Origin of the sequence: Streptomyces sp. NPDC006655, from assembly GCF_040703965.1 — a bacterium.
Classification (GTDB): domain Bacteria; phylum Actinomycetota; class Actinomycetes; order Streptomycetales; family Streptomycetaceae; genus Streptomyces.
In genome coordinates, this window is the sequence record NZ_JBEYJU010000005.1 from 114,191 (window position 1) to 196,655 (window position 82,465).

Consider the following 82,465-nt stretch of genomic DNA (forward strand, 5'->3'; position numbering starts at 1 on the left):
GAGGCCCTCCTGCTGGCCGTGGCCGGCCTGGCCGGAGGCGCGCTGATCGGCTGGGCTCTCTCCGAGATGCTGGTCAAGGTCCTCACCGGCGTCTTCGACCCACCGCCCGCCACCCTGGCCGTGCCCGGCCCCTACCTGACGCTGACCGTCCTGGCCGCCCTGGGCGCCGTACTGGCGGCGGCCCTGAACGGAATCCGCCGTGCCCGGCGCCCCGCCGTCGAGGAACTGCGGGACCTGTGAACCAGCGCGCGACAACCAACGTGTCTACGCTGTCGGCCATGGGCACGCCCGCAGCACCGGACAACGGCCGCTTCCGGGTCCTCGTGGTCGAAGACGACGATGTCATCGGCCACCACCTGGAAACCGGCCTGCGCGGCAACGGCTACACCGCCGCCTGGAGCCGCACCGGCGCCGCCGCCCTCACCGAGGCGAGCCGGACACCGTACGACGCCCTGCTCCTGGACCTCGGCCTGCCCGACATGGACGGCCTCGACGTCGCCCGCACCCTGCGCAACCGCTTCCGGGACCTGCTCATCGTCATCCTCACCGCCCGCACCGACGACATCGACGTCATCGCCGGCCTGGACGCGGGCGCCGACGACTACCTGGTCAAACCCTTCACCCTCACCGTCCTGCTGGCCCGCCTCCGCGCGCACCTGCGCCGCCGCACCCTCACCACACCCGTACAGAATCAGCCGATCCACCTCGGCGACCTCGTCATCAACCCCACAGCACGCCGCTGCACCCTCCACAACACGGAAGTCCCCTTGCGTCCCAAAGAGTTCGAGCTGCTCGCCCTCCTCGCACGGCACGCGGGCGAAGCCGTCTCCCGCGAGACCCTGATGGCCGAGGTCTGGGACGAGAACTGGTTCGGTTCCACCAAAACCCTCGACGTCACCATGGCTGCCCTGCGCCGCCGCCTCACCGATGCAGCCGAGCCACTCCCCGTCCCCACCCGCCTGCCCCGCATCACCACACTGAGAGGACATGGCTACCGCCTGGAGCTGTGACTGGCCGGGCAGGGGACGTCCTTGGCGTCCGCCACGTACAAGTCATACAAGTGCTCGGACCTACCCACGGAGGCGACTGACGCGCCTTCGGCGACGCGCCCTCTCGCTCCGAGCCTCTGCGTGAAGGGCGAGGGCTTCACTTCTCTCATCTGCAATGACCGCTTTCACGCGGCCTGGGCCGCTCCGGCCGTCCGGGACCTCGAAGCCCGAGACCCTCAAGGGCGGCCGGGTGGGGTGTGGAGCGTAGATTGCACCCGTTCCGGGTTCGCCTGTTCTGGCAGAGGCGGTGCCTGCGGGAACAGGTGGTCTTCCAGAGCGGGCAGCCCGAACAGCATGAGAAGCGGCACCGCCGGGCCGAGCAGGGCTATCACGATCACGACGCCTCCCTGGGAAGCTGGCGATCACGGCTGATACTTGACGGCAAGTTGGCCATGTTCACCGTGCGGCCGAACGGGGGAGGCCGCACACGGGGAAGGGTCCGTATAGGCCGAACGGGTGATGTCAGAACGTGCGGAGGCACGGCCTGGCGGTGCAGACGCCCCCGTGCGCCAGCTGAGTGGGGCGAGAGCCGGGATGCCGGTGACGAGGCGCCGCCCCCTCCCGGCCAGGAAGGGGGCGGCGCATAAGGTGCGCGGAGTGGTTCTACTGCACGGTCACGGTGACGGAGTCGGAGTGGGTCTTGCCCACCATCACGCGGTAGTGCTGGGTGCCCTTGCTGGTGGGCCGGGTGGTGAGAAGGTAGGAACTCCCCTTCTTGACCGTGGTGCTCGTCTTGAGCGTGGACCACGTGCCGTTCTTCTCCTGCTGGAGCCGCACGGACGTACCGATCGGGATGCCTGTGGTGCGCCCGGTGAAGCGGACGGAGTGGCCCACTTTCACGGTGGTCGGGTTGGCCTTTACGGTGACCGACGCGGCAGCCCGCGTCATGCTCGGCTTCGGGCTCGGCGTGGGGGAAGCGGCGAATGCCTCGGCCGAACCGGCAGAGACCAGCGCCGCGGACAGGGCACACGCTGCCAGGGCACACGCGCGGCGGCGACCGTGGAACAAGGTGAGCATGGAGTCTCCCGTAGCTGGTTGGACGGATCGACGGGCCCGCGGTGCGGGGACGCGCCATGGGCTGATCGCCCACTCGCACCAGGCTGCGCCGGACCAGCAGGGAAGGCATCCGGGAATGTCACCGACCGTCGCGCCCATGTGACGATGTCCGGTCTTCGCGCAGGTCATCAGGTGACGGACCGGCCCCTCCCTTTGCTCATCTATTGCTCTTCGTCGCCGCGGAGGTTCCGCGACCGCCGCCCACCTTTGCAGGCATGCGCCAGGTGCTGCGGGGCGAGAGGGCAGGGCGCCCTGCACATTCTGGGTGACGGATCATGGTCGCTCTACACGCCTGCCTGGAGCCGGTTCCCGGTGGACGCTTGAGGCGCCAAGAGCCTTGAAGAGCTGCGGTCCGGTCGCCGACCGCGCCGACCTGCTGCTATATGCCGAGGGAGGGTGGCGGTACGGCACGGGCGGCGAGGCTTCCCGCGACGCCTGCCGTCAGGATCGTCACCAGCGCTGCGAGCATCGAGGCGGCTGTTTCGCCGGGCCTGGGCACGTGCGGCTGGGAGCCGAGTGTCGCGGTGACCGCGGGCACGCCCCAACTGAGCCGCTGAAAGCACCACGAGTGCAGTCGGCTGGCCCGTCAGCCGCATCATGACGTGAACCGCGATCACGGCAGCCCCAGGAACAGCCCGAGCAGGATGAACGAGGAACACTGACCGTACTGGCTCAGGTCGAGCGGGGCGCCCAGCCACGGGAAGAACCGCGGCCCGAAGACCCTCAACCACCGCGAAGAGCGGGCGCGCCAGCCGCCGTGGTCCGCCGATGGCCACCACCAGCCCGAAACAGAACCGCCAGCATGATCGAGACATGCGTATGCACGACCACGACCGTCAGGGCGAAGACGATCGCCAGGCTGATAAGCAGCGTAAGCAGGTACGGGTACGGCCTGACCTGTGCACGGACTGTGTTCTTCTTGGTACGGAGACCCTGAGATTGGAAATCGACTCGGTCCCCGGAGGCACTTGCCTCGGTCGATGAGCTGCGGACGCCAGCCGGGGCGGCGGCGCCGAAAGCCGTCGTGAAGGTCCCCGCCGACGTGGCCGCGCTCGCAGATCACTGCGCGACAGTCCACTGTGGATGTTGTGTGCTCCTGGCAGCTACGTTCTTCTGGCCTCGGACGGATAGGGCAGCCACGTCATATGGGGCTGCTGATGCCCGTCGTGCTGATTGTCCTCATCACCGTCACGGACACCGTCACCCCCGCGGACATCGTCCTCGGCCCTCTGCTGGTGATCGCGCCCGCGCTCACCGCGTGGTTCGAGGGCCCCTGGACGACGGCCGGCACCGGAGTCCTGGCCGTGGCGGCCCACGCATTCATCGGCTGGCGGTCCGGCCTGCTCTTCTCGCGGGACGTGATCGTGCAGATCATCGCCCTCGCGGTGCTCAGCGCGATGATCGTGGTCATGTGCGCGGTGCGAGAGCGGCGCAGTCGCCAGCTGGCGCAGGTGCGCTCGGTCGCCGAGGCCGCCCAGCGTGTTCTGCTGTGGCCCTTGCCGAAGCGGCTGGGTTCTCTGCGGCTCGCCTGTCTTTATCTGGCCGCCGAGGACGAGGCCCAGATCGGCGGCGATCTGTACGCGGCCGCGCGCACCGAAGGCGCGGTCCGCCTGATGATCGGCGACGTGCGGGGCAAGGCCTGCCCGCGATCGGCGAGGCTGCCCTTGTGCTCGGTGCCTTCCGGGAAGCCGCTCACCAGCACACCGGCCTGCCCGAACTGGCCGCTGCACTGGAGCGGAGCGTCTCCCGCTACCTCGCCGACTTCGAACCGGAGGAGGAGGCCGGGGAGCGCTTCGTCACGGCCCTGCTGCTGGAGGTTCCCGACGACGAACACGTCATCCGACTCACCAGTTGCGGCCACCTGGCGCCCCTCCTGCTCATCGCGGACGGCACCGTGACCGCCCCGCACCTGCATCCCGCGCCTCCCCTCGGGATCGGTCTCACGGACACCAAGGACCACCCAGTTGACGTGGTGCCTTTCGCCTCCGGCGACACGCTGCTCCTCTACACGGACGGTGCCACCGAAGCCCGTGATCGCAACGGCACCTTCTACCCGCTCGCGGACCGCGCCCCACGGTGGGCCCGCAGCGACCCGGAGGCGCTGCTCCATCACGTCAGGCGGGACCTGATCGCCCATACCGGCGGACGCTTCGGCGACGACGCCGCCCTCGTAGCCGTCCGCCGCGCCCCCACCCCACGCTCGCCGCACCGTCTAGGAGCCATCCGGCCGATCATGTGACTGTCGCCTGATCTGCTCGTTGTTCCTGGTGTGTAGGGCGGAGAACGCGGTGATCTGTCGGACGCCGAGTGGGAGCGGCTGCGGCCGTCTTCTGTCAGTGAACAACGTGGTGGCGTGATCACCGGCAGGTGATCGGCGGGACTCTTCACCGTCTTCGGACCGCCCTCCGAACAACACATGGCGTTCGTATAGCGTCTTCCAGGGCCTGAGTTCGTGACCGCGCAGCAACGAGCACGCATGATGCGGGCGGCAGCGGATGTCGGTGCGCAGATCGTCAGCCAGGGCCTGGACAAAATCTTCGGCCGCATGGCGCACGGAGGCTCACGTAGCGGCAGCATTTCGCTCTCTGTCTCTTACAAGGAGAAGCTGTTCTACCCCCGGCCCTTGCCGGGCATCGACGAGGAACGGCTGGCCCGCGTCCGTACCTGCGCCGACTGCAACACGCACTACGCCGTCTTCGGAGAGCACCGATACTGCCCAAGGTGCGGCCGCATTCCCGCCGCAGCGGTCGCCTTCGACGCCCTGCAGGCCGACACGGCACGCCTTGACGCGTTGAACGCCGTACCGGCTGAAGTGAAAGCCGTGCTCCGCGAGCAAGGGGTGTTCACGCGCAGCTGGGTCGACACCATCGAGAACGTGGTGGGGGTCGTCGAGGCCCTGGCCTCCTCTGTGTTCAAGGCTGCGGTGACGGACGCGGCGGGTCGTCTCAGAGGGAAGGGGAATGTGTTTCAACGCCTGGACGACACGGCCGACCTGTTTGTGGATGCCGGATACGAAGACCTCCGCACCCTGCTTGGACCGTCCGTCTGGCAGCGCCTGACCCAGACATGGGCCGCCCGTCACGTGTGCACCCACAACGACGGCGTGATCGACGAGAAGTACCTCCAGAAGGTCCCTTCCTCAGCCACGCACCCCGGTCAACGCCTGGTCATTACCGAGGACGAGTGCCGACGCGCGATCGAGGATTCCACTGCCTTGTCGAGGGCACTGGCCGCGCTGACGACGGGGTGACACGGACCGCACCAACTATCACCCAACCATGTCCGGCAAATTCACCTACGCAACTCAGCCCGCCGGGAGGCGGCACAGGGCCCCCTTGGCGCTGCTGGGAGAAATCTGGGAGAAGATCTTCTCCCAGAGCCCCCGCGATACCACCTGAGACCCACTGCAACCAACGCTCTGACCTGCATATATGGCCACTTTGGCAGGTGCGTCACATGATCGGACCTCATTCGGGACGAAGAGGTCGTGGGTTCAAATCCCGCCACCCCGACAGTGAAGTACCAGCTTAGGCCCGGCGCTGAACATTCAGCGCCGGGCCTAAGCTGTAGTGAGTGAGTATGGCGAGGGCCCTGTGGGGTAGATCGAGTCCGCGGGTCGCAGCCCCACGCGGCGGGGCGGCAGCCGACGTCGATCGCCCTGAGGGGGTCGGCTGTTGGCGTCGCGGTTGCCGGTGTGGCGGTAGATCTGGTCGGCGGCATTGGCGCCCCGGACCGTGCCGTCGGCTGCCGCGCCGATGTCGGACCAGGCCGGCTGTACGGCAGGTCGCCTGGTGTACGACACCGCCGTCGGCGAGAGGCCGGTCACAGGCGGCACCGGTCCATGGTGCCGGCGACAGACCCGGCACCCTCGCGGAGAAGACCGTGCCGACGCGCCAGTGAGCGCCATGCCTAACGGTGTTCGGGGTTCTCGTAGTCGCGGCGGCAGCCCGCGTCCCAGGCCGTGCGCTGATTGCCGTAGGCGGGGATGCCGCCGAGGTCCTTCAGCGCGCGGGCCAGGTGCAGCAGGTTCCAGGTCATGAAGGTGGTGTTGCGGTTGGTGAAGTCGTTCTCCGGGCCACCGGAGCCCGGGTCGAGGTACGAGGGGCCGGGACCCGCCTCGCCGATCCAGCCGGCGTCCGCCTGGGGCGGGATGGTGTACCCGAGGTGCTGCAGGCTGTAGAGGACGTTCATGGCACAGTGCTTGACGCCGTCCTCGTTGCCGGTGATCAGGCAGCCGCCGACCCGGCCGTAATAGGCGTACTGGCCGGCCTCGTTGAGGAGGCTGGAGCGGCGTAGAGACGCTCGATCACCCGCTTCATCACCGAGCTGTTGTCGCCGAGCCAGATCGGGCCGGCCAGCACGAGGATGTCAGCCGCCATGACCTGCCGGTACAGGTCGGGCCAGGCGTCCGTGTGCCAGCCGTGCTCCCGCATGTCGGGCCAGACCCCGGTGGCGATGTCGCGGTCCACCGCCCGCACCACGTCGACCTGGACTCCCTGCGCGTCCAGGATGGCGGTACTGCGGTCGATCAGCCCCTGAGTGTTGCTGGTCTCCGGGGAGCGCTTGAGGGTGCAGTTGATCACGAGCGCACGCAGGTCGTCGTACCGGGCCGGCGGTGCGTCGGTGACGGGCGACGAAGCGGTCACTGATACCTCCTGAAAGCCCTGGCGCCGGGTGCGCGGCGGGCCGTCCACGTCCGCGCCCCAGCCTGTGCGCCACCCGCGCCATGCGCGACCGCGGCACCTCCGAATGGCCCTGCCGTCCCCGGGACGCCCGCGTCCACAGGGCCCCGGCGGGGTGCTCTGGTCGTCGGTCGTCCGAAGCATCCCCTGAATAAGTCGGTCCGTGTGCGTGCTGAGTTCCCGGGTTCCGCCGAACGCTGGATCACACTTCGGATTGAGCATGACGCCGGGCCATTTTGCGTACTGATCCGTGAGGGCCCGACGTCGAATGCGAGGATGAAGCCTGTCATGGCTGCCGGGTGGTGCACACGTTCGGTACGGGCCGCGCTGTTCGCGGCCGTCTGTGTGCTGCTCTCCGCCCTGGCCCACACGATGATGTCCGGTACGCCGGTGCCCTGGTGGGCGCTGGGGGCGGGTTCCCTCGGGGCCGGTGGGGTCGGCTGGGCCCTGGCCGGCCGTGAGCGCGGGCTCCGGGTCATCGTGCCGGTGGTGGTCGCCGCCCAGGGAGCGCTCCACTGGAGCTTCTCCGTCGCGCAGGGCGCGGGCGCGGGGCAGCCGGCGGCGCCGCCCGGAGGGAACGACACGGGGGCCCTGGGCATGGGCACGGCGGGCATGGGCTCCATGGGCACGGGCTCGACGGGCATGGGCTCGATGGGTCTGGGCTCCGTGGGTGGTCACTCCGTGGGCATGGGCATGCATTCCATGGGGATGGGTCACTCGGTCCACCCGGGCGGCACGTCGATGACCGGCATGTACGCGGCCCACCTGGTGGCGGCCCTGGTCTGCGGCCTCTGGCTGGGCTACGGCGAGCGGGCAGTCTTCCGGCTGATGCGTGCCGTGGCCGGCTGGCTGGCCGCGCCGCTGCGGCTGGTGCTCGCCCTGCCGGCGCTGCCGCGACGTCCGCGTGCCCTCCTACGGCGGCGCCGTACGCGCCGGGGGCCGCGGCGTCTGCATCTCGTTCACGCGATCACCTCACGGGGTCCGCCCCTCTCCTTCGCTGTCGTCTAGAACAGCCGGTTCCCCGGGGCCGTTGCCGACCGTCGTCGACGCCTGGCCGCCCCGGGCAGCGGTCGTGCCCGCGTGCGGCCGCGCTCCCCTCACTGCTGGAACGGCGGGGTCCCGTGCCGCCGTTCCTCGCACGATCGCGAAGGACACGAGGTGCCTGTTCCTGCCCTGCCCGCATTACGCGGGCCCCGTGGAAAACGTAGGAAGCACAACCACACGCAAGAAGCCGACGATCTGATCACCTCCTGGGCGCTGGCCGCCCGCGGCGGGGACGAGGACGCCGTCGAGCGGTTCGTCCGGGCCCTGCACTGCGACGTACTGCGCTATGTCGCGCATCTCAGTGCGGATCCCCAGTCGGCGGACGACCTGGCCCAGGAGACGTTCCTCCGGGCGCTGGGCAGCCTGCACCGGTTCGAGGGACGTTCCTCGGCCCGCGCCTGGCTGTTGTCCATCGCACGCCGGGCGGTGATCGACGACTTCCGGCGTGCCGCCTCGCGGCCCCGGCTGTCGGACCGTCATGACTGGCGCCACGCGGCGGAAACGGCCCAGCCGCTCGATGTGCCGGGGTTCGAGGAGGGCATCGCGCTCCTCGAACTGCTGGGCATGCTGCCGGACGACCGCAGGGAGGCGTTCATCCTCACCCAGGTGACCGGGCTGCCGTACGCGGAGGCGGCCGATGTCGTCGGCTGTCCGATCGGGACGGTGCGTTCCCGGGTGGCTCGGGCCCGCGCCGCTCTGGTGGATCTGCTGGCCGAGCCGGAGGAGACGGCAGGGACACCGGCGGAGGGCCGGGTTCCGTCGGCGGCCGTTCTGCCGCGCTCGGCGGTGGGTGTTCCGGTCGCGGTCGCGGCCTGAACGGCAGACGCCGGTGTCCGCCGCGACCGCGGGCACCGGCCTCCCCGGTACGACGCACAGCCGGACGGCGGTTCCGGGACGGCGGTCTCCGGCGGGCGGTACGACCGTGCCGTCAGCCGGCCCTGGCCTCCACCTCCACCTCCACCTCCACCACGGGTCGGGCCAGTGGCTGGGCGCCGTAGGTGATGCGGACGACACCGTCGGCGTGCCGTTCCGCGGTGGCGGCCACCCCGAAGACCTCGCCCAGCAGGCCGGGGGTGAGCACGTCCAGGACCGGGCCGGCGGCGACCACCTGTCCCGCGTGGAGGGCGACGAGGTGGTCGCACAGGCGGGCCGCGAGGTCCAGGTCGTGGAGTACGGCGAGGGTGGTGATGCCGGTGGAGCGGATGAGGTCGAGCAGTTCGAAACGGGCGCGGATGTCGAGGTGGTTGGTGAGTTCGTCCAGGACGAGGAGGCGGGGGCGCTGGGCGAGGGCCCGGGCCAGCAGCACCCGCTGGCGTTCGCCCCCGGACAGGGAGGTGACGTCCCGTTCGGCCATGTGCCGGATCGCGCACAGGTCGAGGGCCTCCGCCACGGCGTGGTGGTCGTCGGCTCCGTCGCGGCCGAGGAGGCCGTGGTGCGGGGTGCGGCCGAGCGCGATGAGCTCGGCGACGCTCATGCCGGCCGGATGGCCGCTCGCGTCCTGGAGGACGGCCGCGGTGCGGCGGGCGGCGGTGCGCGCGGGCAGCGCCCAGACGTCGTCCCCGTCCACGCGCACCACCCCGCGGTGCGGGCGCAGGGAGCGGTAGACGGTGCGCAGCAGGGTGGACTTGCCGCTGCCGTTGGGTCCGATGAGGCCGACGATCTCGCCCGGCCGGGCTTCCAGGTGCACGTCGTGGAGGATCGGCCGGTGGCCGAGTTCGACGTGGATGCGTTCCACGGTGAGCTTCATACGCTGTCCAGGCTCTTGTTGCGGCGCAGCAGCCACAGGAAGAAGGGCGCCCCGAACAGGGCGGTGAGGATGCCGAGGGGCAGTTCGTCGGGGCGGTTGACCGTGCGGGAGAGCAGGTCGACGACGACCAGGTAGACGGCGCCGACCAGGGCCGCCCGGGGCAGCAGGCGACGGTGGTCGGCGCCGGTGGTCAGGCGCACGAGGTGCGGGATCATCAGGCCGACGAAGCCGATGCCGCCCGCGACCGCGATCACCGTGCCGGTCACCAGCGAGGAGAGCACCAGCAGCACCGCGCGCAGCCGGTGCACGTCGACGCCGAGAGCGGTGGCCGACTCGTCGCCGACCAGCAGGGCGTTGAGGCGTCGCCCGAACAGGGTCAGGGCCGCGGTCGTGGTGAGGACGGCGGTGGCGACGATGGGCAGCTGGTCCCACCGGGCGCCCGCGACGCTGCCCAGCATCCAGAACATGACCGTGCGCAACTCGGTGGGTGTGGCGCGCAGTTGGAGATAGCTGGTGGCCGCCAGGAAGAGGTAGCCGACGGCCACGCCGGAGAGGACCAGACGGGTGGGGGCGAGCCGCCCGCCCTTGCGGCCGAGCAGGAAGACCAGGGCGACGGCCGCACCGGCACCGAGGAAGGCGGCCGACGACACGCCGAGGCCGCCGAGGGCGCCGCCGGTGGCCGTGATGACCACGACGGCCCCGAGGGAGGCACCGGAGGAGACGCCCAGGACGTAGGGGTCGGCGAGCGGGTTGGCGACGACCGCCTGGAGCACGACGCCGGAGACGGCCAGTCCGGCGCCGACCAGGGCGGCCAGGACGACGCGCGGGGTGCGGAAGTTCCAGACGATCTGGTCGGTGGCCGGGTCCGCGGCGGTACCGCTGCCGGTCAGGTGGTGCCAGACGATCCGCCAGACCTCGTCCACCGGGACGGTGACGGCGCCGATGCTGATCGCCACGATCATGACCGTGATCAGCGTGGCCGTCAGCAGTGCCAGGACCAGCTCGGGGTGCAGCCGCTTCCGGTGGCCCGGCGGGGTCAGAACGCGTCCGGGTGCAGCATCCTGGCGATCTTCTCGACGGCCAGGTCGTTGCTGGGGCCGAGATAGATCGAGTCGGAGAGCACGAGGGAGCGGTTGTTCTTCGCTGCCGGCCACTGGGGGAACTCCTTGAGCAGTTTGCGGGCGTACGCCTCGGCGTTCGGGTCGTTGTAGCTGATGACCACGAGGGCATCGACCGGCTCGGCGGCGACCTTCTCCTTGCTGAGGTCCGCGAAGGTGGTCCGGGAAGCGGAGGCGAAGGCGTTGCGGGCGCCTGCCCGGCCGAGGATGTCGTTCCAGATGCCGTTGGCCGCGACGGAGCTGAAGTCGTTCCCGCCCATGCTCATGTTGGAGAAGACCACCATCACGTTCGGGGTGGTCTCCCCCTTCACCCTGGCCCGCACGGCGGCGATGTTCCTGCGGGACGCGGCGACGAGCCTCTCGGCGCGCTCGCCGACGTGGAAGATCTTCCCCAGGTCGCGCGTCAGCCGGTAGCTGTCGTCGATCGTCATGCGGGAGGTGTCCTGGTCGCATCCCTGCGGTGAGACGTAGGTGTTGGCGCCGACCGCCCTGAGGTCCTCGCGGGTGGCGAAGCCGTTCTTCGCGTCGAAGCCGTAGGACGTGGTGGACAGCACGAGGTCCGGGCGCAGGCCGAGCATCGTCTCGCGGGGGATGTCAAAAGCGTCGTTGAGGGTGACGTTCCCGGTCGGGAGTCTCTTGATGGCCGCGGCCCGGCCCGCGACCTCCGAGCGGCCGTAGGACTGTTCGTTCGCCACGACGCGGTCGCCGAGCCCCAGGGCCAGGAGCGTGGACACCTCGGCGACGGAGGCGCCGTTCATGACCACGACCCGCTGGGGTGCCCGGGTGTAGGTGGTGGTCTGGCCGCAGTTCTTGAGGGTGACCGGGTAACCGGGGGCGCTCGCGCCCGCCGCGGCGTTCGTCGCGGGGGTCGACGAGGCCCCGCATGCCGTGGTGGCCAGGCACATCGCCCCGGCCAGGGCCACGACAGCGGGCCTTTTCGTCTGCACACTTGCTCCTCGGGGTGGAATGGACTCCGCTCAAGTAGTCGGAGCGGAGCCCACCCGGGTTCCCGGCAGCTCAGACGTCCCCTTCTGCCGGGGGCGGGAGTATTCCGTTCTCGACGCAGTGGTCCAGGTACCGGAAGACGAGGGCACGGTCGGCCCGCGGGCAGACGATGCCGGTGCCCTCGAGACCGCGCAGCACGTGGTCCGCCCGGACGTGGCCCAGCCCCAGCTCCGGCCCCTCCTCGCCGTCGGCGGGGAACGAGTCGAAGAACGCCCCGGTCGTCACGGCCACGTCGGCGGCGCGCGGCAGTTCCCGGCGCCATTGCGCCGCCGGGATCCGCTTGACGGGGTAGCCGTACTCCTGCACCCAGTCGTACACGTCGGCCAGCCGCACCGGCGCGACCGGGGCGTGGTTGAAGACGGTGCCCGGAGCGGCGGTCAGGGACAGCCGTACGACGGCACGGGCGACGTAGTCCGCCGGTGTCCACACCTCCGCCTCGAACAGCTCCGGCACGATCCCGGCGGGGACTCCGGAGGCCAGCACGCTCCACAGGAAGTCACGCCGGTTCACCTGCCCGGTGTCCGGTGCTCCCGTCACCCTGCCCAGGCGGTGCACGGTGACGGGGAACCCGCGCTCGGCCGCCTGTTCCAGCAGCCGCTCGGCCGCCCACTTCGACTGCTGGTAGCCGCTGACCAGCCCGGGATGCGGCGGCAGGAACGCCTCCGGAACCTCCGGTGCCCGGTCTCTGGCCGGTGCGACGGACAGCGTCGACACCAGGTGCAGCGGGATCGTGCGTGCGGAGGCCAGCGTCAGCAGTTGGCGGGTGGATTCGGTGTTGGCGGCCCGCAGGCTGGCGTACTCACGCAGGATGCTGACGGTCGCCGCGTTGTGGACGATGGCGTCGCAGGTCCGGGCCAGTTCGGCGAACCGGCCGGCGCCGAGTCCCAGGTGCGGGCGGGCGAGGTCGGCGGGGAGGGCGGTGATGCGGTCGGCGCCCGCGGGCAGGGGGATCCGCTGAGCGGCCAGGGCCGCCCGGACGCGGTCGGCGGCCTGGGCCGGTGTCGCGGCCCGGACCGGGCAGACGATCTCGGCGTCGGTGACCCGGAGCAGCTCCGCCAGCAGGTGGGGACCGACGAATCCGGTGGCCCCGGTCAGCAGGACCGTGCGCGGGCCACCGGTGGTACGGGTCCGCCCGGCGGGCCGGACGCCGTCGGCCAGCACGGCGTCGGCCAGCACCGCGGCCGGCAGGGCGGGGCCGGACGCGGGGGCGGAGGCGGGGCCGGTCGCGGGGGCGGAGGCGGGGCCGGTCGCGGCGGTGGCCGCGGGGCCGGTCGCGGGGGTGGTCACAAGGCCGGTCGCGGAACCGGTCGCGGGGGTGGCCGCGGGACCGGTCGCGGAACCGGTCGCGGGGGTGGCCGCGGGACCGGTCGCCGAGGTGGTCGCAAGGCCGGTCGCGAGGCCGGTCGCAGGGGTCTGCGCATGCTGCTCAAGGCGGCGCGCGAGTCCGGCGGCCGTCGGGTGCTGGAACAGCCAGGCCACCCGGACGTCCCGGCCGAGTTCGACGCCGAGCCGGTTGGCGACCTGGATCGCCTGGAGCGACTGGGCCCCGAGGGCGAAGAAGTCGTCCTCGGGTGCTACGCGCTCGACGCCGAGGACCTGCGCCCAGGTGCGGGTGATGGTCGCTTCGAGAGAGCCGTCCCCCGCCGCCGGGGCCGCTTGGTCCTCGGCGACGGCGCTGAGGGCCCTCCGGTCGATCTTCCCCGTACCGGTGCGGGGCAGCCGGTCCGCGAACATCACGGTCGAGGGAATCATGGCCGGCGGCAGGGCCGCCCGGAGCCGCTCGCGCAGCTCGCCCGCGGTGGGCGGCGGGTCGTCGGCGACGACGTGGGCGGCCAGCCGTCGTGTTCCGTCCGGCAGCACCTGCCCGACCACGGCGGCCTCGCGGACGCCCGGCTGGGCGAGGAGGACGGTCTCGACCTCGGCCGGGTGGACCCGATGCCCGCTGATCTTGAACTCGTCGTCCGCCCTTCCCAGGAACCGCAGTTGGCCGTCGCTCCCGAGCCGCACCAGGTCGCCGGTGCGGAACGCGCGTGGCGCCCCGGGCAGCTGGGGCAGCGGCCCGAAGCGGGCGTCGTCGGGAGCGTCCGCGTCCCGGTACCCACGGGCCAGAGCACCGCCGAGGAGGTGGAGCTCACCGCCGAGGACCGCCGCCCGGGTGCCGGGCAGGGGGCGGCCGATCGGTACGTCGTCGGGCGCGTCGGGGCCTTCGTGGAGCGCGGCGACCGTGGCCACCACCGTCGCCTCGGTCGGACCGTAGGTGTTGAACAGCCGTACCGAGGGGCCGACCGCACCCCGCCAGCGGGCCACGCGTTCGGGCAGGGCGGCCTCCCCGCCGATGATGACGGTGCCCACCCCGGCGGGGAGAGCGGCGGTGCCGGTGGAGACGGTGTGGGCGAGTTCGTGCCAGTAGGCCGTGGGGAGGTCCAGCACGCTGATCCGCAGCCGGTCGACCTCGCGCAGGAACAACGGCACGGACTCGGTCATCTCGTCGGTGCGCACCACGAGGGTGGCTCCGGTGCACAGCGTCAGGAAGATCTCCTCGACGCTGGCGTCGAAGTGCAGGGGGGCGAACTGGAGGACGCGGTCCTCCCGCCGCAGGCCGTAGCGGTGCGCGGCGCCGGTGACGAAGGTGGCGAGCGCTCCGTGACCGACCTCCACGCCCTTGGGCCGGCCGGTGGAACCCGAGGTGTGGATGAGGTAGGCGAGGTCGTCGGCGGTCGCGGCCGGGGCGAGCGGGGCCTCTTCCCCCTCGTCCGGCGCGTCGAGCAGGAGGACCGGCCGTCCCGCGAAGGAGGTGGCGTGCGGGCCGCTGGTGACGATCAGGACGGGCTGTGCGCTGTCGAGGAGCGCCCGGGTGCGCGACCGCGGCGCGGCCGGGTCGAGCGGGCAGTAGGCGGCGCCCGAGATCAGGGTGGCGAGGATGGCGGTGACGGCGTCGATGCCGCGCGGCAGGGCGAGTGCCACCACGGTGCCGGGGCCGGCGTTCCGGGCGGCGAGGCGGCGGGCCAGCCGCCGTGCCGCGCCGAACAGTTCGGCGTACGTGACGGTCCGTCCGTCGTGTTCCACCGCGGTGGTGCCACCGCGCCGCGCGGCGTGGTCGGCGACGAGGCTCAGCACGGGCCGGGCGGGTCCGGGCAGCGGTCCGCCGTCGAGGACGGTGACGGGCCGGCGCCCGATCGGCCGGTCCGGTGCCGCGACGGCTTCCCGGAGCAGGTCCAGCAGCCCTTCCTGGTGCTCCCGCACGTCGGCTTCGTCGTAGAGGTCGGGGTTGGCGTCCATGGCGATCCGCAGGCCCGTGCCCTCGGCCCGGTCGTACACGTTCACCGCGAGGTCGTCGACGGGGCCGGCGGAGACGTTGTGGACCGTGCTGCGGTGTCCGGCGAACCGGAGGTCGTACTCGAACGGCATGATGTTGACGCCCGGCCCGGACAACCGCCGGCTGCCGCCGACCAGTTTCAGGTCGCGCCGCAGCTGCTCGTAGCGGTAGCGCTGGTGCGGGCGTGCGGCGCGGAGTTCCGCGGCGACCCTGGTGGCCAGGTCGCGCAGGCTGTCGTCCTCCCCCACCGCGATGCGCAGGGGCAGGATGTTGCGCACCGTGCAGGGCACCCGCAGGGACGCCGATCCGAGGCGGCCCATGGCGGGGAGGCTGAGGACGGCCTCCGGTGCCCCGCTGACCCGGTGGAGGTAGGCCGCCACGACGGCCAGCAGGGCGTCCGGCCAGGTCACCGACAGCTCACGGGCGACGGCCCGCAACCGGTCCGTCTCGTCGGTGCCCAGGTCCGCGGTCCGGCGCAGGAAGGTGCGGGCCGGCAGCGCCTGTCCGGAGGTGAGAGAGGCCACCCGCGGGCGGTCGCCGAAGCGTCCGGTCCAGTACGAGCGGTCCTCGGCGAAGCGTTCCGAGGCGCGGTAGGCGTCCTCTTCCTCCCGCACCGGTGCCAGGGCTGCGAAGCCGCTCTCGCCGAGCGGGGCGTCCTCGACCAGAGCCGTGTAGACCTGCGCGACCCGACGGGCGACCAGGGACAGACCGAAGCCGTCGAGGGCGATGTGGTGGACGCGGTGGTACCAGAGGTATGCGTCGGGGGCGATCCGCAGGAGGGCGTGGCCGAAGACCGGGCCGCGCTCCAGGTCGACGGGGCGGTGCAGGTCCTGGGCCATCCAGTCCAGGGCGGCGCGGTGCGGGTCGGCCGCGTCGGTGAGGTCGGCGAGATGCGGGGCCCAGTCGGTGCCGGGGACGCTCACCTGCCAGGGCCGGCCGGTCTCGTCGGTGGTGAAACGGACGTTGAGGGCTTCGACCTCGCCGACCGTGTGGCGCAGCGCCTTCTCGAAGACCGTCGGCTCCACCGCACCGTGGATGTGCACGTACTCGGCCGTGTTGTAGGCGGGGCTGTCCGGGTCGAGTCGCTGGCCGGTCCAGATCCCTTCCTGGGCGGCGAGCAGGGCGTGCCGCTCAGGCGTCGGCATGGGGTGCTCCCGCCTGGCGTTCGGACAGCAGCTGCCACCACTGGGCGAAGGAGGTGCACTCCGCGAGGTCCAGGAAACTCACGTCCACTCCGGTGCTCCGCCACTGTTCGGCCAGGGTGGTGATGCGCAGCGAGTCCAGACCCGCGTCCAGGGGGTTCTCGTCCAGGTCCACGTCGTCCGGTTCCTGGTGCAGGTACTCCGCCAGGTCCGAGCGGAAGGCTTGCAGCGTCAGGGGCTCAGGCATGGTGTTCTCTCTTGGTAGCCGCACGGGATGCGAATCAGTTGACCTTGCGGTCGGTGCCGGTCCAGAAGCGCTCGCGCAGCTCGCGGCGGAGGATCTTCCCGCTGGGGTTGCGCGGCACGTGGTCGATGAACTCGTAGCGGGCGGGGAGCTTGAAGGAGGCCAGGCGGTCGACGAGGAACCGGTGCAGGTCCCGTGGTGTGGGCTCCTGGCCGGCGGCGGGGACGACGAAGGCGTGGACGCGCTCGCCCCAGCGCTCGTCGGGGGCGCCCACGATCACGGCCTCGGCCACCCCGGGATGGCGTTCCAGGGCGTTCTCGATCTCGGCGGGGTAGACGTTCTCGCCCGCGACGAGGATGGCGTCCTTGATGCGGTCCTGGATGTAGACGTAGCCGTCGTCGTCGACGTACCCGGCGTCGCCGGTGTGGATCCAGCCGTCGACGAGGGTTTCGGCGGTCCGGTCGGGGAGTCCCCAGTACTCGACCATGCGGGCGGGGGTGGCCAGGCAGATCTCGCCCACGGTGCCCGGCGGCAGTTCCTTGCCGTCGCCGTCGACGACCTTGCAGCCCACTCCGGGGTAGGGGTGCCCGGCGGCCTTCATCCGGGGATGGCCGGGCACGTGGTCCGCCGGTGGCAGGCACACGGCGGTGTTGCCGGTCTCGGTGAGGCCGTAGATCTGGGCGAACTCGCTGCCGAACAGGGCGAGGCTGGCTTCGAGCAGGACCTCGGAGATGGGCGAGCCGCCGTAGACGATCTTGCGGAGGGTGGTGAAGTCGGCCGGGGTGACGCCGGGTTCGGCCAGCATCATGCGCAGCATCGCCGGGACCACACAGGCCGTGGTGACGCCCTTGCCGCGGATGAGGTCGATGGCGTCCCGGGGCGCGAAGGCGCGCAGCACCGCCACGGTCGCGCCGGCGTTGAAGTTCTGGGTGGCCCACCACAGGCCGCCGACGTGGAAGCCCGGGATGCCGACCAGCGCGATGTCGCCTTCGCGCCAGTCGATCCAGTCCAGGTTCTCGCTCGCCAGGGCGTCGCGGATGGCGAAGAAGCTCCGGTGGGCCAGGACGACGCCCTTGGGCAGGCCGGTGGTGCCGCTGGTGTACAGCTGGGCGACCGGTGTGTCGGGGGTGGCCGGGACCGCCGGGTCGGTGTCGGGGTGGGTGGCCTTCCAGGCGCCGAACCCGTCGGCGGTGCCGAGCCTGACCACCGTCTTCGGCGGGCCGTCCGGCAGCCGGTCCAGCACCGGGGCGAACTCCTCCTCCAGGAAGAGCACGGCGCTGCCGGAGTCCCGCAGGATGTGGCTGACCTCGGGTGCGGTCAGCCGCCAGTTGATGGGCACCAGGACGGTCCCGCTCTTGGCGCAGGCGAAGAGGATCGCGTAGTAGTCCTCGGACTCCTTGCCCAGATAGGCGACGCGGGCGCCGGGGGCCGCCCCGGCGGCGCGCAGCGCGTGGGCGATGCGGTTGCTCTCCCGGTGCAGTCGGGCGTAGGTGAGCGCGCGGTCCTCGCAGACCACGGCGGTGACGTCGGGTCGGTGCCCGGCGTGGAAGCGCGCGGTCTCCACGAGGGTGGTCAGCTGTGGGCGGTGGAGCCGTTCGCCGGGTGTCCCGGGCGCGGACGGTTCGGCCATGTGCGGGGCCTGCCTCTCGGTCTGCTCGCGGACTGCCGGGGCATGCCGCCGCGGGGTGCGGCGGCATGCCGTGGATCGGGAGCTGCTCAGGGGGCGTTGACGAAGGCGAGTTTCACGGTGCCGTCGCACCGGCCGCCTTCGTCGTCCCAGTAGCGGTAGACGGTGTCGGCGACGAGCAGCGGCTGCCCGCCCGGGGTCCGCCGCTCCACGGAGAGGAACTCGATCTCCCCTGAGAAGGCGCGGGCGTTGATGGGACGCCGGAAGGTGCCGCTGAACCGGGCGATGAGGATGTCGGGCAGCTGGTGGCGCCAGTAGTCGTCCAGGGTCCAGCCCGCGAACTCGTCCAGCAGCCGTTCCTTCACCGTCTTGGCGACGGCGTAGTACATCATCTGGTTGTAGCTGATGTTGACTTCGACGGCGTTGAGATGGCCGGTGTCGTCGATGTAGCAGGACTCCGGTATGGCCAGCTCGCAGCGGGCGGCCACGCGGCCCGTCCGGGTGCTCACCGTCGCGGACTTCAGGTACTTGCAGTGGGTCTTGTACGGCCGCAGCACCTGGGGCAGGAGGTCGCCGTCGGTGTCGTAGTCCCGCGGCGGATGCTGCTTCAGGGGTGTTTCCACGGTGGTCACGCGGCCCCGTCGTAGAGCTTGCGCTCGTCGTGGACGGTCACCCGGAAGGAGACGGTCGGCTCCGGGGTGGTGGTGTGCCGGGCGCGGTGGATCAGACTGCGGTTGTCCCAGACCAGCAGGTCGCCCTTCTCGAAGGTCTGCAGGTGGATGTTGGGGTGGGCGAAGGTGTCGTCGAGCTGGCCGGTGGCCTCGAAGAGCCGGTGCAGCAGGTCGGTCTCCAGCGGCTTGCCGTGCTCGTCCTGGAGGCCGAGGGTGAAGCCCTCGCTGATGTACAGGACCGTCTCGCCGGTCATGGGGTGGGTGAACGTGGTCGGCTTCACCGCCGGCGGGGTCTTGGTGTCGACCTCCTCGATGATCTCGGAGAGGGGCCGGTAGACGTCCGTGGGCCGGATCTTGAAGTACTTCCGCACGGAGTGTTCGGCGAAGGTCCCCGCCAGTTCCTTCTTGAGGTCCTCGGGAAGCGCCTCGTAGGCCTTGCCCATGTCGATGAAGTACGTGCCGCGGTTCTTCTCGGGGATGACCTGGGGGTAGATGAAGGTCAGGCCGAAGGGGTCGGGCATGAACTGGTAGTCGGCGTGCCAGAACTTCCCGGTCTTCGGGACGCCGATCTGCTTGCCGTCCTCGGGCACGTTGGAGGAGACGAATATCTCCTCGACCTCGGGGTGCTTGTACATGGGCTCGTAGTACGTCTCGGGTCGGCCGAACCGCTTGCCGAGTTCGAGAAACTGCCGGGGCGTCAGGTCCTGGTCCTTCAGCACGACGATCTTCTTGGTGTAGACCGCCGCCTTGACGGCGTCGACGTCCTGCTGGGAAGCGGCCGCGTGGTCGAATCCCGCGACGGTCGCGCCGATGGCCTGCCCGTTGCGTTCGGTGATCTCCATGTCCCTGCTCTCCGTGGGGTGTCGAGGGCTTGGTTACCGGTCGAGCTTCGATTCGATGAGCTTGGTGGTGGCGGCGAGGCTGAGGTCTTCCTGGAGTTCGTTGTCGTCGATGTGCACGCCGAGGTCGCGCTCGATGCGCAGGCTGATCTCGACCAGGGTCAGTGAGTCGACGTCGAGTTGGGCGAAGGTGACCTCGGGGCTGATCCGGTCCGTGGGCGCGTCGTGGAGTTTCGTGACGATCTCGACCAGTCGGTCGTAGGTGGCGCTCATACGGCCTGCGTTCCTCCTGAGTCGTGCGGGTGGCTGGTCCGGGGCGGGGCGGGCCAGGTCAGGAGGCAGGACCCCCAGGTGAGGCCGCCGCCGAACGCGGTGAGGAGCAGGCGTTCGCCCGGCTGAAGGATGTGCTGGGTGTCCGCGTCCGCCAGCGCGAGCGGGATGGACGCGGCACCGGTGTTGCCCACGGAGTCGACGTTGACGACCAGTCGTTCCGCGGGCAGTCCGAGGTCGTCCGCCACCGTGCGCAGGATCCGCAGGTTGGCCTGGTGGGGGACGAGGTGGTCGACTTCGTCGACCTTGCAGTGGGCCAGGGTGAGGGTGGCACGGGCGGAGGCCGTCATGCGGGTGACCGCGTGCCGGTAGACCTCCTTGCCGCGCATGGAGAAGTGCCGGTCCCGTGGATCGACCGGTCCGGGCGTGGAGCGCTGCCGGGAGCCGCCGGCCGCCACGGTGATCAGCTCTTCGCCGGTGCCGTCGCTGCCGAGGTCGAAGTGGCCGACGGCGCCGGGTTCGCCGGCGTCACCGGCGCGCAGGACGACGGCTCCGGCCCCGTCCCCGAAGATGATCGCGTTGGTGCGGTCCTGCGGGTCGACGATGGTGGAGTAGGTGTCCGCGCCGATCAGCAGGACGCTGTCGGCGACTCCGGCAGTGATCAGCCCGGCCGCCGAGGCCAGGCCGTAGATGAACCCGGTGCACACGGCGCCGACGTCGAAGGCCGCCACTCCCGTCAGGCCGAGTCTGCTCGCCACGAGCGGGGCGGTGGCGGGGCACGGGCGGTCCGGGGTCGTCGTGGTGACGATCACGGCGTCCACGTGTTCCCTGTGTGCGGCGGCCAGCGCCCGGCGGCCGGCTTCCACCGCCAGGTCCGAGGTGGCCTGCCCGGGGTCCGCGATGTGGCGGCGGCCTATTCCGGTACGGGTCCGGATCCAGGCGTCGGTGGTGTCCAGCCGCTGGGAGAGTTCGTCGTTGGTCACGACCCGCGGGGGCAGCCAGCCCGCGAGGCCGCACAGGACCGCGGCACGGTCGGCGCGCGGGCGGGTGGAGAAACTGACCGGTCGGTCAGTGGTAGAAGGCACAGGGGGCTCCTAGGGGGAGTGGCCGGGAGGCGAGGGCCGGAGGCCCTGAGGAGGGGACGCGGCCGTCAGTGCGCCGCTCGCCCCCGAAAGGGCAGCAGGGCTACGGCGCCGAGGCCGATTCCGGCCGTGATGACGTACACGGCCTGCCTGACCCCGTCGAGCAGTCCGCCCGTGGTCGACGCGTGGGTTCCGGTGCCGGCGACGGCGACCAGGACGGCCAGTCCCACCGCGCCGCCCACCTGGAGCGTGGTGGAGGCGAGCCCCGACGCGACGCCCTGGTCCTCGGCCGGGACACCGGTGGCGGCCGCGATCCACATGCCGGTCCAGGTCGCGCCCTGGCCGAGGCTCAGCAGGACGATGCCGGGCAGCAGGCGCGCGTAGGAGCCGTGGTCGCCGAGGGCGAGCGCCAGCAGCAGGGCGCCGACGGCTCCCAGCGCCATGCCGCACAGCAGCGCGGTGCGCAGGCCCAGCGCGGACACGGCACGCTCACCCGCCTCCGTCCCCACGGCCACCACCAGGGCGGGCACCAGGAAGGCGGCTCCGGTGGCCATCGCGCTGTAGCCGTGCACGGTCTGGAAGTAGAGGGTCAGGAAGTAGGGGAGCGAACTGAAGGTGGCGCTGAACAGCGCGGTCAGCGCCATGGCGCCGAGCAGGCCGCGGTGGCCGAACAGGTGGCCGGGCGTGAGCGGGGCGCCGACCCGGGTCTCGATGACGGCGAACAGGGCGAGCGAGACCGCCGAGAGGGCCGCGCAGCCCAGGACGGTACGGCTCCCCCAGCCGGCTTCCGGCGCGTGGACGAGGACGAACACGAGCAGGGTGATGCCCACGGTGGCGGTCAGCGCGCCCGGGAGGTCGAAGTTCCGCTGTCCGGGCGGCGGACCGTCCGCGGGGAAGAGAAGGGATCCCGCCAGGGCGACGGCACCGGCCAGCGGGACGTTGACCAGGAAGACCGCGGGCCAGCCGAAGGCGTCCACGAGCACACCGCCCAGCAGGGAGCCGAAGCACAGCCCACCGGCTCCGGCGGCCCCCCAGGCGGCGAGCGCCCGGTTACGGCTCGGCCCCTCCTCGTACAGGGTGTTGATCAGCGACAGGGCGGCCGGGAACAGCAGTGACCCGCCGACGCCCTGGACGGCGCGTACGGCGACCAGCACGCCTGCCGACTCCGCAAGGCCGCCGACCAGCGAGGAGACCGCGTACAGCAGGGCGGCCACGACGAAGACCCGCCGCCGGCCCAGCAGATCGGTCGCCCGTCCGCCTAGCAGCAGGAACCCCCCGGTGGTCACGACGTAGGCGCTGACGACCCACTGCAGGTCCTGTCCGGAGAAGCCGAGCCCGCTGCCGATGCTGGGGAGGGCGACGTAGACGATGTTGTAGTCGAGCGAGATGACCAGTTGCGCGGTGGCCAGGACCAGCAGCGGCAGTCCGAGGCGCCGGCGTGACGGTATGGACGGTGATTTCACAGCAGGCATTGCGCGACCGCTCCCCCTAAGAATCCGCCCCATGGATCAGGACGGCGGCTCACTCCGGGATCGTGGCTCACTTCCGCCCGCCCCGACAAGCACTCTCCCCCGATTTCGGACTGGCTTGCGAACGGGTTGCCGGAATCGTTCGCCTGTTCTTTGAAAGATGAACTTGCGAATGCCGGGTCCGCCGCGCGGTGAAAGAGAAAGCACAGGTGAATACCGGGCCGCCCAGCTCACGGAGGACTGCGGAGCCTTACCGGAACGGATGGGACATCCCCGTACCCCATCGAAGGGTCGGCCGGACGCGCCCTCCGGTTCCAGCCTTTCAAGCCGATCCGCCAGGCGCCGCGGATGGCCGATTTCGGTATCGTGCCGGCCGACGCCTGGTGCGATATTTCGAAAATCGAGAAACGACCCCTTGAAAAGGAGTCGTTCGGCAGGTCCTTTCAGTTCCCGGCGACATCGAGGTTTTTTGTCACACACGCGGGGGCGGCCATCCGGATCGATACCCCCCTACCGTATGACCCCATGGAAAGTTCGAAACGCGGTCTTCCCCTCCCCCCGGCACTGCTCGGATTCCTCTTCCTGCTCGTCGCGCTGACGTCGCTGTCGTACGGCGCCGGCCGTATGGCGGGCCCGGTGGCGCCGGGCATGCACCGGACGGTGCCGGCGGAGCAGGACCGGGAGCCGGGGATGTCCGACATGCACGGCCTGGGTGCGGTCGGGGACGGGGCGGTGGTCAGCCGATGACGGACACCGACCGCCGTGCGACGTCGGACGGGACGGTGACGACCACCGATCTGCTGGTCGGCGGGATGACCTGTGCCGCCTGCGTGGGACGGGTGGAGAAGAAGCTGTGCCGCCTGGCAGGGGTGTCGGCGTCGGTCAACCTGGCCACCGGCCGGGCCCGGGTCTCGCATCCCGGCACGGTGTCCCCGCAGGAACTGATCTCCGTGGTGGAGGGCGCCGGTTACACCGCCCAGCTGCCACCGGCCAAGAAGGCGGACGGGGCGGCCCCGGGATCCGGTTCCCCGGGCGCCACGGGCCCGGACGAGTTCCGGCGCCTGCTGATCACCGCGGCGCTCTCGCTGCCCGTCCTGGTGCTGTCCATGGCTCCGGCCCTCCAGTTCACCAACTGGCAGTGGCTGTGCTTCAACCTCGCCGCACCGGTGGTCGGATGGAGCGCCTGGCCCTTCCACCAGCGGGCCCTGAAGGGGCTGCGGCACGCGACGGCGACCATGGACACCCTGGTCTCCCTCGGCGTCCTGGCCTCCTTCGCCTGGTCGACGTACGCCCTGTTCCTCGGGGGCGCGGGACAGCCCGGTATGCGGATGCCGTTCAGCGTGCTGCCCGGGGCCGGTTCCGGCAGCGCGCACCTGTACCTGGAAGCCACGGTGAGCGTGCCGCTCTTCGTGCTGGCGGGCCGCTACCTGGAGGATCGCGCCAAGCGCGGCACCGGATCGGCCCTGCGCGCCCTCGCCGAACTCGGCGCCAAGGACGTCGAGCTGACCGCGGCGCAACGCAGTCGCCGGATCCCCGTCGCCGAGCTGCGGGTCGGGCAGGAGTTCGTGGTGCGGCCGGGCGAGAAGGTCGCCACGGACGGGGTCGTGACCGAGGGCAACTCCGCCCTGGACCTGGCCCTGGTGACCGGCGAGAGCACCCCGGCCGAGGTGGGTCCCGGCTCCGCGGTGGTGGGCGCCGCGATCAACGTCGGCGGGCTGCTGGTGGTACGCGCCACCGCGGTCGGCGCGGACACCCAACTCGCCCGGATCACCCGGCTGGTGACCGACGCCCAGGCGGGCAAGGCCCGTATGCAGCGGCTCGCCGACGCCGTCGCGGGCGTCTTCGTACCGGCCATCGTCACCGTGGCGTGCACCGTCCTCGGCTTCTGGCTCGGCGCCGGCGCGGACGGAGCGGCGGCCGTGACGGCGGCGGTCGCCGTCCTCGTCGTCGCCTGCCCGTGCGCGCTCGGCCTGGCCATCCCGACGGCCTTCCTGGCGGCGACCGGGCGCGGTGCCCAGCTCGGTGTGCTCATCCGGGGCCCCGAGGCCCTGGAACGGCTACAGGGCATCGACACCATCGTGTTCGACAAGACCGGCACCCTGACCACCGGACACATGACCCTGGCCGAGACGACCGTGGCCGAGGGGGTGGCGGCCGACGAGGTCCTGCGGCTGGCCGGGGCGGTCGAATACGGCTCGGAGCACCCCATCGGCCGAGCGGTCACCACCGCCGCACGCCAGGCGGCCGAGGACGGAGAGCTGCCACCGGTGTCCGGCTTCCGTGCCGTGCCCGGGACGGGCGTGAGCGGCGACGTCGACGGACACCGGGTGACCGTCGGGCGTCCCAGGAGCCGCGCCGCGCTGCCGGAGGAGCTGGAGGAGGCCCTCGACCGGGCGGAGGCCGCCGCGCGCACCGCGGTGGTCGTCGAGGTCGACGGCTGTCCGGCCGCCGTCCTCGCCGTCGGCGACACGCTGCGTCCCGCCGCCTACGCGGCCGTACGGCACCTGCGGGAGCTGGGCGTCGAGCCGATCCTCGTGACCGGCGACAGCCCCGTCGCCGCGCGAGCCGTGGCCCGGCAGGTGGGCATCGACGAGGTGCACGCCGACGTCACCCCGGAGGGCAAGGCCGGCATCGTGGCCGGCCTCCAGGCGGACGGATGCCGGGTGGCCGTCATCGGCGACGGGGTGAACGACGCGGCCGCCCTGGCCCGCGCCGACCTCGGGATCGCCATGGGCGGCGGCACCGACGCGGCGATCGGCGCCGCCGACATCACCCTCGTACGCGAGGACATGCAGGCGGTGGTGGCGGCCGTGCGCCTGACGCGCCGGACGCTGACCACCATCCGTGCCAACCTCGTCTGGGCCTTCGGCTACAACGCGGTCACCGTGCCGCTGGCGGCCACCGGCTGGCTCAACCCGATGTTCGCCGCCCTGGCGATGTCGTGCAGCTCCGTCCTCGTGGTCGTCAACAGCCTTCAGCTACGGGCCTACACCCCCACGACCCGGGGTTCCGGCTCCCGCCCGGCTCCCGCCCTGGAGGCCGCCCGATGAGCCCGGTACCGGACAGTCCGGCGTCCCCCTGGCGTCACGGCGTCACGGGCGCCCTGCGCGCGGCGCTGGTCCCGCTCGTCGCGTGCGCGGCGGCGCTGCTGCTCCTGACCGCCTACACCACCACGGGGGCGGCCGGCGATCCCCCCGCGAGGATCAGCGTCGGCAACGGCCGCATCTTCGCACCGCTCAACGCCGCGACCACCGCGGCCTTCTTCGACATCACGAACACCGGGGCCGCGGCGGACACCCTGGAGTCCGTCTCCTCCCCCTCGCTGCGGGTGGCCATGCTCGGCCGGAACGTCTCGAAGGACGGCACCGGCCGCATGGAGCCGGTTCAGTCCCTCGTCGTCCCCGCACGCAGCGAGGTGCGCATGTCGCCGTTCACCATCGATGTGATGGTCCTCGACCCGCCCCTGCTGAACGTGGGCGACACGATCAGCGTCGACCTGTGGTTCCGGACCTCCGGGCGGATAACCGTCGAGGCGCAGACGGTCCCGGCCCGGTGGTAGCCGGACGGACGGCGCGCCCGCTCACCCTTCTCCTCACCCTTCTCCTCATCCCTCTCCTCACGCTTCTCCCATCAGCGTGCGGATGGCGGTGATCAGCGCGACGAGCGCCCGCCGTTCCGGAACCGTGGTCTCCGGGTGCCAGAGGTCGACCAGCAGGCAGGTGCGGGGGCGGGTGCCGCGGTTCCATGCCTCGTGCTCGAAGGAGTAGTCGAACAGCAGGCACTTGCCCTCCTGCCACGTCCGCGTCTCGCCCGCGACGGTGATACCGCACCCTTCGGGGATGTCGACGGCGAGATGCAGGTTGATGCTGAAGTTCCACAGGTCGCAGTGCGGGGCGACGGACGCGCCCGGCAGCAGGGTCGAGAAGTGGCACTCCAGCAGCGGGCACAGCTTCCCGGTGTCCACCGCCTCCCGCTTCAGCACGTCGAAGGCGGTCGGAACCGATTCCGCCGACTCGCCCACCAGCGCACCCTTGCGGAAGAGATAGAGGGCCTGCCAGTCCGACTGGCGGGTGAGGTAGTGCTCGTAGTCGGAGAACGCCGTCCTGCGATCGGCCCAGGCGTCCTCCAACTCCTTTTTCACAGCCGCGTGATGGTCCTCGAAGGCGCGCACCACCGGTGCCAGCTCCGGGTGTCCGTACGGGTCGTGCCAGGGCTGCTGGGAAATGCCGGGCAGGATCCATTTGGCGCCGGCCTGTAAAGGGTGCCGCCGCTGTTTACCGGCCGCCATCATCTCCTCGACCCTGGCGATCGAATCCGGACCGTACTCACTCCTGATCGCCGCGAAGGCGTTCTCCATCTCAGGCGTCATGACGTCCCTCCAGATTTCCGAAGCCCGCGGCTCCCACGCGCCGTGCGCAGGGCACCCAGGACGTACCCCGCGCGTCCGGGCGGAAATCGCCGGAACCGCCGGCGCGGGGGCGCATTTCCGGCTGCCGTGCCGCAGGGCACTCCCCGTGCTTCGAATGCCTCCGGAAATCACCGGAACTCCGGAACCGGACGACACGGAAAGCCGACTTACTCAGGGGCACGTGCAAAGAGACGCGCGCCGCCTCAGGCGACCTGTTCCGGGTCGGGCCGGCGGCCCGGGGTGACGTGCTCGTGCGGGACGGCGCACGGGTGCGCGCAGGACGCCCGGGCGAGGTCGCGTTCGAGGTCGTCCAGCGTCTGGTGGACCGCAAGACCGGAACTCGACGGCGTTCCTCTGGTGGTACTGCTCCGGCACCGCGCTGCCCCGGCTCCTTGTCGCGCCCGCCCGCCGTCCGGTCGACTCGGCCGGACGGCGAGCCTGTTCGGTGATCACTCTCCAGGAGAACTTGAGCGAGCCGGAGGAGCGGGACGCTCAGGACCCGGGGCCGGGGCGGCCGTAGCGGGCGGTGATCCACGCGGCGCCGCGCTCGGCCAGGACCCGCCTGCGGCCCCACCGCGAGCGCCGCACCCCGGACGCCACGGACGGCGGCCCCGGCGGAGCGGCGGCCACCTTCGCGAGCCTGTCGGCCGCCCGGGCCAGTTCCGCCCGCAGGCGTCGGCGGCGGCCCGCGGAGCCCGCCCTCAGCAACGCCGAGTACAGGCCTTCGACTTCGGCCAGGGCGGCCCCCAGCCGCAGGTTCGCCTCACGCTCGCGCCGAATGTCTCCGTGCGGCATGCACGTCCTTCCTCCCCCGACATCAGGACCGGATCACGCCGAGTTACATCATTGCGCAACCTTGCAACCATAGCGGGTGGCCGGTCAGGGGTGGCCGGTCAGTCGGAGTTGACGGCCCGCCCGGCCTTGGCCCAGTTCGCATGCAGTTCGTCGAGGTAGGACTGGGCCTGGTCGCCCGGGGTGGCGCCGCGGGCGAACGCGAGCATGTTGGCCGGGCCGGTGTTGTAGCCGAGGGCCAGCAGGTCGTTCCTGGTGTACGGGGCGGCCCAGGTGGCGGGCAGCCGGGCGGCCAGGTCGTGCAGGTACCAGGCCTCGGCCTCGATCGCGAGGTCCCGGTCGTCGGGCAGGTGCTCCCAGCTCTGGTCCGCGAAGTCGCGGCCCTGCTTGACCTCGTCGAAGGTGGCGCGGTGCATGTCGGCGATGCCGAAAGCCGCGTCCGGCTTGAGCTTCTGCCAGGCTCGTTCGAACGCCGGGTCGTGCGGTTTGTACGCCTCGTTGTAGAGGATCGCCATGACCAGTTGGCCGCTCACGGCGGCCTGCCGGGCCCGGCTGCGCACCTGGGGGGCGTAGTCGGCGGGGTCGTACGGGGAGGGGGGAGAGGCGGGAGAAGAGGTGGCGGAAGAGGAGGCGGTCGCCGCAGCGGACGGGGACGCGCCGGGCGTCGCGTGGCCGGCCGGGGGCGTCGAGTCGCCCTGCGGGGTGTGGGCGGCCCGGACGATGATGTACGCGGCGAGGGCGAGGACCGCCACGACGAGCCATCGCCTGCGTGTCGACGCCCGGGAATCGGACATTCCTGACCCTTCCTCCCGCCTGGTCCCGCACCCTTCTACCGGAGACGGACTAAGAACCGTGTGAGGCACCCCTGTTCACCGCTTTGTACGATGTGACGCTCCCCGGCACGAGAAGCCGGGCGGGAGAGGGAGACTTCAGGTGGCGGAGCCGGATGGTCCGCGCGGTCGGCGCAGGCCGCAGGGCGCGCTGGAGGCCCAGGTGCTCGCGGCGCTGCACCGGGCCGAGGGGCCGGTGCCGGCGAGCTGGGTGCAGGAGCGTCTGACGTCCGACCTCGCCTACACCACCGTGATGACGGTGCTGGCCCGGCTGCTGACGAAGAAGGCCGTCACCCGCAGGCGCGAGGGCCGGTCGTTCGTGTGGATGGCCGCCGCCGACGAGGCGGGGCTCGCCGCGCTGAAGATGCGCAGGGTCCTGGACGGCGAGCAGGACCGGCGGGCGGTGCTGGCGAGCTTCATCACCACGCTGCCGGAGGACGACGAGCAGCTGCTGCGGGACCTGCTGCGGCACGCGGACGGCGAGGACTGAGCGCGTCCGTGGGCATCTTCGTCTTCCTTCCGCTCGTCCTGCCCCTGACCGCGTGGCCGATCGCGCGGCTGGCCGAACAGCGTCTGCACCCGCGCTCCGCCACCACCCTCCTCACCTGGGTGGCCGTCGTGATGGCCCTGTGCAGCACGGTGTGCCTGGCGCTGCTGATGGTGGTCGGCACCGCGCAGCTCCCCGGCAATCCGCTGCCCGACGGCTGGTCGGACCCCGAGGTGCGCGACAGCGTGCCGCGCCACGAGATCGTGGGGAAGGCGGCCATCCCGGCCCTGCTCGCGGTCCTCGCCGCCGGCGCCCGCACACTGCTGCGGCACCACCGGGTACGGGGAGAGGCCCACGCGGCGCTGAACGGCTTACCGGCCACCGAGGTCGCGGTACTGCCGGACGCCCAGCCCTACGCCTACGCGCTGCCGGGCGGCCCCCGTGACCGCATCGTGGTGTCCACGGCGATGCTCGCCCACCTCGCCTCCCGGGAGCGCCGGGCCCTGTTCGCCCACGAGCGCGCCCACCTGGCGGCCCGTCACCACCGGCACCTGCTGCTCGTCCGGCTGGCCGCCTGCGCCAACCCGTTCCTGCTTCCGCTGCGGACCGCGGTGGCCTACACGGCCGAGCGCTGGGCCGACGAGGAGGCCGCGGGGGCCGTGGGCAGCCGCAGGACCGTCGCCCGCGCGATCGGTACGGCGGCCCTCGTCTCGCGGGGCACGCCCGCCCCCACGCTGGCCGGCCTGGCCGCGCCGGGCCCGCTCCCGCGCCGGGTCGCCGCCCTGCTCGCCCCGGCACCCGCCGTGCGCAGCTGGCCGTCCCTCTTCACCACCGCGGGCCTGGCCGTGTGGACGGCCGCGGCCGGCGCCCTGCTGTCGGCCATGTTCTCCGCGAACTCGGCGCTGACCCTGCTGCTCCTCCTGTACGCGGCCACGCCGCTGTAGCGGAGCACGGCACCGGCGCCGGGGCGGCCGCCGGTTCAGTCCTCGACGCCTCGGCGGATCCGGCGTGACGGGCTGAACCCGTACAGGTCGAGGATCTCCGGCGGGTCGCTCAGACCCGGGCCCCCGGCCCGGACCCAGGAGACGATGTCGGCGGTCGCCCCGGGGTCGTTGACCAGGCCGAGCCACACCGGCCGGCCGCCCGCCGCGCGCCCCGCCGGTGACGGCTGGACGACGATGACGTCGGCCTGTTCGCAGGCGTCCAGGCAGTCGACCACCCGGACCTGGGCGGTGCCCGCCAAGTCGGTGCGCAGCGTGGCCAGTTGGGCGGCGTGGTCCACGCCGGGAACCTTGGCCGTGCCGCAGCAGCAGCCTCGGCACACCGTGACCGTGCACCGGGGCGCCACTGCCGGTGCCGTCCGGGCGGCGGGCGTCCTGCGGCGGCTCACCGGGTCGCCCGCCGCCAGGCGGCCTCGCGCAGCAGGCGCAGGCCGTTGAGGCCGACGATGACGGTGGAGCCCTCGTGGCCCGCGACGCCGAGCGGCAGGGGCAGCGTTCCCGCCAGGTCCCAGACGACCAGGGCGGCGATGAACATCCCCGCGATCACCAGGTTCTGCACGACGAGCCGGCGAGCCCGCCGGGACAGTCCGACCACGGCGGGGACGGTGGCGAGTTCGTCCCGGACGATCACCGCGTCGGCCGTCTCCAGTGCCAGGTCCGAACCCGCCCGGCCCATCGCGACGCCGGTGTGGGCGGCGGCGAGCGCGGGCGCGTCGTTGACGCCGTCGCCCACGACCATGACCCTGCGTCCGGCCGCCTCCAGCTCCCGGACCGCGTGCACCTTGTGCTCGGGCAGCAGTCCGGCACGCACGTCCTCGATGCCGACCTCGGCGGCCAGCCGGGCGGCGGCCCGCTGGTTGTCGCCGGTCACCAGGAGCGGGGCCGCCCCGGTGAGCGAGGCGAGGGAGGCGACGGTGGCGGCCGCGTCCGGGCGCAGCCGGTCGGCGACGCCGAGCACACCGACCGGCGTCCCGTCCACGGTGACGAGCACGGCGGTACGGCCGCCGTCCTCAAGACTGCCGGTGACCTCGGTGACCTCGGTGACCTCGGCGGCCTCCGTGACCTCGGCGGCCTCCGTGGCCCCGGTGACTCCGGCAGCCCTTGCGACGCCGGTGGCCGGGGTGACCCCGACCCCTGCGACCCCTGCGACCCCTGCGACCCCTGCGACCCCGGTGGCCCCTGCGGCCCCGGTGGCCCCGGTGGCCCCGGTGGCCCCGGTGGCCCCGGTGGCCCCGGCGGTGGAACGGTCACCGTCCTCGGCGCCCGCCCCTTCGAGCAGTCGCGTCGGTGACCCGACCCCGATCCGGCGCCCGTCCACGGTGGCCCACACACCGACCCCCGGCGTGGAGCCGAAGTGCTCGGCCGGCGGCAGGGCGAGGCCCCGCTCCCGTGCCGCGTCCACGACGGCACGGGCCAGCGGGTGTTCGCTGGGGTGCTCGGCCGCGGCCGCCGACGTGAGCAGCCCGGCCTCGTCCAGGCCGGAGCCCGGCAGCGGCCGGACGTCGGTGACGCGCGGGGTGCCCTCGGTCAGCGTGCCGGTCTTGTCCAGCGCGACCGCGTCGACCTCGCCGAGCCGCTCCATGACCACCGCGGACTTGACCAGCACCCCGTGCCGGCCGGCGTTGGCGATCGCGGACAGCAGCGGCGGCATGGTGGCCAGGACGACCGCGCACGGCGAGGCGACGATCATGAAGGTCATGGCGCGCAGCAGCGAACCGGTCAGCGCGGCCCCGAAGGCGAGCGGGACCAGGAAGACGGCGAGGGTCGCGGCGACCATGCCGAGCGAGTAGCGCTGTTCGACCTTCTCGATGAACAGCTGGGTGGGCGCCTTGGTCTCCGAGGCCTCCTCCACCATGCGCACGATCCGGGCGATCACCGAGTCGGAGGCGTCGCGCTCGACCCGGACGCGCAGCGCGCCGGTGCCGTTGAGGGTGCCCGCGAAGACCTCGTCGCCCTTCTCCTTGGCGACCGGGAGCGGTTCGCCGGTGATGGTCGCCTGGTCGACCTCGCTCGCCCCGTCCAGGACCCGGCCGTCGGCGCCGACCCGCTCGCCGGGACGTACCAGGACCGTGTCGCCGACACGCAGTTCCGCGACGGCCACCGCGGCCTCGGTGCCGTCGGCCGCGACCCGGGTGGCCAGGACCGGGGCCAGGTCGAGCAGGCCGCGCACCGAGTCGGCGGTGCGGGCGGTGGCCAGTGCCTCCAGGGCGCCGGAGGTGGCGAAGATGACGATCAGCAGCGCGCCGTCCGTGACCTGCCCGATCGCCGCCGCTCCGAGCGCCGCGACGACCATCAGCAGGTCGACGTCGAGGGTCTTCTCCCGCAAGGCCTGGAGCCCGGCCCAGCCCGGTTCCCAGCCGCCGGCCGCGTAGGTCAGCGCGTACAGCGGGCCCCAGGCCCAGGCCGGGGCGCCGGTCAGCTGGAGGGGCAGCGCGACCAGGAACAGCACCAGGGCCAGCGCCGCCCAGCGCGCCTCGGGCAGCGCGAGGACCCGCGTACGGCGCCGGGGTGCGGCGGCTGCGCGCGCGTCGGCGGTCCGGTCGGGCGTGACCGGCGGGGCGAGGGTGGAGGTCATCAGGGGGGTCCTTCATGGGGGGCATGACGGAGGTGCGGGCCGCCGGGGGCCGGGGACCGCTCCCTCCACCGTACAGGACCACATGAAGACTCATTCATGCGTTCATGTCTGCTGGTCCGTAGGATGAAACCCATGGGCCATGGAGCTGACGGACGGACCACCACCCCCGCCACCGCACGCGAGCGCCTGGAAACCGTCGGCGCCGGCGATGTGGCCGCCACGCTCCAGGCGCTGGCCACCCCGTCCCGCCTGCGCATCCTGGCCCGCCTCCAGGAGGGTCCGTGCGCGGCGACGGAACTGGCCGACGCCGTCGGCATGGAACAGTCCGCCTGCTCCCACCAGTTGCGCCTGCTGCGCAACCTCGGCCTGGTCACCGGTGAGCGCCGGGGCCGCTCGGTCATCTACGCGCTGTACGACAACCACGTCGCCGAACTCCTGGAGCAGGCCCTCTACCACGTCGAGCACCTGCGCCTGGGCCTGCGCGACGCCCCCGCCCCGGCGGACCCGGCGGCCACGGTGGGCTGAGCGCCGGCACCGACGCCGAACACGAGTACCGACATGGCCTGATGTCATCGGCCATGGCCAGAACCAGTACCGTGCTCCCAGCGTCGTACGGCATGTATGCCGTTGGCCTGATCTGTGGGGGGACCACATGAGCGGCGAGATCTACTTCAGCAACAACTACCGGGATCTGTGCGAGCGGAACGGGACCGGGGCGGGCTTCCAGTTCGAGTTCTCGTGCGCGCGTTGCTACGACACCTGGCGCTCGCCGTTCGAGCCGTACGGCGGCGAGCGAGCGGCCACCTGGCTGCGCAAGGGCGTCGACGTCGCGTGGGGGCTGCTGGGGCGCACCGGCACCGGTCTGACCTCGGCCGCCGACGGGCTCGCGGGGGCGGGTTACGGGCGCGCCCGCGACCAGGCGTTCGAGCGGGCGATCGGCAACGCGCAGGGCCACTTCAACCGCTGCGCGCGCTGCACCGACTACGTGTGCGGCCGTTGCTGGAACGCGGCCCAGGGCCTGTGCCTGCGCTGCGCGCCGGACACCGCGGCCGAGGCCATGGCGGCCCAGCAGCGCGGCCTCAACGACATGGCCGCACAGCGGGCGTACGCCGCGGGGCAGCAGGCCGGGCAGGGGTACGACCCCAGCACGCCACGGCAGTTGGTCTGCCCGCACTGCCGTACCGAGACCCACGGCGCCGCCTTCTGCTCCGGCTGCGGCCACCAACTGGCCCAGTCCGCACAGTGCGCCTCCTGCTCCGCGGCCGTACCGGACGGCGCGGCGTTCTGCCCGGGGTGCGGCTCCCGCAGGTAGGGGGCCACCGGTCGGCACCCGGAGGTGACGCGGCTGGGACAGTCGGTTCGACCGGTTGTCCCGGGCGGCGCCGAGACCGCGGGCGGGGCGTGCCGTCGGCCGGGGAGCGTCGCCCGCCGAGCCGGTCGCGCGGTGCGCCCGCTCGGGTGGCGTCGTCGAGCGTGGGGCGTGGCTGGGGCGTCGCGGCCGAACCGGTCCGACGACCATCCTTGCGTGACGACCCACGACGGTACGCGCACCGCGCCCACCGCGCGCTCCCTCCGCCGCACGGCCCTGGCCGCCCTCTCCCTCCTGCTCTCCCTGAGCCTCGTCCCGACGGCACAGGCACTGGCCCGCCCCTCGCCACTCCCCACCATCCGCCCGTCGCCCCTCCCCGCCACCCGTGCCACCCCCCGGCCCCCCACCCCCGCCGAAGCCCCCGTCGCCGCGTACCTGCGGTCCGTGCGGTCGGATCCGGGGCTGTCGCGGCGCTTCTTCCTTCGGCTGCCCAAAGGGGGCGACCTGCACAACCATCTCTTCGGTGCGGTGCGTACCGAGTACCTGGTCGAGCTGGCCGGCGACGACGGGCTGTGCGTCGACGCGGCGACGCTGACCGCTGTCGTACCGCCGTGCGGTCCCGGTGCCCGCCCGGCCGTGGACGCCCGTACCGACCGGGGCTTCCACGACGCGATCCTGCGCGCCTGGTCGATGCGGGACTTCCCGCCGGAACGAAGCGGTCACGACCACTTCTTCGCCACCTTCGACAAGTTCGGCCTGGTCGCCTCGCGGAACCAGGGCAGGGTGCTCGCCCAGGTCGCCGCCTCGGTCGCGGCGCAGCACCAGTCGTACCTGGAGACGATGGTCAACCCGGCCTCCGACGCCGCCGCCCGGCTGGGCGACGACGTCGGCTGGGACCCGGACCTCGCCGCCCTGCACGCGAAGCTCGCCGCGGGCGGCGGGCTCGACCGGCTGGTGGCCGACGCGCGTACCGAGACGGACGGCGTCGACGCGGAGTTCCGTGCCACCGCCCGCTGCGGCACCCCCCACCCGCGCCCCGGCTGCGCGCTGACCGTGCGCCGGATCTACCAGGCCTTCCGCGGCGAGCCACCCGAGCGGGTCTTCACCCAGCTGGCACTCGGCATGCGGCTGGCCGAGCGCGACCCCCGTTTCGTCGCCGTCGACCTCGTCCAGCCCGAGGACGGGACGGTCGCGCTGGCGGACTACGGCCTGCACATGCGCATGGTGAGGTACCTGCGGACGGTCTACCCGCACGCCCATGTCACCCTGCACGCGGGCGAGTTGTGGGCCGGCCTGGTCGAACCCGCGGAGCTGCGGTTCCACGTCGCGGCGGCCGTGCGCGTCGCGGGCGCCGACCGCGTCGGGCACGGCGTCGACCTCCTCCACGAGGACGACTGGCGGCGCACGGCGCGTGCGATGGCCGCCCGGGGCACCGCCGTCGAGGTCCCGTTCACGAGCAACGCGCAGATCCTCGGCGTCCGCGGCGCCGAGCACCCCTTCGACACCTACCGGGCCTACGGCGTCCCGGTGGTCCTGGCCACCGACGACCCCGGCGTCTCCCGCACCGACATCAGCCACGAGTACCAGTACGCCAGCGGGGCCTACGGCCTGACGTACCCGGAGCTCAAGGACCTGGCCCGGGCCTCCCTCCAGTACGCCTTCCTGCCGGGCCGCAGTCTGTGGCGTGGCAACCCCGCGCGGGACGGGTACCGGCCCGTGGCGGCCTGCGCCGGCCGGCTCCCCGGCACCGGACTCCCGCCGGGGACCGAGTGCCGCCGACTGCTGGACACCAGCGCGCGGGCCGCCGTCCAGTGGCGTCAGGAGGCCGCGTCCGCGTCGTTCGAAAGTACCTTCGGCCGGGGACGGCAGCGGAGACCGCGCCCGCACTAATCTGCACGGGTGACCACCGAGTTGATCCTGCTGCCCCGCGTCGTCTGCCGTGACCGGGAGATCACCGCACCCCGGCTGCGCGGCCTGCTCGCGCTGCTCGCGGCGGACCTGCGCACCGGGTGCAGCACCGGACGGCTGGTGGAGGGGCTGTGGCCGGACGAGCTGCCGGAGCGGCCGGGCAAGGCGGTGCAGGTCCTGGTGTCGCGGCTGCGGTCGCAGCTGGGCGCCGAGCTGATCGTGAGCACGCCGACCGGGTACCGGCTGGCGCTGGACGGGACGCAGGTCGACGCCGTCGCGCTGGCGCTGTACGAGGCGGCGAGCGCCGAGCGGGCGCGCGCCGGGGACCACGACGGAGCCCTCGCGCAGGCGGAGGCGGGGCTGGCGTTGTGGGACGGGAACGTCGGCGCCGGGGCGGACGAGGACCTGCACGATCCGGTGGTGGCGCTGCGCGTGGCACGGGTGCGGGTGCACCGGGCGCTGACGCGCGCGCGAGCGCTGGCGCTGGCCCGGGTGGGACGGCGGGCGGAGGCCGCCGCGCCGCTGGCCGAGCTGGCCCGGGAGCTGCCGCGCGACGAGGAGGTCCTCGCCGAGCTGCTGCGCTGCGAGGCCGCCACCGCGGGCCGGGCGCAGGCGCTGACCCGGTACGACGCCTACCGGCGCCGCCTGCGTGACGAGCTGGGCGCGGATCCGGGGCCCGGACTGCGCGCGGTGCACCAGGAGTTGCTGCGCGCGGAGGTACCGGCGGCCCGGCACGGCGTGCCGCACGAACCGAACCCGCTGCTGGGGCGGGACGCCGACGTCGCCGCCGTGGCCGGGCTGTTGCGGACGGCCCGGGTGGTCACCGTCGTCGGCCCCGGCGGACTGGGCAAGACCCGGCTCTCGCACGCGGTGAGCCGGGCGGCCGAACAGCCCGTCGTGCACTTCGTGACCCTGGCCGGTGTCACCGCGGGCGACGACGTGGCCGACGAGGTGGCCTCGGCCGTCGGGGGTTCGGACAGCCGGCCACCCGCGGGCGGCAAGGACGCGGTGAGCGGCATCGTCGCGGCGCTGGGCACGGGTCCCGCGCTGCTGGTGCTGGACAACTGCGAGCATGTCGTCGCCGCCGCGTCCGCCCTCGTACAGGCGCTGGTGTCGCGGTCGAAGGAGCTGCGGGTCCTGGCCACCAGCCGGGCTCCGCTGGGGCTGACCTCGGAGTCCGTGTACGCCCTGCCGGAGCTGTCTCCGGCGACCTCCGCCGAGCTCTTCCGGCAGCGGGCGCGGGCCGCGCGACCCGGTGTGGAGCTGCCCGAGGCGCAGGTGGCCGAGATCTGCCGGCACCTGGACGGGCTGCCGCTGGCCGTGGAGCTGGCGGCGGCCCGGGTGCGGGTGCTGTCCGTCGCCGACATCGCCCGTCGGCTCCAGGACCGGTTCGCGCTGCTGCGCGGCGGCGCCCGGGACGCGCCCGAGCGGCACCGCACGCTCCAGGCGGTCGTCGAGTGGAGCTGGCACCTGCTGGAGCCCGAGGGCCGGGCGGCGCTGCGCGCGCTGTCGGTGTTCCCCGGCGGGTTCGACGCGCACGCCGCGGAGTACGCGCTCGGCGAGCACGGGAGTGGGGGCGGAGGCGGGGGCGCGGGCGGGGGCGGGGGTGAGAACGGGAGCGCGCTGGATCTGCTGGAGCAGTTGGCGGCCCAGTCCCTGATCAAGGTGGGGGAGAGCCCTTCCGGGGTCCGCTTCCACATGCTGGAGACACTGCGGGAGTTCGGGGCCGCGCGCCGGGACGAGGCGGGCGAGGGTGCGGTGGTCACGGACCGTTTCCTGTCCTGGGCCCGGGACTTCGGCCGGACGTGCCACGACGCGATGTTCGGCGACGACGCGGTGGTCACCTTCGACCGGGTCCGCGCCGAGCAGGACAACCTCGTCCTCGCGCTGCGCCACGCCCTGGCCCGGGACGACGGCCCCGCCATCGCCTCGCTCACCGCCGTACTGGCCTCCCTGTGGTCCGTCGGCAACAGCTACACCCGGTTCGTCACCCTCGCCGCCGAGACCGGCGGGCCGCTGTCCCGGTTCCGCCCGGGGCCGGAGCACCCCGAGGACGTGGAGGCGCTGCGCAGCGCGGCGGCGATCTGCACGGCCGGCCTCTTCATGGGCTACGGCCCGCACGCCGTACGCCAGTTGGTCACGCTGCGCCGGCTGCCGCCCGCCCCGGCGGACACCGTGATGCGGGCGCTGGCCACCGTGCTGTCCGCCGTCCCTGACATGCGTCCGCCCGACTGGACCCGGCTGCGAGAGTTGTGCGACGCCGACGAACCGCTGCTGGCGGGCATGGCGGCGGGCGTCGCCAGCTATCTCTGGGAGGCCGCGGACGACACGGACCGCGCGCTCGACCACGCGCGCCGGATGCTCGCCGCGGTGGCGCCGCTCGGCAATCCGATCATGATGCTGCTCGCCCATGGACGGATCAGCGAGCTGTGCCTGAAGACGGAGCGCGGCGCGGAGGCGTACGAGCACCTGCGGGCCGCGGACGGGATCGGCGAGGTCGGTGGCTGGTCGGACGCGATCGGCATCCGCTACGGGCTGGTGTCCGCGTGCCTGCAACGCGGGGAGATCGACGAGGCGGAGTACTGGCTGGGCCTGGCCGCCCCGGACCGGCAGCCGGAGTCGGCCAAGCCCTTCAGCCCCGAACTGCTCCAGGCCCGTGCCGAGATCGCGCTGGCCAGGGGGCTGACCGAGGTCGGTCTCGGGCTGTGGCGGCAGGCGGCCGGGGGGATCCGGGAGGCCAGCCGGCTGGCGGCGGACGATCCCTTCCTGGAGTCCTGGGCGCTCCAGGTGCAGGCGGCGGCGCTCGCGGCGCACGCCCAGCACGACCGGCTGGAGCCGGTGACCCACCTGGCGGACGCCCTGCGGCAACGCCTGCTCGACATGCTGACCGGCGCCGGCGTCGGCACCAGCACCAGCACCGGCGTCGGCACCGGCTCGGGTTCCGGCGTCGGCACGGGCTCGGGTTCCGGCACCGGCACCGGCTCGGGTTCCGGCCCGGGTTCCGGCCCGGGTTCCGGTGCGCCGGGGGCCGGGGATCTGCTGGAACTGCCCGTCTACGGTTCGGTGTTGCTGGCGCTCGGCCACGCCGGGCTGGCCCGTGGCGACAGGGCGGCGGTGCGGCTGCTTGCGCTCGCGGAGCGGCTGCCGGTGATGCGGGACCTGCCCACGCTGTCCTCGGCGCGGTCCCGGCAGGCGGCCGAGCACGCGGACGGGGCCGCGTACGCCGACGCGAGGTCGGAATACGCGGCCCTGGGGCGGGATCAGCTGCGGTCGGCGGCCCTGCACGCGCTCACTGCCGGGGCTCGCGGTTGAAGGTCGCCCTGGACCAGAGGTAGCCCAGGACGATCAGCACGGCGCACCAGCCGAGGGCCAGCACCGCGTTCTTCGTGCCGATCCCGCTGCCCAGCAGCAGCCCGCGCAGGGTCTCGATGAAGGGCGAGAACGGCTGGTACTCGGCGAACCAGCGGAACCAGCCCGGCATGGCGTCCACCGGCACGAACGCGCTGGACAGGAAGGGCAGCATCACCAGGGGCGTCCCGATGTTGCTCGCGCCCTCGGCGTTGGGGCTGATCAGGCCGATGCCCACGGCCAGCCAGGTCACCGCGAGGCTGACCAGGGCCATCAGTCCGGCCGCCGCGAGCCATTCCACCGGGGACGCGTCGGGCCGGAAGCCGATGGCCAGCCCGATGCCGAGGACCAGCACCAGGGCCATCAGCGTCTGGATCACGCTGCCGATCACGTGGCCGACGAGGACGGAGGCCCGGGAGATCGCCATGGTGCGGAACCGGGCCATGATGCCCTCGGTCATGTCGGTGGCCACGGACACCGCGGTGCCGAGCGAGGTCATGGCCACGGTCAGGAACAGGATGCCGGGGACGAGGTAGTTGACGTACTGGGACCGGTCGGCGTGACCGCCGGTCATGCCGGCGCTCATCACGTTGCCGAAGACGTAGACGAAGAGGAGCAGCAGGATGACCGGGGTGAGCAGGAGGTTCAGGGTGAGGGAGGGGTAGCGGCGGGCGTGCAGGAGGTTGCGCCGCAGCATGGTCAGGTTGTCGCGGAACGCGAGGCCGGCGGTGCTCATCGGGCGGTCTCCTTGTCGGTGGTGGTCGCTGCGGTGGTGGTCGCGTCGGCGGTCACGGGGCTGCCGGTCAGGGCGAAGAACACGTCGTCCAGGTCCGGGGTGTGCACGGAGAGTTCGTCGGCCTCGATGCCGGCGGCGTCAAGCCAGTCGAGGATGGCGCGCAGCTCGCGCTGGCTGCCGTCGCTGGGGATCTGCAGGGTGAGCGCCTCGTCGTCCCGGGCGGCCTCGCGCAGTGCGGTCGCCGCCTGCTCGTGGGCGACCGGGTCCGAGAACCGCAGCCGTACGTGGCCGCCCGGGACGAGCCGCTTGAGCTCCTCGGCGCTGCCCTCGGCGACGATCCGGCCGCCGTTGAGCACCGCGATGCGGTCGGCGAGCTGGTCGGCCTCGTCCAGGTACTGGGTGGTGAGGAAGACGGTGGTGCCGCCGGAGACCAGTTCGCGGATGATCCCCCACATGGTGTGGCGGGAGCGCGGGTCGAGGCCGGTGGTGGGCTCGTCGAGGAAGATGATCCGCGGGCTGCCGACCAGCGTCATGGCGATGTCCAGCCGTCGCTTCATGCCGCCGGAGTAGGTGGAGGCGGCCTTCTTCGCGGCGTCCACCAGGTCGAATCGCTCCAGGAGTTCGGCGGTCACCCGGCGGCCCTCGGCGCGGGGCAGGTGGTGCAGGTCGGCCATCAGGAGCATGTTCTCCTCGCCGGTGATCAGCCCGTCCACCGCGGAGAACTGGCCGGTGACGCCGATCGCGGCCCGTACCTTCTGGGCCTCGGCGGTGAGGTCGTGGCCGGCGATCCGGGCCTCGCCGCCGTCGGCGGAGATCAGGGTGGAGAGGATGTTGACGGCGGTGGTCTTGCCCGCGCCGTTCGGCCCGAGGAGGGAGAAGACCGTGCCGGCCGGCACCTGGATGTCGATGCCGTCGAGGACGCTCTTGTCCCCGTAGGACTTGCGCAACCCGGTCGCCGCGATGGCGAGTTCGTCGTCAGTCGATGTCGAAGTCATGCCGCAGAGCTTGCGGCCGGGCCGGTTCAGTTCGGCTTCAGTCCGGTTTCAGAGCCTGTTCCAGGCCCCTCATGATGGCCGCCGTCTCTAGGGCACGCTCGGGCCCGCCGGGCCGGTCAGCCGGACGATGTCGCCGCCCAGCTTCGGGCGCAACGCCTTGAGTGTCTCCGGCCGGCCGCTGACCACCCAGCGGGTGCCGACCAGGTACGTGCCCTGGTAGGAGCCGGCGCTGTCCAGCCACACCTCCAGGAGCCTGTCCTCGGGGAACGTGGTGATGAGGTAGTCCCCGGCCGCCGTGTGGCAACTGCCCTCGCGCAACTCCTCCGCCTGCACGCGGATCGTGGCCGTGCAGCCCGTCAGCCCGGCGATGACCTCGACCTTGGCGGGCGCCACCACCCCGGCCTGCTGCGCGGAGACCGTGGAAGCTCCGGCGGACGGGTTGTCCTCGGCCGCCTCCTCCCCTCCCCCGCCGCAGGCCGCGGTCAGCGGCAGCAGGGCCAGGCTCCCGGCGACGGCGGCACCCCGGGCCAGCCGGGCGGACAGGGGCGTGGCGGCGGGACGGCCGGGGCGGGTACGCCGTTGCTGGGGCACGGGGCGGCTCCGTATCGGGGGTCTCGTACGACCGGGGGTCCAGGGGTGCGACCAGGAGTACGTCCGGGAGGCCGACGGCGTTCACCGCGCGCGTTGCCTTTCCGATACTCCGTTACGACCAGCCATTTACCCGGACTTTGCGTCGCCATGGTGATCTGGCCGAACGTTCGACAGACGCCCCGAGGAGCCGTACCCATGCCCAGATCCACCCGCCGTCGCCTCATGACCGCCACTGCCGTGATCGCGGCGGCCACCGCGGCCGTGGCCGTGGCCGTGACCACCGCCGCCGGTGCCTTCGACAGCGCCCAGCAGGCCAAGAACGCCGTCCAGGGCGGCAAGGCGAAGAACGTCATCCTGCTCATCGGCGACGGCATGGGCGACTCGGAGATCACCCTCGCCCGTGACTACACGGTCGGCGCGAACGGCCGCCTGAACATGGACAGGTTCCCGCTCACGGGCGCCTACACGACGTACGCCGTGCACGCGGACGGCACCCCCGACTACGTCACCGACTCCGCCGCGAGCGGCACCGGCTGGGCGACCGGCGTGAAGACCGTCAACGGCCGCATCTCCAAGACGCCCGGCACCGACAAGGCCGTGAAGACGATCCTGGAGCTGGCGCAGAAGAACGGCTACGCCACCGGCAGCGTGACGACGGCCGAGCTCACCGACGCCACCCCGGCCGTGCTCGCCTCGCACGTCACCGACCGCTCCTGCCAGGGCCCGGCCGACATGGCCAAGTGCGCGAAGGACACCATCGCGGCGGGCGGCCCCGGCTCGATCGCCGAGCAGTCCGTGAACCACAAGGTCGACGTCCTCATCGGCGGCGGCAAGCAGCGCTTCGACCAGAAGGTGACCGACGGCAGGTACCAGGGGCTGACCGTCACCGAGCAGGCGCAGAAGCTCGGCTACCAGGTCGTCACCGACAGCGCGGGCCTGAAGAGCGCCAAGGCCGGCAAGCCGGTGCTCGGCCTGCTCGCCGCCGGCAACGTGCCGGTGGAGTGGACCGGCAAGGCGGCCGCCGTCGGCGGCACCGACCCGCAGCGCTGCGTCACCTCCAACCCGAACCGCCCGGCCACCACGCCGAGCCTCGCGGACTCCGCCACCAAGGCGATCCAGCTCCTGGAGGCCAAGCAGAAGGCGAACCACTCGAAGCAGGGCTTCTTCCTGCAGATCGAGGGCGCCTCCATCGACAAGCAGGACCACGCGGCCGACCCGTGCGGCCAGATCGGCGAGACCGCCGCCTTCGACAAGGCCGTCAAGGTCGCCCGCGCGTACGCGGCCAAGCACCCCGACACGCTGGTCGTCACCACCGCCGACCACGGCCACACCAGCCAGATCGTGCCGCTGGAGGCCACCCCGCCCGGCCTGTCCTCGACCCTGGTCACCGACGAGGGCCAGCAACTGAAGGTCAACTACTCGTCCAACACCCCGGGCCTGTCCCAGGAGCACACCGGTACGCAGGTCCGGATCGCCGCGCAGGGGCCGCTCGCCTACCGCGTCCTCGGCGTCACCAACCAGACCGACCTGTTCGCCACGGTCCGCGAGGCCCTGCGCCTGCGCTGACCGATCCCCGCCGAGTCGGCCCCGTTGAGTCGGTTTCACCGGGTCGGCCCCACCGAGTCGGCCCCGCCGGGTCGGCCCCACCGGGTCGGCCCCGCCGAGTCGGCCCCGCCGAGTCGGCCCCGCCGGGTAGGTTTCACCGGGTCGGTTTCACCGGGTCGGGGAGGACGGCCGCCACCGCCCTCCCGGCCTCGCCCTTCCCGACTCGCGGACCCCACCGCATGCGCGCGACCATGGGCGGAAGTCGCCCTTGAAGGAGCGGGGATGAAACGGAACCGACTGCTCACCTCGGCCGCGACGCTCGTCGCGACGCTCGCCGCGACCGCCGCGCTCGGCCTGGCGGCGCCGCCCACCGCTGTCGCCGCCACCCCCGTACCCGGCCCCAGCCCCGACCCCGGCCGCTCCTGCGCCTACGTGTCCTCGGACTTTCGGCCGACCCTCAGGTACGGCGAGACGGGCGCGGCGGTCAGCCAGGCGCAGTGCCTCAGCAACGCGTGGGGCGGCCTGCCGCCCAAGCTCGCGCCCGACGGCGTCTACGGCACCGCTCTGCTGAAGAAGATCGAGTGGATCCAGACCTGCCACGGCCTGCCGGCGAGCGGAGTCGTCGAGGGCCGCACCTGGCAGTCCCTGTACCACCCGGCCCTGGACTGCTACGTCCCGTACCCGGCCTGAGGCAGTCACCCGCACCTCTCGTCGCCCCCGCTTCGCGAACGCACCCGTTAGGGTGGTTAAAGAAATCGCAAAGGACGAGTGGGACGAGACGAGGGAGCCAGCCTTGGGGGCGCCACGCCTGAGCAGGACGCCGTTGCCGGGAATCGGGGTCCGCTACGACCTCGCCACGAAGGAGCAGGACAGGCTCTCCGTGGTCGCGCACCGGGACGGTTCGCGCATCCTGAGCGCCTACCGCCAGGAGGACCCCGACGCCTGCGCCCTGTCGGTGCGGCTGTCCTCCGGGGAGGCGGACGCGCTCATCGACGCGCTGATGCCGACGCACCACAGCCCGAACCTGCTGTCCACCACCGACCTCGGCCTGGTCGCCGAACGCATCGAGCTGGGCGCGACCTCGTACTGGAACGGCCGGCTCCTCGGCGAGACGCGGATGCGGACCGAGACGGGTGTCTCCATCGTGGCCGTGCTGCGCCGCGCCGAGGCGGTCCCCTCGCCCGCGCCGGACTTCCGGCTCGCCGGCGGGGACACGCTCATCGTGATCGGCACCCGCGAGGGCGTCGACGCGGCCGCCGCGATACTCGGGCGGGAGTGAGGCCGCCGTGCACGACTCCGCCGTCTTCCTGATCGAGTTCGGGGCGATCATCCTCGGCCTCGGCCTGCTCGGCCGCCTCGCCGGACGCTTCAGCTTCTCTCCCATCCCCCTCTACCTGCTGGCCGGGCTCGCCTTCGGCAAAGGGGGCCTCTATCCGCTCGGCACCAGCGAGGAGTTCGTCGCGATCGGCGCCGAGATCGGCGTCGTACTGCTGCTCCTGATGCTCGGTCTGGAGTACACCGCGAGCGATCTCGTCTCCAACCTGAAGACCCAGTACCCGGCGGGTCTGGTGGACGCCGCGCTCAACGCGCTGCCCGGTGCCGCCATGGCCCTCCTGCTGGGCTGGGGGCCGGTGGCGGCCGTGGTGCTGGCCGGCGTCACCTGGATCTCCTCGTCCGGGGTGATCGCCAAGGTCCTCGGCGACCTGGGGCGGCTCGGCAACCGGGAGACCCCGGTGATCCTGAGCATCCTGGTCCTGGAGGACCTCTCCATGGCCGTCTACCTGCCGATCGTCACCGCGCTGCTGGCCGGCGCGGGCCTGGCCGCGGGCAGCCTGACCCTCGCCATCGCCCTCGGGGTGGCCGGACTGGTCCTGCTGATCGCGGTCCGCTACGGCAGGCACATCTCCCGTTTCGTCTCCAGCGACGACTCCGAGAAGCTGCTCCTCGTGGTGCTGGGCCTGACCCTCCTCGTCGCGGGCATCGCCCAGCAGCTCCAGGTCTCCGCCGCGGTGGGCGCGTTCCTCGTCGGCATCGCGCTCTCCGGGGAGGTCGCGGAGGGCGCCCACCACCTCCTGGCACCCCTGCGCGACCTCTTCGCGGCCGTCTTCTTCGTCTTCTTCGGCCTGCACACCGACCCGTCGAGCATCCCGCCGGTGCTGCTGCCCGCGCTCGCGCTCGCGGTCGTCACCGCACTGACGAAGATCGCCACCGGCTACTGGGCCGCCAAGCGCGCCGGGATCTCGGCGAAGGGCCGCTGGCGGGCGGGCGGCACCCTGGTCGCCCGCGGCGAGTTCTCGATCGTCATCGCCGGCCTCGCGGTCACGGCAGGCATAGAACCCTCCCTCGGCCCCCTGGCCACCGCCTACGTCCTGATCCTCGTCATCCTCGGCCCCCTCACGGCCCGCTACACCGAACCGGTGGCCCGCCGCCTGACCCGCCGCTCCGAGCCGACGCAACCCGCCCCGCTCCCGGAACCCAGGGTCCCCGACCCGGACACGGTGGGCCGTCCCTGACCGGGCTCAACGGCACGTCTCTCACGGCGCCTTGACGGCCACCTCCGCCCACACCGTCTTGCCCACGGACTGCCGGGGCACGCAGCCCCACCGCACCGCCACGGCGTCCACCAGGAGCAGGCCGCGCCCCGACTCCCCGTCGGGGGCGGCCCGAGGAGCGGTGGCAGGTGGCCTCCTCGAGGCCGCGGCGTCCGCGACCTCGACCCGTACCAGGCCCGCGGCCACGTCGCGGACCAGCCGAAGACCGAAGGTGTGCCCCGGCACCCGTCCGTGCCGCACCGCGTTGGCGGCGAGTTCGGCGACGACGAGAGCGACCGCGCACGACGCGTCGGACTCGGCGGGAAACCCCCACTCCGCCATCCGTCGCACGGCATGGTGCCGAGCGCGCCGCGCCCCTCGGGCGGAGGACGCGAATCCCCTGGGTTCCTTCTCCGATGCGACCGCTTCTGTCAGCACAGCCCGCCCACCCTTGTGTACACCAGTCGTTACGTTGCGTACTCAAGAGTCGTCAAGGCGCCCTAGGCTCGGAAGGTGACACAGCCTTACTTCTCGGTTCGTAAGGGACGGAAGTGACGCCTTGGCCAATGGAATTGACTCCAGTACGTCGATGGCGGCGCTGTTCGGCGCACGGGTACGAAGACTCCGCGTCGCCGCCGGACTGACCCAGGCCGAACTGGGCGCCACCGTGCACGTGGTGAGCACCCGGATCACCCAGATCGAGCGGGCCTCCGGAGCGAAGCCGACGCTCGAACTGGCGCGGGCGCTGGACGCGGCCCTGGGCACCGACGACCTGCTGGCGGAGCTGTGGCCGTACGTGTACCGGGAGGCGTTCCCGGACTGGTCACGGACGTTCATGGCGTACTCGGAGCGGGCGGTGGTCATCCGGCAGTACGCGGCGCACGTGGTTCCGGGCTTGTTGCAGACGGAGGACTACGCACGGACGGTGCTGAGTCTGGACGCGCTTCTCGACGGCGAAGAACAGCTGGAGGAGCGAGTCACCGCCCGAATGGCCCGGCAGGAACGCCTGAGTTCGCTCGATGGACCGGAGTTGTGCGCGATCCTGGACGAGGCGGTACTGAGGCGTCCCATCGGCAGCCACAGCGTGATGCGACGACAGTTGGCCCGGCTGATCGATGCCGCATCGGAGCGTCACATCATCGTGCAGGTGCTGCCGTTCGACCAAGGCGGCCACGAGGCAATGGGTGGCTCGCTGACCATCCTGACGCTGCCGGACGGCTCGGAAGTGGCCTACACGGAAGGCTCCGACTACGGCCAACTCATCGAAGAACCGGCCAATGTCCGTCGATACAAGGTGATTTACGATCGGCTGCGGGCGGCAGCACTGCCCCCACTCATGTCGCTGGACATGATCCGGTCCACCGTGGAGGACAACTACCGTGGCGCGAATCTCCCGTCCCGATCTGAACGGCGTCGACTGGCGCAGGAGCAGCTACAGCAATCAGGCGGGGGGCGACTGCGTGGAGGTGGCCGACGGGTTCCCCGGCGCCGTCCCCGTCCGTGACAGCAAGGTCCCGCACGGTCCGGCGCTGTGCGTCGAAGCCACCGCCTGGGCCGCTTTCATAGGCGAGTTGAAGGGCTGAGGGCCGCCGTCGCTGAGCCCGCCGGGCTCCGGGCGCCGTCCGCGTCCCGGGCTCACCGGACCCTTGCCCGCGAGGGTCCGGTGGGCCGCTGACCTCCCCAAAGAACCGGGGGAAAGAACTACCCGCCCACCCACCCTCCCCGGCCGCACGCCCCGCGTCACCCGTCCGGGTGACCGGCTTGCAGCGGCGGGACACGGACCGTTACGTTCGCCGCGACAACCCCACACAGACGACGGCCCCCGGCCGGGACTGGCATCCCGAACGAGGGCCTGACCGATCAGGAAGAAGTAGCTTCCCGATGGCTGACCCGCAGTCTAACGCGCCCTCGCGCGCCGACGCCGGACTCCCGACCTCCGGCGTGATCCACGTCCGCACCCGGCTCGCCGCCGACTTCACCGTGATCTCCAACGCCCTCGCCCAACGGCCCGGCAGCGCGGTCACGGTAGGCGTGGCGCTGTACGTCCTCTCCCTGCCCGACGGCTCCCCGGTGAGCATCACCGCCCTGTGCCGCCACTTCACCGAGGGCGAGATCCTGATCTCCCGGGCTCTCAGGGAGTTGGAGGAGGACGGCTACCTGGAACGCCGCCGCGAGCGCACACCCACCGGCCAGATCCGCACCCGGACGTACTTCTACGACGTCCCCGGCGGAACCCCCGGCCCTCCCGAACCACCGAAGCCGCGCCGTCCCCGGAAGAGCCCCACCCACGAGTCGGTGCCCGCGCAGCCACCGGCGCACACCCCTGCCCCGCCCGAGGCGGAGCCGTCGTCCCCACTTGCTGCCGCTGACCCCCGCGCCGTCGCCGTACTCGCCAGCCTGCGCCGGACCGACCCCCGCCTCACCCTCTCCGAGCAGGATGCCGCCCGCCTCGCCCCGGGCGTCACCCGCTGGCTCGCGGCGGGCCTCCCGCCCACCCACATCACCGACCTCCTCACCGCGGGCCTCCCGGCCCACCTCCTGGCCCGCCCGGCCGGCATCCTCGCCTACCGGCTCAAGGAGACCCCCCTGCAAGCACCGGCGAGCGTCACGGCGCCACCGGCCGCCCGGACCGTCGTACCGATGTGGAACTGCGACGGCTGCGACCGAGGATTCCGCGCCCCGGAACCGGGCCACTGCCGGGACTGCCGCACCGAAGGCGCGCTACGTGCGGCCGGTTGAGCCGGCGGCCGGGTGTGCGGTCCAGCCGCCGGTGGGAGGCTTGATGTGCGACGATGCGAAGTCCGGCGCCAAGAGGAGGTGGGGCATGGTCGACAGGTTCGCGGACGGGCTGCTGACGCCCACGGAAACGGCCTCCTACCTTGAGATTCCGCAGTCGACTCTCATGTCCTGGCTGAAGGGCAAGGCCGCCGGAGCGCCGTTGGTCCACCAGGTCGAGCCGGTACGGAAGGGGCAGCCTTCCGTACCGTTCATCGCGGTGGCCGAGGCGCACGTCCTGCGTTCTCTGCGCTCCCTTGGACTCCGCATGAGCGAGATCAGAGAGGCCGCAGCCGCTGTACGGGATGCCTTCGACACCCCTTACGGTCTCGTGTCCCAGCAGATCGCCACGGACGGTGTGGACATCTTCATCGAGCACGGCTGGGGCGACCTCCGCAGGGCACGCGACGGCCAGGTCCCCATCAAGGAGGTCGTCTCCGACTACCTCCGCTACCTCACCTGGGAGCCCGGCGAAGTCTTCCCGTCCAGCCTGCGCCTCAGGCAGTACCCGGAGTCCGTCCCCGTCGTGATCGATCCGAGGTTCGGCCACGGTCTCCCCGTGGTGGCCGCCAACCGCGTCACGGTGAAGGCCATCACGGACCTCTGGGAGGCCGGGGAAAGCGTCGAGGACATCGCCTACGACTACGACATGACGCCCGAGCAGGTGGACGCGCTCTGCCGGGCCGTGGTGCACCTTGCCGCCTGAGTTCTTCCTCGACCGGAACCTCGGACGTCGTGTGGCGGAGGGACTGAGAGTGTGCGGGTGGACGGTTCACCGGATCGGGGACGCCTTTCCTGACGACGGGCAGGACGTTCCCGACGAGGAATGGATCACCTACGGTCTGGACCGGTCCTGGGTCCCGCTCTCGAAGGACGGCCGGATCAAGACCCGGGACCTGGAGATCCGGCCAGTGCGGGAGCGCGAGGCGGTGCTGTTCTACCTCGACAACCAGCAACTCCGCAGCAGTGAGATGGTCGACCGGCTCGTCATGAGCCGCGACGCGATCCACCAGGCCGTCGCGAAAGGCGGCCCGGCGGCGTACGCGGTGCGGCACGGGCGTATTGAGTGCACGTGGCCCTGAGCGGGGCCCGTCAGTTGTTCCAGCTCTCGTCGTACGGGTCGGACGGGACCGGGATCGGCTTGGCCTGGGTGACCTCGAGGTAGGGGATCGGGCCGTTGTTCACCGGGTCGTGGGTCACGCGGGCGGTGTACGTGCCCGTCACCTGGAGCCAGGCGTCCGGCTGGAGGACCGGGGGGATCTTGCCCGTGAGGGCCACCTTCACCGGCTGGGCGTCCGCCGCGCAGCAGTTGAGGGCCATGCGGACCAGGTAGGGGGCGCCGCTCTTGTCCAGGGCCACGAAACCCGCGAAACGCACGCTCCTGCCGCCGAACGAGCGGCCGTGGTCGTAGACCGCTCGTCCCGCGTAGTCGACAAGATTGAGCGGAATCGGGTCCGACTTCGGCAACTTCATGTAGCCGTACGGCTGTTGCAGGGCGGTACCGGCGCGCACCGCGCTGTAGGAGCCGAGGGCGGGCGGGGCGACCAGGATCAGGGCGAGGAGGGGGAGGACCAGGAGCCAGGAGATGCGGGGTTCGCGGTGAGCGTGGGCGTGAGGGTCGCCCTGGGTGGGGCCGGGGTCCTGGGTGGGGCCGAGGTCCTGGGTGGGGCCGAGGTCCTGGGTGGGCTTGGTGCGGGTTCGGGCTCGCCACTCGTACCACGCCGTCGCCAGCGCCGCGACGATCAGGACCGCGCCCGCCGCCAGGATCAGCGGTTGCAGGCCCGCCTTGACGTAGCGCAGGTACAGGTTGGTCGTGCCCGCGTGCAGGAGGGCCGCCCCGACCAGGAACAGCACCGCCGCCTGAGCCTGCCGGTTCACAGCAGCACCGCCCCGGTGACCAGCGCGCCCGCGATGGCGGCGACGAACGTGGCGGGGGCGAAGCGCAGGGCGAAGCCGCGGCCGAAGGTGCCCGCCTGCATGGCGAAGAGTTTCAGGTCGATCATCGGGCCCACGATCAGGAACGCCAGCTTGGCGGTGAGGGAGAACTGGGTCAGGGAGGCCGCCACGAACGCGTCCGCCTCCGAGCAGATGGACAGCAGCACCGCCAGGATCGACAGCGCGAGGATCGCCACCACCGGGTTGGCGGCCGCCGTGCGGAGCCACTCCGCCGGGGCCACCGCCTTCAGCGTCGCCGCGGCCATCGCACCCAGCACCAGGAACCCGCCCGCGTGCACGGTGTCGTGCCGGACCGAGGACCAGAACGCCTCCATCTTCGTCTCGCCCTCGTGGTGCGCGTGCGCCGGCGGGCGCAGCCAGTCGGTACGGCCCACCCGCTGCCACAGCCAGCCCATGACGCACGCGACCAGCAGGCTGCCGGCGAACCGCGCCAGGACCATCTCGGGGTTGCGCGGGAACGCCACCGCCGTCGCCGTCAGCACGATCGGGTTGATCGCCGGGGCGGAGAGGAGGAAGGCGATCGCCGCGGCCGGGGTGACGCCCCGGCGGACCAGGGCGCCCGCCACCGGGACCGACGCGCACTCGCAGCCCGGCAGGATCGCACCGGCCAGGCCCGCGACCGGGACCGCGAGGGCGGGGCGGCCGGGCAGGGCACGGGCGAAGAAGGACGGCGGCACGAACACCGCGAGGGCCGCGGAGAGCAGGACGCCGAGGACGAGGAAGGGGAGCGCCTGGACGACCACCGCCACGAACACCGTCATCCAGCTCTGCATCACCGGCTTCGCCAGCGCACCGCGCACCGGCCCCTGGAAGACCACGACCAGGAGCAGCACCAGGGTCAGCACCAGGGGTGAGTTGAGGTGCCAGCCCTCCTGCTCGGAGCGGCCGGAACGACCGGGACGGCTGGGGCGGCCATGATCTGCGCCGCCTGGGTCGGTGCCGCCGGGGTCGGTGCCGCCGGGGTCGGTGCCGCCGGGGGGCTCGTCGTGGGCGGCGGCCGACCCGGGCGGGGCGGCTTTCTCGGTGATGGCCACGGGACGGATACCTCCGGCACTTCGGTCAGATCCGGGATTATGCTCCCTCCCCCTCCCTACGGGCGGCCGGGGGCGGCTGTTCACTTCGTTGCTGGAACCATGCGTCCCGTTGAGGCAGTCTTTTCCCTCGTGGCGAGCGTTCCGTATCAAGGTGGTGGGGGTCCGGCACCCATGGTGGTGTGCGGGGACGACGGGCTCGCGCACCGGCTGGCCGCCGAGTTGCGCACGGTCTACGGCGAACAGGTCACCCTGGTCGTGCCACCGAACGGGCGCACCGCCCGGCCGCCGGTCGTCGGACGGGCCCGCGCCGCCTCCGCCGCGCTGATCGACCGGGTGGTGAGCGCCGCCGTCGGACGGGCCACCGCCAACGGCGGTGGCAACGGAGGTAACGGAGGTAACGGAGGTAACGGAGGCGGCTCCGGGAGCACCGGCGGCCCCGGTGCGGCCGCCGGGGAAGGCCCGCGCGGGGAACGGGTGTTGGAGGCCCTGGAGGCCACCGAGTCCGTGCTCGCCGAGGCGGGCGTGGAGCGGGCCGGCGCGCTCGCCCTCGTCTACGACGACGACGAGACCAACATCCGCGCCGCCCTCACCGCCCGTCGGCTCAACCCCAGGCTGCGCCTGGTCCTGCGGCTCTACAACCGGCGGCTCGGCCAGCACATCGAGGAACTCCTCGACCAGGCGGCCGCGTTGGCGGTCGGGGACGCGGACGGCGGGGCCGGGGACGCCGCCACGATCGTCCTCTCCGACGCCGACACCGCGGCCCCCGCGCTCGCCGCCACCGCACTCGCCGGGCACGGCAAGGTCATCCAGACGGACGGACTGGTCCTGCGGGCGGTGGAACTGCCGCCCGGTTCCGGGGCCGACCGACGGGACGCCGACCTGGGGCTGTTCCCGCTGGCGTTGCTCTCCGCGAACAGCACCGGCCCGCTGCCGTCCGGGCCGTCCGCGGGCGGCGCCGACCAGGGGCCCCGGCTGCTGCCCGACGAGGCGGAGGTACGGGGCGCGGACGGCCGGGGCGTGCTGGTGCTCGAACAGGTGTCGTCGTCCGCGGGGGCGGCGGCGCCCGGCGGCCGGGGGCGGGGCAACGGTGTCGGGGCCGGGGTCGTACCGGCGCTCGCCTCGCTGTTCTCGCGGCGGCTCAGGTGGTCGCTGGCCGGACTCGTGGGGTGTGTGGTCGCGCTCGCGGTCGCGCTGTCGATCGTGACGGGCATCCATCCGGTACGGGCCTTCTACTACACGCTCCTCGACCTGTTCGCCATCGACAATCCCGCGATCGGGGAGTCGCTCGGGCGGCAGATCCTTCAGTTGCTGTCGGGGTTGATGGGGTTGCTGTTGCTTCCGGTGCTGCTGGCGGCGGTGCTCGAAGCACTCGGGACGTTCCGGACCGCGTCCGCGTTGCGGAAGCCGCCGCGCGGGCTGAGCGGGCACGTGGTGCTGCTCGGGCTGGGGAAGATCGGGACGCGGGTGCTGACCCGGCTGCACGAACTGCACGTGCCGGTGGTGTGCGTGGAGTCCGATCCCGACGCGCGCGGCCTGGCGGTGGCGCGCCGGCTGCGGGTGCCGGTGGTGCTCGGGGACGTCACCCAGGAGGGGGTCCTGGAAGCCGCCAAGATCCATCGGGCGCAGGCGCTGCTCGCGGTGACCAGCGTGGACACCACGAACCTGGAGGCCGTGCTGTACGCGCGGTCCGTACGGCCGGACCTGAAGGCCGTGCTGCGGCTGTACGACGACGACTTCGCGACCGCCGTGTACCGGACGTTGCGGACGGCGCACCCCCGGGCGATCACCCGGAGCCGGAGTGTGTCGTATCTGGCGGCGCCGTCCTTCGCCGGGGCGATGCTGGGGCGGCAGGTTCTCGGGGCGATCGCGGTGGAGCGGAAGGTGTTGCTGGTGGCGGTGCTGGGGGTGGGTGGGCATCCGCAGTTGGAGGGGCGGACCGTGGCGGGGGCGTTTCGGGCGGGGGCGTGGCGGGTGCTGGGGCTGGAGGGCCGGGCGGGGGTCGCGGACGGGGGGTATGTGATGCGGGGTGGGGATCGGGTGGTGGTGGCCGCTACTCGCCGGGGGTTGGCGGAGTTGTCCGGCCGGGTGCCGCCCACCCACCCGCCCGACTCGCTCGGTTGAGAGGTGGGGGTGAGTGGGTCGGCGTTGTCGGACGGCTGCGGGTGGGTTGTGGCTGGTCGCGCAGTTCCCCGCGCCCCTGACGGGGCGCTTCAGGTGCCGTTGGGCTAAATCGGGGCCTCCGCCTTCTCCTTCAGGTGGCGCTCCGCGAACTCCATCTCCAGTCTCAGTTGCTTGATGCGTTCGTCCACCACCAGGGAGCCGTGGCCCGCGTCGTAGCGGTAGACCTCGTGGGGGGCCGAGCGGGCTGCCAGGCGGGTCACGTAGTTGTCGATCTGGCGGATGGGGCAGCGGGGGTCGTTGACCCCGGCCGAGATGTAGACGGGGGCCTTCACGTCGTCGACGTACGTCAGGGGCGAGGACGCGGCGAAGCGGTCCGGGACCTCCTCCGGGGTGCCGCCGAGCAGCGTGCGGTCCATCGCCTTCAGTGACTCCATCTCGTCGTGGTACGCCGTGACGTAGTCGGCGACCGGGACGACGGCGATGCCCACCGCCCAGGACGCGGGCTGGGTGCCGAGGCCGAGGAGGGTGAGGTACCCGCCCCAGGAGCCGCCGGTCAGGATCAGCCGGTCCGGGTCGGCGAGGCCGGACTCGACCGCCCAGTCCCGTACCGCGGCGACGTCCTCCAGCTCGATCAGGCCCACCCTGTGCTTCAGCGCGTCCGTCCAGGCGCGGCCGTAGCCCGTGGAGCCCCGGTAGTTGATGCGGACCACCGCGTAGCCGTGGTCCACCCAGGCCGCCGGGCCCGCCGCGAAGCTGTCGCTGTCGTGCCAGGTCGGACCGCCGTGCAGGTCGAAGACCGTGGGGAGCGGGCCGACGGCACCGGCCGGCTTCTGGATCAGGGCGTGGATGGGACCGCCCGGCCCCTCCACCCAGGCGTCCGAGACCGGGACCGACGGGGGGCACTTCATACCGGGCGGGTCCAGGACGACCGCGCCCGTCGTGGAGCGGACCACCGGCGGCTCGGCGGCCGACGACCAGAGGTACTCGACCGTGCCGTCCGGACGGGCCGTGGCCCCGGAGACGGTTCCCGGCGGGGTGGGGATCGGGGTCAGCTCCCGCGTGCCGAGGTCGTAGCGGAACAGTTCGCTGCGGGCCTTGTGGCTGTGCGCGATCAGCAGCGCGCTGCCGTCCGGATACCACTCGGCGCTCACGTCGCCGGGCAGGTCCAGGGTCAGGTCCGTCTGCGCGCCGGTCACGACGTCCCAGACCAGCGGCTCCCAGCGGCCCCGCCGCTGATGTCCGATGAGCAGCCGCGGATCACCCTCGACCGGGGCGAAGCCCAGCACCTCCAGGCCCAGTTCCTCGACGCCGCCCCTGGTGTCGTCCAGCTCGGCGACCGTGGTTCCGTCGGGGCGGAGCACGCGCAGCGCCGAGTGCATCGCGTCACCGTGCTCGGTGTGCTCGATCGCGATCAGCGACCCGTCGTGGGAGAGGTCTCCGACGCCCGCCGACTCGGCGTGCCGGTAGATCTCCGACGGCTCCTCACCCGTCCTGACCAGGTAGATCGTCGTACCCTCGGCATCCGTCGAGCGGCCCACGACGGCTGTGCGGCCGTCCCGGCCGAGGGCCAGGCCCGAGGGGTACGACGGCTCCAGGCCCGGCGTGGCCTCCTCGTCCGCGCCGCCCTCGAAGGGCTGGCGGCGCCAGACGCCGAACTCGTCGCCGTCCTTGTCGTCGAACCACCAGATCCACGCGCCGTCCGGGGAGAGCAGCCCGTCCGTCGTGCCGTTCGGCCGGTTCGTCGCCTGGCGCTGCTCCCCGCTCGCGCGGTCCCAGGCGTACAGCTCGTACGTCCCCGTCGCGTTCGACACGAACAGGGAACGGTCGGGGGCGTCCTCCGCCCAGTCCGGCAGGGAGACCCGAGGGGCGCGGAAGCGCTTCTCCCAGTCCGGCATGTCGCTCTCACTCATGGCCGCAGTCATGGCCCCATAGTGCCTGCCCCCGCCCACCCTGCGCTGCCCGCGTCCTCAGCCTGTGGACAACTTTGCGTGCGCCCACCCCCACTCCCAACCCCCCGCAAAGCGCCCCGTACCGTGGACAGGGTGTACCGGTTCCTGCTGACACCCCGCTGGTGGGGCATCAACGTCTTCGTGCTGCTCGCCATCCCGTTCTGCATCTTCATGGGGTCGTGGCAGCTGAGCCGCTTCGAGGCGCGGGTGGCAGCGCACCGCACCGCCGACGAGCAGGTCGTGACGGCCAGGACGGAAGCGGCCCGGCCGCTGGCCGACCTGCTCCCCGTCGACCAGGCCACCTCCGGCAAGCGGGCCACCGCCAGCGGCCGGTACGCCAAGCAGCTGCTGGTGCCCGACCGCCGGCTCGACGGCCGTGCCGGCTACTACGTGCTGACCCTGCTGCGCACCGACTCCGGCAAGGCGCTGCCCGTGGTGCGCGGCTGGCTGCCCGGCAAGGCCGACGCCGCCAAGGCGCCCGCCCCGCCCACCGGCGAGGTCACCGTCACCGGCGCGCTCCAGGCCTCCGAGACACCGGGGGACGACGGCGTCAGCGCCCAGGGCGGCCTGCCGTCCGGGCAGACGGCGGCGATCAGCGCGGCGTCCCTGGTGAACCTGGTGCCGTACCCGGTGTACGACGCGTGGATCACCCTGGACAAGGCCGACGCCGGGATGACGGCCGTACCGGCGACCGCGCCGGACAACTCGGGGCTCGACCTGAAGGCGTTCCAGAACCTCGGCTACACCGGTGAGTGGTTCGTCTTCGCGGGGTTCGTGGTGTTCATGTGGTTCCGGCTGCTGCGCCGGGAGGCGGAGTTCGCCCGGGACGCGGAGCTCGGGCTGGTCCCGGAAGAGGAAGCGCAGCAGCCGACGGCCACGGTCTGACCGGCCCCGGCACGGACGGCCGGGGCCTCGGCCGTGGGCGTCACTGCGCCGACAGGACCCCGGTCCAGTAGACCGTGCCCGCGCACGCGTTCGGCACCGTCGCCGAGCCGGTCGGGGACCCGGCCTCCGGGGTGTACGAGACCGCGACGCTGCCGTCGGCCGTGCCGTCCTCGGTGAGCATCTGGGTGGTGACGCCCTCCGTGCCCGAGGTGGTCGTACCGGTGCCGCTGCTCGCATCCTCGGAGGGGCTCGGAGAGGGCGTGGTGCCGCCGGTGTCGCCGGTGCCGCCGGTGCCGGATCCGCTGGTCGGGCAGGTGGCCGACGGGACGAAGGCGAACTTCTCCGCGTAGGCGGCGCCGGGTGCCAGGACCAGGCCGGTGAGTTCGGTGGTCGGGTCGGGGAGCCCGGCCGCCGGGTCGCCCGAGGCGTGCCGGACGGCGACGACCTTGGTGGCGTCGGCCGCGCCCTGCGCGAGGACGCCGACCCTGCCGGGGCCGCCGACGGTACAGCTCGTCGACGAGACGTTGACGACGCGGAAGGTGCCGTAGACGGCGCCCGTCGAGTCGGGGGCGCCGACGGTGGCCGTCGGGGTGCCGAGCTGGGCGGAGGTGCAGACGGGGGCGGTGCCCGCGGCGCTCGTCGTGGGGACGACCTTGGTGCCGCCGGTGCTCCCGGTGCTCTCGTCCTTGCCGCTGCCCTTGGTGCCGCCGGGGCTCCGGCTGGCCGCCGGGCCGCCGGAGCTGCCCGCGGTCCCGGTGCCGCCGTCCGGGTTCTTGCCGCCGGCCGAGCCGCCCTGGGCCTGGGAGGCCTGTCCGGCGATGGAGGTGTTGGGGTCGGTGCCGCCGGAGTGGGAGACGTGGACGAGGGCGGGGACCGCGGTGCCGATGAACAGGGCGGCGGCCGCCATCCCGACGGCGGCCTGACGCTTGCGGGCCCGGCGGGCGGGCACGGCACGGCGCAGCCGGTCGAGGGCGCCGTCACCGGGCGTGAGGTCGTCGACCGCGGTGTGCAGCAGCCGGCGCAGCGCCAACTCGTCGACACCGAGCCCGTCCGGATCCGCGGGAAGCCCGCGGTCGGTCCGGTCGGGGTCGTCACGGAGTTCTCCGTCGGGGGCGTTCCGGAGTTCTTCAGAGCCCTGGCCGAGGCCCTCCGGGCCCTTTTCGTCGGGGCCGTGGTTCACAGTTCCGTTCCCAGCGTGCGATTGCCTGTGCTCTTGCTCGTGACGTGGTGGCATCGGCTCGTGCCAGAGATAGGGCTCGTGCCGGTCATGTGACTCCCGCCCCTCCGCTTCCTCCCTCATACCGAGGCCTCCATCGCGACCCGCAGCGCCGCGATGCCGCGCGAGCCGTACGCCTTCACCGAGCCCAGCGAGATGCCGAGCGTCTCGGCGACCTGGGCCTCGGTCATGTCGGCGAAGTAGCGCAGCACCAGGACCTCGCGCTGACGGCGCTGGAGTCCCTTCATCGCCTTGATGAGGTCGCGCCGCTCCAGCTGGTCGTAGGCCCCCTCCTCCGCGCTCGCCATGTCGGGCATCGGCTTGGTGAGGAGCTTGAGACCGAGGATGCGGCGGCGCAGCGCGGAACGGGAGAGGTTGACGACCGTCTGCCGGAGGTAGGCGAGGGTCTTCTCCGGGTCGCGGACGCGTTTGCGGGCGGAGTGGACGCGGATGAACGCCTCCTGGACGACGTCCTCGCAGGAGGCGGTGTCGTCGAGGAGGAGCGCGGCGAGGCCGAGGAGCGAGCGGTAGTGCGCCCGGTAGGTCTCGGTCAGGTGGTCGACCGTCGTACCGGCCGCCGCCGTCTCCTCCGCGTCGTCGCGCTGGCTGGGTATGCGGGTGGGCCGCGCTGCGGGCATGGGCGCGATCACCGGCATGCCGCCGGGCGCACCGGGCACGCGGGGGCGCAGGCCGACGCGGGGCGGCCGTAGGGCCGTCGCGCCGCGGGGCGCACTGAGTTCGAGAACCTCTGCCACGCAAGTTGGACGCACTCACCCCCGCCGGGGTTGTACGTGCCGAGCATCACTTTCCCGCCGACCCCTCCGACCGCACCGACCGCACCGGCGGCACCGGCCTCGTCGGACGCGCCGGCCGGGTCGGACCCGCCGGACGGCTCCACGCCGAGTCCGCCGGACCCGCGGGCGCGAAGCCCGCCCGCTCCGTCGGGACGCCCCGGCGGCCGCCGCGCCGTTCCCGTCGCGCACGGTTCCGCTCTTCGCGCGTCCGGCAGTACACCCGGCGGTGCCTCCATTGCCGTCATGCGTCCCGCTCTTCCCCTGTGTCCCATATGAACGGGCGTCCCCACGCCCCGATCACGGCGTCCCCACGCCAGGATCATGCGTCCGCACGTCCCGAAGGCCGCCGCGTAAGTGCCCGGTAAGAGGGCGATCGCAAAGACGCTCCCCGCCGCCCGCGTGGTTGCGGAGGACGGGGAGGAAAATCTTCGAACGCCGAGGGCCCCCGGTTCAAGAGGTCCGGACCATGCTCCGGACCACACTTCTTACGGAAATCCTCACCGTGGGCCCGCTCCCATGAAAAACGTTTACCGTGGTCACGGGCCGTTCACGCCCGCTACGCCGTTCCTGAACGGCCGGTCAGTTCGGCCGCCACCAGCTCGGCGATCTGCGCGGTGTTCAGCGCGGCCCCCTTGCGGAGGTTGTCCCCGCAGACGAACAGTTCGAGCGCGGTCGGGTCGTCGAGCGCCCGCCGCACCCGGCCGACCCAGGTCGGATCGGTGCCGACCACGTCCGCGGGGGTGGGGAACTCCCCGGCGGCCGGGTTGTCGAACAGGACCACACCCGGGGCGGTGTCGAGGATCTCCCGGGCCTTGTCGACGGTGACCTCGCCCTGGAAACGGGCGTGCACGGTCAGCGAGTGCGTGGTGACCACCGGCACCCGTACGCAGGTGACCGCGACCGGCAGCTTCGGCAGCCCGAGGATCTTGCGGGACTCGTCCCGCACCTTCATCTCCTCCGACGACCAGCCGTCCTCCCGCAGCGACCCGGCCCACGGTACGACGTTGAGCGCGACCGGCTCCGGGAACGGCCCGGTGTCGTCCCCCACGGCCCGCCGCACGTCCCCGGGCTTGGTGCCCAGCTCCGTACCGGCGACCAGGGACAGCTGCGCCCGCAGCGTCTCCACGCCGGCCCGCCCGGCCCCGCTCACCGCCTGGTACGACGACACCACCAGCTCGCGCAGCCCGAACTCGGCGTGCAGCGCGCCCACGGCGACGATCATCGACAGGGTGGTGCAGTTGGGGTTGGCGATGATCCCGCGCCGCCGGTTGCGGGCGCAGTGCGGATTGACCTCGGGGACCACGAGGGGCACCTCCGGGTCCATCCGGAAGGCGCCCGAGTTGTCCACCACGACCACGCCCCTGGCGGCGGCGACCGGCGCCCAGCGCGCGGACACCTCGTCGGGGACGTCGAACATGGCGACGTCGATCCCGTCGAAGGCCTCCTCCGACAGGGCGACCACCTCGACCTCCGCCCCGCGCACGGTCAGCTTGCGGCCGGCCGAGCGCGGGGAGGCGATCAGGCGGATCTCGCCCCAGACGTCCGCCCGCTGGGACAGGATCTGGAGCATGACCGTGCCGACGGCCCCGGTCGCCCCCACGACCGCGAGCGCCGGCTTGGCAGTCATCGGCCGGTGCCTCCGTAGACCACGGCCTCGTCGGTGTCCGAGTCGAGTCCGAAGGCGGAGTGCACCGCGCGCACGGCCTCCGGCACGTCGTCGGCGCGGGTGACGACGGAGATGCGGATCTCGGAGGTCGAGATCAGCTCGATGTTCACCCCGGCGTCGGACAGCGCCTCGAAGAAGGAGGCGGTGACGCCCGGGTTGGTCTTCATGCCCGCGCCGACCAGCGAGATCTTGCCGATCTGGTCGTCGTAGCGCAGGGAGTCGAAGCCGATGCCCGGACGGTTCTTCTCCAGCGCGTCGATGGCCTTGCGGCCCTCGGTCTTGGGCAGCGTGAAGGAGATGTCCGTCAGGCCGGTGGCCGCGGCGGACACGTTCTGCACGACCATGTCGATGTTGATCTCGGCGTCGGCGATGGTCCGGAAGATGGCTGCGGCCTCGCCCGGCTTGTCCGGCACACCGACGACCGTGATCTTGGCCTCGGAGGTGTCGTGCGCGACACCGGAGATGATGGCCTGCTCCACCTTCTTGTCCCCAATCGGCTTGCTGCTGACCCACGTGCCCTGGAGTCCGCTGAAGCTGGACCGCACGTGGATCGGGATGTTGTAGCGGCGGGCGTACTCCACACAGCGGTGGAGCAGCACCTTGGAACCGGAGGCGGCGAGCTCCAGCATGTCCTCGAAGGAGATCCAGTCGATCTTCCGCGCCTTCTTCACCACGCGCGGGTCGGCGGTGAACACACCGTCGACGTCGGTGTAGATCTCGCAGACCTCGGCGTCGAGCGCGGCGGCGAGCGCCACGGCCGTCGTGTCGGAACCACCGCGCCCCAGCGTGGTGATGTCCTTCTTGTCGGCGCTGACGCCCTGGAAGCCGGCCACGATGGCGATGTTGCCCTCGTCGAGCGCGGTGCGGATGCGACCGGGCGTGACGTCGATGATCCGGGCTTTGTTGTGCACGGAGTCGGTGATGACGCCCGCCTGGCTGCCGGTGAACGACTGGGCCTCGTGGCCCAGGTTTTTGATCGCCATGGCCAGCAGTGCCATGGAGATGCGCTCTCCGGCGGTCAGCAGCATGTCGAACTCCCGTCCGGCAGGCATCGGGGATACCTGCTCGGCGAGATCGATCAACTCGTCCGTCGTGTCGCCCATCGCGGAAACGACGACAACCACCTGGTTGCCGTTCTTCTTCGCTTCCACGATCCGCTTGGCGACGCGCTTGATGCCCTCGGCATCGGCAACGGAGGAGCCTCCGTACTTCTGCACGACAAGGCCCACGTGCGCTCCTCGCTCGGTTCGTTTGTGTCGGCTCAGTCTAACGAGCGTCCGAATTCCACCAGACTGCTCCCGCATGGTGAGACATCGCACGGGGGGTGTTCGGCGGCCGCTCGCGTCCGGAACGGAACCTGCCCAGCGCACGCCCCGTCACGCGGAAAGTGCCCCGGCTCACAGAGGGGCACGTGGCTCATCCCGGGTCGAGCCGGGGCGAGACCCCGTACCGGGCCCCGATCCCCGCGATCACGACCGCCAGGCCCTCCTCGAACTGGCGGTCGTAGTCATCGAAGAGGAACTCGCCGGCCGCCGCCGCGAGGGGGTGGTCGGACAGGCGGCGGGCCCGGTCGGCGATGTCGGTGCGGGCCTTCTCGTCGCCCGGCAGGGGGCGCATGCCCTGTTCCTCGATGACGAAGCCGATGGTGTAGGCGTGGGCCGTGCGGCCCGCGTCGACGGCCTGGGCGAGGGTCAGCCCGGCGGCCGTCAGCAGGCGCAGGTTCGCCTCCATGCCCGGTGCGTGGTCGGTGCCGGTGAAGCGTGAGCCGCTGAAGACCTTGGCGCCGTCGCGGTAGCCGAGCAGCGCGGCGCGCAGGCCGCGGTTGTCCTTCAGCAGGCGTTCCTGCCAGGTGTCGGCGGGGTCGAGTCCGGTGCCGGCCACCATCCGCCGGAACATCTGCGTCGCCATCTCGTCGAGCAGCGCCTGCTTGTCCTTGAAGTGCCAGTACAGAGCGGGCGCCTTGACGTCCAGCTCCTTCGCGATGGCGCGCAGGGTCAGCCCGTCGAGGCCGACCTCGTTCAGCAGCCGCAGCGCCGTGTCGGCGACCCGCGCACGGTCCAGGGGGGCTCGTCGTTCCGTACTCACGCTTGACAGCTTAACAACGTTAAGGGCACCCTCGTGAACGACGGCACTTAACCGCGTTAAGGAGATGTGGTCATGGATACGACGGATGTCCTGATCGTGGGCGCGGGCCCCACCGGCCTCACCCTCGGCGTCGACCTCGCCCGGCGCGGGGTCGCGGCCCAGCTCGTGGAGCGCGCGGACGCCCTGTTCCCGGGCTCGCGCGGCAAGGGGATCCAGCCCCGCACCCAGGAGGTCTTCGACGACCTGGGCGTCATCGACGCGGTCCTCGCGGCGAGCGGGCCCTACCCGAACCGGATGGTCTGGCGGGACGGCCAGCAGGTCGGCGAGGAGTCGATGTTCGAACGCTTCGAGCCGGACGCGGGCACGCCCTACCCCGCGCCGCGGATGATCCCGCAGTGGCGCACCCAGGAGATCCTGTATGCCCGGCTCACGGAACTGGGCGGGAAGGCCGCCTTCGGGCGCGAGGTCACGGGCCTGGAGCAGGACGCGGACGGCGTGGACGTGGCGTTCGCCGACGGTACGACGGTCCGCGCGCGCTACGTGGTGGCGGCCGACGGCGGACGCTCGGGCGTCCGGCGGGCCCTCGGCGTCGGCATGACCGGCGAGAGCGTCGACCCGGCGCCGTTCGTGGTGGCGGACCTGCGGGTGCGGGGCCTGGACCGGGTGTACTGGCACGCCTTCCCGGCCGCGGACGGCAGCGTGCTCGGGCTCTGCCCGCTGGCCGGCACCGAGGAGTTCCAGCTGGCCGCGCGGCTGCCGGTGGGCGCGGAGCCGGATGTGACCGCGGACGGGGTGCGCGAACTGGTCGCCCGGTACACCCACCTGTCCGCCGAGGACGTGACCGAGGTGTGCTGGGCCTCGGAGTTCCGGCCCCGGGCGGCGCTCGCGGACCGGTTCCGGGTGGGCCGGGTGTTCCTCGCGGGCGACGCCGCGCATGTGCACTCGCCGGCCGGCGGGCAGGGCCTGAACACCAGCGTCCAGGACGCCTACAACCTCGGCTGGAAGCTGGACGCGGTGCTGCGGGGCGCCCCCGAGTCCCTGCTGGAGACGTACGAGGAGGAGCGGCGGGCGAACGCCGCGGCCATGCTGGAGCTGTCCACCGGCGTGCACCGCGGCGAGGTCCAGCGGGGCCGGGCCACCGTCCAACTCGGCGTCGGCTACCAGGAGTCGTCGCTCAGCGCCGAGACCCGGGCCGACCCGGGACCGGTACGCGCGGGCGATCGCGCCCCGGACGCCGCGGTCCTCGGCGGCCGCCTCTTCGACCTCTTCCGGGGACCGCACTGGACCCTGCTGGGCGCGACCGCCGCCCCGCGGGCGGACGTACGGACCCTGGCGTCCGCCCCCGACTCATACGGCCCCGGTGTCTTCCTGATCCGCCCCGACGGCTACGTCGGCTGGGCGGGCGAGACGGCCACGGAGGACCTGGCGGCCTACCTCGACAGCGTCGGCATCCGCTGAACCCCACCCCCTCACCGGACCCCGGGGGCCGTCTGTACGGGTGCGCTGCTGCGGCCCCGGCCGCCGAGTTCGGCGTCGAGTGTTTCCTGGGCGACGCGCATGGCCTCGGCGTACGCCGGTTCCCGCAGCCGTTTCCACATCTCCTCCTCGGAGACGTCCTCGACGTGGGCCACCACCCACCAGATGTTGCCGAAGGGGTCCTTGACACGTCCGCCCCGCATGCCGAAGGCGTCGTCGGCGAGGGAGGTCACGATCCGGGCGCCTGCCCCGACGGCACGCGTGAACGTGGCGTCCGCGTCGGCGACGAACACGCGCAGCAGGCTGGGCATGACGGGCCAGTCCGCGCTCCGGTCGAAGGCCAGTACGACGGTGTCACCGATCCGGATCTCGGCGTGCCCGATCGCACCGGCCTCGGTGGGGACCCGCCCCAGCTCCTCCCCCTCGAACGCCCGGCTGACGAAGTCCAGGAACGCCCCGGTGTCATCGGTGACGACCCAGGGCGCGACGGTGGTGTACCCGTCCGGCGCGGCAGTGTTCCGCTCGGTCATCGTGGTCGTGGTCCCCTCAGTGGTGTCGGAACGGTCGCCGACGACCCTAGGGACCGCCCAGGACGCACGCTGTCCTACATGCCACGAAGATCATGTCCTCAACTCGGCTACTGCCACAGCTGATTGACCCTAGGCTGATGGGTCCGGCACGGGCGTGGCATCGGGGGCGGGCATTGATCGTGCAGTGGTGCGTGAAGGGGATGTCGCTCCCGGGCGACGCTGTCGCCCGGGGACTGATCGACAGCAGAATCGGGATCACCTGCCGTTGGTGGGAGAAGAACAATCCACTGCCCAGCAACGAGATCGCCTCGAAACTGACCGCACAGAACCTCAATCTGCATGTGAACCATTTCGAGAGCATCGACCCCGCCACAGGGAAGCCCTTCTGCGAGGAGACCCCGTTCATCTCCCTCTCGTGCGGGACGGTGGAGCGGTCCACGGCGGTGAAGACCAACTTCGTGCACACCGCCCGGCACACCGCCCTGTGGTTCGGCACCCGCTTCGGACGGAAGCCGGTCGCGTATCTCTACTACTGCTGGGTCATCCTGGCCCCTCGTTCCGCCGTGGCGGTGGAGGGCGTCGCCGAAGAGGTCCGCGATCTGAACACCTACCGCAGGTACTCGCCTTACCAGACCGAGGGCGAGGTGGCCGCGAAGATCCTCGTACCGGCGAACCAGATCGACCGGTGCGAGAAATGGGAGTGGGACCGCGTGCACCGGACTTTCCGGTCGCCCTGGATCCACCGCAACCCCGGTTTCGTGCCGCCCGAAGCGCTGAGCAACGTCAGGGAGATGCTCTGAGATGGCCTCCCCGCCGCCCGGTCCGCCTCTGCCCGATCCGCTCGACTCACTGCGTCTCGACGCCGAGCAGGTGAGCACCGCGGCCGCCTTTCACGAGTCGTACGCGCGCTTCATACTGCAGAACACCGACCAGAGACGCGACGACTTCGAGGCCGCCCTGATCGAGGCCGCCTCCGCCTACCGACTCGCGGGACAGTGGCGACTGCTGGTCGACCCGGTGGTTGGCGTGAAACTGCTGCTCACCTCCGCCTCGTTACTCGACCAGGCAGATCTCATGTACGGCTCCTTCCTCCATGCCTCGCTGGCACCGGACAGGGTTCGCGACAAGAGCGACGCCTGGACACGCAGGCTCCTGCGCACCGACGGGCGGCCGTACGACGAACCCGAGCCTTCGACCGTCGGGCACGCCCGCCCTGCACGCGAGCGCCCGGCTCCGGCCCGCGAGTCGGAAGCGATCCTCGACCACGTCCAACAGCAGACCTATCTCCTGCTGGCCTGCGCGGCGTTGACCACACCCGGCAGCAGGCAGGCGACGCAGCTCAGGGCATTCGCGGCTCGGTCACCGCACCGGGACGGCGTCGTCCCCATGGGATCGATGGCCGTGCCGGTGCGGACCTTCTGGGGCCTGGCGCTGGACATGCTTTCCCCCGAGGACGAATCGGCCGCCCGGTCGTACGCCAGAACACTCACCGAACTGTCCCGCGCTTACGCCAGGACGGTGGACCTCGCCATGGCGAACACCCTGACGTGGTTCAACGCCGCGGCCCCGATCGACGTGGCGGACCTGGACGTGATCGGCACGGTGGCGATGGGTGTGCGGCGTTTCGGCTTGGACAGGATGCAGGACCTGCTGCTCACGGACGGCGTCGAACTGCCCGATGTGGCCCTGGTGCCGCTGGACCTCGGCAGGGAAGTGGCGGATCTCGACGTGCCGCCACGGGGTGAGCCGGACCTGGGCCCGCGTCCGCCGCACTGGGCCGAGGACATGGACGTCCTGCCTGACGACACTGACCTGACCGGACCGGTTGACATGCCTGGCTCGGATGACCTTGGGCCGGATGACCTCGGGCCGGAGGACCGTGGGCCGGATCTTGGGGGGCCATGATGAAGGACGCGACGGAGTTGATTCGAGCCCTGACCGGGCTGGCCTGGCCGGTGTTCGCCGCGTGGGTGGTGTGGAAGCTGCTTCCGGAGATCCGGGACATCGTCAGCAAGCGGAGCTTCAGCCTCAAGGTGGGCAACAACGAACTGACGGTGCAGCAGTTCACGGACCAGGTCGTCGAGACCACCGCGGAACTCCAACGGCAGGTCACGGCCCGGACGGAACCGGCACCCCAGTCACAGCACGTCCTGCGCAGGATCCTGTGGGTCGATGACACTCCCGCCGACAACGCTTATCAGGCGGGTCAGTTACAGGCCATGGGTGTGGAGGTCGTGCAGACCGAGTCCACGGACGAGGGACTGCGGGCCCTGCGAAGGGCATCCCGGCCCTTCGACGCGGTGATCACCGACATGGGCCGCGCCGAGGCCGGCGGCTTCGACCCGGACGCCGGGCTCACGCTGATCCGGAGGATCCGCGAGGCAGGCGCCACGATGCCGGTGTTCGTCTACGGCGGCTCCGGTGCGATGGCCCGCCGGGACCAGGTGGCCGCCGCCGGGGGCGACGGCGTCACACAGACCCCGAGCGAGCTGTTCGCCCTGTTGGGCGGGGTGGGCCGGTTCCCGAGGACGGCTACTTGACCGGCCCGAGGCCCAGTGTTCCGCCGATCTCCTGTTGCATGACCTGGCCCGCCTCGAACTCCAGGGTCTCGTCGCCGATGGTGTCCTGGTCGGTGTCCAGGCCGTCCAGCTCCTCCAGGGGCTGGTTCAGGCGGACGTGGATGAGGACGGACTGGAGGGCGCGCAGGACCGCGGAGGCGGTGGGGCCCCAGTTGGAGAAGTAGGAGAACTGCCACCACCACAGGGCCTCCGTGGTGCGGCCCGCCCGGTAGTGGGCCATGCCGTGGCGCAGGTCGGTGATGATGTCGGCGAGGTCGTCCGAGATCCGGGCCGGTACGGGGGCCTTGCGGGGCTCGTAGGGGTCGAAGACCTCGGAGTAGACGTCGATCGGGTCCAGGAGGCGCGCGAAGTTCTCGCGGAGCTGGTCGACGTCCGGCTCCGGGCCCATGTCCGGCTCGTAGCGCTCGTCGGGGACGATGTCCTCGTGCGCGCCGAGGCGGCCGCCGGCCAGCAGGAGCTGGGAGACCTCCAGGAGGAGGAAGGGGACCGCCGAGTCCGGCTCGTCGCCCTTCGCCACCTCCGTGACGGCCACCAGGAAGCTCTCCACCTGGTCCGCGATCTGGACCGCGAAGTCGTCCGGGTTCAGCGTCGTGTCGTGCAGCGTGGCGTCAGACATCTAGGAGTCGTCTCCCCTCGAAGGCGCGCCCGAGGGTGACCTCGTCCGCGTATTCCAGGTCGCCACCCACCGGGAGGCCGCTGGCCAGGCGGGTGACCTTCAGGCCCATGGGTTTGATCATGCGGGCGAGGTAGGTGGCCGTGGCCTCGCCCTCCAGGTTCGGGTCCGTGGCCAGGATCAGCTCGGTGACCGTGCCGTCGGCCAGCCGGGCGAGGAGCTCCCTGATGCGCAGGTCGTCGGGGCCGACGCCCTCGATCGGGCTGATCGCCCCGCCGAGCACGTGGTAACGGCCCCGGAACTCCCGGGTCCGCTCGATCGCGACGACGTCCTTGGGCTCCTCCACCACACAGATCACCGTGGAGTCGCGGCGGGCGTCGCGGCAGATGTTGCACAGTTCCTCCTGTGCCACGTTGCCGCAGGCCGCGCAGAAGCGGACCTTCGCCTTCACCTCCAGCAGGGCCTGCGCGAGACGCCGTACGTCCGTGGGCTCCGCCTGGAGGATGTGGAAGGCGATCCGCTGCGCGCTCTTCGGACCGACGCCGGGCAGCCGCCCCAGCTCGTCGATGAGGTCCTGGACCACGCCTTCGTACAACGGACTGCCCTTCCTGGAGTCTTTCGGTACGTACCGTAGTTGGCTGCCGCCTGTCCTAGGAAGGCGGTACCGGTGTCGCGTGGGCGACGAACATCAGAACGGCCAGTTCAGAACGGCAGCCCGGGGATGCCGCTGCCGCCGCCCAGGCCCTGGGCCAGCGGGCCCAGTTTCTGCTGCTGGAGGGTCTCCGCGTTCTCGTTGGCCGCCTGCACGGCCGCGACGATCAGGTCGGCGAGGGTCTCGGTGTCGTCCGGGTCCACCGCCTTCGGGTCGATCTTCAGCGCGCGCAGCTCGCCGGAGCCGGTCACGGTGGCCCGTACCAGACCGCCGCCCGCCTGTCCGTCGACCTCCGTGTTCGCCAGCTCCTCCTGGGCCCGTGCCAGGTCCTGCTGCATCTTCTGGGCCTGCTGGAGCAGCTGCTGCATGTTGGGCTGGCCACCACCGGGGATCACGATCAGCTCCTGGGTGTCGATTCTCGGTTGTCCCGTTGTGCATGAGCCTACGTGGTCGACGCAGCCATCGCCCCGCCACTCTTTCGAGTGAGAATCACCGGAGGTCTATACCTGATCAAGGGCCACTTCTGGGCGGAAAAGAGGCGAAAGCCAAGCCTTCGCCACCCATTGGGCGGTAGGAAGGGTTCCCGTCGTCAGCATCCATTGTCAGGTCCCGTGCGGTGGCCGGCGTCGTGTTCAATGCCATGGCCCGCGTCACGGAACGTGACCGGTGGGGATCAGTTAGGGAGTGCCTGGTGGGTCAGCCGGAGATGCAGCCCGAGGGACCGCGTCAGGACGGGCGGGGCGAGGGTGCGGCCGGACTGCGGCCGGGCGATCTGGCCGGGCGCGCGTTCCCGCTCGGGGACTGGGGCGAGCCGGCCGAGCGGCTCGACGAGCTGTACCGGTGGGTGGAGCGCGGGGCGCTGGAGACGGCCGCGTGGTACCTGGCGGACCGGGTGTGGAAGCGGCGGGGGGCGCGGGCGCTGCGCGGCGGGGCGGCCGTGGGGGCGGTGCTGGGGGCGGCGCTGCCGCTGCTCGACCTGACCGGAGTGGTCGGCGGGGTCGCGCCCTGGGGGTATCTCGCGCTGCTGACGGCGGTGGCGTGCGTGGGCGTCGACCGGTTCTTCGGGGTGACGTCGGGCTGGATAAGGGACATGGCCACCGCGCAGGCCGTGCAGCGGCGGCTCCAGGTGCTCCAGTTCGACTGGGCGTCGGAGAGCGTGCGGGAGGTGCTCGGGCCGGCGGAGGGGACGGCGAGCGAGGCGGCTGAGCGGTGCCTGGCGGTGCTGCGGAGGTTCTCGGAGGACGTGACCGAGCTGGTCCGTACGGAGACGGCCGACTGGATGGTGGAGTTCCGGACCGGGTCGGCGCCGCTGGCGATCCAGGCGGCGGTGGCGACCGGGCCGCGGGGGGAGGCGGGGCAACTGCACGGCCGCTTCCCGCTGCCGCCGGGGACGAACGGGGCCCGCCCGAACATGCCTCGGCAACGGCCCCCGGAGCCCAGGTGAGGGGGGCGTAGGCCGTCGGTCGGCCGCGGGTGCGTCGTTGGCTGGTCGCGCAGTTCCCCGCGCCCCCTTAGGGGCGCCTGGGCTCACGTGCCCCGAAGGGGCGCTGGGGGTACCCCCGGCCGGAGGCTGGGGGAGGAACTGCGCGAGCAACCACCGCGGCGCCGCGGACGACCATCCGACGCTCACCCACCCCCCGGCGCCGCCCGTACCCCCCCGCACCTCCATAAACGGCGTCGGGGCGGTCATGCCGCGGACCGTTCCGCACTCATTCCCAGCATTGTAAGGACGCCCGTATGTCTTGACATCAGTGGAAGCGGGCCCGCATCGTGGGCGGGCAGTTCCTGGAACGGTCCACAACCGTGGTGAAAGGGCAGCCCATGGTGCGCACGCTCGGCGTCGCCGTCGTCGGATTCGGCTGGATGGGACGGGTGCACACCCAGGCCTACCGGCGGCTCCCCCACCACTACCCGCAGCTGGCCGTGCGCCCCGAGCTGGTGACCGTCGCCGAGGAGGTGCCGGGCCGGGCCGAGGAGGCGGCCGACGTCTTCGGGTTCCGGCACACCACCCGCAACTGGCGCGAGGTCGCCGCCGACCCGCGGATCCACGCCGTCAGCATCACCGCGCCGAACTTCCTGCACCGGGAGATCGGCGTCGCCATGGCGGAGGCCGGCAAGCACATCTGGATCGAGAAGCCGGTCGGCCTGACCGCCGAGGACGCCACCGCCGTACGGGACGCGGTCCGCAAGGCCGGCGTCCAGGGCACCGTCGGCTTCAACTACCGCAACGCGCCCGCCGTCTCCTACGCCCGTGAGCTGATCGCCTCCGGCGAGCTGGGCGCCGTCACCCATGTCCGCATCCGGCTCCTCAGCGACTACGCGGCCCACCCCGACGGTGCCCTGACCTGGCGCTACGAGCGGGCCCGCGGCGGCGGAGGCGTCCTCGGCGACCTGGCCTCGCACGGCGTCGACCTGGCCCGCCACCTGCTCGGGGACATCACCGCGCTCGCCGCCGACACCGCCGTCTTCATCCCCGAGCGCGCCCGGCCCACCGGCGCCACCGCCGGCCACACCCTGGCCACCGGCGGCGCGCTCGGCCCGGTCGAGAACGAGGACTACGTCAACTGCCTGCTGCGCTTCGCCTCCGGCGCCCGCGGCGTCCTGGAGGCCTCCCGGGTCTCGGTCGGCGAGCAGAACAACTACGGCTTCGAGGTGCACGGCACCAAGGGCGCCGTCTTCTGGGACTACCGGCGGATGGGCGAGCTGGGCGTCAGCCGCGGCACCTCCTACCAGGACCAGCCCGTCAGCACCGTGTTCGTCGGCCCCGGCCACGGCGAGTACGCCGCCTTCCAGCCCGGCGCGGCCAACGCCATGGGCTACGACGACCTCAAGGTGATCGAGGCCCGCGCCTTCCTGCGCTCCGTCGCCGAGGGCACCCCGTACGGCGCGACCCTCGACGACGCCGTGCACAGCGCGACCGCCCTCGACGCGATGAGCCGCTCGGCCGCGTCGGGCAGCTGGGAGAACGTCGGATGACCGGGATGCCCAGGGTGCTGCCCGAGTAGCCGAAGCCGCGCTCCGCGGACAAAGCGGCGGGCCGTCCGGATGTTTTCAGAAGGCGGCACCTGCCGGTTCGGGCCAGCCGGTTCACCCCTTGCTGTACGTCAGGCTCTCGCCGCCGCCCTTCGTCGCCCTCTTCAGCCTGCCGTCCGGCAGCAGGGTCACCTCGGTGGGGTCTCCGGCGGTGCAGGACGAGAGGGGCTTGCCCGACGTGACCGTGGACGGCCCTATGGCCAGCGGGCCGCCGGCACCGGGGCGGTCGGCGAGCTTCGCCGTGAACTCGCAGCGGTAGCCGGGTCCGGCGGCGACCAGGGTGAGGACCGTGTCGCCCACCGCGCCCTGCCGGATGGTCAGTTCGCGGGTGTTGTGACCGGTGGAGTTGTCTATGGCGGTGGTCCAGGTGCCCAGGAAGGAGGTGGGCACCACCGGGCTGGTCGACGCGGACGGCGACGGGGTGGGCGACGGCTCCTCGGAGGTGGTCGGGGCGGCGGCCGAGGTGGTGGGGGTGGGCCGGTCGGACCCCTTGGCGTCGTCGCCGCTGCCACCGTTGTTCAGGAGCGCGTAGACCGAGCCGCCCGCGGCCAGCATCACGATCAGGGCGACGGTGACGAGGAGCGCGGTGGAGCGGGTGCGGCGGGGTTCGTCGGTGGCCTCGGGATCGTAGGGCGGGGGCGGCGGGGGTGGCGGGGTGTAGACCGGCGGGGTGGGGGCCGGGTCCGGGGTGACGACGGTGGTGTAGGGGTTGTACGGGGTGGGCTGGGGGTGGGGTTGCGGGTAGCCGTAGGCGGGGTGGGCCGTGGTGTGCTCGGGGGGTGTGCTGTGGTGGGGTGGCTGCGGGTGGGGTGGCTGCGGGTGGGCCGTGGCGCGCGCCTCCTGATCGGTCGAGGCCCGCAGGGCGCCGGGGACCGTCGGGTCCTCCACCTCCAGCAACTCCACGGCGTGACGGCCCAGTTGGGCCACGAGGGAACCGGGCAGCCAAGGGTCCCTCGATCGGCCCTGTTCGACCGTGTCGACCGCTCCCGTCCGGAGCAGGATCGCGTCCAGGGACGGGCGGGACGCCGGGTCCTTGCGCAGGCAGTCGCGGACCACGTCGGCGATGCCCTCGGGGAGACCGGACAGGTCGGGGTCCTCCTGGGCGATACGGAACAGCACGGCGTGCTCGCCGCCCTCGGTGGAGCCGAAGGGCAGCCGGCCGGTCGCCGCGTAGGCCAGCACCGAACCGAGGCAGAAGACGTCGCACGCCGGGGTGATCCGGTCGCCGCGCACCTGCTCGGGTGCCATGAAACCCGGCGAGCCGACCAGCGAGCCGGTCCGGGTGAGCCCCTCCCCCGGCGAGGTCTCCAGCGCCCGCGCGATACCGAAGTCGATGACCCGGGGCCCCTCGATCGTGAGCATCACGTTGGACGGCTTGAGGTCGCGGTGCACGATCCCGGCCGCGTGGATGTTGGCCAGCGCGTGCGCGAGCCCGGCCGCGAGGATGCGCACCGACCGCTCCGGCAGCGGCCCGTGGTCGTGCTCGACGACCCGCTGGAGGCTCGGCCCGGCCACATAGCCGGTGGCCACCCAGGGCACCTCGGCCTCGGTGTCGGCGTCCAGCACGGGCGCGGTCCAGAACCCGCCGACCCGCTGGGCGTTGCGCACCTCCTGCCGGAAGCGCGCCCGGAACTCCTCCTGCGCGGCCAGCTCCGCCCGCACCAGCTTCACGGCGACCGTACGGCCCCGCTCCGACCGGGCGAGATACACGTGCCCCATGCCGCCCGCACCCAGCCGCGCGAGCAGCCGGTAGCTCCCGATGTGCTGCGGATCCCCCGGCCCCAGCTTCTCCATGGCAGATCCGCCCCTCCTCCACAGGTGTGATCGAGCCGAGAATATTCCGGCCGTGCGGGCCGCCGAGCCCCGCCCTGTCTACGGTTCCGTAACAGGTACCGGACGGCCGGGCACATCCACCGGTTGTGGACAACGTGTCGCGGAATCCGCCGGAGCACGGAACATGTCGCCGATATCGCGCCCCCTCCCGGCGCTCCTACGCTCCCCGCCATGACCCCTCTCCCGAACCCCCAGGCCGGAGCCGCCGTGAAGGCGGCCGATCGCGCGCACGTCTTCCACTCGTGGTCCGCGCAGGACCTCATCGACCCGCTGGCCGTGGCCGGTGCCGAAGGGTCGTACTTCTGGGACTACGACGGCAGGCGGTACCTGGACTTCACCAGCGGGCTCGTCTTCACCAACGTCGGCTACCAGCACCCGAAGGTCGTCGCCGCCGTCCAGGAGCAGGCCGCGAGGATGACGACCTTCGCGCCCGCCTTCGCCGTCGAGGCGCGTTCGGAGGCGGCCCGGCTGATCGCCGAGCGGACGCCGGGCGACCTGGACAGAATCTTCTTCACCAACGGCGGCGCCGACGCGATCGAGCACGCGATGCGGATGGCCCGGCTGCACACGGGCCGCCCGAAGGTGCTGTCCGCGTACCGCTCGTACCACGGGGGCACGCAGCAGGCGATCAACCTCACCGGCGACCCGCGCCGCTGGGCCTCCGACGGCGCCGCCGCCGGGGTCGTGCACTTCTGGGCGCCCTTCCTCTACCGCTCCCGCTTCTACGCGGAGACCGAGGAGCAGGAGGCGGCCCGGGCACTGGAGCACCTGGAGACGACGATCGCCTTCGAGGGGCCGGCGACCGTCGCCGCGATCGTCCTGGAGACGATCCCCGGGACCGCCGGGATCATGGTGCCGCCGCCGGGATACCTCGCGGGGGTCCGGGAGATCTGCGACAAGTACGGGATCGTCTTCGTCCTGGACGAGGTGATGGCCGGGTTCGGGCGGACCGGTGAGTGGTTCGCCGCCGACCTGTTCGGTGTCGTACCGGACCTGATGACCTTCGCCAAGGGTGTGAACAGCGGGTACGTGCCGCTCGGGGGTGTGGCGATCAGCGACCGGATCGCCGAGACCTTCGGGAAGCGGCCCTACCCGGGCGGGCTGACGTACTCCGGGCATCCGCTGGCGTGTGCCGCGGCCGTCGCCACCATCGGCGTGATGGCCGAGGAGGGGGTCGTCGAGAACGCCCGGCGGCTCGGCGCGGAGGTCGTCGGGCCTGCGCTCGCCGCACTCGCCGAACGGCATCCGAGCGTCGGCGAGGTGCGCGGCACCGGCATGTTCTGGGCGCTCGAACTGGTACGGAACCGGGAGACCCGGGAGCCGCTGGTGCCGTACAACGCGACGGGTGAGGCGAACGCGCCGATGGCCGCGTTCACGGCGGCCGCCAAGGAGCGCGGGCTGTGGCCGTTCGTGAACATGAACCGGACGCATGTCGTCCCGCCGTGCAACGTCACCGAGGCGGAGCTGAAGGAGGGGTTCGCCGCGCTGGACGCCGCGCTGGGCGTGGCCGACGAGTACACGGTGTGAGGTCACGGGCGTCCTTCAGCGCGGGGAAGAAGACGTACGGAGGCAACCCGAACGCGTAAGGTGGCGTGCTCGTAGATGTACATGTAAGCGAGCACGTCACCCGAACGCGTGAGGAGAGGCACCCGACGATGCCCGGCAACGGCGCTGTGACGCGCAGTACCCTGCGCCAGCAGATCGCGGACGCGCTCCGTGACGAGGTGCTCGCCGGGCGACTCCAGCCGGGTCGCGAGTTCACGGTCAAGGAGATCGCCGACCAGTACGGGGTCTCCGCCACGCCGGTCCGCGAGGCCCTGGTCGACCTGTCCGCGCAGGGCATCCTCGAAGCCGACCAGCACCGCGGCTTCCGCGTCCCCGAGTACACCCTGGCCGACTACCGGGGCATGATCGAGGCTCGCAGCATGGTCATCGACGGCATGTTCCACGCGCTGGCCGACGGCCACCACCCCGCCTTCGAGGCCCCCCAGGACCCCCGCGTCGCCGCCGCCCTGGCCGCGGTCCGCCGCCGCGGCGAGGAGGCGCGGCGCGCCGCGACCGCCGGTGACCTCATCATCCTCATCGGCTACGACCTGCGGTTCTGGCGCGAGCTCTCCGCCCTGTTCGGCAACCCCTACCTCGGCGACTTCCTGCACCGGCTGCGTGTCCAGTCCTGGGTGTGCGCGGTCCAGCAGCTGCGGCGGCTGCCCGATCTACGCGGGTATCTGTGGGCCCGGCACACGGAGTTGGTGGACGCGCTGGTCCGCCGTGACGCGGAGACCGCCCGGGGGATCGTCGCCGCGTACAACACCCACTCCCTCGCCCTCATCGAGCGACTGTCGGAGAACGGATGACGGAGCCCATGGAACGGGCCGACACGGAACCGGCCGACGCGGAACGAGCCGACACGGAACCGGCCGACGCGGAACGGGCCGACACGGAGGAAGTCGACCTTTCCGTCGTCATCCCCGCGTACAACGAGGAGGCGCGGCTCGGGCCCACCCTCGACGCCGTCACCCGTTACCTCGCGGACAACGGGAGCCGTTTCGGCTGCTGGGAAGTGATCGTCTCCGACGACGGTTCGACCGACGGCACCCGCGAGGTCGCCGCCCTGGCACACCCGCGCGTCCGGCTGGTCACCGCCGGCCGCAACCGGGGCAAGGGCAACGCGCTGCGCCTCGGCGTCGCCGCGACGACGGGCGCCCGGGTGCTGGTCACCGACGCCGACCTGGCCGCCCCGATCGAGGAGCTGGAGCGGCTGGACAAGGCGCTCAGCGAGGGCAACGCGGCGGCGATCGGCTCGCGCGCGGTGCCCGGCGCCGAGATAGCCGACCACCAGCACCGGCTGCGCGAGCTGCTCGGCCGGGCCGGGAACCTGCTGATACGTGCGACCGCGGTGCCCGGCCTGCGGGACACCCAGTGCGGCTTCAAACTGTTCGACGGCGACCTGGCCCGTGAGGCGTTCGCCGCGTCCCGCCTCGACGGCTGGGGCATCGACGTCGAGGTCCTCCAGCACCTGCACCGGGCCGACCACCCCATCGCCGAGGTCCCGGTCCGCTGGAGCCACCAGCCGGGCTCGAAGGTGGGCCCGCTGGACTACCCGCGGGTCCTCGGCGACCTGGTCCTGCTGCGGCTGCGCCGGCTGCGCCCGGCCGACCTGCTGGTCACGGCCCTCTTCCTCGTCCTGTCCGTGGCGCTGTACGCGCACCGCTTCTTCGACCCCGGCCACCGCTACCTCGTCGACTCCATCCAGGACCAGAACCAGTGGGAGTGGTTCTTCGCGGTGACCGCGGACAACCTCGCGCACCTGCGCAACCCGCTCTTCTCCGACCTCCAGAACTTCCCCGACGGCGTGAACCTGATGGCCAACACGGTCATGCTGGGCATGTCCGTCCCGTTCGCCCCGCTCACCCTGCTCGCCGGACCGGCCGTCTCGCTCTCCGTCTGCATGGCGCTGGGCCTCGCCGCGACCGCCGTCGCCTGGTACTGGCTGATCGTCAAGCGGGTGGTACGGCACCGGGGCGCGGCCTTCGTCGGCGCGGCCCTCGCGGCCTTCGCGCCGCCGATGGTCAGCCACGCCAACGCGCACCCGAACTTCGTGATCCTGTTCATGATCCCGCTGATCGTCGACCGCGTGCTGCGGCTGGCGACCGGCGCACGGGTCCGGCGGGACGGGATCGTCCTCGGCGTGCTGACGGCGTACCAGGTGTTCCTGGGCGAGGAGCCGCTGCTGCTGGCCGCGCTGGGGATGGCGCTGTTCGCGGTCGCCTACGCGACGGTACGTCCTGACGTGGCGAAGGAGGCCTGGCGCCCGCTCGGCAAGGGGCTGCTGGTGGCCGGGGCGGTCTGCCTCCCGCTGGTGGCCTTCCCCCTCTACTGGCAGTTCACGGGCCCGCAGAGCTACCACAGCGTGCTGCACGGCGACAACGCCGGAAACAGCCCGCTCTCCCTGCTGGCCTTCGCCGAACGGTCGCTGCTCTTCGGCGACGCGGCCCGTGCCAACGAGCTCTCCCTGAACCCCACCGAACAGAACGCCTTCTACGGCTGGCCGCTGGTCCTGCTCGCCTTCGCGATCGTCGTACGCCTGTGGGAACGGCCGCTGGTCAAGGCGCTGGCGTTCACCTCGCTGGCCGCGGCGGTGCTGTCGCTCGGCCCGAAGATCCGGATCCCGCTGACGGACACGGTGTACCCGGGGCCCTGGGCGCTGGTGCGGAAGTTCCCGCTGTTCGAATCGGTGATCGAGGGCCGGGTCGCGATGATCTGCGCGCCCGCGCTGGGCGTGCTGCTGGCCGTCTTCCTGGAGAAGGTGCTGTCCACCCGGCGGATCGGCACCCTCTACGCCGGCCTGCTCTCGGTCGCCCTCGCCCTGCTCCCGATCGTCCCCGCACCCCTGAAGGCGACCCCGCGGGAGCCGGTCCCGGCGTTCATCACGAGCGGGGCGTGGAAGTCGTACGTCGGCCGGGGCGAGTCCCTCGTACCGCTTCCGCTGCCCGATCCCGGCGCCGCGGAGGCGCTGCACTGGCAGACCACCGCCGACCTCGGTTTCACGATGCCCGGCGGATACTTCAACGGCCCGTACGGCGATGATCGCATCGGTATCTACGGCGCCGTCCCGCGCTACACCTCCGACATGCTGCGGGACGTCCGCTACACCGGGAAGGTGCCGGTGATCGGGAGGAACTGGCGGGCGCAGGCGAAGCAGGACTTCGCGTACTGGAAGGCGGGCGTCCTGGTGGTCGCCCCGCAGCCCAACGACGACAAACTCCGGCAGGCCGTGACGGCACTGACCGGAAAACCCGGTAAGTGGACGGGCGGGGTCTGGGTATGGGACCTGCACGAGGGGAGCTGACCGCCCCCGCACCGACTACTCTTCCCAGACCGCACACGTCATCCCAGACCGCACACGACCTGTGAACGCGCTGATACGAGGAGCCCTCTTTGGCCTGTGACCTCTGGCTGGTACCGCTCGTCGACGTGTTGTGCCACACGCCCGACAATCCGTTCGCCGAGGAACTCGCGCAATACAACAAGGTGCTCGCCGAGGCCGGACTGCCACCGGTGCCGGTGTACCAGTACATGCCCGGCCTGTCCGGCGAGGTGGCACCCGTGGCCGGCTTCGACTACGACGCGCTCCACTTCCTGCGCCGCGCGTACCTGCTCCAGGTCTGCGGCCTGCCCGTGTCCCCCGTGGACGACCTCGGCGGCGACTACGAGCAGCTCCTGGAGATGTTCGAGTCCACGGCCCAGCAGTCCCACCTCGTGTGGCACTACGACCACGCCGGCGCCTACGTCCCGGTCGACTTCCCCAGCCCGCTCTCCAGCGACGAACTCCTCGCGAGCGGCGGCCCGCTGGGCTCCTCGCACGCGCTGCTGCGGGAGCTGGAGTACGTCGCCCCGTCGATCGGCATCGACCCCGCGAACCCCCCGGCCGCACCGCAACCCCCGGCCGTCCCCACGGACTTGGAGGAACCCGCGGTCCCGGCCCCCTACGACCCCAGCCCCTTCGCCCGCGAACGGCACGTATGGCTGGGCCTGCATGCGGCGGCGACCCGCAGCCTGGCCCAGGGTTCGATGATCGTCTTCAGCTGACGGTCCGTGAAACCGCCCCCGTACGGCGGAACCCCATATGGCTCCTCCGGGGAGCGCGGCGAGAGATGTCGATCTAGCCTCCGAAATGAGCGCTTATCAGATCTTTTACCGCGCGCTCCAGTGAACCCAAGGAGGAGACATGCGCAAGCTTCAGAAGGCAGCTGTTGCGGTCGCCGTCATCGGCGGCGTCAGTTTCATGGGTGCCGTCCCGGCCACCGCCCTCGCGCCCCAGGGCGGCCACCACCACGGCGGCGGTTGCCGGTCGCACGACTTCAACCTCGACATCCTCGGTGAGGTGGGCATCGCCAACGGCCTCGCCGGCAACCTCCTCAACGGTGAGGGCAGCCCGGGTGCACAGTTCACCGACATCGGTTCCGACTGCGGCCAGGACTGGTAGGCCGCCACGCGCCCACTGAACCGGCCTTGAACCGCGTGATCATCTCTGAGTGAAGTGGACAAGGCTCCGGACCGCGTCGGTCCGGAGCCTTGGGGTGTGCGGTCAGCCCTGCTCGACGATCCGGATGGTGCGGATGCCCGTCCCCCGGTACCGCATTGGCGTCCTGGTCAGAACCGGACGGCCACGCGGCCACTCGACGGTCGGCAGGGCGAGGTGCAGCACATGGGCACCACTCCAGTCCGGCTCGTCCTTCTCGTCCTCCCTGTTCTCCGCCTCGCCGTTCGCGGCACGCAGTCGCTTGCCGACGGCGGTGGCCGCCGCGAAGTCGAGCCCTTCGATGGTGACGGACGGCAGCGCGCCGACGTGCTCGGCGACCCCGGCCCGCTCCCGCTCCGCCGCGGCGAGGCTCACCGCGGGGATGTACACCCGCAACGCCGCATCCTTCTCCGCCTCGACGACCAGCCGGGAGGCCATCCTGTTGCCGGCCCCGAGCGCCAGGGCCGCCGTGTCGTCGAAGATGACGGCGCGCGGCAGCGGGTACCGCTCCTCCTGGCTCACTGGACCTCCCCGATCCGCCCCGACTCGATGGCGGCCCACAGCTGCTCGCCGGCCTTCTCGTCCTCTTCCGTGTAGGGCCTGCCGAGGAAGTGCTCCTCGACGTACGCCCTGGTCTCCTCGTACCGCTTGCGCAGCTCTTCCTTGGTGGGCGTGGCTCCGGCCAGCTCCGCCACGAGGTCCCGCATGCTCATCCCACGTTCCCGGGCGAGCTCCTGGAGGCGGTCACGGACAGCGGGGTCGACCTTGATCGTGGTGTCAGCCATGAGTACAGTATACCGTCGGTATACCACCTCGGGGCGCACAAGTGTGACAGTCAACGACGTTCCCTTCTCTGCTTTCTAGGCTGCCACGAGGCGAACTTTTTGCATTTCACCCGTGGGTGTCGCCGATTCGTACGGCCTGTCGAATACTTCGCAGACCGTCGAGTACTGCCGGGTCACCGGGTCCCGCGTCACCACCCGGCGCAGATAACCCCGATCCTCCAGCTCACGCAGGGAGGCGACGACCGACATCCACCCTTCCCGGCGCCGCTCGGCGAGCATGCGCTCGGTGATCCAGGAACCGTCGGGCAGCCCCAAGAGGTACGTCAGTACGCCTACCGCGCCCCAGGACAGACGACGGTCCCCGAAACGGGTGCGGGCAAGGGCTGCGAAGGCGCGCACGGGCGCCATACGATGAACGCGCATCGGGAGGGCTCACTCCTGGTGTCGAGCCCCCGGGTGTTGGCGCACCGCGGGGGCAATCTGTTGATCGTGACTTTAGGGCTCTGCAAAGAGCCGAACGCAAGCCAGAATCCCTTTTTCCTGGCGCCACGTTGACGGAATTCACTCCGGGGAGTGAAGTGCGGAACGCAGCAAGCGCGTGTGCACGAAACGGTCCGGGCAGGTCGGCCGATACCGCCAGGACAACGGCCAGGTCATGTCGTCCAGCGCGGGGATCGGGATGTACGACACCCGCGCCGGATCCGCCGTCAACCTGGTCACCTCAGCAGGCCACGGCAGATGATCCGTGCTCCCGGCCGGCACCAGGAAGTACACGCACCGCCGCCCACCTACGACCTCGATGACGGGCCCGGGATCGCCTCCCGTCATTTCCGCAAGCCGATCGGCAAGCCGCCGCCCCCACTCCCCGTCGTCCACCCGAACGGCATCGAACTGCACACCGGCTTTGCGGAGTTGCACGCCGCGCGCCGGAATCCAGCAGAGCTTTAAGGGGTCACTTTCCGTGTTCATGGGATCAGTTTCGGCACTGACGGCTACCGTCGCCATAACCCAGAGTCAAGAGCTGCAAACTCTGGGATTTCGGGGTTCGGTGGTTGTGACCGTTTGAGTTCGGTTGAGTTCGGGGGTGACCGCAATGGCGCGGACTGAGAACAAGGCGGAAGCGGGCAGCACGGCACAGCTCCTGGCCGCCCTCGCGAAGGCCTTCCGCGAGCAACAGGATTTGACGCAGGAGGAGTTGGGCAAGCGAATCGGTTACACCGGATCCGCGATCAGCGCGATGGAAACGGGAACGCAGCCCGCCAGCGACAAGATGCTCGCCAAGCTGGAGGAGACGATCGGCGGTGGACTGGGCATCTTCGAGAAGGCACGCACGTTCGTCCTGCTGGACAGGTATCCGGCCCAGTTCAAGAACTTCGCGCTGGTGGAGCAGGAGGCGGTGACGCTGTCGTCGTACCAGACGTTCGTGGTCGACGGCCTGTTCCAAACCCCGCAGTACGCGCGGGCGCTGATCGGCGGAGGCTTCCCGAAGCTGCCGGAGGAGAAGGTGGAGGAACTGGTCGAGGCACGGGTGGCACGGCGTGCGCTGTTCGACCGGGCGGAACCGACGGCGATGATCGAGCTGATCCTGGAGGAGTCGGTACTGCGGCGGCCGTTCGGGAGCTGGGAGGTGCTGCGCGACCAATTGCGGTCGCTTGCGGAGGACGCCGAGCGGGACAATGTGAGTATCCAAGTGCTGCCGACTGACCGGGGCTTGAGGACCGGGCACGCAGGCGCACGCGGAGACATGCAACTGGTGGAGACCAAGGAGCATCACCGCTTGGTCTACATGGAGATCGAGGACGAAAGTGTGCTGGTCAGCGATCCCGCGAAGGTCGCTCGCCTCACCCACCGGTATGCGAAGATCCGAACCCAAGCGCTGAGCTCGGATGACTCGCTGAGCCTCATCCGGAAGTTGGCAGGAGAAGAGCGGACATGACGAGCACCCTGCATTGGTTCAAGTCGAGCTACAGCAACGACAGCGGCGGTCAATGCGTCGAGACCGCCTACACCTGGCGCAAGTCCTCCTACAGCGACGACGGCGGTGGGAACTGCGTCGAAATATCCCCCTGCCCCCACGCCATCCACGTCCGCGACTCCAAGACGCCCCCCGACGGCCCCCACCTCACCCTCTCCCCCGCCGCCTGGGGCGCCTTCCTCGGTTCGGTCGGGTGACGGGACGCGGCCCGTGGAGAGCATCCCCGCCAACCGGCGGCTCTGGAACCGGATCAGCAGCGCCTACCAGCACGAGCACGACCCGCAGATCGGCGCCGCACCCCGGCTGTGGGGCATGTACTCCATCCCCGACGCGCACCTGCGCGCCCTGGGCGACGTCACCGGCAAGCGCGTCCTCGAACTCGGCTGCGGCGCCGGCCAGTGGTCCAGGGCGCTCGCCGCCGAGGGCGCCACCGTGGTCGGGCTGGACCTGTCGGAGGCCCAGCTCGCGGCGGCGGCCCGCGCGAGGGGCACGGCCCGCTACCCGCTGGTGCAAGGCGCCGCAGAACAACTCCCCTTCGCCGCCGACAGCTTCGACCTGGTGTTCTGCGACTTCGGCGGGCTCAGCTGGGCGCCCCCGCACCTGGCCGTCCCGCAGGCCGCACGCGTCCTGCGCCGGGGCGGGCGCCTGGTGTTCAACGTCGCCAGCCCATGGTTCGAAGCCTGCTACGACGAAGACGCAGGCCGCGTGACCACGTCGCTGCAACAGGACTACTTCGGGCTGGACACCATCGCCGAGGGCGACGGCGCGACGAGCTATCAGCTCACCTACGGCGACTGGGTCAGGGTCCTGCGCGGCACGGGTCTCGTCATCGACGACCTCATCGAGCCGCGGCCCGAACCCGGAACACCCAACGGCTACAACGAGACCGACCCACCCGACTGGGCACACCGCTGGCCGGCCGAACTGCTCTGGGTGACCCACAAAGCGTGAGGTCCGCCGCGCCGGGAGGTGGCCCTAGGGCCCTTCTGATGGATCTCCGTGGGAGAAGGAGCGGCGTTCGGTGCGTGCGATCGGCGTGCGGGGTGGCGGGTCATGTGGCGGAGCCACC

At 72.0% G+C, this 82,465-nt stretch carries 79 protein-coding genes and 2 pseudogenes (1 of these 81 only partly in view); 40 read left to right on the forward strand and 41 right to left on the reverse strand.

Going from position 1 to position 82,465, the window contains the following annotated elements:
* Both AB0958_RS04460 and AB0958_RS04465 read left to right on the forward strand, forming a co-directional pair.
* Positions 1-240 carry the 3' end of an FtsX-like permease family protein gene (locus AB0958_RS04460; RefSeq protein ID WP_366888799.1) on the forward strand. Its footprint begins 2,412 nt before the window's first position, so the window shows 240 of its 2,652 coding nt (coding positions 2,413-2,652); its start codon lies off the left edge, out of view; it ends in the stop codon at positions 238-240.
* A 38-nt stretch (positions 241-278) separates the two neighbouring features.
* The gene (locus AB0958_RS04465; RefSeq protein WP_366888800.1) at positions 279-1,010 is read left to right on the forward strand and encodes a response regulator transcription factor; all 732 of its coding nucleotides are present in this window, start codon (positions 279-281) and stop codon (positions 1,008-1,010) included.
* Positions 1,011-1,225: 215 nt separating this feature from the next.
* Here AB0958_RS04465 and AB0958_RS04470 read toward each other — a convergent pair whose 3' ends face one another.
* From AB0958_RS04470 to AB0958_RS04480, 3 genes are all read right to left on the reverse strand, one after another.
* Complete coding sequence (locus AB0958_RS04470) at positions 1,226-1,387, reverse strand: hypothetical protein (protein WP_366888801.1); 162 nt, start codon at positions 1,385-1,387, stop codon at positions 1,226-1,228.
* Between the two features lie 265 nt (positions 1,388-1,652).
* Positions 1,653-1,937 (reverse strand): hypothetical protein, encoded by a 285-nt coding sequence (locus AB0958_RS04475; protein ID WP_366888802.1) that lies wholly within the window; start codon positions 1,935-1,937, stop codon positions 1,653-1,655.
* Between the two features lie 547 nt (positions 1,938-2,484).
* The gene (locus tag AB0958_RS04480) at positions 2,485-2,643 is read right to left on the reverse strand and encodes a hypothetical protein (protein ID WP_366888803.1); all 159 of its coding nucleotides are present in this window, start codon (positions 2,641-2,643) and stop codon (positions 2,485-2,487) included.
* A gap of 607 nt (positions 2,644-3,250) precedes the next feature.
* Between AB0958_RS04480 and AB0958_RS04485 the strand changes: the two are divergent.
* Both AB0958_RS04485 and AB0958_RS04490 read left to right on the forward strand, forming a co-directional pair.
* A pseudogene (locus AB0958_RS04485) lies at positions 3,251-4,344 on the forward strand (PP2C family protein-serine/threonine phosphatase).
* 213 nt (positions 4,345-4,557) lie between these two features.
* On the forward strand, positions 4,558-5,355 hold the full coding sequence (locus tag AB0958_RS04490; RefSeq protein WP_366888804.1) for a hypothetical protein: 798 nt from the start codon (positions 4,558-4,560) through the stop codon (positions 5,353-5,355).
* Between the two features lie 659 nt (positions 5,356-6,014).
* Here AB0958_RS04490 and AB0958_RS04495 read toward each other — a convergent pair.
* Positions 6,015-6,751 (reverse strand): annotated as a pseudogene (locus tag AB0958_RS04495) (flavodoxin family protein).
* 324 nt (positions 6,752-7,075) lie between these two features.
* On the opposite strand from AB0958_RS04495, the gene AB0958_RS04500 reads away from it, so the two are divergent.
* Together AB0958_RS04500 and AB0958_RS04505 are read left to right on the forward strand one after the other, a co-directional pair.
* Entirely contained in the window at positions 7,076-7,795 is a 720-nt protein-coding gene (locus tag AB0958_RS04500; protein ID WP_366888805.1) for a hypothetical protein, read from the forward strand.
* Between the two features lie 165 nt (positions 7,796-7,960).
* On the forward strand, positions 7,961-8,647 hold the full coding sequence (locus tag AB0958_RS04505) for a sigma-70 family RNA polymerase sigma factor (protein WP_366888872.1): 687 nt from the start codon (positions 7,961-7,963) through the stop codon (positions 8,645-8,647).
* Positions 8,648-8,759: 112 nt separating this feature from the next.
* On the opposite strand, the gene AB0958_RS04510 is transcribed toward AB0958_RS04505, so the two are convergent.
* The 11 genes from AB0958_RS04510 to AB0958_RS04560 form a co-directional block, all read right to left on the reverse strand.
* On the reverse strand, positions 8,760-9,578 hold the full coding sequence (locus AB0958_RS04510; RefSeq protein ID WP_366888806.1) for an ABC transporter ATP-binding protein: 819 nt from the start codon (positions 9,576-9,578) through the stop codon (positions 8,760-8,762).
* Positions 9,575-10,540, reverse strand: a complete 966-nt coding sequence (locus tag AB0958_RS04515; RefSeq protein WP_366888807.1) for an iron ABC transporter permease — start codon at positions 10,538-10,540, stop codon at positions 9,575-9,577. Before AB0958_RS04515 ends, AB0958_RS04510 begins: the two co-directional genes overlap by 4 nt.
* Positions 10,541-10,614: 74 nt before the next feature.
* Positions 10,615-11,643 carry an ABC transporter substrate-binding protein gene (locus AB0958_RS04520; RefSeq protein WP_366888808.1) on the reverse strand — a complete coding sequence of 343 codons (1,029 nt, stop codon included), beginning with the start codon at positions 11,641-11,643 and terminating at the stop codon, positions 10,615-10,617.
* Positions 11,644-11,713: 70 nt separating this feature from the next.
* On the reverse strand, positions 11,714-16,162 hold the full coding sequence (locus tag AB0958_RS04525) for an amino acid adenylation domain-containing protein (protein WP_366888809.1): 4,449 nt from the start codon (positions 16,160-16,162) through the stop codon (positions 11,714-11,716).
* Positions 16,149-16,406, reverse strand: a complete 258-nt coding sequence (locus tag AB0958_RS04530) for a phosphopantetheine-binding protein (RefSeq protein ID WP_366888810.1) — start codon at positions 16,404-16,406, stop codon at positions 16,149-16,151. The genes AB0958_RS04525 and AB0958_RS04530 overlap by 14 nt, the downstream gene beginning before the upstream one ends.
* 34 nt (positions 16,407-16,440) lie before the next feature.
* Positions 16,441-18,033 (reverse strand): long-chain-fatty-acid--CoA ligase, encoded by a 1,593-nt coding sequence (locus AB0958_RS04535; RefSeq protein ID WP_366888811.1) that lies wholly within the window; start codon positions 18,031-18,033, stop codon positions 16,441-16,443.
* 86 nt (positions 18,034-18,119) lie between these two features.
* On the reverse strand, positions 18,120-18,653 hold the full coding sequence (locus AB0958_RS04540) for an FcoT family thioesterase (RefSeq protein WP_366888873.1): 534 nt from the start codon (positions 18,651-18,653) through the stop codon (positions 18,120-18,122).
* 5 nt (positions 18,654-18,658) lie between these two features.
* Entirely contained in the window at positions 18,659-19,543 is an 885-nt protein-coding gene (locus AB0958_RS04545; RefSeq protein ID WP_366888812.1) for a TauD/TfdA family dioxygenase, read from the reverse strand.
* A 33-nt stretch (positions 19,544-19,576) separates the two neighbouring features.
* Positions 19,577-19,813 carry an acyl carrier protein gene (locus tag AB0958_RS04550; RefSeq protein WP_366888813.1) on the reverse strand — a complete coding sequence of 79 codons (237 nt, stop codon included), beginning with the start codon at positions 19,811-19,813 and terminating at the stop codon, positions 19,577-19,579.
* Entirely contained in the window at positions 19,810-20,895 is a 1,086-nt protein-coding gene (locus tag AB0958_RS04555) for a beta-ketoacyl-ACP synthase III (RefSeq protein WP_366888814.1), read from the reverse strand. The genes AB0958_RS04550 and AB0958_RS04555 overlap by 4 nt, the downstream gene beginning before the upstream one ends.
* A gap of 65 nt (positions 20,896-20,960) precedes the next feature.
* Positions 20,961-22,364, reverse strand: a complete 1,404-nt coding sequence (locus AB0958_RS04560; RefSeq protein ID WP_366888815.1) for an MFS transporter — start codon at positions 22,362-22,364, stop codon at positions 20,961-20,963.
* Positions 22,365-22,886: 522 nt separating this feature from the next.
* On the opposite strand from AB0958_RS04560, the gene AB0958_RS04565 reads away from it, so the two are divergent.
* Genes AB0958_RS04565 through AB0958_RS04575 form a run of 3 tightly spaced genes read left to right on the forward strand, consistent with a single transcriptional unit; the run spans position 22,887 to position 25,920 of the window.
* Positions 22,887-23,108 carry a hypothetical protein gene (locus AB0958_RS04565; protein ID WP_366888816.1) on the forward strand — a complete coding sequence of 74 codons (222 nt, stop codon included), beginning with the start codon at positions 22,887-22,889 and terminating at the stop codon, positions 23,106-23,108.
* Positions 23,105-25,411 (forward strand): heavy metal translocating P-type ATPase, encoded by a 2,307-nt coding sequence (locus AB0958_RS04570; RefSeq protein WP_366888817.1) that lies wholly within the window; start codon positions 23,105-23,107, stop codon positions 25,409-25,411. Before AB0958_RS04565 ends, AB0958_RS04570 begins: the two co-directional genes overlap by 4 nt.
* Positions 25,408-25,920, forward strand: a complete 513-nt coding sequence (locus AB0958_RS04575; RefSeq protein WP_366888818.1) for a copper chaperone PCu(A)C — start codon at positions 25,408-25,410, stop codon at positions 25,918-25,920. The genes AB0958_RS04570 and AB0958_RS04575 overlap by 4 nt, the downstream gene beginning before the upstream one ends.
* A gap of 57 nt (positions 25,921-25,977) precedes the next feature.
* Here the strand turns inward: AB0958_RS04575 and AB0958_RS04580 are convergent, their stop codons facing one another.
* From AB0958_RS04580 to AB0958_RS04590, 3 genes are all read right to left on the reverse strand, one after another.
* Complete coding sequence (locus AB0958_RS04580; RefSeq protein ID WP_366888819.1) at positions 25,978-26,730, reverse strand: aspartyl/asparaginyl beta-hydroxylase domain-containing protein; 753 nt, start codon at positions 26,728-26,730, stop codon at positions 25,978-25,980.
* Positions 26,731-27,261: 531 nt separating this feature from the next.
* Positions 27,262-27,564, reverse strand: coding sequence for a hypothetical protein (locus AB0958_RS04585; protein WP_358978880.1), 303 nt, complete (start codon positions 27,562-27,564; stop codon positions 27,262-27,264).
* Between the two features lie 98 nt (positions 27,565-27,662).
* Positions 27,663-28,355, reverse strand: coding sequence for a lytic transglycosylase domain-containing protein (locus AB0958_RS04590; protein ID WP_366888820.1), 693 nt, complete (start codon positions 28,353-28,355; stop codon positions 27,663-27,665).
* Positions 28,356-28,494: 139 nt separating this feature from the next.
* Between AB0958_RS04590 and AB0958_RS04595 the strand changes: the two genes are divergently transcribed.
* Positions 28,495-28,881 (forward strand): BlaI/MecI/CopY family transcriptional regulator, encoded by a 387-nt coding sequence (locus tag AB0958_RS04595; protein WP_358978884.1) that lies wholly within the window; start codon positions 28,495-28,497, stop codon positions 28,879-28,881.
* Between the two features lie 8 nt (positions 28,882-28,889).
* A complete protein-coding gene (locus tag AB0958_RS04600; protein WP_366888821.1) occupies positions 28,890-29,822 on the forward strand; it encodes a M56 family metallopeptidase in 933 nt (310 codons plus the stop codon).
* A 35-nt stretch (positions 29,823-29,857) separates the two neighbouring features.
* Here the strand turns inward: AB0958_RS04600 and AB0958_RS04605 are convergent, their stop codons facing one another.
* Both AB0958_RS04605 and AB0958_RS04610 read right to left on the reverse strand, forming a co-directional pair.
* Complete coding sequence (locus AB0958_RS04605) at positions 29,858-30,268, reverse strand: (2Fe-2S) ferredoxin domain-containing protein (protein WP_366888822.1); 411 nt, start codon at positions 30,266-30,268, stop codon at positions 29,858-29,860.
* Positions 30,265-32,454, reverse strand: a complete 2,190-nt coding sequence (locus AB0958_RS04610; RefSeq protein WP_366888823.1) for a heavy metal translocating P-type ATPase — start codon at positions 32,452-32,454, stop codon at positions 30,265-30,267. Before AB0958_RS04610 ends, AB0958_RS04605 begins: the two co-directional genes overlap by 4 nt.
* Positions 32,455-32,586: 132 nt before the next feature.
* Between AB0958_RS04610 and AB0958_RS04615 the strand changes: the two genes are divergently transcribed.
* The 4 genes from AB0958_RS04615 to AB0958_RS04630 all read left to right on the forward strand — a co-directional run bounded on the left by AB0958_RS04615 (position 32,587) and on the right by AB0958_RS04630 (position 38,983).
* Entirely contained in the window at positions 32,587-32,979 is a 393-nt protein-coding gene (locus AB0958_RS04615) for a metalloregulator ArsR/SmtB family transcription factor (protein ID WP_366888825.1), read from the forward strand.
* 127 nt (positions 32,980-33,106) lie between these two features.
* A complete protein-coding gene (locus AB0958_RS04620; RefSeq protein WP_366888826.1) occupies positions 33,107-33,766 on the forward strand; it encodes a zinc ribbon domain-containing protein in 660 nt (219 codons plus the stop codon).
* Positions 33,767-33,979: 213 nt separating this feature from the next.
* Positions 33,980-35,653: an adenosine deaminase gene (locus tag AB0958_RS04625; RefSeq protein ID WP_366888827.1), complete on the forward strand. Its 1,674-nt coding sequence runs from the start codon at positions 33,980-33,982 to the stop codon at positions 35,651-35,653.
* A gap of 9 nt (positions 35,654-35,662) precedes the next feature.
* Positions 35,663-38,983 carry a BTAD domain-containing putative transcriptional regulator gene (locus AB0958_RS04630; protein WP_366888828.1) on the forward strand — a complete coding sequence of 1,107 codons (3,321 nt, stop codon included), beginning with the start codon at positions 35,663-35,665 and terminating at the stop codon, positions 38,981-38,983.
* Here AB0958_RS04630 and AB0958_RS04635 read toward each other — a convergent pair.
* From AB0958_RS04635 to AB0958_RS04645, 3 genes are all read right to left on the reverse strand, one after another.
* Positions 38,961-39,755: an ABC transporter permease gene (locus AB0958_RS04635; protein ID WP_366888829.1), complete on the reverse strand. Its 795-nt coding sequence runs from the start codon at positions 39,753-39,755 to the stop codon at positions 38,961-38,963. The two genes, AB0958_RS04630 and AB0958_RS04635, sit on opposite strands and share 23 nt — an antisense overlap.
* Positions 39,752-40,750: an ATP-binding cassette domain-containing protein gene (locus AB0958_RS04640; protein WP_366888830.1), complete on the reverse strand. Its 999-nt coding sequence runs from the start codon at positions 40,748-40,750 to the stop codon at positions 39,752-39,754. The genes AB0958_RS04635 and AB0958_RS04640 overlap by 4 nt, the downstream gene beginning before the upstream one ends.
* 87 nt (positions 40,751-40,837) lie before the next feature.
* Complete coding sequence (locus AB0958_RS04645) at positions 40,838-41,341, reverse strand: hypothetical protein (protein ID WP_366888831.1); 504 nt, start codon at positions 41,339-41,341, stop codon at positions 40,838-40,840.
* Positions 41,342-41,536: 195 nt separating this feature from the next.
* Here AB0958_RS04645 and AB0958_RS04650 point away from each other — a divergent pair, with 195 nt between their 5' ends.
* The 4 genes from AB0958_RS04650 (at position 41,537) to AB0958_RS04665 (ending at position 45,399) form a co-directional block, all read left to right on the forward strand.
* Positions 41,537-42,907: an alkaline phosphatase gene (locus tag AB0958_RS04650; protein ID WP_366888832.1), complete on the forward strand. Its 1,371-nt coding sequence runs from the start codon at positions 41,537-41,539 to the stop codon at positions 42,905-42,907.
* A 261-nt stretch (positions 42,908-43,168) separates the two neighbouring features.
* A complete protein-coding gene (locus AB0958_RS04655) occupies positions 43,169-43,576 on the forward strand; it encodes a peptidoglycan-binding domain-containing protein (protein ID WP_366888833.1) in 408 nt (135 codons plus the stop codon).
* A gap of 103 nt (positions 43,577-43,679) precedes the next feature.
* Positions 43,680-44,165, forward strand: a complete 486-nt coding sequence (locus AB0958_RS04660) for a TrkA C-terminal domain-containing protein (RefSeq protein ID WP_366888834.1) — start codon at positions 43,680-43,682, stop codon at positions 44,163-44,165.
* A 7-nt stretch (positions 44,166-44,172) separates the two neighbouring features.
* Positions 44,173-45,399, forward strand: coding sequence for a cation:proton antiporter (locus AB0958_RS04665; protein ID WP_366888835.1), 1,227 nt, complete (start codon positions 44,173-44,175; stop codon positions 45,397-45,399).
* Positions 45,400-45,420: 21 nt separating this feature from the next.
* On the opposite strand, the gene AB0958_RS04670 is transcribed toward AB0958_RS04665, so the two are convergent.
* Positions 45,421-45,855 (reverse strand): ATP-binding protein, encoded by a 435-nt coding sequence (locus tag AB0958_RS04670; protein WP_366888836.1) that lies wholly within the window; start codon positions 45,853-45,855, stop codon positions 45,421-45,423.
* A 151-nt stretch (positions 45,856-46,006) separates the two neighbouring features.
* Between AB0958_RS04670 and AB0958_RS04675 the strand changes: the two genes are divergently transcribed.
* From AB0958_RS04675 to AB0958_RS04695, 5 genes are all read left to right on the forward strand, one after another.
* The gene (locus tag AB0958_RS04675) at positions 46,007-46,921 is read left to right on the forward strand and encodes a helix-turn-helix transcriptional regulator (RefSeq protein WP_366888837.1); all 915 of its coding nucleotides are present in this window, start codon (positions 46,007-46,009) and stop codon (positions 46,919-46,921) included.
* On the forward strand, positions 46,884-47,000 hold the full coding sequence (locus tag AB0958_RS04680) for a DUF397 domain-containing protein (RefSeq protein ID WP_366888838.1): 117 nt from the start codon (positions 46,884-46,886) through the stop codon (positions 46,998-47,000). The genes AB0958_RS04675 and AB0958_RS04680 overlap by 38 nt, the downstream gene beginning before the upstream one ends.
* Before the next feature lie 298 nt (positions 47,001-47,298).
* Entirely contained in the window at positions 47,299-48,156 is an 858-nt protein-coding gene (locus AB0958_RS04685) for a hypothetical protein (RefSeq protein WP_366888839.1), read from the forward strand.
* A gap of 85 nt (positions 48,157-48,241) precedes the next feature.
* Positions 48,242-48,898: a DUF433 domain-containing protein gene (locus tag AB0958_RS04690; protein ID WP_366888840.1), complete on the forward strand. Its 657-nt coding sequence runs from the start codon at positions 48,242-48,244 to the stop codon at positions 48,896-48,898.
* 49 nt (positions 48,899-48,947) lie between these two features.
* Complete coding sequence (locus AB0958_RS04695) at positions 48,948-49,274, forward strand: toxin-antitoxin system, toxin component, PIN family protein (RefSeq protein WP_366888841.1); 327 nt, start codon at positions 48,948-48,950, stop codon at positions 49,272-49,274.
* A gap of 10 nt (positions 49,275-49,284) precedes the next feature.
* Here the strand turns inward: AB0958_RS04695 and AB0958_RS04700 are convergent, their stop codons facing one another.
* Both AB0958_RS04700 and AB0958_RS04705 read right to left on the reverse strand, forming a co-directional pair.
* Positions 49,285-50,070 (reverse strand): TIGR03943 family protein, encoded by a 786-nt coding sequence (locus AB0958_RS04700; RefSeq protein ID WP_366888842.1) that lies wholly within the window; start codon positions 50,068-50,070, stop codon positions 49,285-49,287.
* Positions 50,067-51,182 (reverse strand): permease, encoded by a 1,116-nt coding sequence (locus tag AB0958_RS04705; RefSeq protein ID WP_366888843.1) that lies wholly within the window; start codon positions 51,180-51,182, stop codon positions 50,067-50,069. The genes AB0958_RS04700 and AB0958_RS04705 overlap by 4 nt, the downstream gene beginning before the upstream one ends.
* Positions 51,183-51,353: 171 nt before the next feature.
* Here AB0958_RS04705 and AB0958_RS04710 point away from each other — a divergent pair, with 171 nt between their 5' ends.
* Positions 51,354-53,303 carry an NAD-binding protein gene (locus AB0958_RS04710; protein ID WP_366888844.1) on the forward strand — a complete coding sequence of 650 codons (1,950 nt, stop codon included), beginning with the start codon at positions 51,354-51,356 and terminating at the stop codon, positions 53,301-53,303.
* Between the two features lie 104 nt (positions 53,304-53,407).
* On the opposite strand, the gene AB0958_RS04715 is transcribed toward AB0958_RS04710, so the two are convergent.
* On the reverse strand, positions 53,408-55,225 hold the full coding sequence (locus AB0958_RS04715; protein WP_366888845.1) for a prolyl oligopeptidase family serine peptidase: 1,818 nt from the start codon (positions 55,223-55,225) through the stop codon (positions 53,408-53,410).
* Positions 55,226-55,345: 120 nt separating this feature from the next.
* On the opposite strand from AB0958_RS04715, the gene AB0958_RS04720 reads away from it, so the two are divergent.
* The gene (locus AB0958_RS04720) at positions 55,346-56,137 is read left to right on the forward strand and encodes an SURF1 family protein (protein WP_366888846.1); all 792 of its coding nucleotides are present in this window, start codon (positions 55,346-55,348) and stop codon (positions 56,135-56,137) included.
* A gap of 40 nt (positions 56,138-56,177) precedes the next feature.
* On the opposite strand, the gene AB0958_RS04725 is transcribed toward AB0958_RS04720, so the two are convergent.
* From AB0958_RS04725 to AB0958_RS04745, 5 genes are all read right to left on the reverse strand, one after another.
* Positions 56,178-57,317 (reverse strand): hypothetical protein, encoded by a 1,140-nt coding sequence (locus tag AB0958_RS04725; RefSeq protein ID WP_366888847.1) that lies wholly within the window; start codon positions 57,315-57,317, stop codon positions 56,178-56,180.
* A gap of 116 nt (positions 57,318-57,433) precedes the next feature.
* Entirely contained in the window at positions 57,434-58,009 is a 576-nt protein-coding gene (locus AB0958_RS04730) for a SigE family RNA polymerase sigma factor (RefSeq protein WP_366888874.1), read from the reverse strand.
* A gap of 694 nt (positions 58,010-58,703) precedes the next feature.
* Entirely contained in the window at positions 58,704-59,774 is a 1,071-nt protein-coding gene (locus AB0958_RS04735; protein ID WP_366888848.1) for an aspartate-semialdehyde dehydrogenase, read from the reverse strand.
* The gene (locus AB0958_RS04740) at positions 59,771-61,042 is read right to left on the reverse strand and encodes an aspartate kinase (protein ID WP_046732250.1); all 1,272 of its coding nucleotides are present in this window, start codon (positions 61,040-61,042) and stop codon (positions 59,771-59,773) included. Before AB0958_RS04740 ends, AB0958_RS04735 begins: the two co-directional genes overlap by 4 nt.
* A gap of 187 nt (positions 61,043-61,229) precedes the next feature.
* Positions 61,230-61,898 (reverse strand): TetR/AcrR family transcriptional regulator C-terminal domain-containing protein, encoded by a 669-nt coding sequence (locus AB0958_RS04745; protein WP_366888849.1) that lies wholly within the window; start codon positions 61,896-61,898, stop codon positions 61,230-61,232.
* A 72-nt stretch (positions 61,899-61,970) separates the two neighbouring features.
* On the opposite strand from AB0958_RS04745, the gene AB0958_RS04750 reads away from it, so the two are divergent.
* Positions 61,971-63,356, forward strand: coding sequence for an FAD-dependent monooxygenase (locus AB0958_RS04750; protein WP_366888850.1), 1,386 nt, complete (start codon positions 61,971-61,973; stop codon positions 63,354-63,356).
* An 11-nt stretch (positions 63,357-63,367) separates the two neighbouring features.
* On the opposite strand, the gene AB0958_RS04755 is transcribed toward AB0958_RS04750, so the two are convergent.
* Positions 63,368-63,904 (reverse strand): VOC family protein, encoded by a 537-nt coding sequence (locus AB0958_RS04755; RefSeq protein WP_366888851.1) that lies wholly within the window; start codon positions 63,902-63,904, stop codon positions 63,368-63,370.
* A gap of 200 nt (positions 63,905-64,104) precedes the next feature.
* Here AB0958_RS04755 and AB0958_RS04760 point away from each other — a divergent pair, with 200 nt between their 5' ends.
* Genes AB0958_RS04760 through AB0958_RS04770 form a run of 3 tightly spaced genes read left to right on the forward strand, consistent with a single transcriptional unit; the run spans position 64,105 to position 66,444 of the window.
* Entirely contained in the window at positions 64,105-64,704 is a 600-nt protein-coding gene (locus AB0958_RS04760; RefSeq protein ID WP_366888852.1) for a hypothetical protein, read from the forward strand.
* Position 64,705: 1 nt separating this feature from the next.
* Positions 64,706-65,809: a hypothetical protein gene (locus tag AB0958_RS04765; RefSeq protein WP_366888853.1), complete on the forward strand. Its 1,104-nt coding sequence runs from the start codon at positions 64,706-64,708 to the stop codon at positions 65,807-65,809.
* On the forward strand, positions 65,806-66,444 hold the full coding sequence (locus AB0958_RS04770) for a response regulator (protein WP_366888854.1): 639 nt from the start codon (positions 65,806-65,808) through the stop codon (positions 66,442-66,444). The genes AB0958_RS04765 and AB0958_RS04770 overlap by 4 nt, the downstream gene beginning before the upstream one ends.
* Here AB0958_RS04770 and AB0958_RS04775 read toward each other — a convergent pair.
* The 3 genes from AB0958_RS04775 to AB0958_RS04785 all read right to left on the reverse strand — a co-directional run bounded on the left by AB0958_RS04775 (position 66,437) and on the right by AB0958_RS04785 (position 68,143).
* Complete coding sequence (locus AB0958_RS04775; RefSeq protein WP_366888855.1) at positions 66,437-67,099, reverse strand: DUF5063 domain-containing protein; 663 nt, start codon at positions 67,097-67,099, stop codon at positions 66,437-66,439. The two genes, AB0958_RS04770 and AB0958_RS04775, sit on opposite strands and share 8 nt — an antisense overlap.
* Positions 67,092-67,691, reverse strand: a complete 600-nt coding sequence (recR, locus tag AB0958_RS04780) for a recombination mediator RecR (protein ID WP_366888856.1) — start codon at positions 67,689-67,691, stop codon at positions 67,092-67,094. Before recR ends, AB0958_RS04775 begins: the two co-directional genes overlap by 8 nt.
* A 107-nt stretch (positions 67,692-67,798) precedes the next feature.
* A complete protein-coding gene (locus AB0958_RS04785; protein ID WP_366888857.1) occupies positions 67,799-68,143 on the reverse strand; it encodes a YbaB/EbfC family nucleoid-associated protein in 345 nt (114 codons plus the stop codon).
* A gap of 296 nt (positions 68,144-68,439) precedes the next feature.
* Between AB0958_RS04785 and AB0958_RS04790 the strand changes: the two genes are divergently transcribed.
* Together AB0958_RS04790 and AB0958_RS04795 are read left to right on the forward strand one after the other, a co-directional pair.
* A complete protein-coding gene (locus tag AB0958_RS04790; protein ID WP_366888858.1) occupies positions 68,440-69,192 on the forward strand; it encodes an SLATT domain-containing protein in 753 nt (250 codons plus the stop codon).
* Between the two features lie 377 nt (positions 69,193-69,569).
* The gene (locus AB0958_RS04795; RefSeq protein WP_366888859.1) at positions 69,570-70,724 is read left to right on the forward strand and encodes a Gfo/Idh/MocA family oxidoreductase; all 1,155 of its coding nucleotides are present in this window, start codon (positions 69,570-69,572) and stop codon (positions 70,722-70,724) included.
* A 111-nt stretch (positions 70,725-70,835) separates the two neighbouring features.
* Here the strand turns inward: AB0958_RS04795 and AB0958_RS04800 are convergent, their stop codons facing one another.
* Positions 70,836-72,575: a serine/threonine-protein kinase gene (locus tag AB0958_RS04800; protein ID WP_366888860.1), complete on the reverse strand. Its 1,740-nt coding sequence runs from the start codon at positions 72,573-72,575 to the stop codon at positions 70,836-70,838.
* A 210-nt stretch (positions 72,576-72,785) separates the two neighbouring features.
* Between AB0958_RS04800 and AB0958_RS04805 the strand changes: the two genes are divergently transcribed.
* The 5 genes from AB0958_RS04805 to AB0958_RS04825 all read left to right on the forward strand — a co-directional run bounded on the left by AB0958_RS04805 (position 72,786) and on the right by AB0958_RS04825 (position 78,600).
* The gene (locus AB0958_RS04805; protein ID WP_366888861.1) at positions 72,786-74,141 is read left to right on the forward strand and encodes an aspartate aminotransferase family protein; all 1,356 of its coding nucleotides are present in this window, start codon (positions 72,786-72,788) and stop codon (positions 74,139-74,141) included.
* Positions 74,142-74,269: 128 nt separating this feature from the next.
* Complete coding sequence (locus tag AB0958_RS04810) at positions 74,270-74,968, forward strand: GntR family transcriptional regulator (RefSeq protein WP_366888862.1); 699 nt, start codon at positions 74,270-74,272, stop codon at positions 74,966-74,968.
* Positions 74,965-77,463 (forward strand): dolichyl-phosphate beta-glucosyltransferase, encoded by a 2,499-nt coding sequence (locus AB0958_RS04815; protein WP_366888863.1) that lies wholly within the window; start codon positions 74,965-74,967, stop codon positions 77,461-77,463. Before AB0958_RS04810 ends, AB0958_RS04815 begins: the two co-directional genes overlap by 4 nt.
* A gap of 89 nt (positions 77,464-77,552) precedes the next feature.
* Positions 77,553-78,203, forward strand: a complete 651-nt coding sequence (locus AB0958_RS04820) for a hypothetical protein (RefSeq protein WP_132889559.1) — start codon at positions 77,553-77,555, stop codon at positions 78,201-78,203.
* A gap of 139 nt (positions 78,204-78,342) precedes the next feature.
* Positions 78,343-78,600 (forward strand): hypothetical protein, encoded by a 258-nt coding sequence (locus AB0958_RS04825; protein WP_358978952.1) that lies wholly within the window; start codon positions 78,343-78,345, stop codon positions 78,598-78,600.
* A 102-nt stretch (positions 78,601-78,702) separates the two neighbouring features.
* On the opposite strand, the gene AB0958_RS04830 is transcribed toward AB0958_RS04825, so the two are convergent.
* From AB0958_RS04830 to AB0958_RS04845, 4 genes are all read right to left on the reverse strand, one after another.
* Entirely contained in the window at positions 78,703-79,158 is a 456-nt protein-coding gene (locus AB0958_RS04830; RefSeq protein ID WP_366888864.1) for a hypothetical protein, read from the reverse strand.
* Complete coding sequence (locus tag AB0958_RS04835; RefSeq protein ID WP_360511783.1) at positions 79,155-79,421, reverse strand: hypothetical protein; 267 nt, start codon at positions 79,419-79,421, stop codon at positions 79,155-79,157. The genes AB0958_RS04830 and AB0958_RS04835 overlap by 4 nt, the downstream gene beginning before the upstream one ends.
* Before the next feature lie 75 nt (positions 79,422-79,496).
* Positions 79,497-79,820: a hypothetical protein gene (locus AB0958_RS04840; protein WP_366888865.1), complete on the reverse strand. Its 324-nt coding sequence runs from the start codon at positions 79,818-79,820 to the stop codon at positions 79,497-79,499.
* A 162-nt stretch (positions 79,821-79,982) separates the two neighbouring features.
* The gene (locus AB0958_RS04845; protein WP_366888866.1) at positions 79,983-80,390 is read right to left on the reverse strand and encodes a hypothetical protein; all 408 of its coding nucleotides are present in this window, start codon (positions 80,388-80,390) and stop codon (positions 79,983-79,985) included.
* Positions 80,391-80,514: 124 nt separating this feature from the next.
* Here AB0958_RS04845 and AB0958_RS04850 point away from each other — a divergent pair, with 124 nt between their 5' ends.
* Genes AB0958_RS04850 through AB0958_RS04860 form a run of 3 tightly spaced genes read left to right on the forward strand, consistent with a single transcriptional unit; the run spans position 80,515 to position 82,347 of the window.
* Positions 80,515-81,357 carry a helix-turn-helix transcriptional regulator gene (locus AB0958_RS04850; RefSeq protein WP_366888875.1) on the forward strand — a complete coding sequence of 281 codons (843 nt, stop codon included), beginning with the start codon at positions 80,515-80,517 and terminating at the stop codon, positions 81,355-81,357.
* Positions 81,354-81,593 (forward strand): DUF397 domain-containing protein, encoded by a 240-nt coding sequence (locus tag AB0958_RS04855; RefSeq protein ID WP_366888867.1) that lies wholly within the window; start codon positions 81,354-81,356, stop codon positions 81,591-81,593. The genes AB0958_RS04850 and AB0958_RS04855 overlap by 4 nt, the downstream gene beginning before the upstream one ends.
* Before the next feature lie 13 nt (positions 81,594-81,606).
* Positions 81,607-82,347, forward strand: a complete 741-nt coding sequence (locus AB0958_RS04860; RefSeq protein WP_366888868.1) for a methyltransferase domain-containing protein — start codon at positions 81,607-81,609, stop codon at positions 82,345-82,347.
* Positions 82,348-82,465: the final 118 nt, after the last annotated feature.

Excerpts from the sequence above, each read along its gene's own strand:
- AB0958_RS04510 (WP_366888806.1), bottom strand. The coding sequence starts at position 9,578 with ATGAAGCTCACCGTGGAACGCATCCACGTCGAACTCGGCCACCGGCCG.
- AB0958_RS04565 (WP_366888816.1), top strand. The coding sequence starts at position 22,887 with ATGGAAAGTTCGAAACGCGGTCTTCCCCTCCCCCCGGCACTGCTCGGA.
- AB0958_RS04750 (WP_366888850.1), top strand. The coding sequence starts at position 61,971 with ATGGATACGACGGATGTCCTGATCGTGGGCGCGGGCCCCACCGGCCTC.
- AB0958_RS04475 (WP_366888802.1), bottom strand. The coding sequence starts at position 1,937 with ATGACGCGGGCTGCCGCGTCGGTCACCGTAAAGGCCAACCCGACCACC.
- AB0958_RS04525 (WP_366888809.1), bottom strand. The coding sequence starts at position 16,162 with ATGCCGACGCCTGAGCGGCACGCCCTGCTCGCCGCCCAGGAAGGGATC.
- AB0958_RS04545 (WP_366888812.1), bottom strand. The coding sequence starts at position 19,543 with ATGGAGATCACCGAACGCAACGGGCAGGCCATCGGCGCGACCGTCGCG.
- AB0958_RS04530 (WP_366888810.1), bottom strand. The coding sequence starts at position 16,406 with ATGCCTGAGCCCCTGACGCTGCAAGCCTTCCGCTCGGACCTGGCGGAG.
- AB0958_RS04560 (WP_366888815.1), bottom strand. The coding sequence starts at position 22,364 with ATGCCTGCTGTGAAATCACCGTCCATACCGTCACGCCGGCGCCTCGGA.
- AB0958_RS04735 (WP_366888848.1), bottom strand. The coding sequence starts at position 59,774 with ATGACTGCCAAGCCGGCGCTCGCGGTCGTGGGGGCGACCGGGGCCGTC.
- AB0958_RS04715 (WP_366888845.1), bottom strand. The coding sequence starts at position 55,225 with ATGACTGCGGCCATGAGTGAGAGCGACATGCCGGACTGGGAGAAGCGC.
- AB0958_RS04575 (WP_366888818.1), top strand. The coding sequence starts at position 25,408 with ATGAGCCCGGTACCGGACAGTCCGGCGTCCCCCTGGCGTCACGGCGTC.
- AB0958_RS04635 (WP_366888829.1), bottom strand. The coding sequence starts at position 39,755 with ATGAGCACCGCCGGCCTCGCGTTCCGCGACAACCTGACCATGCTGCGG.
- AB0958_RS04685 (WP_366888839.1), top strand. The coding sequence starts at position 47,299 with ATGGCTGACCCGCAGTCTAACGCGCCCTCGCGCGCCGACGCCGGACTC.
- AB0958_RS04640 (WP_366888830.1), bottom strand. The coding sequence starts at position 40,750 with ATGACTTCGACATCGACTGACGACGAACTCGCCATCGCGGCGACCGGG.
- AB0958_RS04550 (WP_366888813.1), bottom strand. The coding sequence starts at position 19,813 with ATGAGCGCCACCTACGACCGACTGGTCGAGATCGTCACGAAACTCCAC.
- AB0958_RS04825 (WP_358978952.1), top strand. The coding sequence starts at position 78,343 with ATGCGCAAGCTTCAGAAGGCAGCTGTTGCGGTCGCCGTCATCGGCGGC.
- AB0958_RS04760 (WP_366888852.1), top strand. The coding sequence starts at position 64,105 with ATGTCGCTCCCGGGCGACGCTGTCGCCCGGGGACTGATCGACAGCAGA.
- AB0958_RS04675 (WP_366888837.1), top strand. The coding sequence starts at position 46,007 with ATGGCGGCGCTGTTCGGCGCACGGGTACGAAGACTCCGCGTCGCCGCC.
- AB0958_RS04845 (WP_366888866.1), bottom strand. The coding sequence starts at position 80,390 with ATGAACACGGAAAGTGACCCCTTAAAGCTCTGCTGGATTCCGGCGCGC.
- AB0958_RS04810 (WP_366888862.1), top strand. The coding sequence starts at position 74,270 with ATGCCCGGCAACGGCGCTGTGACGCGCAGTACCCTGCGCCAGCAGATC.
- AB0958_RS04590 (WP_366888820.1), bottom strand. The coding sequence starts at position 28,355 with ATGTCCGATTCCCGGGCGTCGACACGCAGGCGATGGCTCGTCGTGGCG.
- AB0958_RS04655 (WP_366888833.1), top strand. The coding sequence starts at position 43,169 with ATGAAACGGAACCGACTGCTCACCTCGGCCGCGACGCTCGTCGCGACG.
- AB0958_RS04755 (WP_366888851.1), bottom strand. The coding sequence starts at position 63,904 with ATGACCGAGCGGAACACTGCCGCGCCGGACGGGTACACCACCGTCGCG.
- AB0958_RS04465 (WP_366888800.1), top strand. The coding sequence starts at position 279 with ATGGGCACGCCCGCAGCACCGGACAACGGCCGCTTCCGGGTCCTCGTG.
- AB0958_RS04795 (WP_366888859.1), top strand. The coding sequence starts at position 69,570 with ATGGTGCGCACGCTCGGCGTCGCCGTCGTCGGATTCGGCTGGATGGGA.
- AB0958_RS04855 (WP_366888867.1), top strand. The coding sequence starts at position 81,354 with ATGACGAGCACCCTGCATTGGTTCAAGTCGAGCTACAGCAACGACAGC.
- AB0958_RS04500 (WP_366888805.1), top strand. The coding sequence starts at position 7,076 with ATGGCTGCCGGGTGGTGCACACGTTCGGTACGGGCCGCGCTGTTCGCG.
- AB0958_RS04610 (WP_366888823.1), bottom strand. The coding sequence starts at position 32,454 with ATGACCTCCACCCTCGCCCCGCCGGTCACGCCCGACCGGACCGCCGAC.
- AB0958_RS04620 (WP_366888826.1), top strand. The coding sequence starts at position 33,107 with ATGAGCGGCGAGATCTACTTCAGCAACAACTACCGGGATCTGTGCGAG.
- AB0958_RS04615 (WP_366888825.1), top strand. The coding sequence starts at position 32,587 with ATGGGCCATGGAGCTGACGGACGGACCACCACCCCCGCCACCGCACGC.
- AB0958_RS04775 (WP_366888855.1), bottom strand. The coding sequence starts at position 67,099 with ATGTCTGACGCCACGCTGCACGACACGACGCTGAACCCGGACGACTTC.
- AB0958_RS04730 (WP_366888874.1), bottom strand. The coding sequence starts at position 58,009 with ATGCCGGTGATCGCGCCCATGCCCGCAGCGCGGCCCACCCGCATACCC.
- AB0958_RS04815 (WP_366888863.1), top strand. The coding sequence starts at position 74,965 with ATGACGGAGCCCATGGAACGGGCCGACACGGAACCGGCCGACGCGGAA.
- AB0958_RS04580 (WP_366888819.1), bottom strand. The coding sequence starts at position 26,730 with ATGACGCCTGAGATGGAGAACGCCTTCGCGGCGATCAGGAGTGAGTAC.
- AB0958_RS04850 (WP_366888875.1), top strand. The coding sequence starts at position 80,515 with ATGGCGCGGACTGAGAACAAGGCGGAAGCGGGCAGCACGGCACAGCTC.
- AB0958_RS04650 (WP_366888832.1), top strand. The coding sequence starts at position 41,537 with ATGCCCAGATCCACCCGCCGTCGCCTCATGACCGCCACTGCCGTGATC.
- AB0958_RS04805 (WP_366888861.1), top strand. The coding sequence starts at position 72,786 with ATGACCCCTCTCCCGAACCCCCAGGCCGGAGCCGCCGTGAAGGCGGCC.
- AB0958_RS04585 (WP_358978880.1), bottom strand. The coding sequence starts at position 27,564 with ATGCCGCACGGAGACATTCGGCGCGAGCGTGAGGCGAACCTGCGGCTG.
- AB0958_RS04835 (WP_360511783.1), bottom strand. The coding sequence starts at position 79,421 with ATGGCTGACACCACGATCAAGGTCGACCCCGCTGTCCGTGACCGCCTC.
- AB0958_RS04515 (WP_366888807.1), bottom strand. The coding sequence starts at position 10,540 with ATGATCGTGGCGATCAGCATCGGCGCCGTCACCGTCCCGGTGGACGAG.
- AB0958_RS04535 (WP_366888811.1), bottom strand. The coding sequence starts at position 18,033 with ATGGCCGAACCGTCCGCGCCCGGGACACCCGGCGAACGGCTCCACCGC.
- AB0958_RS04570 (WP_366888817.1), top strand. The coding sequence starts at position 23,105 with ATGACGGACACCGACCGCCGTGCGACGTCGGACGGGACGGTGACGACC.
- AB0958_RS04770 (WP_366888854.1), top strand. The coding sequence starts at position 65,806 with ATGATGAAGGACGCGACGGAGTTGATTCGAGCCCTGACCGGGCTGGCC.
- AB0958_RS04800 (WP_366888860.1), bottom strand. The coding sequence starts at position 72,575 with ATGGAGAAGCTGGGGCCGGGGGATCCGCAGCACATCGGGAGCTACCGG.
- AB0958_RS04710 (WP_366888844.1), top strand. The coding sequence starts at position 51,354 with ATGGTGGTGTGCGGGGACGACGGGCTCGCGCACCGGCTGGCCGCCGAG.
- AB0958_RS04765 (WP_366888853.1), top strand. The coding sequence starts at position 64,706 with ATGGCCTCCCCGCCGCCCGGTCCGCCTCTGCCCGATCCGCTCGACTCA.
- AB0958_RS04690 (WP_366888840.1), top strand. The coding sequence starts at position 48,242 with ATGGTCGACAGGTTCGCGGACGGGCTGCTGACGCCCACGGAAACGGCC.